The organism is Flavobacterium sp. 9 (assembly GCF_002754195.1).
GTDB lineage: Bacteria > Bacteroidota > Bacteroidia > Flavobacteriales > Flavobacteriaceae > Flavobacterium.
Genome location: NZ_PEEU01000001.1, coordinates 634,385 through 749,727 on the forward strand (window position 1 = coordinate 634,385; position 115,343 = coordinate 749,727).

At 29.8% G+C, this 115,343-nt stretch carries 74 protein-coding genes and 3 pseudogenes (2 of these 77 running past the window's edge); 37 read left to right on the forward strand and 40 right to left on the reverse strand.

Going from position 1 to position 115,343, the window contains the following annotated elements:
- From CLU81_RS26710 to CLU81_RS02420, 6 genes are all read right to left on the reverse strand, one after another.
- Positions 1-132, reverse strand: the 5' portion of a protein-coding gene (locus CLU81_RS26710; RefSeq protein ID WP_158235299.1) for a hypothetical protein. Its footprint begins 24 nt before the window's first position; the window shows 132 of its 156 coding nt (coding positions 1-132); it begins with the start codon at positions 130-132; the stop codon falls past the left edge of the window.
- 224 nt (positions 133-356) lie between these two features.
- A complete protein-coding gene (locus CLU81_RS02395) occupies positions 357-2,474 on the reverse strand; it encodes a WG repeat-containing protein (RefSeq protein WP_099708363.1) in 2,118 nt (705 codons plus the stop codon).
- Positions 2,475-2,476: 2 nt separating this feature from the next.
- A complete protein-coding gene (locus CLU81_RS02400; RefSeq protein WP_099708364.1) occupies positions 2,477-4,699 on the reverse strand; it encodes a hypothetical protein in 2,223 nt (740 codons plus the stop codon).
- 830 nt (positions 4,700-5,529) lie between these two features.
- Positions 5,530-5,724, reverse strand: a complete 195-nt coding sequence (locus CLU81_RS02405) for a hypothetical protein (protein WP_099708365.1) — start codon at positions 5,722-5,724, stop codon at positions 5,530-5,532.
- A 539-nt stretch (positions 5,725-6,263) separates the two neighbouring features.
- Positions 6,264-7,409, reverse strand: coding sequence for a hypothetical protein (locus tag CLU81_RS02410; protein WP_099708366.1), 1,146 nt, complete (start codon positions 7,407-7,409; stop codon positions 6,264-6,266).
- 1,002 nt (positions 7,410-8,411) lie between these two features.
- Positions 8,412-9,698 carry a hypothetical protein gene (locus CLU81_RS02420; RefSeq protein WP_099708368.1) on the reverse strand — a complete coding sequence of 429 codons (1,287 nt, stop codon included), beginning with the start codon at positions 9,696-9,698 and terminating at the stop codon, positions 8,412-8,414.
- A 998-nt stretch (positions 9,699-10,696) separates the two neighbouring features.
- Between CLU81_RS02420 and CLU81_RS26715 the strand changes: the two genes are divergently transcribed.
- On the forward strand, positions 10,697-10,867 hold the full coding sequence (locus CLU81_RS26715) for a hypothetical protein (RefSeq protein ID WP_158235300.1): 171 nt from the start codon (positions 10,697-10,699) through the stop codon (positions 10,865-10,867).
- Positions 10,868-12,515: 1,648 nt separating this feature from the next.
- Here CLU81_RS26715 and CLU81_RS02430 read toward each other — a convergent pair.
- From CLU81_RS02430 to CLU81_RS26725, 3 genes are all read right to left on the reverse strand, one after another.
- Positions 12,516-12,677: a hypothetical protein gene (locus tag CLU81_RS02430; protein ID WP_158235301.1), complete on the reverse strand. Its 162-nt coding sequence runs from the start codon at positions 12,675-12,677 to the stop codon at positions 12,516-12,518.
- A gap of 1,147 nt (positions 12,678-13,824) precedes the next feature.
- Complete coding sequence (locus tag CLU81_RS26720; protein ID WP_158235302.1) at positions 13,825-13,977, reverse strand: hypothetical protein; 153 nt, start codon at positions 13,975-13,977, stop codon at positions 13,825-13,827.
- A 71-nt stretch (positions 13,978-14,048) separates the two neighbouring features.
- Positions 14,049-14,210: a hypothetical protein gene (locus CLU81_RS26725; protein WP_158235303.1), complete on the reverse strand. Its 162-nt coding sequence runs from the start codon at positions 14,208-14,210 to the stop codon at positions 14,049-14,051.
- Positions 14,211-15,331: 1,121 nt separating this feature from the next.
- Between CLU81_RS26725 and CLU81_RS26730 the strand changes: the two genes are divergently transcribed.
- Together CLU81_RS26730 and CLU81_RS02440 are read left to right on the forward strand one after the other, a co-directional pair.
- Positions 15,332-15,538, forward strand: coding sequence for a hypothetical protein (locus CLU81_RS26730; RefSeq protein ID WP_099708371.1), 207 nt, complete (start codon positions 15,332-15,334; stop codon positions 15,536-15,538).
- Between the two features lie 66 nt (positions 15,539-15,604).
- Entirely contained in the window at positions 15,605-16,753 is a 1,149-nt protein-coding gene (locus CLU81_RS02440; RefSeq protein ID WP_099708372.1) for a TlpA disulfide reductase family protein, read from the forward strand.
- 4,339 nt (positions 16,754-21,092) lie between these two features.
- On the opposite strand, the gene CLU81_RS02450 is transcribed toward CLU81_RS02440, so the two are convergent.
- On the reverse strand, positions 21,093-22,127 hold the full coding sequence (locus CLU81_RS02450) for a hypothetical protein (protein ID WP_233209637.1): 1,035 nt from the start codon (positions 22,125-22,127) through the stop codon (positions 21,093-21,095).
- A gap of 516 nt (positions 22,128-22,643) precedes the next feature.
- Positions 22,644-22,766, reverse strand: coding sequence for a hypothetical protein (locus CLU81_RS27215; RefSeq protein ID WP_255410510.1), 123 nt, complete (start codon positions 22,764-22,766; stop codon positions 22,644-22,646).
- Between the two features lie 781 nt (positions 22,767-23,547).
- Here CLU81_RS27215 and CLU81_RS02455 point away from each other — a divergent pair.
- The 5 genes from CLU81_RS02455 (at position 23,548) to CLU81_RS02475 (ending at position 29,579) form a co-directional block, all read left to right on the forward strand.
- Positions 23,548-24,333 carry a hypothetical protein gene (locus CLU81_RS02455; RefSeq protein WP_099708374.1) on the forward strand — a complete coding sequence of 262 codons (786 nt, stop codon included), beginning with the start codon at positions 23,548-23,550 and terminating at the stop codon, positions 24,331-24,333.
- A gap of 1,457 nt (positions 24,334-25,790) precedes the next feature.
- Entirely contained in the window at positions 25,791-27,032 is a 1,242-nt protein-coding gene (locus tag CLU81_RS02460; RefSeq protein ID WP_099708375.1) for a hypothetical protein, read from the forward strand.
- A 17-nt stretch (positions 27,033-27,049) separates the two neighbouring features.
- A complete protein-coding gene (locus CLU81_RS02465; protein WP_099708376.1) occupies positions 27,050-27,556 on the forward strand; it encodes a hypothetical protein in 507 nt (168 codons plus the stop codon).
- A 101-nt stretch (positions 27,557-27,657) separates the two neighbouring features.
- Positions 27,658-28,605 (forward strand): DUF6175 family protein, encoded by a 948-nt coding sequence (locus CLU81_RS02470; protein ID WP_099708377.1) that lies wholly within the window; start codon positions 27,658-27,660, stop codon positions 28,603-28,605.
- 14 nt (positions 28,606-28,619) lie between these two features.
- The gene (locus CLU81_RS02475; protein ID WP_144444455.1) at positions 28,620-29,579 is read left to right on the forward strand and encodes a hypothetical protein; all 960 of its coding nucleotides are present in this window, start codon (positions 28,620-28,622) and stop codon (positions 29,577-29,579) included.
- Positions 29,580-30,282: 703 nt separating this feature from the next.
- On the opposite strand, the gene CLU81_RS02480 is transcribed toward CLU81_RS02475, so the two are convergent.
- Together CLU81_RS02480 and CLU81_RS02490 are read right to left on the reverse strand one after the other, a co-directional pair.
- On the reverse strand, positions 30,283-31,461 hold the full coding sequence (locus CLU81_RS02480) for a type VI immunity family protein (protein ID WP_199174543.1): 1,179 nt from the start codon (positions 31,459-31,461) through the stop codon (positions 30,283-30,285).
- 1,025 nt (positions 31,462-32,486) lie between these two features.
- Positions 32,487-32,783 (reverse strand): annotated as a pseudogene (locus CLU81_RS02490) (DUF805 domain-containing protein); the annotation flags it as partial.
- 872 nt (positions 32,784-33,655) lie between these two features.
- Between CLU81_RS02490 and CLU81_RS02495 the strand changes: the two are divergent.
- From CLU81_RS02495 to CLU81_RS02545, 11 genes are all read left to right on the forward strand, one after another.
- A complete protein-coding gene (locus CLU81_RS02495) occupies positions 33,656-38,197 on the forward strand; it encodes an S-layer family protein (RefSeq protein WP_099708380.1) in 4,542 nt (1,513 codons plus the stop codon).
- An 11-nt stretch (positions 38,198-38,208) separates the two neighbouring features.
- Positions 38,209-38,934 (forward strand): hypothetical protein, encoded by a 726-nt coding sequence (locus CLU81_RS02500; RefSeq protein ID WP_144444456.1) that lies wholly within the window; start codon positions 38,209-38,211, stop codon positions 38,932-38,934.
- A gap of 135 nt (positions 38,935-39,069) precedes the next feature.
- Entirely contained in the window at positions 39,070-40,314 is a 1,245-nt protein-coding gene (locus tag CLU81_RS02505; protein ID WP_158235304.1) for a gliding motility-associated C-terminal domain-containing protein, read from the forward strand.
- A 491-nt stretch (positions 40,315-40,805) separates the two neighbouring features.
- Positions 40,806-41,051 carry a hypothetical protein gene (locus tag CLU81_RS02510; protein WP_144444457.1) on the forward strand — a complete coding sequence of 82 codons (246 nt, stop codon included), beginning with the start codon at positions 40,806-40,808 and terminating at the stop codon, positions 41,049-41,051.
- Positions 41,052-41,765: 714 nt separating this feature from the next.
- Positions 41,766-42,332, forward strand: a complete 567-nt coding sequence (locus tag CLU81_RS02515; protein WP_099708384.1) for a hypothetical protein — start codon at positions 41,766-41,768, stop codon at positions 42,330-42,332.
- A 168-nt stretch (positions 42,333-42,500) separates the two neighbouring features.
- Positions 42,501-43,127: a murein L,D-transpeptidase catalytic domain-containing protein gene (locus CLU81_RS02520; protein WP_099708385.1), complete on the forward strand. Its 627-nt coding sequence runs from the start codon at positions 42,501-42,503 to the stop codon at positions 43,125-43,127.
- 146 nt (positions 43,128-43,273) lie between these two features.
- The gene (locus CLU81_RS02525; RefSeq protein WP_099708386.1) at positions 43,274-43,855 is read left to right on the forward strand and encodes a hypothetical protein; all 582 of its coding nucleotides are present in this window, start codon (positions 43,274-43,276) and stop codon (positions 43,853-43,855) included.
- Between the two features lie 190 nt (positions 43,856-44,045).
- The gene (locus CLU81_RS02530; RefSeq protein WP_099708387.1) at positions 44,046-44,516 is read left to right on the forward strand and encodes a hypothetical protein; all 471 of its coding nucleotides are present in this window, start codon (positions 44,046-44,048) and stop codon (positions 44,514-44,516) included.
- Positions 44,517-44,593: 77 nt separating this feature from the next.
- Positions 44,594-45,175, forward strand: a complete 582-nt coding sequence (locus CLU81_RS02535; protein ID WP_099708388.1) for a YcxB family protein — start codon at positions 44,594-44,596, stop codon at positions 45,173-45,175.
- A gap of 339 nt (positions 45,176-45,514) precedes the next feature.
- On the forward strand, positions 45,515-45,706 hold the full coding sequence (locus CLU81_RS02540; protein ID WP_099708389.1) for a hypothetical protein: 192 nt from the start codon (positions 45,515-45,517) through the stop codon (positions 45,704-45,706).
- Positions 45,707-46,185: 479 nt separating this feature from the next.
- A complete protein-coding gene (locus CLU81_RS02545) occupies positions 46,186-46,545 on the forward strand; it encodes a hypothetical protein (RefSeq protein WP_099708390.1) in 360 nt (119 codons plus the stop codon).
- Positions 46,546-47,284: 739 nt separating this feature from the next.
- Here CLU81_RS02545 and CLU81_RS02550 read toward each other — a convergent pair.
- The 4 genes from CLU81_RS02550 to CLU81_RS02570 all read right to left on the reverse strand — a co-directional run bounded on the left by CLU81_RS02550 (position 47,285) and on the right by CLU81_RS02570 (position 54,176).
- Positions 47,285-49,345, reverse strand: a complete 2,061-nt coding sequence (locus CLU81_RS02550) for a hypothetical protein (RefSeq protein ID WP_233209638.1) — start codon at positions 49,343-49,345, stop codon at positions 47,285-47,287.
- Positions 49,346-50,031: 686 nt separating this feature from the next.
- Positions 50,032-50,796, reverse strand: a complete 765-nt coding sequence (locus CLU81_RS02555) for a hypothetical protein (RefSeq protein WP_099708392.1) — start codon at positions 50,794-50,796, stop codon at positions 50,032-50,034.
- Between the two features lie 579 nt (positions 50,797-51,375).
- Positions 51,376-52,206, reverse strand: a complete 831-nt coding sequence (locus CLU81_RS02565; RefSeq protein WP_099708393.1) for a hypothetical protein — start codon at positions 52,204-52,206, stop codon at positions 51,376-51,378.
- A 188-nt stretch (positions 52,207-52,394) separates the two neighbouring features.
- Positions 52,395-54,176: a hypothetical protein gene (locus tag CLU81_RS02570; RefSeq protein ID WP_144444458.1), complete on the reverse strand. Its 1,782-nt coding sequence runs from the start codon at positions 54,174-54,176 to the stop codon at positions 52,395-52,397.
- A gap of 1,214 nt (positions 54,177-55,390) precedes the next feature.
- Here CLU81_RS02570 and CLU81_RS02575 point away from each other — a divergent pair.
- The 3 genes from CLU81_RS02575 to CLU81_RS02585 all read left to right on the forward strand — a co-directional run bounded on the left by CLU81_RS02575 (position 55,391) and on the right by CLU81_RS02585 (position 61,581).
- Positions 55,391-56,032: a M949_RS01915 family surface polysaccharide biosynthesis protein gene (locus CLU81_RS02575; RefSeq protein ID WP_369804776.1), complete on the forward strand. Its 642-nt coding sequence runs from the start codon at positions 55,391-55,393 to the stop codon at positions 56,030-56,032.
- 812 nt (positions 56,033-56,844) lie between these two features.
- On the forward strand, positions 56,845-60,585 hold the full coding sequence (locus CLU81_RS02580) for a DUF2339 domain-containing protein (RefSeq protein WP_144444459.1): 3,741 nt from the start codon (positions 56,845-56,847) through the stop codon (positions 60,583-60,585).
- 483 nt (positions 60,586-61,068) lie between these two features.
- On the forward strand, positions 61,069-61,581 hold the full coding sequence (locus tag CLU81_RS02585) for a hypothetical protein (RefSeq protein ID WP_099708397.1): 513 nt from the start codon (positions 61,069-61,071) through the stop codon (positions 61,579-61,581).
- Between the two features lie 381 nt (positions 61,582-61,962).
- Here CLU81_RS02585 and CLU81_RS27300 read toward each other — a convergent pair whose 3' ends face one another.
- Positions 61,963-62,037, reverse strand: coding sequence for a hypothetical protein (locus tag CLU81_RS27300; RefSeq protein ID WP_369804813.1), 75 nt, complete (start codon positions 62,035-62,037; stop codon positions 61,963-61,965).
- Positions 62,038-64,617: 2,580 nt separating this feature from the next.
- Here CLU81_RS27300 and CLU81_RS02600 point away from each other — a divergent pair.
- From CLU81_RS02600 to CLU81_RS02610, 3 genes are all read left to right on the forward strand, one after another.
- Positions 64,618-65,679 carry a DUF2157 domain-containing protein gene (locus tag CLU81_RS02600; RefSeq protein WP_099708399.1) on the forward strand — a complete coding sequence of 354 codons (1,062 nt, stop codon included), beginning with the start codon at positions 64,618-64,620 and terminating at the stop codon, positions 65,677-65,679.
- A gap of 229 nt (positions 65,680-65,908) precedes the next feature.
- Positions 65,909-66,097: a hypothetical protein gene (locus CLU81_RS26735; RefSeq protein WP_099708400.1), complete on the forward strand. Its 189-nt coding sequence runs from the start codon at positions 65,909-65,911 to the stop codon at positions 66,095-66,097.
- A gap of 333 nt (positions 66,098-66,430) precedes the next feature.
- Positions 66,431-67,261, forward strand: coding sequence for an IS982 family transposase (locus CLU81_RS02610; RefSeq protein ID WP_099708401.1), 831 nt, complete (start codon positions 66,431-66,433; stop codon positions 67,259-67,261).
- A 1,668-nt stretch (positions 67,262-68,929) separates the two neighbouring features.
- Here CLU81_RS02610 and CLU81_RS02615 read toward each other — a convergent pair.
- Complete coding sequence (locus CLU81_RS02615; protein WP_099708402.1) at positions 68,930-69,730, reverse strand: hypothetical protein; 801 nt, start codon at positions 69,728-69,730, stop codon at positions 68,930-68,932.
- Positions 69,731-70,251: 521 nt separating this feature from the next.
- Here CLU81_RS02615 and CLU81_RS02620 point away from each other — a divergent pair.
- Both CLU81_RS02620 and CLU81_RS02625 read left to right on the forward strand, forming a co-directional pair.
- Positions 70,252-70,782, forward strand: a complete 531-nt coding sequence (locus CLU81_RS02620; RefSeq protein ID WP_099708403.1) for an outer membrane beta-barrel protein — start codon at positions 70,252-70,254, stop codon at positions 70,780-70,782.
- 152 nt (positions 70,783-70,934) lie between these two features.
- Positions 70,935-72,439, forward strand: a pseudogene (locus CLU81_RS02625) (IS1182 family transposase).
- Between the two features lie 788 nt (positions 72,440-73,227).
- Here CLU81_RS02625 and CLU81_RS02630 read toward each other — a convergent pair.
- From CLU81_RS02630 to CLU81_RS02660, 7 genes are all read right to left on the reverse strand, one after another.
- Positions 73,228-74,913: an MBOAT family protein gene (locus CLU81_RS02630; protein WP_099708404.1), complete on the reverse strand. Its 1,686-nt coding sequence runs from the start codon at positions 74,911-74,913 to the stop codon at positions 73,228-73,230.
- 1 nt (position 74,914) lies between these two features.
- A complete protein-coding gene (locus tag CLU81_RS02635; protein ID WP_233209639.1) occupies positions 74,915-76,246 on the reverse strand; it encodes a GDSL-type esterase/lipase family protein in 1,332 nt (443 codons plus the stop codon).
- 136 nt (positions 76,247-76,382) lie between these two features.
- The gene (locus CLU81_RS02640; RefSeq protein ID WP_099708406.1) at positions 76,383-77,804 is read right to left on the reverse strand and encodes an SGNH/GDSL hydrolase family protein; all 1,422 of its coding nucleotides are present in this window, start codon (positions 77,802-77,804) and stop codon (positions 76,383-76,385) included.
- Between the two features lie 1,138 nt (positions 77,805-78,942).
- Entirely contained in the window at positions 78,943-79,377 is a 435-nt protein-coding gene (locus tag CLU81_RS02645) for a helix-turn-helix transcriptional regulator (protein WP_099708407.1), read from the reverse strand.
- Between the two features lie 625 nt (positions 79,378-80,002).
- Positions 80,003-80,335 carry a hypothetical protein gene (locus CLU81_RS02650; protein ID WP_099708408.1) on the reverse strand — a complete coding sequence of 111 codons (333 nt, stop codon included), beginning with the start codon at positions 80,333-80,335 and terminating at the stop codon, positions 80,003-80,005.
- Between the two features lie 282 nt (positions 80,336-80,617).
- Positions 80,618-82,594, reverse strand: a complete 1,977-nt coding sequence (locus CLU81_RS02655) for a thiamine pyrophosphate-dependent enzyme (protein ID WP_099708409.1) — start codon at positions 82,592-82,594, stop codon at positions 80,618-80,620.
- Between the two features lie 1,325 nt (positions 82,595-83,919).
- The gene (locus CLU81_RS02660) at positions 83,920-84,246 is read right to left on the reverse strand and encodes a hypothetical protein (protein ID WP_144444460.1); all 327 of its coding nucleotides are present in this window, start codon (positions 84,244-84,246) and stop codon (positions 83,920-83,922) included.
- 690 nt (positions 84,247-84,936) lie between these two features.
- Between CLU81_RS02660 and CLU81_RS02665 the strand changes: the two genes are divergently transcribed.
- The gene (locus tag CLU81_RS02665) at positions 84,937-86,061 is read left to right on the forward strand and encodes a DUF4421 family protein (protein WP_099708411.1); all 1,125 of its coding nucleotides are present in this window, start codon (positions 84,937-84,939) and stop codon (positions 86,059-86,061) included.
- A gap of 333 nt (positions 86,062-86,394) precedes the next feature.
- Here the strand turns inward: CLU81_RS02665 and CLU81_RS02670 are convergent, their stop codons facing one another.
- The 3 genes from CLU81_RS02670 to CLU81_RS02685 all read right to left on the reverse strand — a co-directional run bounded on the left by CLU81_RS02670 (position 86,395) and on the right by CLU81_RS02685 (position 90,817).
- Positions 86,395-86,574 carry a hypothetical protein gene (locus CLU81_RS02670; RefSeq protein ID WP_099708412.1) on the reverse strand — a complete coding sequence of 60 codons (180 nt, stop codon included), beginning with the start codon at positions 86,572-86,574 and terminating at the stop codon, positions 86,395-86,397.
- Positions 86,575-86,628: 54 nt separating this feature from the next.
- Complete coding sequence (locus CLU81_RS27060; protein ID WP_233209640.1) at positions 86,629-87,099, reverse strand: transposase; 471 nt, start codon at positions 87,097-87,099, stop codon at positions 86,629-86,631.
- Positions 87,100-89,866: 2,767 nt separating this feature from the next.
- Positions 89,867-90,817 (reverse strand): hypothetical protein, encoded by a 951-nt coding sequence (locus CLU81_RS02685; protein WP_099708414.1) that lies wholly within the window; start codon positions 90,815-90,817, stop codon positions 89,867-89,869.
- A 1,011-nt stretch (positions 90,818-91,828) separates the two neighbouring features.
- Here CLU81_RS02685 and CLU81_RS02690 point away from each other — a divergent pair.
- From CLU81_RS02690 to CLU81_RS02700, 3 genes are all read left to right on the forward strand, one after another.
- Positions 91,829-92,254 carry a hypothetical protein gene (locus tag CLU81_RS02690; protein WP_099708415.1) on the forward strand — a complete coding sequence of 142 codons (426 nt, stop codon included), beginning with the start codon at positions 91,829-91,831 and terminating at the stop codon, positions 92,252-92,254.
- A gap of 661 nt (positions 92,255-92,915) precedes the next feature.
- Positions 92,916-93,422, forward strand: coding sequence for a hypothetical protein (locus CLU81_RS02695; RefSeq protein WP_144444461.1), 507 nt, complete (start codon positions 92,916-92,918; stop codon positions 93,420-93,422).
- 1 nt (position 93,423) lies between these two features.
- A complete protein-coding gene (locus tag CLU81_RS02700; protein ID WP_099708417.1) occupies positions 93,424-93,999 on the forward strand; it encodes a hypothetical protein in 576 nt (191 codons plus the stop codon).
- A gap of 1,642 nt (positions 94,000-95,641) precedes the next feature.
- On the opposite strand, the gene CLU81_RS02710 is transcribed toward CLU81_RS02700, so the two are convergent.
- The gene (locus CLU81_RS02710) at positions 95,642-96,334 is read right to left on the reverse strand and encodes a hypothetical protein (protein WP_099708419.1); all 693 of its coding nucleotides are present in this window, start codon (positions 96,332-96,334) and stop codon (positions 95,642-95,644) included.
- A 680-nt stretch (positions 96,335-97,014) separates the two neighbouring features.
- A complete protein-coding gene (locus CLU81_RS02720; protein WP_099708421.1) occupies positions 97,015-97,446 on the reverse strand; it encodes a hypothetical protein in 432 nt (143 codons plus the stop codon).
- 800 nt (positions 97,447-98,246) lie between these two features.
- Here CLU81_RS02720 and CLU81_RS02725 point away from each other — a divergent pair.
- Positions 98,247-99,079: pseudogene (locus CLU81_RS02725) on the forward strand (aquaporin).
- A 417-nt stretch (positions 99,080-99,496) separates the two neighbouring features.
- Here the strand turns inward: CLU81_RS02725 and CLU81_RS02735 are convergent.
- Positions 99,497-100,012, reverse strand: a complete 516-nt coding sequence (locus tag CLU81_RS02735; protein ID WP_099708424.1) for a hypothetical protein — start codon at positions 100,010-100,012, stop codon at positions 99,497-99,499.
- Positions 100,013-101,080: 1,068 nt separating this feature from the next.
- On the opposite strand from CLU81_RS02735, the gene CLU81_RS02740 reads away from it, so the two are divergent.
- Positions 101,081-101,566 carry an Lrp/AsnC family transcriptional regulator gene (locus CLU81_RS02740; RefSeq protein WP_099708425.1) on the forward strand — a complete coding sequence of 162 codons (486 nt, stop codon included), beginning with the start codon at positions 101,081-101,083 and terminating at the stop codon, positions 101,564-101,566.
- Between the two features lie 381 nt (positions 101,567-101,947).
- Positions 101,948-102,646: an aquaporin Z gene (gene aqpZ / locus CLU81_RS02745; RefSeq protein WP_099708426.1), complete on the forward strand. Its 699-nt coding sequence runs from the start codon at positions 101,948-101,950 to the stop codon at positions 102,644-102,646.
- Between the two features lie 165 nt (positions 102,647-102,811).
- On the opposite strand, the gene CLU81_RS02750 is transcribed toward aqpZ, so the two are convergent.
- Positions 102,812-102,988 carry a histone H1 gene (locus CLU81_RS02750; protein ID WP_099708427.1) on the reverse strand — a complete coding sequence of 59 codons (177 nt, stop codon included), beginning with the start codon at positions 102,986-102,988 and terminating at the stop codon, positions 102,812-102,814.
- A 232-nt stretch (positions 102,989-103,220) separates the two neighbouring features.
- Complete coding sequence (locus CLU81_RS02755; protein WP_099708428.1) at positions 103,221-103,475, reverse strand: hypothetical protein; 255 nt, start codon at positions 103,473-103,475, stop codon at positions 103,221-103,223.
- 648 nt (positions 103,476-104,123) lie between these two features.
- Between CLU81_RS02755 and CLU81_RS02760 the strand changes: the two genes are divergently transcribed.
- Together CLU81_RS02760 and CLU81_RS02765 are read left to right on the forward strand one after the other, a co-directional pair.
- Entirely contained in the window at positions 104,124-105,116 is a 993-nt protein-coding gene (locus CLU81_RS02760; RefSeq protein ID WP_099708429.1) for an AraC family transcriptional regulator, read from the forward strand.
- Positions 105,103-106,086, forward strand: a complete 984-nt coding sequence (locus CLU81_RS02765; protein WP_099708430.1) for an AraC family transcriptional regulator — start codon at positions 105,103-105,105, stop codon at positions 106,084-106,086. Before CLU81_RS02760 ends, CLU81_RS02765 begins: the two co-directional genes overlap by 14 nt.
- Before the next feature lie 201 nt (positions 106,087-106,287).
- Here CLU81_RS02765 and CLU81_RS02770 read toward each other — a convergent pair whose 3' ends face one another.
- Positions 106,288-107,118, reverse strand: a complete 831-nt coding sequence (locus tag CLU81_RS02770; RefSeq protein WP_099708431.1) for an IS982 family transposase — start codon at positions 107,116-107,118, stop codon at positions 106,288-106,290.
- 135 nt (positions 107,119-107,253) lie between these two features.
- Positions 107,254-109,569 (reverse strand): M43 family zinc metalloprotease, encoded by a 2,316-nt coding sequence (locus CLU81_RS02775; RefSeq protein ID WP_099708432.1) that lies wholly within the window; start codon positions 109,567-109,569, stop codon positions 107,254-107,256.
- A gap of 465 nt (positions 109,570-110,034) precedes the next feature.
- Between CLU81_RS02775 and CLU81_RS02780 the strand changes: the two genes are divergently transcribed.
- Complete coding sequence (locus CLU81_RS02780) at positions 110,035-110,922, forward strand: diacylglycerol kinase family protein (protein WP_099708433.1); 888 nt, start codon at positions 110,035-110,037, stop codon at positions 110,920-110,922.
- 100 nt (positions 110,923-111,022) lie between these two features.
- Here the strand turns inward: CLU81_RS02780 and CLU81_RS02785 are convergent, their stop codons facing one another.
- The 4 genes from CLU81_RS02785 to CLU81_RS02800 form a co-directional block, all read right to left on the reverse strand.
- Entirely contained in the window at positions 111,023-111,391 is a 369-nt protein-coding gene (locus tag CLU81_RS02785) for a hypothetical protein (RefSeq protein WP_099708434.1), read from the reverse strand.
- Positions 111,392-111,744: 353 nt separating this feature from the next.
- The gene (locus CLU81_RS02790) at positions 111,745-113,676 is read right to left on the reverse strand and encodes an OmpA family protein (protein WP_099708435.1); all 1,932 of its coding nucleotides are present in this window, start codon (positions 113,674-113,676) and stop codon (positions 111,745-111,747) included.
- Positions 113,677-113,688: 12 nt separating this feature from the next.
- On the reverse strand, positions 113,689-114,591 hold the full coding sequence (locus CLU81_RS02795) for a type IX secretion system membrane protein PorP/SprF (RefSeq protein WP_233209641.1): 903 nt from the start codon (positions 114,589-114,591) through the stop codon (positions 113,689-113,691).
- A 255-nt stretch (positions 114,592-114,846) separates the two neighbouring features.
- On the reverse strand, positions 114,847-115,343 hold the 3' end of the coding sequence (locus CLU81_RS02800) for a gliding motility-associated C-terminal domain-containing protein (RefSeq protein WP_158235306.1). The gene runs 739 nt beyond the window's last position; the window shows 497 of its 1,236 coding nt (coding positions 740-1,236); the start codon falls outside the window, past its right edge; its stop codon occupies positions 114,847-114,849.

Consider the following 115,343-nt stretch of genomic DNA (forward strand, 5'->3'; position numbering starts at 1 on the left):
CAAAAACACAACTTCTTCCTTCAAAATAGTTTCTACCAAAGCTCTATTGGGTTGAATGTCTTTTTGGTGCGTTTCAAGTAATTTTTCCCAAATTTGAGCAACTTCTTTTTTATCCAGAACAACATCTACCATCTCAAAAACCTTAAATCTAAATTCTACAAGTGCTTCCTACAAATTCCAATTACATTTATATTTTCCATTCCAATAATGTAAGCTATACATTTTAAAAAACTGTTTGAAATGCAAAAGCATCCTGCATCAGGTATTATTCAGGATTGTATTGCATCACTCGTAATTAGATCAAGAATATTATTCTAAAAAACTAGCTTCTGAAAATACTCGTGAATTTTAAAATATCATATTCGTTCTCCCTTTATATTAATTAAAAATGATTCGCCATTAAGCTTGACGTTCATTCCCATTCGATTATATGATGTTATTTTATCATAGATAAAAGGAATTGCCACTTCTCCTTTTCTGTCAATCATCCCCCATTTCTTATTAATATTTGCACGTGCAAAACCCTCTGAAAATGCATAAATTTCATCATATTTTAGTGGAATAATTTCCCTGCCGGTTCTATCAATATAACCTCCCTTTTTATTTAGAATTACATGAGCAATATCACCATCAAAGTCATAAATTATATCATACTTAAGCGGAATAATTTCCCTGCCGGTTCTATCAATATAACCCATCTTATTATTTAGAATTACCTTAGCAATATCACCTTCAAACGCGAAAATTTCATCATACTTTAGCGGAATAATTTCCCTGCCAGTTCTATCAATACAACCCATCTTTTTATTTAGAGTTACCTGAGCAATATCACCATCAAACGCGAAAATTTCATCATACTTTAGCGGAATAATTTCCCTGCCGGTCCTATCAACATAACCTACCTTTTTATTTAGAATTACCTTAGTAATATCACCTTCAAACGCGAAAATTTCATCATACTTTAGCGGAATAATTTCCCTGCCGGCTCTATCAACATAACCTACCTTTTTATTTAGAGTTACCTGAGCAATATCACCATCAAACCCGAAAATTTCATCATACTTTAGCGGAATAATTTCCCTGCCGGTCCTATCAATACAACCCATCTTTTTATTTAGAGTTACCTGAGCAATATCACCATCAAACGCGAAAATTTCATCATACTTTAGCGGAATAATTTCCCTGCCAGTTCTATCAATACAACCCATCTTTTTATTTAGAGTTACCTGAGCAATATCACCATCAAACGCGAAAATTTCATCATACTTTAGCGGAATAATTTCCCTGCCGGTCCTATCAACATAACCTACCTTTTTATTTAGAATTACCTTAGTAATATCACCTTCAAACGCGAAAATTTCATCATACTTTAGCGGAATAATTTCCCTGCCGGCTCTATCAACATAACCTACCTTTTTATTTAGAGTTACCTGAGCAATATCACCATCAAACCCGAAAATTTCATCATACTTTAGCGGAATAATTTCCCTGCCGGCTCTATCAATACAACCCATCTTTTTATTTAGAGTTACCTGAGCAATATCACCATCAAACGCGAAAATTTCATCATACTTTAGCGGAATAATTTCCCTGCCGGTCCTATCAATAAAACCTCCCTTTTTATTTAGAATTACATGAGCAATATCACCATCAAACGCGAAAATTTTATCATACTTTAGCGGAATAATTTCCCTGCCGGTCCTATCAATATAACCTACCTTTTTATTTAGAATTACCATAGTAGTATCACCTTCGAACGCGGAAATTTTATCATACTTTAGCGGAATAATTTCCCTGCCGGCTCTATCAATATAACCTACCTTTTTATTTAGAATTACCTGAGCAATATCACCTTCAAACGCGAAAATTTTATCATATTTCAACGGAATAATTTCCCTGCCGGTCCTATCAATACAACCCATCTTATTATTTAGAGATACCTGTGCAATATCACCATCAAACGCGAAAATTTTATCATACTTTAGCGGAATAATTTCCCTGCCGGTCCTATCAATATAACCTACCTTTTTATTTAGAATTACCTGAGCTATATCACCTTCAAACCTGAAAATTTCATCATATTTCAGTGGAATAATTTCCCTGCCAGCCCTATCAATATAACCTACCTTTTTATTTAGAGATACCTGTGCAATATCACCATCAAATTTGAAAATTTTATCGTACTTCAATTCAACAATTTCTACCCCCTTGATATCAATTAGCCCCCATTTTTTATTTAGACACACCATAGAAAATCCATTGTTAATAGACAAAATAAAATCATACTTTGGACTTAACACTACAAATCCTTGCTCGTTTTTTATTCCCATTTTCTGCGTTGTCGCATCAAAATACACCACCTGCGAATATATTGCCGTATTAATAAATAGAAAAAGTATTATACATTTTTTTAATTTGGAATAAATCATTACTTTAATCTGCGTTTTATATTCAAATTTTATTTTAGCTTCCATACCTAATAACTTCCGTTTTGCATTTTTGTTAAAGTTTCTCTTATTTCATTCGCAGTTTTTTTATCTACATCATCATTTAATAATTTTACTGCCAATTCTTGGGTTGTTATCGCACGCTGCTTTTCTCCATCTATATAATACAGCTGGGCCAGCGTATTAAAATGATATACTTTATTCTCCGTTACTGCTGAACTGTATTCCGACCATAGAATAGCATCTTTTATAAAACGTGAATTTTCCGGATTCTTCACTACTAACCATGCTGACGAATTAGCCAAACTAATATGGAATTGTTTAAAAAAATCTAATTCGTATTTATATTCAGAATCAGAATCCAAAGCTAAAAACATATTTTCTAATCTTTTTTCAGGATTTCCTTTCCAAGTTGCCAAATAGTTATCGAAATAAGATTTAAATACATTTAAATACTCTGTATCATCAATTGAGCTATAACTCTCTGAGTTTAAATATTCGAAATAATTTCTATAACAATCAAAATATCCTTTACCAGCTATAATCAATTTGTTGTAAAGTGCATTTATTTTCTTCTGGTTTGCTTTTGCAGCAATAACACCATCTCCTGAATCGAGACTGTCTCTCAATAAAGCACCCGAGATTTCAGAACTCAAATCTCTGCGAAATAAAGGTGGGGTATCTTCTTTTTTATCTTCAGCATTCATTTTTTCTATGGCGTCATAATGCTTCAATAAATAATCTATGGCTAAGTAATCAGTATCATTAAGCACTCTGTTTTCATTAAAAATCATTTTGTAAAACCCTTCTTTCTTAATTTCCTTCAAAATAGTTTCTACCAAAGCTCTATTGGGTTGAATGTCTTTTTGATGCGTTTCAAGTAATTTTTCCCAAATTTGAGCAACTTCTTTTTTATCCAGAACAACATCTACCATCTCAAAATCTCCCGCTCTTTTGCCATATACATCTTCATCGGGTTCATCGACAGTAGTCATTTTATTAAAAGCAAAAACTACCTCAGCATCAGTGGCTTTTTTATTTTTTAATGTTTGATCAAAAACAAGCAATCCATCTATCCTTAGCAACTTTCTATAGAGGCCATTATCATTATTAAACTGGTTTTTTTTTTGCGTTATATTAGATTTTGCAGTTGCCAAAATATCTTCATTATTATTTAAAACAATTAAACATGGACTATCGCTAATTTTACTATTTTTAAACCATTTTCTGTCATCGGGTATAGCCAAATAAAAATTATATAAATCATATACTGAATTGTATCCATCGTACATATCATTCCCTACTTCTATTTCCTGATTTTTAATAAAAGAATCAAAATCAGCTTTCTCCGAAATGTTTTTGTTATCGATTGCTACTACTAAAAATTTATTTTTCGCACTTTTAGTTGCAGCTATAGCAGCTTTTAAACTATTTTCGATTTTAAATTTAAAATTAAATTTAGAGGTAGTTGTATCAGTTACATCTTCAAAATCTTCCTGGTTAATTGAGCTATCTTTTCCCGGATATGTCCAGTTTGAAACCGCTTTATTTTCGATTGCTGTCACTTGCAAAATTTCGGAAGGCGGAACATCTTTTACATTTAAAAACACTACTACATCTTTTCCTTGACCAAAAATTCTTAATTCGCCTGTTTTTTTATCAAAAAATCCAAGATTTAAATTGTCCCGAAAATCAAAACCATCAAATTCATATTCAATAGTCACTTCTGACACATCTTTTGGCAAAGCGTATTTAGAAATTTCAGTTTCGGCATGATGACTTTCATGCACTAAATACAAATAATCCGTACGATCAATCTCAAAACCAACCTTTATAGGTACTTCTTCAGAATATATTTGGGTTATAATATCAGAAATTTTTTGATAGTGAACTGATTCAGAATTATTTTGTGTTCCTATATAAAATGAAGTATCCGAATAAGAATTCTGATATTTAATCTTAACTTTTTTAGCAGTCTTGTCATTCTTAAAAGTAAGATGAAAATAATTATTCTTTTCAGTTTGGACAAACGATAAAGAATCCCCTTTAATTATGTATTCCCCTATATAATAAATAAATTTGTGCCCAACACTAGAAATAATAAGCTCACATTTATTATCTTCCAATAAGTTTAATTTAATTCTTCGTTCATCTCTACCAATATAAGTTCCTTTTTCGATACTTTTTGTTTGAGAAAAAGAAAAAGATACCGCATAAAAGAACATTAAGAAAGTCCACATAAAATTTCGCATGCTTAAAATTTTTAGTTATTACCATTTGAAGCAAAAATATTGAGTATTGTCTACTTTTTAGGGCTGTAATACGGTTAAAAAATAACACATTAGAACAAAATACGCCATTTATTAATTTACGAACCTATCCCATTTAAAGCTAGTCTATTACCCACTCCACAAAATCAGATATAACATTGTCCCAACATGAGAATAAAATGTTTTTTCCTTAAGATGCCCGAAACTTTCATTCAAAACATTCAAGAACATATTACTTTCTAATTCATTTCTCAAAGAATAAATCACCTGTACTCCCGTTTTTACCACTTCTTTGGTTTGATTATCAATCTTAATTTTGTTTTTAACAATCGAAATCAATTTCTTTAGTTTCTCTTCGGAAATTTTCTTGATCCTGCTTTCATCCCCATTTGGTAAACAAGTTTATCCAAATAAAATATCATCCAGCAAAACATATTTAGTGTCTGACGACTTCTTTAATTTAACAGTATAATTTCTTAATTGATCATAATCTGATATAATCCCTTTAAAATGATTTCCTCTAAAAACAACTGCCTAACTACATAATACGGCAATGCATCTAATTTTAGTTTATATTGATCGTGTGTAATATATTACGCCAATTCTTCGCTTATTCCTATAGAATTTTTGAATTTAAAATCGTTTGATTTACCAAATTATCCACAACAACACTTTATCAACCCGAGGCTTTTCAAGCCTATCTATACTGCTAAGGTCGGATTGCAGCATAAACTTATGCAGTAGGAAATCCTTTTATAATTTGTTACAATAAATAAAAAAAATTGTTCTTTAATTTTTATTTCCAGTCCCAATCAATTAGAAATCTCTTTAAGATCAACTTTTAATTCCGCCAGCTCAATTGCTCTTACAGAATCATAATTGATATATCTATAGTTTTCCTGTTTGTAAGGATATCCAATCACATTGGTAATTATCGGCTTTGTTTCATTTATAATCACACCAATTTGTTGAACTCGTTGTGCAATTCTAACCGATAAACTATCCAATTGTTTTTTATCAGATTGTAAAATAACGCCATTGATTATAAAACACTTGGTATAATATCAGAATGGCTTTTATTCGATCTAACACCATTAATTATCGCAACTAAAAGGGTTCTGGTGTATACAGATTCCAATCGACATCAAAAAAACAAACATACATATTTTGCACATTCAAATTCCTTATTAAAGAGTCCTCTTCATTTACAAAATTCACATCAGTTTTCTAATAACTAAACTTATTATTTCGTGTTCTCACTCACCCCCCGACCCTAAAATGGCATAAAGCAAAAAAAAATGATATTTTTTATATTTTTTAATAGATTACAAAAAATACTTTTGCTAATCCACTTTTTTTTTAAAATTTTTAAATAGCTTAACTTTTTTTTTATTGTTTTCTAATTAAGATTTCGTTATAAATTGGATTGTTTTTTTAATTAAAATACTATTGTTCACTCATTTTTGGCTATCCTTTTAAATTCACAGGATTCTCTTTGTGAGCTATTCATAACCTTTATCTATTTTACACTGGCGGCAAAGGAAATTTAGTATGAGATTATCATTGGGGATATCCCTATAAGGGGCAGGGCTGTGTATCTATATTCAGGTGTATAGGTAGGATATTCAGCATAAAAATCATCAGTTAAAACATTTTTTGCCCAATATACTTCCCCTTGAGGAGTCATTAACTGTTTTTTCCAACAATCCTTTTCAAAGGAAAATCTTATTAAATCAAGGTACCCAACAGTTGCCTTTCGATCTTCAAAATCGCTTCGAAAACTAATTCTTTTAGAGTAAAAAGAATCTAATCCTTGACCTTCCATATTAAAGAATTCTATCCAGTCTCCATTGAAATCATTAGCAGATATATACCACTGATGTACAAGCTGCAATTTGTTTTTATTTAAATGAAATAGGTATTGTTGATGAAACTCACCAAAAACATTTAAATGAACTTGAATAAATGATGAGTGAAAAGTATTACTTCCCTGTAAAAATCCATTATACGCCATCCATTCAGCGTTATCACAATCTTCCACAACAATTTTTTGTGAACCTGCTTTTACTTTATTAATGTAAAAATCAAGTCGATAAGTTTCTTCCGTTGATTCAGCTAGAAAGTTCTCATCGGCAGTTACTTTCCTATCTAACAAATGAACTATAATATAATCGTTTGCATTTTTTACTTTAGTATTGATGATTTGTATTGTATCATTTTTATGTTCATCACTTGCAGATAAACTTTTTCCACGGTCAACGCCAATTACTGAATGATCACAAAAGTATATTTTATTTTTATCTGTTAAAAAACATATACTTTTTGAGACAGTATCATTACCTATTATCCTATAACCAAGAACCCTGAAATAATTTTTATCTTTTATTTCATAATAATCTAATTCAAAACTATTTAATTTGCATTTAATTCTATAAGGGTTACCAACCTTAACGTGATATGCGTATTTACCAGAGACTGGCATAACATCGTAAACAAATTGATTTAAATCTCTAACTGATACATGTTCTTTTAAATGTTGCCTTACAATTTCTATTTGGTCTTCGTTTTTAGAAACTTTGTCTGCAACACTACTTGCTTTTAAATCTTGATTTACAATTTCTATTTGACGATTGCTTTTAGAGCATAAAACCAAAAAAAAAGCCAATATTGACACTAATAATAATTTCTTCATTTTTATTTTATTTATTCGAATCTATAAAATATATCTATTTTTATCTGTAAAAAAAGGGATCTACATAAAAGAGTATCTTTTAATTCTTATGAAAGAAGCCATAACCCTGAAATATTTTTTATCTTAGATTTTATCATAACCTAATGCTTAAGTATTTATTGCTTTGAATTTTTCATAGCTTCTGACTATGATGGCAACCATCTAAAAACAACCTCATGCCAATCTTTATCACACACTGGTCCATAACAAATACTCCATACAATCTCAGTCCATTTTAAATGCATTGAAAAAATCTACTAAACTTTCTCCTTTGAAATCAATAAGCCAATAATTAACTTAAGACAGAAATAAAATGGCTATTAATTTTTGACAAGATTATAAATACATATTTAAAGAATTGCATCTTAAATCTTTCACATTCATATTTGAGATTCAAATATTTTATTTTTAACGAAAGAAACATATTTCACATATTTAGTATTGTTAAAAATCAAAAAAACGTGAATAAAACATTCAAACAAAGGGGGAAAATATAAAAATACTTAGCCAAATCAAATTAATGTCTCAGATTACGGATCAAATCCCGGTAATATGAAATCCCATTAACTGAAACTTATAATCCAACCTACATTGATTGTACCTTGTAAACATCGTTCTATGGGAGATAGCACCCCAATAACAACAAAAATTATAATAGCTGGTATAAAAATATAGCCATTATGCCTATAAAAATGTTTTTTTTTTAATATTTGATTTGTTAATTTAATATTTTTTTTCTTTTCATCCATAGTTGCGAGTAATCTGATTAAATAAAATTTCTTTAATACTAGCTCCCAGCTATGAAATAGTTTGCTTATGAAATTTTTCCAAAAATAGTTAAACATTTATTTTAACAGAACCGTAATAAGGTTAAAAAAAAACACTTTAAGACAAATCGAAACAATAAAAACCTCACAAGCAAAAAGGAAACGATGAAAAACGCTGGATATACTATTATCTAAATTAATATCCTCTGTTGTTATAAAAGTTAAATTTTTGGAGCGGAATTATTCCAAAATCTTTTGCAGTTTTAAAATCGTCATAATTAGCTATAAGGGCACCATCATATTTATCATTGTCACCGTCGTTAAGTCTGTAATTTGTCGAATGTAATTTGTAAAGAAACCAGCTCTTTTTAGTTTTATTATATGTGAACGTAATTGTTCGTTCCCAATGCTGATGACCTCCGGCAGCTCCTAAGCCTATATATAAGTAGCCGTTTTTTATTGTTATTCCTGTAAATATATCTTCAAAAAAAGCACCCTGGTAATCAATGCAAGGTATGATATTATCATTTTTATATGCTAGTTTGTAAGATCCGCTTTTTTGCCCTAATAAAAGAAGTAAAGTTCTTTTTTCAGGTTGATCTATGTCACCATGAGAGGTACCCTCTTCGTTATCTTTGCTTAAAACTATAATTGCATCTCCAAATTCATCAAGATTAAGATCACCATATGTAATACTTAGTACACTGTGATTTTTAGAAATAAATGATATTAAGTTTGTATTTATAGTTGTATTTATATGCACATTGTGCGGTGTAATAGTATTTTCGTCCTCATCATTAATATTAAATTTTTCGATTGGAATTTCTCCAAAATCTTTTGCTGTTCTTATACTTTTATAATTTACAACTGCTTTTTTTGACTTTCCATCTATAGGTTTGTAATTAACATATTTGGTTTTGTAAAGAAACCAATTATTTTTAGTTTTATTAAATTTAAAAATTATGGTCTGGGCCCAATGACGACTACCTATTATTTCATTTTCTATATTAAAGTTTCCATTATTAATAGTTACTTTTGAAAACGCGTCCTCGAAATCATAAATGCCAATGCAGTCAAAACATAAAATAGCATTATTGTTCTTAGATGCTATTTTATAAGATCCATTTCTTTGTCCCAGTAAAAGGAGCAAAGGTCTTTTTTCAGGTTTGCCTTCATCTCTCATGTTTGAGGTTAGTTCCTCGTTATTTTTGTGTAAAACTAAAATGGCATCTTCGAACTTGTCAAGATTAAGATCTCCATATTCAATGCTAAGCACACTATAATTTATGGGGATAAATGATTTAAAAATTTCACTTAAAGTGTCACTTTTTTCATCTACTATACTATAATCTGCATTTTTTACTGTTTCCTTCTTTATTGCAATAGTATTATTATCCAATTTATTGATTGCTTTTTCTTTTGAAATTTTATTACACGAAAATTGAGAAAGAACTAATACTATTAGGAAAACTATCTTTTTCATTTATTCCGTTGATTTTTAATGACTATTTTAAGAGTTTTATTTAAATAACAATAGTAGAGATTTAAAAATAAAAAAACAGGTAATAAAAGACAATTTTACACAAACAGAGGTGTTTTATCGTAAGACTAAATCATTGTATAACAGAATTTTAAAACACACTAATATAAAACTCCATAGCGTGCATTTTCTAAATAAACCATATTTTTTTGTTACAACTGAAGCTCTTCTTTTTGTTGTAGATAAAAAAAAAACATTAGGACAAAGCGGGAACAAAACTCGATAAACCATTTCACAAGCTATAGTTTTGGGTATGAAATCTAGCAAACAAAAAGACAATCAAGAAAGACAAAATAGCTATTAGGGAAAGACATGGGAAGCGTAATAGCAAACTGAGATTTGAAAATTCAATTAATTTGATTACGAAGCAGATAAAAGTTTTGGAATCTCAAGAATTGAATTGTAATATATTGAAATTCTCAAAAAATGCCAAGTTTAGGTCAAGAGTAAGAAAAATATTATTCCGAATTCTCGTTTTGTAAGTCTATTTGAATTTCCAATATTACCAAAATTAAACAGAACTGTTGTATTGTTTAAAATACATTAGGACAAAGCAGAACAATAAATATCAGACTAAACCAAATTATTACCTCAGTTAACAGCTCAGACTTAAACAACAACAAAATTTTGAAAGCACGTGCAAAGCGTAAAACCACTACACAGGCAATTATTTTGAGTTTAATAGATTAACCAAGCAGAAAGGCAGTGAGGAAAAGGAAAATAGTTTATGCAATACGTACCATTGTCAGAACAGATTAATGTCAATGAGGGCAAATTATACAGAAAATATTACAAAAAATAGATTTTGTACGCTTTGTTGTAGTAACCGGAAAGCAGAAATCATCAGTACATATTTAACTATCATAAAACAATGGGAAGAACCTTATTTTTCCTCATTCATACCAATAAATCATGCAAAGCCAACAGATTAAAACTTATGTATGGAAAACTATTGCAAGGTTTTTCAAAAAACACAAAAAGACAATGGCATAAAATTAGTTGCTGTTAAGTCTTTAGAATGTAACTTTAATCCAAAGACTCAAACCTACAATCCGCATTTGCATTTGATTGTAGCCAGTAACGAAATTGCCGAATTATTAGTTAATGAATAGCTCTTAATCTGGAATCAGAACGTTTTATTCTAAGCCGCCAAAAAAGCACAGGATATGAGAAAAATATATAATACTGAGGTTGCCTTAATAAAGATTATAAAATACGGGAGTAAAATTTTCACTAAACCTGACATGAATAAACGAAGCAATCAAATGCCAATTAACAAATATCGGGATACATTCTTAATTCTCAGCTAACCTCCATATTACATAGCCGTATTAACATTTCAAAACTATAAATTGTAAAAAATTGACAGTTAAAAGACAGGTTACGCGTTAGCCGATTAACTTAATTTCGATTTACAAATTTATCAATTCAAGCCTATGGAATTTTTAGTAAATATCTAGATCCTTAAAAAGAACAATACAAAAATCTTTCGTCGTTCTAAAGTTTTCTCAACTCTCTACTACTTCATCATCAATTTCAAGGGTTATCGTAACTCTGCTGAAATCTACAGGAAATAATAACAATAATAATAAAGCAAAAATAAAAAGCACAAGTAATATAGGTGTATCATTAACACAATTATATAATATATTATCACATATTTTTTCCTTTTTGTTTTCAACCAAATCACCTGTCCAATTGTAATTAAAGGTATTAAATACAATACTAAAAACCCCACTAAATACAAAATTATGACTACCATTTTAACTATATTCATTTATGATTTGTAATTAGTATACTTATCAGGAAAACTTTCTTTTCGATAGGATTCACTTGGGGGCGTTATTAACTGTTTTATCCAATAGTCCTTTTTGAAGAAAAATTTTATTGAATCAGAATATTCAACAGTTCCACCTGCACAAATTTTCCAAGAATACTTAAATTAAACAAGCTGTTTTGTTATTTAAACACATTAGAACAAAGCGCATGATAATAGCTTGGAAGAAGACAAAAAACTAACAATATAAATATTAAAAAAAATCACAAAACTCATTAACATTAGTTTAGCTTTTTATTAGTAGTAAGTATTATATTTACAATTGTAAACATCATCCTATACGACCTGACGTCCCCCATATTACTAACAAAACAAACCCTAAATACATAATACCTCCTATTAACAATATAACCATTATGCCAATGAGAATGTTTTTCAAAAATTTTTGATTTGCTACTTTAACTGCTTTTTCCTTTTCATCCATCGTTGTGAGTAATTTGATTAAATTTAATTTCTTTAATTGTATTTTCCTAGGGAATTTTAATGTCCTAATATAGAATACTAGCCACATCAAATAAAATAGTTTGATTAAAACATTTTACAAAAATAGTTAAGCATTTATTTTTTACACGGCTGTAATAAGGTTTAAAAAAAGCACATTAGGATAAATCAAAACAACAAAAACGTCACAAAATCAAATTATTGTCTCAGGCAACGGCTTATAATTCATTTTTCTTGCAAAAAATAAAATCGGAATTATTGACCTTACACCCTTTATTTATATATTTTTTAAAAATATATAAATAATTGACTAACAAAGCATGTTTTTAGTGACTTCGCTTAATCGTTTCTTATTAGTTTCCTTTTATTTATTGGTTTCCGAATATCAGGAAACTTATATATAAAAAGATAAAAGATAAGCCAAAAAATAATTTTTGGCTTTAGAAATATCACTAAAAATAGTTATTCCTTTTACTTAATTACTACATAGCCATTTTGCTAGCAGTTTTACTACATTTTTTTTCGTCTTCGCAATCTTGCAATTTTCGTTCGATAAGTTCTATCTTTTCTTTATAAAAAGGTATCCGATCTTCCAATTCTTTTATTTTAGCAATTGAATTTTCAGCCGCAGATATTCCTTCCATATTTCTATTAATTAACATCTCGCCTTTTCTCTCATTCATTTAAATGAGAAGATGAATACTTTAAATATCTTAATTTCTTGGCTAAATCAACTATTTTTACAAAAACATAAAAAGTTTATACTTAACTAAATCGCTATATCTTTTATATAAAAATCAAGATCCTTTTACTTAACTTTCTTTTCCGGAAAAACCTCTTCTTCTTCTTTATATTGCTTTCTGTACAATATCAGCCTATGCGATGTCCGAAAGCAGAATTTAAGGCGTACATGTAAAATGCAAAAACAATCAATGCTATACAAGCTATAACTACTATGCCAACAACAATGTAAAATAATAATTTGTTTGATGATTTTTGACGTCTTGATTGAACTGTTTTTTCTTTTTCGCACATAGAGTAATTAATTTTGATTAATGTTTGGTTTCTTGTAGAAAGATGTGAATTTAGGTATACTCACACTAAATTACTTTGACTACAATATTTACAAAATTAGTTAAGTATTTATTTTTTAAAGGCCTATAATATGATTTAAAAAAAACACATTAGGACAAATCGAAACAACAAATACTCAGACAAAACCAAATTATTACCTAAGCAAACGGCTCAGGATCAATTTCTTTCCCTAAAATTAAATCAGAATTATTTACCACTTATGCTCCCTATTTATTTTTTTTCAAAATATCAGGAAACTTTAATATATAAAATATAAGCCTAAAAATGATTTTTGCTTTAGAAATATCACACAAAAGAGATGTTTTTTTTTATATTTAGTTACGAAATAACCATTTAGCTAATAGTTTTGATACGTTTTTTTCGTCTTCGCACTTCAGTGATTTTCGTTCGACAAATTCTACATTTTCATTATAAAACGTTATCCGATATTCTAAGATTTTTATTTTATCAATTAAATTTTCAGGCGTAGATATCCCTTCTATATTCTATCAATTGACATCTCGCCTTTCTGTTGTTAATTCCAAACTAAGCTTATATTTCCACTATTAACTGCAGTAATTTACAGACTTATGAAAAAATAGAACTTTCTAATTCATTATCATTAAAAACATAAAAAAGTTTATATTTATCTCAATGACTCATCTTACCCTAAAATCAAAGACACTTTTTCTTCTTTAGTATCCTTTATCAAAAACATCATCCTATACGATATGGCAATGCCGATATCATCATCCAAACAATACCTAAATACACAATACCTGCTATTAACAATGTAACCATTATGCCAATAAGAATGTTTTTTAAAAATTTTTGATTTGCTACTTTAACTGCTTTTTCCTTTTCATCCATCGTTGTGAGTAATTTGATTAAATTTAGTTTCTTTTATGGCATTTAAACAGGGAAATACTTACTAAAAAATATCAGCCCCTTGGCAAGTGGCCAGCAATTTTAAAAAGCAAAAATAAACCAATAATAAATAGAACGTAAACTATAAACATTGTATTAATAAAAATATCAATTAATAATTTCTTAGATGTTTTTTGACCTTTTGCTGCTTGAGCTATTTTTTCTTTTTCTACCATAGTTGTGAGTAATTTGGGTAAGTTTAATTTCTTTTATTTCAGGGAGTCCCAACTTTAAAATATAGAATACTGTAACCCACCATAATTAAGATAGTTTTGTTTAGAACATTTCACAAACATAGATAATTCTTTGTTTTTTAACAGGTTGCAATAAGATTAAAAAAAAGGAATCCAGGACAAATCAGAAGAATAAATACTAGACAAAAACCAAGGCTTTGCAATTTTTTTTTAAAATCTTCGAAAATCAAGAAAATATACAAAATAGCGTATTTAATACATTTAGAACAAATCGACAATTTAGCCCAAAATAAAACAGTTTGCCAAGACAATAATTTGATATGGTTTCGAGTATTCACTTTTAACCCAGAGTATCAACTTTAATCTTTCTGTTTGTTTAATAATTTCTTGGAATGTCAACCATTGAGATCTATAGCTACTGAATTTTGATTTTCTGGCGAATATCCTAAAAAAAACAGTATTGGAAATTTATGTGACTGACCAATACAATCGGAAAATAATTTTATATTTTAAAGGCAAAAAATACTTCAATATTAATTTCATTTTTTCTTGCTTCTATATCTAAAAAAAAACATGGAATACCCCAAAATATTTTATATTACTATCAATTATAACAAGATTTACATAAAGTAACATTTATCTCTTCCCTTTATTAAATTTTGATCAACAATAGAATAATCGCTATAATCACGATCTGAAACTGCAATATAAATTTCAGATTCAGGATCTTTATCTAAATCGAGTACAAACCAATGATCATTTTTTCCCCATAATATTTAAATTTTAATGATTTTATATTCTAATGAAATCCAATTATCCATTTCTAATATCTATTTTATCTCCTGTAGTTATGCATAAAAAATCAGGTATAAAACAAGAAGTTTTTTTGTCGAGCTTAATTACATTCAACTTAAATTAAAGAATCCAATTCAAAAAAATCAATAAAACAATAAAAAAGCCTTATTCTTTTAAAAAATGACTGATTATCCCTTTTTAATGTCTTAATAATTGCAGACTCCAAAGTAATGGCATTCTATATTTGTTTTATAGCTTGTTTATTAACAAAGCAAAACATGATTTATTAATATTTATTTTTTAGAAAAATGAAAAAATTTAGTTTTAAAGATGCAAAAATCACTCTTGCCAGGGATGAAATGAGAACTATTGTAGGAAGTGTGAAGTTCGTTAAAGATAACAAAGGAAATGGAATAAGTGGAGGAACTTGCGTTAGTTACAAACCCTGTTCTACGGGTTGTGGGGTAACTACTGGGGATGGATCTATTTCCTGTAATTATTGCTGTATAGCATAAATTAAAAAGAATCACAAATTTAAGTTTCACTACAAATAGTGAAACTTATTTTAAAAAACATAATCCATGAAAAAAAAAATGTTTCTTTTTTTGACCCTAATGATTTGCGTCTCTGTTTATTCTCAAATACTTCCAGAAAAAGTTTTCTATAATGATGGATTAGACGAAAGTTGGAATCAAAAAATAAAATTAAACCAACGTCCTTCAAAAATTATGCTTGCTAATAAAAAAGCAAAAATACAAGGTGATATAATCTCAAATAAAGACATAAACGATACAATCAACTTCAGTTGGTCTACCCTTGGTGAAAATTATTATAGTGTTAAAAAATTAAGTTCAGTGGTTTTGAAAAACAAGTTCATCTTAAATTTTAATCTTGACTATCCCCAAATGTACGCATTAAGTTTTAGTAGTGAAAAAAACACAACTAGCTTTAGAGTTGAAAGTTTCTTTATTGACAACACTACAACAAAAATTAAATTTAATTCAGAATATAAATTAGAAAGTTCAGATGGAGATACAAATATCGAATTTATAGAAAAATTTATACCTAATGTATTTAACGGGTCAAAAAAATATCCAATACCCTTTAACTTTAATGATGAAGATGATGCGAGATTGTTTGATTATATTAAAAATAATCCCAATTCGTATGTAGCATTATGGTTTTTGGTTGGAAGATTTAATCAACAAGGGTATACTGAATTATATGAAAAATGTCTAAAGTCTTTTTCAAAGAAAATAAAAGAGGAAAGATTATGGGGAATTCTAAATAATGAATTCCAAACTATATCAATAAAGGAAAACCATAAATTTCCAGAATTAGTTTTACAAAACACAGATCTTCAGAAAAGTGTTTTAAAAATACCTACAGCCAAATTTACACTAATCGAAATTTGGTTCAGCAGGTGTCGTCCTTGCTTAGATCAAATTCCTTTGTGGAAGGATTTATATAACAAATACAACTCAGCAGGTTTTAACATTATTGGCATTTCAACTGACCATACAAAAGATGTCGATATTTGGAAAAAAAGGATTTTAGAAAAGGAAATTCCCTGGAAACAATATCTTGATGAGGATGCTCTAATAGCGTCACGAGAAAAGATTTTTTCTTTTCCTTCCAACTTTCTTTTAAATGAAAAAGGAGTAGTAATTAAAAAGAATATAAAACCACAAGATCTAGTATTATTTCTAAATGAAAATATAAAAAAATAGTACTTGTATGCCAATCTTTTCTTTTCTCTGTCAATATCTAAAAAAAGAGAGTGTAAATATTGATCAGGATGAATTTGTGTTTCAAACCCAATCTCATCCTGACTATCCATTGTTATTGGCAATTTCAGATACATAACACTTTTTTGACATATTAAATATAGCAATACATGTTACGATTTCAGAAATTGAATTATTATCAGACCGTTTTGCCTCACTTTTAAAAGATGAAGAAATAAACCTCAATTATATTTTATCGAAAACCAGGGACCTAAATTTCCTTTGTTTTAAAGATAATACACGAGAATCTATTTCCTGTGCCACATTAGAATCTAGACGGGACGATATAATTGTACTGCTGGATAATAAGAGATAGAAAATGGATTTTCTATATTTAAGTCTAATTTATTTTGGACCTTGCCAATAGAATCTTCAATACTCTTTGTCTTATTGGTAATTGGAATTAGGTAAGCACCATTAATAAAGGACTTGCAAAACGTCTTACAATGGTAGAGAACAAGTTTGTATACCTAAGATCAATTTCTCACGGAGGATATGTAATTAAAATTACACATATTAACCTTTACTTATATTTTTATAGTTTATAAGTGTTTTTTTTGGAATTAAAACCAACCACACAGCTACTAATGCGGTGGACAGACTGCGGTTGCAGCTGCTATTATTTACACAAAAAAGACTTCGCTACGGTATATTATTGGGCTGGTAAATAGATTCTCAAAAAACTTTTAGAGTCCTTTACTAAAATCCTCAAGCCTGGTTTTAATGAATCAGAATAACAGCGCGGAAATCAAGTGCCAAAACGTCTTGAACTGGAACCTCAGGCTCCAAACAATGTAAAATTCATGCTCTCGACGTTATTATTATCCGTTGATCTGGTGGAACAAATTATTTTCGTTTTAAAAAAAGCAAGTGTTTGGAAATTCAGAAATTCTAATTAAATAATAATATTTAAAACAAAAAGGATCTTTGCATTTCATTAAATAGCCGTCTTCAACATTGTGGCAAAATCATGGCACATCGCTATTAATAGAAACAAAAAATCATCGAAATCAGATTAAGATTCCAATAATAGTAATCCGCACTGAAAAAACGCAAACCTTTCTACATAAAAAATCCGCATTTTTTCTTTGTAAAATTCCCCAACCATTGACCAACAGAAGAAATATATTTATAATTTTCATCTATTAGACTCTACTTTTTTAATCAATCTAAAAAACAATTATGAACTAAATAATTATATATCCAAATTACTAAACTAAAACTCTTTTATTGCAATGAGATTTGTTTAGACACATATAAACTTTAAATTTAAACAAATATACCTGAAAACACTATCAGATTATATTTAAGAAAGTTATCATCTATATTGAAAATATTTGAACAATGTGAACTCTAACTCTTAACGGAAGATATACAACATACTTTGTACAGAAACTACCTTATCGGCACATTACATATTTTTTATTTAAATAAAATCGTTTACTGTTTTATCCGATTAATCATTTCAGACAACTCGTAACCTGAAAATCTACCAATTAAGGACTATCCTTACTCACTCTTTGAAATAATTTATTTGTTTTTTTATGGATGTTATAAAACATTAAAAGAAATACAAAAAGCACTATTTGGTTTAAGCTGTTTTTCATTATTCTGATTTAAATATGTTTTTTCTAAGGATGCTTAGTTAAGAATAAATATATTCTGTTAACTACTTCGCACTAGATACAAAGTTAGTATTTATTTATTTTAAGCCTATTATCGTATTTTAATACCTTTATTATCCTGTGAATTGATGAATTGCTTGCTAAATTTGCCCTAATCTTTTTGAAGATAAAAAATATAAAGTGGATATTATTTTAAAAAATCCAATTTTAAAAAAATGGGATAAAAACTTAAATCAAATGGATACTTTTTTTGCACTGGTACTTCATTTGTTCATGTAGATAGTTTTGGTATTGCTATTTAAGCAGCAATACTCTTTTCTTAAAAAGTGCAAAATACGTTCTTATAGTAAATTTGTTTTTGGGGTTTAAATCCTTATGCCTTTGACTTAGTGGTATTTGTTTTAAAGGCGTTTTTTTTTGAGATTTACTTCTCAAATTAACACATATGTTGTTCAAATGTTTTTTTTTAAAAGCATTTGAAATTATATTAAAAACTATTTATTGAAAGAGTAAGATTCAAAAATCAATCCCTATTTTAAAACAATCTTCAAAAAGAGCTAGTCAAGAAATTTCTTTAAGACTTAGCAACTATAAAAGGAGCAGAAATTAAAACTTTCGCTCCTTTTTTATATAATATTGTGTCATTTTGGTAATTACCATTGGAAAAAACAGCAACAAAGCAAATCAATAAAAATATACTATTTTTATAACCCTATTAAATTTAACCTGTTGTAAAACTTTTAATTAAAACACATTCGTTTTTACTTAAGTAACCTTAATAAAACATAAAAAATCTAGCAATCTATGGCGTTTTACTATATCTATAGATTATTCACAGATTATCATAAAAATAAAAGAAAAAATATCCTTAAAAAAAATGTTTTCTTGCTCTTTACCACTCCTTTGGTGTTTCAATTAAATATTTTAAAGAATTATACCTTAAGAACTAAGTATACTTTCACATCATTAAACCAAACCATTAATGACCAATCACTAACAATAATATTTCTCGTAATTATCGTAACATTAAGATATCGACATAAAATTCATATTGTCAAAAAATAATTTATAATTTTTTAAGTCTTTTGAATTTGTTTACAATAAGAAGAAATATTATAAAAAAATCATTTATTAAAAAATAACAATAGCAAGATAAAAAAGAAACTAATTACCAAAGAATAAAAATCAATTTTAAAATCTTGGAAGTGATTATTCCGGTGAAAGTGTACACCTAATTCCAGTTCGTTCCGCAATACCCAGTTAGCAAACCATATTCCTCTTATTGTACTATATTCTTATAGTTGAAAACTTATAATACTATAAATCCCGTTCTTGATTTAATACCTAGAGATTGTTATTAATTACAAAAATAGCAATAAAGAAAACCAGTACTAGCATGTAGTCATTTCGCTGGTATAGATATTAATACTAGATTCTGCTTTTACTTAATTAATTATGAAACATTCGTCTGAAATAGTATAGCAGGCGTAAAAATCACTAGAACAGAATTTTTCCGTGTATTTATGTAGAAACTTTCGGAAACCGCCACAAAGCTATAGCCGAACTCTGTGTCAAATTAAATAAGATATCGGGAAGAATAACTAACTTTTGAACTGACTATCAAAAAACATATTCTCAATGGCGTTATTTTCTAAGAAATTAATCAACAACACCCTTCTTTTTGACATGAAATTAAAAAATTAATTTCCAGAATCTTATCATCAATCATTTACTTTTAACAAGAATTCCAATATTATTTTAAGACAATACTTTTCATTAAGATAAAGAAAGGATTCTAATAATGGAATAACAGATCATTCTTCTTTTCCTATCTAAAATTGCCAAAACCTGTTCTAACACTCGAAAGGTTTTGGCTATTGCTAAAAAATTGAGTTTGATTTGCCTAGTATGAAGTTTCCCTTTTATTTTTTCATAATTTATAGCATGAAAAAAAATAAAAAATAGTTCGACAAAAGGAAATTACGCTGTATGAATTTGCATTAATAGAAAAAGAAAATGCAGATTTATGATCGCCATAAGTCTCGACTAATCACTGTTTTATATCAAATACATAAATACAAATAAATAGTAAAAAAGGCGTGATCGAAATCAATAAAAGATTGGCATTTTTTAACACTCTTCTCTTTTTTCGATTCAAAACTATGGTTTCTATCATTAAAAAAAATACCCATAGTACAGCAAAAGATATTAATTCCATGAATATAAATAACTTATCATGACTGTATAGTTTTTTTTGCATTGATAAAAGATATACTGAAATTACAAGAAAAATTGCAACTCTAATAACTAAATGAACAACAATATTTTTGTTTTTTAGCGAATCTCCATCTACTCGTCTTTTCTTCATTTTATTTAATCTATTGATTAATATTTATTATTAATACTAGCTACTATAAAAAACTTAAACCGCATTATTGATAGCATTAAGCTCTTCTACTATTTGAATTTTGGTTACCACAGACAGAACAAAAACCTTATATTAAACATTATAGTAACGCTCAAAGTTTTTTATTTGTTTAAAATACACATCCCTATGTATCAGAAACATTTTCTTGAGCTATTCTTTTTTCAAGTATGAAATCAATCTTTCTACTTGTTAAATATTTTTACGAATTTATTTATTCGTTAAGCGAGTATTATTTTATGTTTGAAAATTTTACAACAGATTTACCTATAGCGCTATAGTGTTTGTCTTTAAATGAAAAACGTCTTTCAATTACAAAATTAAACTTCTTTTTAGTTTCAGCCATTCTGACAATTTCGCTTGGCAAATCTACCTCAACATCCCCTTCACTATCTTTTGCATTTACATATGAGCCAGTTGTTGTAATAACAAAATCACGGAAAAACTTTTTATTATTATCATTAACCACTCTATATGAACTTGACCACTCTGTACTTATATTATTAAGAGAATAGTAATTTACTTCCATTAAAGGCTTATATTTTCCGTCAATACCAACAAGGAGATAAAGATCACCTGAAGAAGAACTACCAAAGGCCCCATTTTCATGTACAAGTGTTAACGCGTACTGGTCTTCACCAATTTCTACCAATTTTGGCACAGGAGATTCAGCAAAAGAACCAAAAGCCTCAATAGCAGGTTGAAAAGATTTCATTTCCCATGAATTACTATTTTTCTCAAATTTAGCGATACTCAAAAGACCACCAGTAAATCTGCTGGTTCGTCCTCCGTCTTCATCATAAATAGAATGATTAAAGATCATGAACTTAAATTCATTTCCTTTGGAATCTGAATAATCAATATTTGTAAGTAATCGCGTAGCAACACCTTCAGTATATGGAAATAATTGATCTTCTAAAAAACCATTCACATCAATATAAGAAACTGGCTTGCAGCTTGTACATTTCCAACTCAGAAAAGTATTATGATCAGGAAAATTATATAATTTACCAGGAAATAACATTTGCATGGTTTCTACAGGATCTAGTTGTCCTTTTATCCTTAATGTTCTTTTAGTATTTAAAATGGTATCACTAATATTTTTAAGCTTTACAATATCATCGTTTTGAGCTGAGCACGTAGAAATAAAAAGAAAGAAAAAAAGAGTAGATAGAATATGACGTATACCTAGTGCATTTGAGTCAGGGTATCCTACTGTGCCAACTCCATTTTTAAGTTTTTGAGGAGCAGAAATTAAATTTTTCATTTGTAATAATTTTAATTTTTTCATATTTAAGAATTATAACTATCTGTAGTATGACCGTTTTTAGGTTTGTTTGTTTTTAAAACTAACAAACATATAATACATTCCATTATAAAGCATTTAGAACAAGTCATAAAATCATAACAATAAGCTTTATTTGCAAGATGTAAAACTACAAATTGATTAGTGTACTGTATACTCCACTACGATTTTTAGCCTTTTTATTTACCAGATAATACATTATTAGAGATGGATCTATTAGAAACGTTAGTGCTGAAATAGAATTTTCGATTTCAATTTGTTTTCGTGCGAACATGAAACGGAAATAATTCGAAAGATTATTACTAAAATCATTTTATTTACTTTATTAATATTTATTTTCACTAATATGAACTATAAAAAAAGCCTAATTGTTTCCTAATTTAGGTAATGAGAACTCAGCGTAAGATTCTATAATTGCTGTATATTTTTACGTAATAAAAAACAAAAAAAATAGCAAATGCAGCTATGGCATTTCGCTTATGGCATTAATATTCCAAAATTAAACCCGGTATCAAAACATTTATCATTTGCCTGCGCCTTTTCAATTAATTGGTCAAATAATAAATATTCTCCGGCACAATAATCAAAATATTCTTTCATAGGGTCACTCTGTATATCGAAAAAGATCACGCATAGTAGTTGGCTATCTTGAGAACGCAAGGCCTGTCAGAAATCCGTTTCAGTCCTATCATTTATACAGAGCTATGTTCTTATCATCTTTTCTATTGAGCCTCAATAAAACATTAACTTCCTTTACTCCTAATGGCAATGTTTTGAGGGAATAGCTTTTTTATCTTCCCATATTATTCTTTAGGGAGCAGAACCAAATGTTCCAACAGTTGTTGCGATGATTTTAGTATCCTGGCAAATTAAATTTTCCTAAACAGCTAATCAAATTTACCCGTTAATAAAGCAGGGCTCTCATATAATCGAACCCTTTACTTGATCGTAACTTGTTAGCTATTGTTGTGTGATCAGGTTTTAATAAATTAAATCTTATTACAGTATTTTTCAACCTTATCGAATCACGACCATTTGAAATTTGCATGTACTTTTGCATGTAATAGAATTATTTCCAATACAATTTTTGACGATATAATAATCATCAATTTGTTATTTATCCTCAGTAGAGTCCGCATGGAGCAATCTAATACCTTCAAGTATTTATTAAAAAACATTATCACCAACTGTTTCGCCAGTTGTTTCATCTGTTTTCTTAATTAATTTAAAAAGCTATAAGAAATAAAGGTAGAACTACAATTATTAATGATTGCGAAGAAATTTGCATGGGGACATATTCGGAACCAGTTATAATGAATTTTTAAACAACAAAAAAAAGGATCTTTAATATTTATCTGTCAACAATCATGTACTATAGAAAATGATGACAAAGAAAAAACAAACAACCATCAACCAGCCTTATTTTGGAAAACATAACGAAAAGGGGGTGAAAACAGCCTCCTTTGTGGGGCTTTTTTTAAGTATTTCTGCAACTCTTTTCATCTGGGCAGGATCAGAAAGAATTAATTGTTCACCACTTATCTGGAAGGTCTCACTCTGCATCAACTTGATTTTTTTTGCCTTGACCTGGATTACATATCTTCCGTTCAGGAAAACTGACAAACTCCTAGGAAACGGCATGATGGCTATGTTTTGTATGATCAGCGTTTTTTGGATATTTGGTTTTGCAGGATTTTATTTCTATTTCCTCTTTGCTTCTATTCATTTATGGGTGAAAATTTCTATATCCGTTGGCATGACTCTCATATTGATACATCTCGTTTATCAAACTCACAATGACATTGAGAAGGCGTTTCGACACAATAAGAATCTGTTTTCCCTTATGTATGTGGAAGAAGAGCATGCGTATACTATTACACAAAAAGCAGCCAACTTTCTTGATAAGGCAAAGCCTGCCAGAAATCCGCTTCGGTCTTATCATCTATACGCAGCAATTTTCTTACCTATTTTTGTATTGAGCTTGAATGAAATATTGACTCCTACTACTAGTAATGGCCACAGCCCTTTTTGGTTATTGGCTTTTTTGTGTTCCCCAATGCTTGTTTGGGGAGTAGACCCCTTTGTTCAAATATTTGTCACGAGGATTTATTACCCAATCACATTAGAACATAATACAGGAAAACCTGTTTTAATGAAAGATTGGTAAATACAGTAAAACTGGACAAAAAATACGATACAATAATTAAACAAAATGTTAGTAACTTTTAGTCCGGCTTAAATATGTCACTCTATTTTAGCTATTAGAAAAACTTAAAGATGGTCCGAATTACGAAACATTCACACCAATATTACATAAGAACCCTTCCTTCAAGAGGTATTTTTACAATAACAACAGTTATTAAATCCCGAATAAACACTTAATCTTTAATAGCTTACATTTATTTAAATATATAAACAAATAAATTATCCATCTTACTAATTCTCTTAATTGCCTGAGCATGTAAAAAAGAAGAAATGAGAGTAAATTAAAAAAAAATAAGAGTTGTTAAATAATTTATAAATCCCCGACGAAATAAAATGTCATCTTGCATTTCGTTGGAAAAATCTTGGGATAAGCATTTTGGTACTTAATAGTAGATCCGAAAGATTCGAGATTAAAAAGACTTAAGAATTTGCATGCGCTTTGAGTAAATACAGTAACAAAATTAGATAAAAATAACATTTAATAAAATAAGGAAAGTTACTCACTGAGTGGCTTTCCTTTATTTTACTTAAGAAATTAAATATTCGTCGAAAATAAGATCTTTATTATTAAATAACATATTGTGAAGAGTCGGAATTTAATTTTAAAGTTTCGACTGGAAAAATGTAAAAACATAAAAACATTAGTACGATATTTTCTTAATTTCACCAAATAAGTCAAATAATATTGTGTTTTCTCTCCTCCCATTATTTAACAACATAAAGATCTTTGTTTATTACATTTTTTTCGCCATCTTAAAGAAATACCTAACTGCCTATTTTGTTGTAGCATCATCATTTTCTTTCGCATCTTTTTAAGTCTTCTTTTTATCTTTTCACAATACATAACATGCAAAATCTGCCTAATTAGCTTAGTAGGCAGATTTGAATTCTGCCATTCAGATAATTTATTTAATAATTTATGTAAAACCGTTTAGGATATCTGTACTGATATGGTTATATAAAAAAGACCTATCATCGTATTATTATGTCTTAATGAAAAAACCCAAAGATGTACCTGCGTGTACTTTTGCTAACGGAATAGAAGCAAGTGTAAAATGATTTAAGATCAGTGTTCTTTTCCAGCGATGCCCCATAAATAAAATTATATTTCTAACGCTAATCATTATACTATTTATTCCTAATAGCAACTATAAAGTTACTTATAAGAATTAGTTTAAAAAAGCAAAGTATTGAATGAAACACGAAAAAAATATAAAAATCCTTTTGGAACTATTCCTAAGAGTTTGTCTGTAATGAATATTAAAGCTTTAAAGATCCCACATAGACTAATTAATCTAAGCATACACCATTAAGGTCAATAAAATGATTTTTGTTAACAAAGTGAAGTCCAGAAATCACTAAAAAAAACGGGGAGGAACTGAAAATCCATAAGAGTATGACAAAAATAAATAAAAATCAATGATTACAAGAAAAATATTAACATGTGCATTTCTTATTACATGCGCAACAAGTTTTTCACAAACAAGTAAAGAGATAAAATACCGTAGAAGTTCTCTTCATACTATTTTAATCGAATCAGAAAATTTTCCAAAAAAGGACAAGGTTATAAATGCCTATAATAATGCTCCCTTCCCGGATAAATATGATAATCATTCAATTAGTGAAAAATCATTTGATGCAAAAAAATATGGTTTGGTTAATGAATCTTCGGATCAGGAAATGATGATCGCTATAAATAAATACCTGAAAGATAATAAAATCGCCAATAAACTTGTAGCTAAATGGTTTAACAGAAAAGCTAACGGAACATTTGACATTGACATGGTAAGCCAAAGGGGGTTAAATAATGCATCGTTTACCGATATAAAAACTGCAGAGGCCTCTTCTGAAGGAAAGACATTATTACAATCAGCAGGTTTAGAGCTAATAGGAAACACATTTGTTGTAGTTTCGAAAATGAAATTTATCGAAAATGAACCTGTTGCAAGAGCCGCAAGAGAAGCGGCGATAGTTGCTGCAAATAAAATCTCCATATCCCTTCTAAGAAGCAAGGCTATCGATGTTGCTGAAAAAGCTTATGAAAAAGGAAAAGTAGGCTATTCTGTTTGGACAACTTCTTATTTGTACAAATTAAAATGGGATGATGTAACCAGCAATACTTTCTACCAGGATTTATGGATTGATAATTCTACAACCGGGAATTTAGCAACCAAAAAAGCACAATTTGACAAGTCTGATTTATTTCAACTGGAATATATCGGTTCAGAGAATTCTACAAGTTTAGTCACATTCTCCCTTAACGAAAAAAGAACAGAGGACCAAATTATTGATCTTGCCGTAACTAGAAATGTAGACAATGTTTATGCCAAACTTCAGAAAAAATATGATGTATTTAAAACCAAAACACCATTATTTACAGGAAATCCGATTACTGCAAAAATTGGAATAAAAGAAGGTATTGAACCGGGAGATAAATTTGATGTTTTGGAAGCGAATATGGATCCTAAAACTGGAATTATTGAATATAAAAAGAAGGGATCTATCAAAGTTAGTAAAAATCAAATTTGGGACAATCGTTATACTGGAGGACTACCTCTTTTAGATGATGATGGAAATGAAATTAAATCAACAATTGAGGCAACAACATTTGAAGGCGGAAGTAAATATTATCCAGGAATGCTAATCATACAAGTTAATTAGTTTTAAATCAATTAAAAATGAAAAAAATTATAATCACATTACTTCTACTGATCATTTCTTCGATTACAATTAATGCCCAGCAAAGAAAAGCCAATAAAGATACTGAAGCATGGCGATATGAAATTGAAGCTGTTCAAACCGGAATTCAGGGAACGTACCTTATAAAAGTTTGGTCTTATTCTAAAAAACCCGAAGTAGCAACAGAACAATGCAAAAAGAATGCTATTCATGGAATTATTTTTAAGGGATTTGCAGGCAAATCTGGTGTTCCAGGTCAAAGTCCACTGACTAACAATTCGGATTTAGAAATTGAAAAAGCCGATTTTTTTAAGACTTTTTTTAGTGATGGCGGGAAATACATGAAGTTTGTTACACTGTCAAACGATGGTGCTGTTGATGCTGAAGATCGCATGAAAATAGGTAAAGAATATAAAATCGGAGTAATTGTATCTGTAAATGTATCGGAATTACGTAAAGACTTAGAAACTGCCCAAATAATCAAATCTCTTTCAAGTGGATTTTAGTCTTTAAAAGAAGTAAATGATACTCCTTTAGACATTGTTCCCTTAGACTATTTCATCTTAGAAAGAAATAATTATAAAGAAAATAAACACCTTGTAAAAAAATGAAAAAAACACTGTTACTTTTTGCACTTCTATTAAGTGTAACAATCAATTCTAATGCGCAAGCAAAAAAACCAACTATTATGGTCGTCCCTAGTGATGTTTGGTGTAATCAGCGAGGTTATATGTTTGAATTTTATAATCAGGGCTCAATTGTGAAAGTCCCTGATTACAAAACTGCATTACAGGAAGATTCAGATCTTTTGATTGTTATTAGTAAAATAAATGAATTAATGGCCTCCAGAGGATTTCCTTTAAAAAACCTGGAATCAACGCTGAAATCGTTGCAAAGTGAATCAGCAGAAGATGCCATGGTAACAAGCAAAACAAGTGGTGCTGCTATTGCCGAAAGCCCGATTGATAAATTAAAAAAAGTAGCTAAAGCCGACATTATCATACAAATTATGTGGGACGTAAATACAATGGGACCCAAACACTCTGTAACATTTAATCTTCAGGGATTAGATTCTTACACCGATAAACAAGTTGCAGGTGCATCGGGAACCGGAGCCGAATTAATTGGATCCAATCTGCCTGTAATGTTAGAAACTGCAGTACTATCTCATATCGATAATTTCAATACCCAATTGATGAGTCATTTTGATGATATGTTCACCAATGGTAGAGAAATAACATTGAGATTGAAAAAATTTGATTCTTTTAAAGGTGATTTTGAAACAGATTACGGCGGAGACGAATTAGGAAATCAGATTGACAATTGGATGAAAAACAATACCGTAAAAGGTCGTTTTAGTGCATCTGATGTAACTGAAAATATGATGCTCTTCGAACAGGTCAGAATTCCACTTTTTGATGCAAGCGGCAAAGCTATTGACACAAAAGGATGGGCAAAAGGACTTCAAAAATATTTAAAAGATACCTATAAAATTGAGTCAAAATTAATGACCAAAGGATTGGGTCAGGCATCTATTGTAGTAGGAGAAAAATAATTATAATATTAAAGATGAAAAAAATAATTTTAATATGCTGCATGCTGGTAGTAGTATTGGCAAATGCACAGTCTTCCACTGTACCTGATAGCAGTCCAAAAATAGATATCTCAGCATACGTTTCGCCATATCAGGTAGAAGATATGACGGATATTGCGCGCAATAATCTCGAAAACAAGTTATCTCAAATCATTACCTCTAGCGGTTTAGGAGTTAGTTCTGAAAATTCAAGATTTATAATAACGGCAAATATTGTTGTCTTATCCAAGGACATTACACCAACAGCACCGCCAATGCAGGCCTACACATTAGGAGTAAATCTTTATATAGGCGATGGTATGGAAGGAATTAAGTTTTCAAACTGTTCTGTAACATTAAAAGGTGTGGGAGAAAACGAGACTAAAGCATATATGTCCGCTCTAAAAAACTTAAAAATAGAAGATCCCAAATATCAAGATTTTATTGAAAAAGCGAAAGTTAAAATTGTAGAATATTACAATCGTAAATGTGATCTTATCATAAAAGATGCTAAACTGCTGGCAAGTCAAAATCAGTTTGATGCTGCCTTATTTAAATTGGCAACCATTCCTGATGTTTGCAAAGCTTGCTATGACAAAAGTACGCTAGAATCGAAAGTAATTTATAAACAGTATATAAACTATGACGGTAAAACCAAATTAACACAGGCAAAAAACATTTGGGCCAAGCTTCAAAATGAAGACGGAGCATATTCTGCCAGTCAATACCTTATCGAAATCGACCCTAATTCAACTTCTTATACTGAGGCCAAAGCTCTTACAAATAGTATTGGAGCCAAAATTTTAGCCGATAACAATAAGGAATGGTCTTTTAAATTGAAAGTATATCAGGATGAAATTGCTGCAAATAAAGCTACTTTGCAAGCCGAAAGGGATATCGCTACAGCTTATGCAAAATCAATATCGGTGGATTATATAGTAACAGGCTGGTGGTAATTTGTGATGCAAATTTAGCAACTACAAACTCAGATAAAAAACAAGAAGTTTTTATAAATCTTTTTTAAGTAGCAGTATATTATTCCTATTACTAATAATCAAGATCTTTTCTTGAAGTCCAAATATGAATTATTATTATTATTATTATTATTATTATTATTATTATTATTATTATTATTATTATTATTATTATTATTATTATTATTATTATTTAATTGCTATTTGAAAGTGAATTAAAAAGACCAATCCACCATAAAACTTTAATGATGGATTGGTTTTTAATTTTTAAAAACAAGCTTAACAAATAACAAATACTGCGTTGGCTCACCTAAAGATACTATGAAATTGAAAAGTCTGATTACATCACTCAAAATAGCAATGGCGCCTATACTCTCCCCAACCTTATTATCTAGTTTATTTGTTATTTTTAATAATAAATAAATTTACTTTTAGAATTTAATATATAGTAGCCCTAAAACGTTAATTTACTTTATTTTAAATCGTGCCAGACTACCTACTCTATGGCCTATGTCTTCATTAGTGAATATAGTGTCCCTTTTCGTTAATATTTTATAATCAAAAAAAAAGTATAAAGAACACAAGAAATTTTGGCAAAGATTAATCAATAGCTTTTTGGTCTCTTTTAAGATTTTATATTCTTTATACAACTAGCCATATCAAATTGAAATCTTTGACATTACTGTTACGGGAGCTCATCATTTGTACCCGTATCTACAGTACCCAAATCACCAGGCAGCACCTTTGGTGGCGATGGAATCGGTGGCGCATTGGGTAAATCGAAGCGTGCGATCCACATATCCGGGCCCCGAACTATTTCTAACACGCTCGGGCGTCGCAAGACACGCAACAGACTGTTGACAAACACATATGGTTCCGGCAATCCTTCTTCAGGCGCACCTAACCGCGGGAAATTACCTGCGCGGATCAGCAGGCATGCATCAATACGCTCAACTCCAATATCAGGTCGAGCCAGAGATTTCCGAACCGCCATTTCCCCACCCAGGCGGTTAACAAACACATCGCCTATTAAAGTGTACCAGTTCACGCCTTTGATAAAACCATAATCCTTTACTTTTGCACCAGGATGAGGGTAGGGGTAAAAAGTATATGCTCTTTCTGATGGCTTACCCTTATAAGAACGCACCACGTAGTTGTCCTTCTTTATGAAAGCATCACTATCGATTTCGAGCCCACTGAACCGTTTGGCCAATACTCTTTCCTGTTCCACGCAATAATTATCAGATCTATAAGGTCTAATTGGTGACAGCCCTCCATAACCCCCACGTACCGGAAGATGCTCGCATACAAATCGTAAAAAACTTTCGTATTGTTCGATTCCTTGCAGGTTTACCACAAAATCCATCGGCATATGGAATTTCAGAAATGAAAGCTGACCACCATCACAGCCCTTAGGCCACACATTCTTCTCTCCAGGTTGGCAGTAGTCTTGAGAGAGCTCATTATTGGTCAGTGTTGTTATTTGATATTCTGCCGCCGTATTCTCATCGGTAGCACTGGAACGCACTACGCTTACTTTGTAGTACGGCGGAGTCTCTAGAATTGCACTCCGGATCGCTTCCAGTCCCTTTGGCGTACGTTTTGTAAATCCACCCAAATCCTTATCCTTACCTCCCTTGAGATGTTCGCCAAACATTTGTTCGAAGCGGTCAAAGCAGGCAAGAATACCTTGTCGTACATCTGGTTTAGAACCACGTTCGAAGAATACCGTACCAATCACACCCGGTAGGATCGCCAACCGCCCATCGGCCTTATACAAATATAGCTCGTCACGATAGCGCTCCAGCGCATCATGCGGGGTCAGTATTAAATTCTGATCAAAAGAAGTCATAGTTATTTTCATTTTTAAATATTTATCATGTAAAGTTTCTATTTATGTTTTTACACCAGATACAGCAATTAATGCATAGTGAGATCTTCCAAATAAAAACAAGACAGTTTATTGCTTTCCATCTGTCTCTACGAAATTCGTTTATGAAATAATCAAAAAAAGTATTTGATAAATTATTATGATAATGTCCTCTAGGGATTTTTATAGGGTATTGCTATCCGATCTTCCATAAAGCCTGATCTCAAAATAACACTTCCTAACTACCAATCCTTTATTAAAAACCTGCTTGCCTGTTTCTGGTTCCAATTTAATGGGTAATAGACCATAACCATTAATGTCTGGATGAAAACATCTCTAAGCCACAATAATACCGGCACATTAAAAAACGCAATCACAAAAAAATTAACATGCGAAACACCAACAATAGGTATCAACGGAGGATCCCAAGAGAAGATAAAAGACATCAATATGGTAAGAGATACATATCTATTCCGTTCTGGCCGTGCTTTCTACATAAGCTTCAAGGTCTTACAGGGAAACCTAAATGTATTTCCTTCATTGACATACACGCTTTTAAAAACATTTTTTTTTGACTTAAATGCTTGCTTAATATCATTAAAAATAATCCAACTTCTGCATATGAGAGCAATAGCCATTTCAAATCCGGAAACAGTCATTTATTTGCGTAAACATAAAATAGAAATAGAACATTCAGAACTCGAGTGACCAGAGATAGCCAGGAAAAAGAATACTAAAAGCAATCCATATTCATACAGCTGATTAATTTTCTAAAAGGAATATAGATAATCCAAATAATAATGAAAGCTATAAGATTTATGACGATCGAAATTTTCCACACCATTGGTGAAGCGCATAAATCTTTTGTACCAGCCCAAATAAAAAAGTCCCTTGTACAGGGACTATAATAAATCAACAAATGAGGCAGGCTTCATTAATCGCCATAGAACTTACCCACATATGGAAGATATTCTTTCTCTGGTAGATTTTTTCATAATTCGATTTCTATCTATTTAAGTTTATTCTTTTCCAATCTCATCTAACTCATCTACTAATCTTTTAGGATCTGTCCCATATTCATTATATCCTTTTTCTCCTTGAGTACAACCCAAAACTATATTATAGAAAGGAATAAACATACACCAACCACTTTTACCAACATCATGCATTCTCCTAACAGCTACCGCTATACCTGGCAAAAGAAAAACTAATGTATATATACTATAAAGTAAACCAAAATGTCCCACTCCAATCGTTAAACCATAAGTAGTATCTACGATTTTAAGAACTGTTAAAATAATAGCATTTACCAAACAATAATACCAATACTATTTCCTTCTCGCTCTTCCTTTAAAATTCGCATAGTTGTCAATAACTACCTTTTTGTACATTTTTAACATAATAAAACTTTAAATTTGTCCCTACTCTTTATGGATTTTCAGTTACTCCGTTACTTTTTAATAAAGCACAAAATTACTTGTTTTTTAAACCCTTTCAAGGAGATAAAGAGACATTAAAACACAAGGAAACAACATATTTAAGAACAAAAAACATTCCGAACTCTCAGCACAAAAAAGCGCTATAATACCCGGTTCACCTGAATGATGTTATGAAACATTTTCAAGAGTCAGATTGCATTATTTAAAATATCAATGGCGGCCATCCTCTCCCCGACCTCTTATTATGTATTGTCCAAAAATAATTTCACTTTGAACATCTGCCTCTATGTTATATTAATAACAAATAAATTTACTTTGAATTTAGCATATAGTAGCCCTAAAACGTTAATTTACTTTATTTCAAATCGTACCAGAGATTACAAAAGAAAAAATAATTGCTCAATAAATCAGGAATTATAATTACGATTGAAGACAGATAAGACAATTAAAAACAAAGTTAAAGTTTTATAAAAACAGAAAGAAATTTATATAAAAAAAACTACGCAATGGTATTTAACTAAGAAAGTTTGATATTATTTGTTTGATAAAAAAATACTCTATACCGATATTTTCTAAACCTATTTAATCAATATAAAGTAAAATTAAATCATTCCTTTACAAAGTCATTTAATTGAAATACAGTTTGAATTCTTTTTTCTGATAATCTTTTTTTTTATAAAAAGAGTTAATCTAAACTGCATATAAATTACAAGTGATTTTAATAGAAATACTAATAAAATAAAAATACAATGAAAAAGAAGAATAATTTTTATATATTAGGAATGATCATTCTAAGTAGCGTTACAACTATAAATGCGCAAATTAAAATAGGTGATGATCCAACTCATATAAATAACGATGCAGCGTTAGAAATTGAAACAACGAATAAAGGTTTATTGTTACCGCGTATAGCTTTACAAAATAGTACCAGCTCCAGTCCGTTATCCACCCATGTAAAAGGTATGATAGTTTACAATACCGCTACAACCGGGGATTTGGTTCCTGGCTACTATTATAATGATGGGCTAAAGTGGATAAGTGCAACTGGAACTACAGGGCCACAAGGTGTTCCAGGTAAAGATGGAAAAGATCTAATTGCACAAGATTTTATTATTGATGGTGAAAAAATATTTGCTCCATCTCAAAATGCAGTATTTGATGCTCTGGCTATAAAAGCTGACCAAGCAAATCTCGATACGGCCAATACTAATATTACGACTAATACCACGGCGATAGCTTTAAAAGCAAACCAGTCAGATTTGAATACTACCAATACAAATCTTGGAAACAACACTATAGCTTTAACTACACTTACAGCTGTGGTGTCCACAAAAGCAGACCAGGCAGATCTCGATTCTGCCACTGCCAATATCACAGGAAATACCACGGCGATAGCCTTAAAAGCAAACCAGTCAGATTTGGATACCACCAATACAAATCTTGGAATCAATACTACTGCTGTAGCTACTCTTGCAAATGCGGTGTCCGCAAAAGCAGACCAGACAGATCTCGATACGGCCAATTCCAATATTACGAGTAATACTACGGCGATAGCCTTAAAAACAAACCAGTCGGATTTGGATACCACCAATACAAATCTTGGAATCAATACTACTGCTGTAGCTACACTTGCAAATGCCGTGTCCGCAAAAGCAGACCAGGCAAATCTCGATACGGCCAATTTTAATATTACGAGTAATACCACGGCGATAGCCTTAAAAGCAAACCAATCAGATTTGGATATCACCAATACAAATCTTGGAATCAACACTGCAGCTGTGGCTACCCTTGCAAACGCGGTATCCGCAAAAGCAAATCAGGCAGATCTCGATACGACCAATGCCAATATTACAGGGAATACTACGGCGATAGCCTTAAAAGCAAAACAGTCAGATTTGGATACCACCAATACAAATCTTGGAATCAATACTACCGCTGTGGCTACACTTGCAAACGCGGTATCCGCAAAAGCAAATCAGACAGATCTCGATTCTGCCAACTCCAATATTACAAGTAATACCACGGCAATAGCCCTAAAAGCAAACCAATCAGATTTGGATACCACCAATACAAATCTTGGAATCAATACTACGGCTGTAGCTACACTTGCAAATGCGGTGTCCGCAAAAGCAGACCAAACAGATCTCGATTCTGCCAACTCCAATATTACAAGTAATACCACGGCAATAGTCTTAAAAGCAAACCAATCAGATTTGGATACCACCAATACAAATCTTGGAATCAATACTACGGCTGTAGCTACACTTGCAAATGCGGTGTTAGCAAAAGCAGACCAGACAGATCTCGATTCTGCCAACTCCAATATTACAAGTAATACCACGGCAATAGCCTTAAAAGCGGACCAATCAGATTTGGATACCACCAATACAAATCTTGGAATCAATACTATCGCTGTGGCTACCCTTGCAAACGCGGTGTCCGCAAAAGCAGACCAGGCAGATCTCGATACGACCAATGCCAATATCACAGGAAATATTGCAGCAATAGCCTTAAAGGCAAACCAATCAGATTTGGATACCACCAATACAAATCTTGGAATCAATACTGCAGCTGTGGCTACACTTTCAAGTGCAGTGTTAGCAAAAGCAGATCAGGCAGATCTCGATTCTGCCAACTCCAATATCACAGGAAATACTACGGCGATAGCCTTAAAAGCAAACCAGTCAGATTTGGATACTACCATTACAAATCTTGGAATCAATACTACAGCTGTGGCTACACTTGCAAGTGCAGTGTTAGCAAAAGCAGATCAGGCAGATCTCGATACGACCAATGCCAATATCACAGGAAATATTGCAGCAATAGCTTTAAAAGCGGACCAATTAGATTTGGATACTACCAATACAAATCTTGGAATTAATACTACTGCTGTGGCTACTCTTGCAAACGCGGTATCCGCAAAAGCAGACCAGGCAGATCTCGATTCTGCCACTGCCAATATTACGAGCAATACCATGGCAATAGCCTTAAAAGCGGACCAATCAGATTTGGATACCACCAATACAAATCTTGGAATCAATACTACCGCTGTGGCTACTCTTGCAAGTGCAGTGTTAGCAAAAGCAGATCAGGCAGATCTCGATACGACCAATGCCAATATCACAGGAAATACTACGGCGATAGCCTTAAAAGCAAACCAGTCAGATTTGGATACTACCATTACAAATCTTGGAATCAATACTACAGCTGTGGCTACACTTGCAAGTGCAGTGTTAGCAAAAGCAGATCAGGCAGATCTCGATACGACCAATGCCAATATCACAGGAAATACCACGGTAATAGCCTTAAAAGCAAACCAATCAGATTTGGATACTATCAATACAAATCTTGGTATCAACACTACCGCAGTAGCTACACTTGCAAGTGCAGTGATAACAAAAGCAGACCAGACAGATCTCGATTCGGCTAATACCAATATTACGAGCAATACCATGGCGATAGCCTTAAAAGCAAACCAGTCGGATTTGGGGACTACCATTACAAATCTTGGTATCAACACTACCGCAGTAGCTACACTTGCAAGTGCAGTGTCAGCAAAAGCAGATCAGACAGATTTGGATACTACCAATACAAATCTTGGAATCAACACTACCGCTGTAGCTACACTTGCAAACGCCGTGTCCGCAAAAGCAGACCAGACAGATCTCGATTCGGCTAATACCAATATTGGAATAAATACTGCAACTGTGGCTACACTTATAAGCACGGTGTCCGCAAAAGCAGACCAGGCAGATCTCGATACCGCCAACTCCAATATTACGAGTAATACCACGGTAATAGCCTTAAAAGCAAACCAATCAGATTTGGATACTATCAATACAAATCTTGGTATCAACACTACCGCAGTAGCTACACTTGCAAGTGCAGTGATAACAAAAGCAGACCAGACAGATCTCGATTCGGCTAATACCAATATTACGAGCAATACCATGGCGATAGCCTTAAAAGCACACCAGTCGGATTTGGATGCTACCATTACTAATCTTGGAATCAACACTGCAGCTGTAGCTTCACTTGCAAACGCGGTGTCCACAAAAGCAGACCAGGCAGATCTCGATACAGCCAATGCCAATATTGCAGGGAATACTGCGGCAATAGCCTTAAAAGCAAACCAATCAGATTTGGATACTACCAATACAAATCTTGGAATCAATACTACCACTGTAGCTACACTTGCAAACGCAGTATCCGCAAAAGCAAACCAGATAGATCTCGATACAGCCAATGCCAATATTGTAGGGAATACCACTGCGATAGCCTTAAAAGCAAACCAGTCAGATTTGAATGCGACAAATGCTAATATTGTCATAAATACATCCGATATTTTGCTTAAGCAAGACCGATTACTTTCAGGTCTGGCTACAGAATACAGAAAAGGGGACAATACTCTAGGTTCTTTTGCCCCAGATGTTGATGCCAGAATAACAGCTCAAAAAGGTATTAACAATGGTTTAGCTACTCTAGATGCTACTGGAAAAATTGATATTAATGCATTACCAGCTCTTGCTATATCAAATACTTTTATTGTAAGTGACGAGAATGAAATGCTGGCTACTCCATCAACTACTGGCGATATCGCTATTAGAAATGATATAAATATAACTTTTATACTCAAAGGATCTTCGGCAACCGATATAAATAATTGGGTAGAATTAAAAACACCTACAAGTCCTGTTACCAGTGTCAACGGAAGAATTGGAGCTATTACAGCATCAAATGGAGATTACACAACTGACTTAGTTACAGAAACAGCTAATAAAAAATATCAAACTGCTAATCAATCATTGTTTAATAATGCAACATCCCCAATTCAGACACAACTAGATACTAAGGCACCCATATTATCACCAAGTTTTACAGGAGTCCCATTAACCACTACGCCAACAATTGGTGATAATTCAGAAAAGATCGCATCAACAAGATTTGTAGTCAGTGCCATTACTGCAGTACCAATTGTTAATGCTTCAGAAACCTTATCTGGTAATGTGAGACTGGCAACAACTGCCGAAACACTAAGTGGCACAAGTACTGTACTTGCTATAAATCCAGCAAGATTAGCCGAAAGATTATCCACAAGAGCTACTTTGGATTCTCCGGCGCTTACTGGAATACCTTTGGCTCCAACAGCAGCTGAAGGGACAAATAATACGCAAATTGCAACAACAGCATATACTGATATTGCAGTAAAAAGAGTTTCACAAAATTTTAATGGAAACGTAGTTCCGATGCCAACAATAGGTCAAGACGGGGACACATTTGATAAATGGTAGAAAGGATTAATATGAAAAAAATTATATGGATAGCAGTACTATTTTTAAGTCTTTCAGGATTTGCTCAAAATGAATCATATATTAAAAATGGCAACCTATGGCATCCGATATCACAAAGGTATGTAAAAGTCAATGGTGTATGGAAATCCGTTGGAAAGCATTATGTTAAGTCAGGAGGAACATGGCATTTAGTAAAAGATTACGGCGGAGGAAACACAGCAAATACATATATTGAAACTCAAGACTATGAGATTGTTAAAGCAAATGCTGGTAAGTTGATGTCTTTTTATATACAGGTGCTAAATAGTAATGATGCTACAGTAACAAAATACTATCCAATATCTCCTGTTCAAGGGACTCAACTGAGCTACTCAAACATATTGGATTTTAATAACTTGGCAGTATACAGCATCTATTATTCAGGCACGCAAGGTAAGGTTAAAGGTTATGATTTAGAAATGTTGGGCGTATCGTCTATTAGGCCCTCGGGAACTTTTATGCAAATGTATACGGATTTAGTTGCTTATGGTGAAATGACTCCCGGAGATCATCATGGATCCATGTTTAAGTTTGTTAAAAATTCGACAATAGTTAATAATGTACCCTACATCAGTACCTCCTTCACCTTTCTTAGGAGTAACGGTAATCCTATGTATATTAATATATTGAATAACGGATTTAACTACAGTAATCCCATAATACCATTACATGACGTCACCTTTATTATATTTAATTAGTAGTATATAGTCCGAATTTATCTAATTCTAAAACTTTTGAATTATATTTTATAAAACCATTTATTGATCGCCCTTTTTTTGAGTTTAATTATTCGGAAATGATAGCTAACAAAACTTAATTACAAAAAAATGAATATGAATCTAAAGATACAAAAAGAAATAAAAATTAAAAAAATGTTTTTAATTGTATTACTTTTTGTATTACAGCAAATACAGTCACAGGTGTACGTGCCAGCGAAAGGCGAAATTACATTTTTTAGTCCTCCCCATTTAGGATTTAATAGTGATTGGGCAACAAGTCGAAGTTCTTCGCCAGGTTACTTCAACTGGCTTATTGCATCGGGAAATTATACGGGAGTAGATGATATCCATCATATTAATGGCTATGTGAAGAAATATGGTTCAGAAGAATTTACTTTTCCTGTAGGCGATGGTAATCAATTGCGCGAATTATCAATTTCGGCACCACAAATACCTTCGGATGTTTATGCCGTAGCTTGGATTTCTGGTGACCCTTCCTTAACTATTGATCCGACAAATGGAGATCAAAAACATTCCGTAGAGAATCTGTCCGAAGATATTGTGGCAGTTAGCAAATTGGGGCAATGGGATTGGGAAGCAATAAGGGGTACTGGTGAAGAATTAATAATCACGGTTTCTATACCGGAGATGACAGAAATACAATTTAATGACCCATCCAAACTACGATTGGTAGGATGGAACGGAACTTCATGGATAAAAATTGGAAATACAGGTGCCAGTGGACTAACAAATAAAAGTACTTTGAAAGGAATTATGAAAGAGGGAATTCAGGCTATTGCCATTGGAGCTATTGAGTCAGTTATAATAGATTCAGATGGAGATAGTCTTCCTGATACAACTGAAGGTTATACAACTGATACAGATAGTGATGGTATATTAAATTATTTGGATAATGATGATGATGGAGATGGCATTTTAACCATTGATGAACACCCCGATCCTAATGGTGATGGATTGACAAATGATGCATGGGACAGCAACAACAATGGAATAGCAGACTATCTAGATCCGTTTATAGCGAATCCTGTAGACGAAATTATTATTTATAATGCGATCTCACCATATAATTCAGATGGATTAAATGATACTTTTGTTATCGAAAAAATAGAACTATATCCCGATAACATTGTAGAAATATATGATCGCTGGGGTAAGGTTGTTTATGAAACGAAGGGTTATAATCAAAATAAGAATGTCTTTAGAGGTATGGCAGAAGGAAATACAACATACAAACAGGGCATTTTTTTAAGTATAGGTACATATTTCTATTTTATAAAATATAAAAATGATAAAGGACTAGAAAAAATTAAAAAGGGCTATTTATATATAAGTAATTGAAATATGATCATCTTATTAATAACTTAAAAGACAAGATGATCATTTTTCACGATTCTCTATTTTTTTTATTAGACCGCATGAAACCAAACGTATAATAGTAATAGCTTGGAATTTGTTTTCTTTATAATTTCCTTTTACTGTGCTTGTAAAGCATTTTCCAAGATAGTTTTCTGTAAATTGGTACCCATACCGCTTACTTCCATAGATCTATTATTGCTTACTTGCCCTACTCTATTCCTTTTGAACTGAATCCCTCTTTCTTCCATTAAAGATAAGTATATTAATAAAGAACATAGGTATGCAATTATTTTTATTAAAGTAAAGTATTCCTTACCTAAAAAAATAACCTATAGTCCTGTTTTTATATCTTTTTACACCAAACTAATAATAGCCTGTTTTTTAATTTTACACCTTTATTAATCTAAGTGATCAATTTAAAAACTTTACAAATTTAAAGATCTTACCGATCATCACTAAAAAAAGAAATGGAAATGAAAAAATTAATTATTGCATTAGTACTTGGAATTGGACTAAATGGTTTTGCACAAGAAAACAAACCAAAAACAAACAAAACAACCCATAAAAAAGAGATGAAATCAGACGTCAAACAAAAAGATCAAACTGGTCGTGACGTGTCAAAGAAAAATGAAAAATCACAAGAAAAAAAAACAGAACCCAAAGCAACAGTAACTAAAACAAGTACTACACAAAAGAAAGATCATAAAACTAAAAAGTAAAATCGTAATAGAAAATTATTACAAACTATAACCTTGCTTAAGAAAACTTAAGCAAGGTTATTTTTATTCAACCTATTAAATTTCAAAATGGCCTCTCACAAAAGAGACCTAAACTTAAAGTCTTTTCTTATTTACACCAATACACTATAGGTCGATATAATAATATTTCTCCAAGTTAAGTATATCTTCTTCTACTCTTGCTTTCAAATATTTTTTTCGAAATTCGATTTATCCCCGGATTTATAAAAAACGTGTAAACAATAATACAAGGTAAAAACAAATTATTCCCTCAATAAAGAATGAATACTCAGCATGGATAAAAGGTCCGGAAAAAGTTATTCTTCTAAAGCAAGGGATATTTCAAAGCTAAAACTCCGTCAAAATTGTTTTTGAATATAATAAGTAACCTATTCTTCTATTAATATGGCTTTATACAGTGTGTTTTAACAAACAAATAGTAATTCCTTTGTATTCTTGACATTTTAGACATAATCATATACATCAGTGAAAAAGAGTTATAAAGTCTTGTCACACTATGGAGCAAGCAAGGTTATATTGAGCTCACAAATTTTAAAATATATAATAATAATAATAATAATAATAATAATAATAATAATAATAAATTATAAACGTCTCCTTCGGTTTCATCTCGATACCAGGTAAGAAAGATTTTATGTAATATTTAATAAATAAACAATAAAAATATAGATAATTATGGCTGAACTGAGCACACTTTTTGCGAAAATTCATATTACAAAAGACAATTTTGATAACTTTCTAGAATCAAAACCAAGGACTCCTAAACTTGACAACAACTGGTTAACATGGTGGAATTCACGTACAATGTCTGGTAAATTTGATTTGCAAAAAGAAGATTTACATCATTATGAATGCACAAACAACAAATCCATAATACAAGGCTGGAAAAACTACCTCCAAAGTTTGACCTTTTCAGATTACGATCCGGACAATGAAATATGGCATTTTGGAATTATTCTTTTCAGTGAAAATTACCGAGAAATGATCCCTATGCTTGCATTTATAAAAAGCGTAGCAGAATTTAAAACAGAAAGCATCGAGGACTTTGCAACGGTGTACAGCTATCTTTGGGGCGGTGATGTTAGCGCATATATAAATTATGAAAATTTAGTTGGAATTTTTGACTCTAAAATTCAAACAACAGCGGACATAGAGCCTGATAACTTAAAATATGCAGATGAATATTTGGCAAAAAAAATGGAAGAATTTCAGTCAAACGGGGCACTAGACCAATGCTATTAAATGTTGCCAGATGAAACTTCTGCGTCAGGTGGCCTGAAGAGCAAAATTTGACACAAGTCATTCTTACAAACATCACTTATACAGCATAATCCGACCTTATATAAAATCTCCTCCAAATACCAAGCACCAATATAAAATAAGTATTTAACTAAAATAAAAAGGTTGAAAATGTATTATCAAAAGAAAATCTTGCTTCTTCTCTTTATTGGAATTCTATTTACAAGTTTTAAGCTTATAAACAGAACTGAAAAATTTGTTGAAACAAAAGTTTCTGAATTAAATGATTCTTCGAAATCGTCAATGAAAGATGAAATAAATGCCATAAAGAAACTAATAAAAAATACCCATTATAATAATAAATTATGTTTTTTGATAGATATGAGAATTGAATCCGGAAAAAATCGTCTTTTTATTTACGATTTTAAAAGTGATAAAATAATTGATGAAGGCTTAGTCGCTCACGGCCTGGGATCTGAAACCGGAATCACAGGAAAACTAAAATTTAGCAATACAGATAATTCACTTTGCACCTCTTTAGGGAAATATTCAATTGGAAATTCATATTATGGAAAATTTGGAAAAGCATATAAATTATATGGATTGAATAAAACTAATAGTAATGCTTATAATAGAAATATTGTTTTACATAAATATTACGATGTTCCATATAAAGAACAAGAAAAAAATATTTGCAATAGTTACGGTTGCCCGATGGTAAACGAAATATTCTACAAACGAATTGAAAAAATAATAGATAATTCAGAAAAGAAAATTGTGATGGATATTTACTATTAACAAGTAAGAATCGTTACCAACTACGACAAAAGATTTAGGTAATTCAATCAATTAAATTTAGTTTTTCGATTATTTGACAAATTAGAAAATACTGCTTAATCTAAACTCAAACCATTTACTGGGAAAGACCCTATAGCTTATTTTATATGACAAAATTAAAAAAAACAAAATATGCAATACTAATAATTTCAGGGATACTTACTTTATACATAAATACTCCTTACGTTGACTCCTGTCAATCAATGTGCAGTGTGTTCATCTTTCTGATTTTAATTATATTATTCGGTCTTACTATTGTGATATCAATATCTCAAAGTATATTTAACCTAATAAGCAAAAAAGAAAAGTTCGACTTTATACCATTAGCATTTCTTGTAGTTTTTATATTAACAAATGGTTTTTTATTAATCGGACATAAAAATAAATTTTGGCGAAAAATTAGATACAAAGGTCAAACAGAAACAAATATGGAAGTGATTGAATTGTATGAGAATAATACTTTTGAAGCCACGATACAACATGGATGTTCTAGTTGCTTATATGTAGGGAGATATCATATTGAAAAAAAACTAACTATTCTTGGTGATCAGACTATAATTATTCTTGATGATGAAAATATTGAAAGCAAAACTCACGGTACATTCACCAATCTATATTTATTAATTCCCAAAAGTATTTTGCAGCCATTGAACAAGAAAGAAGGAAGAATATATTTAGAGAACAAATAAAACTGGATAAAAATAGATGATTTTCAGTTCTTGTTCAGAGAATATATATTTATGTTGTTGTTGACAAATACAAAGAATTTGGCTATACGGAATCAATTGAAACTACAGAAAAGTATCTCGGAAAATATACGTTGCGTATTTAAAATTTTAATATTAACAGCTCATTAGAAAAACTTCAAAAAAAGCAATTATGGAAAAAGAATTAATAGAAAAATCAATTTTTGTAGAAATCCCGACAAAAAAAATTTATGGCTCTCTTGCAATTGGTATTGCAACTTTTTTAGGAGGACCGTTAGTTGCGGGTTATTTAATAGCAGAAAACTTCAGGACATTTAAAGATAATAAAAAAGCAAAAATAACTTGGATTATTACAATTGTTACAATTATACTTTCTTACGGAGTATTTTTTTTTATTAAAAATATTAATCTCCCAAATGAAATTATTAATATATCATATATAATTATTCCTGTGACATATATTGCAGTAACATTTTATTTTGCAAAAATTTTTCAGGAACAAAAATCGAATGAGCATATTAAAAATGGTGGTAAATATTATAGCTGGTGGAGAATAATGCTTATTGCAATGATTGCAAATTTTATTTTGGCTTTGCTTATATCGGGATTCTTTCTTTTTTATATCGCACTTATGTTTCTTTAAAACTATAATAATGACAACTAATTTTTAGCAATTGGTTAAGTTAATTAAAATTTTAAAACCGAAAAACTATACATAATATGAGAATAGAATATACATTAGAAAAAATTGATTTTTTAAGACTGCATTTTTATGCAGCATCTAAATCAATAATATTAATAAGAAAAAGAATACTATCCGGAATATCTATCTTGTCCTTAATTTTAAGTATTTTACTACTTATATTGGGATATTTGGATTCTGCCCTTGTTTTTATTGTATCTGGAATTATTTTGTATTTTTTCTATCCTTATATTATAAAAAAAAGATCTTTTTTGTATTTTACAAAAAAAATAGAAAAAAAAACTAATACGATAGTAGCTAAGATTATAGAGAAACGTATTGATAGCAACTATAAAAATACATATGGCAAGTTGATTAATTTGGAATTTGAACCAGATTACATTGTTATAGTTAATTATGTGGGAGAAAAAAGGTTACGGATTAAAGAGATATCTGAAATCAATGAAATCAATGATTATATTTTTATAAAATTCTCCGATGGGACAATATTCATTCTGCCAAAAGAGAGAATAACTAATAAAAATGAATTAAATAGTGTGTTAACCAAAATTGTTTCGGATTTGAACGTCACCCATAATGTTGACTTAAGCCAGCAGTAGGAATAATCAAGAAAAATATAGAAACCAAAAGTTTCCTTATAATAAAAAAATTTCCATTGTTTTATTATATCATATACTTTAAAACTACATATCATCCACCAGGATTAAATATTTAAGGTTATTAATAGAATTAACATCCTAAAATCCAAAAAACTTTTAAAATCTGATACTTTTCCGGGTAAAACAAAACTATATGAATTTACTTAATAAAATTATAATCGAACCCCAAACAAATTACACTTCACTCTTGCGGTTTTTCTCTTATATTTTCCAAATTAACGAACAAAAATCACAATTAACCATTGATCTATTAATCATTACAATTTTCAAAAGATAAACATGAAAGAAATTAAATCGTTGCCAAATCATTCACAGGGCAAAAATAAACAAGAAAAAACAATTCCTCCACAAAGTAAAAAAACGCACCTAAAACTCTTTTTATGGCTGTTAGTTTTATTTATTATAGGGTTTATTATTTTGTCCCTTTTCATTTTAAAAAAAATAGGGGGATTTTTAATGACAATTGGATAATTGTAGTATTAGAAAGATATCCTCTTGATGAATATTTTTTTTACTAGTTTGTTTTATTTGTTTTTGTTTAATGTGTTTTTATAAACTCATTTACATAAGTGTGAAATATAAATTCATATTTTTCTTTTACACAAAAGTTTTAATCAAACTAATTCAATTAAAATATATTCGTATTTTCATTTTTTACTTTTTATCTAAAAGACGACTTTATTTTTAGATATCTTTTGATCTCTTCACAATAATAGCTTAAAAAACATATTTTTTTTTATGAGAATTGTAACAATTATTTTAAAGATTCTCTTAATTTATAATCGGACCAAAGCAGTAAAATAAAAACGAAAGAAGCTTTTGAATATATATCAGCTAGAAATTCTATTTCAAACCAGTTGAGACCAAAACAGCTAAACACACAATTAATCTGACTGATTTGATAACAACATAATATTAATTTTCTTAATCATTAAAACTTCCTGTAAGATATGAAAAAAAACAAACCTGCAGCAGAATATCCAGAAATTACAAATCAATACGGACACATAGTTCAGGAAAGCAAAAAATCAACCACAAAAGTCATTATTGGCATATTATTTTTCTTATCTGCACTATTTTATATGTTTATAATTTGGTCCTTATTTGCACTTGAACTAATTGGTCAAGGCTATTTAGGAGGAAGAGAGATCTTCTTACCGATCATAATTGGAATCCTTGCTATAATTGCTAGTGTAATGTTGATAATGGAGGGAAGTAACGGAAAACCAGTTCAACAAAAAACAGTATGTGGAGTATTGGCCATATTTCTTTTTTATGTACTATTTAACATTTGTAAAATTAAAGCCTAAAACATGGACCTTTCATACAGGTGCATACAAAAATATTGATATCACTTTACATCGTGGCTGATGATTATATTTAAAAACCAATGGGCTCACATTAAGGCTTTCAAAAAATAACTTGATTATTACGGTGAAACTGGTTCTTAGTGAATTTTGGTGAAAGAAACAAACCAAGTTCGTTATCAAAAATGGATTACTAATGCTAAAATGATTGCATCTAGGTTTCAAAATTTCGCTTCTATTAAAAATACGTCAGTTACCTCCAGATATATTAGCAGACAAGTTACAAGCTAGTTTAATCTACTATAAAAGAATTGTCAAAGTCCGATTCGGATCACCAAAATTGATGAAGAACCGCTTTCACCGGAATACCCAATAACTAGTGAAAAATAAAAATAATCAGTACAGATCAGCTTTGAGTATCCCAATTTTAGATTAAAAGCCTACGAAATGAAAATTCTTAAAAATTTATTTATGATTATTTTGTTTTAAGACAGATGTACTATATATAAATTAAAAGCCATAAAATAACCCCCTATTTATCGGGTTTATTTTATGGCTTTTAATTTTAGAAAAACAACTTTATTATTATAGTAATTTGGTAAAATCTTTTTAAAATTCCATAACCTTCCATACTATAGTAACTTCAAGTATTTTAACCAATCTAAATTATATATTGATCTGATAAATATACAACGAAACTTTTTAAAATTAATCTCATACCGCATATTTTCATAATACTTCGCTAATACACACCTTTTTGCATTTTATTTAAAGTTTCTCGCATTTCGCTGGCAATTTTTTCATCGATATCATCATTTAAAAATTTTACAGCTAGTGTTTGTGTTTGTATTGCTTTCTGCTTTTGTTCATCCTTATAATATAATTGTGCCAGCGTATCTAAATAATATGGATTATTCTTCGTTACGGCCAAACTGTATTCAGACCATGTAATAGCATCTTTTATAAAACTCGAATTTGTAGCTTTTAGCACTACTAGCCATGCTACAGAATTAGCCTGATCAGAATAATATTCCTTACAAGAATTCCAATCATCAAAAAAATTAGAACCATCAGCATAGATTTCATCTAATCTCTCAATCACGTTTCCATTACCTGATAAATAGGTAGTAAAATATGTTTTAAATTCATTTAAATATATTCCGTCTTCAATTGAGCTATCGCTTTCTTTGCTTAAATATTCGAAATAATTTTTATAAAATTCTAAATTTCCTTTGCCGGCTGCAATCATTTTATTACAAACAGCAATCAGCTTCTTCTGGTTTGCTTTTCCTGCAATATTATCTTGTGAAGTGGAGCTCTTTTGCTGTAAGATACCTGAAATTACGGAACTAAGGCTACTATAAAATAAAGGTGTCTCATCATCTTCAGCATTCATTCTTTCGATAGCGTCATAATGTTTCAATAAATAATCAATCGCCAAAAAATCCGTATCATTTAAAATTCTGTATTCATTAAAAAGCTGGTGACTAAATCCTTCATTTTTAATTTCTTTCAAAATAGTTTCTACCAAAGCTCTATTGGGTTGATTATCTTTTCGATGAGCCTCAATTAATTTTTTCCAGGTTTCATAAACTTCCTTATTTTTGAAATTAATTTTTACCAATTTCCAATTACCATTAACACTATCTGATTCCAAATCCTCCCCTAAGTTCACTGTATTATTGAAACCTGAAATCAAATCGGCATCTGTTGCCTTTTTATTCTTAATTACTTTATCCAAAGTGTAAAAAGCACTTATTCTCTCTAATTTATTATTAAAACTATAATAATCGTTTACGTCTGCTTTTTTATCCAATAAGGTTGATTTTGAAGTAGCCAAAATATCTCCCTTATCGTTTAAAATTATTAGATTTGGAGTAGTAGAAATTTTATTTTCTTTAAGCCATTTTTCATCTTCAGCTGTAGCCAAATAATAATTAAAAACATACAAAAAATCGTTAACAAATACATTAGATCCTATTTCCAGTTCCTTGTTTTTTAAAAAAGTATCGAAATCAGCTTTTGAAGCAGGATTTTTGCTGTCTACAGCAACAACTAAAAACTTACTTGTACCAGCTTTAGCTGCAGCAAGTGCCATTTTTAGATTATTTTCAATTTTGAATTTAAAATCAGATGAACTCAGACTATCAACACTAATTTCCGTATCAGAACTTAAGTCATTATCTTCTAAATCTTCTTTTCCAGGATATTTCCAGTTTAATATACTTTGATTCTCAATTGCTATAACTTTTGGAAAAAGATCAGCAGAAACGTCTTTTTCATATAAAAAAACTAGATTATCATTCCTCCTTCCTGATTCATATATTTTGAGCTCATTTGTTTTCGTATCAAACCCGCCCTCCAAATCGAATAAGTCAAAAAGCGAAACATCATATTTAATTGTCACTTCCGAAATATCTTTAGGCAGAACAAACTTCGAAATTTTACTCTCATGTCCAGGTCGTTCGTAAACTAAATACAAATAATTTGCTCGATCAATTTCGAACTCTATATAACCATCTACCAAATTTGTATCAATATTCTGTTTCATCTCTGCTACTTCCTGATATAAAACTGGCTCAGAATCATTTTGTGTACCAATATAAAAGGGAATATAATGAGGCTCTGAAAACTTTATCTTTATTTTTTTTGCATTTTTATCTTTTACAAATTCAAGATTAAAGGGACTTTCGGTTTTAATATTTTGACAAAACAGTAACGAGTCCCCTTTTATTTTATAATCTCCTGAAAACAAAACAAATTCAAATTTATTATCATCTAATAAGTTCAATTTGATTTTCATTTGTCCAATATTAGTACTATAAGTACCCTTTTGGATACTTTTTGTTTGAGAAAAAGAAAGAGATACTAAGCAAAAGGACAATAAAAAAGTCCATATAATTTTACGCATATATAACATTGATTTTTTTTTGCAAAATAAAGTAATTTTAAATTCAATAAAGCAACATAAAAGACTTAAAAACAAAACTATAAGTCTATAGTATTTTATTTTTTATCACATTTAGATTTTTAAATTTCAGATTACATAAGACGATCCTAATATCAGCGTGTTATGGAGAAACAATCGATTTAATTTTAAAGATGAATGACATTCCTTATTATTTTTAAAATTGCCATTATTTAAACAATGATACTTATTACAAATTCTTAAACTAAACCACTCTGCACTAAAAGTGCAGAGGTTTGTTTGACCAGAGACTGAAAGTCTCTGTATTTTAAAACCCAATAGCAATTTTAAAAACTAGTTTGAAGTTAATTAAAAGCTAATGTTTCATATTTTTTCGCTTTACTAAAGTACTGCAATAAATTGCAGGGTTTTAACCCCCGACCTGAGACCAATAAACAAAAACGCCTGAACGACTTTATTATCTATTTGTATTATGCTGGTCTCAATTTCTACTTTAATAATTAATTACCACAAAGCTCAATAGATAATTTAAATTATCGAGATTAAATTTAAAACAATCATTAATCACAATTCATTCCATACATATCTATATAGTCTTGCCAGATTCTTTCAATATAATTATCATTTTCTACTCTGTAGATAACCCTTTCTCGAATTACATACTGTGATTCATCTGGACGTTTTACCCATTGAAAATCATCTCTATATGAAAAATACATTGAGCCGATATTTGCAAATACTTTTTCATTCAAATTATTAGCAGCGCCATCAGGATTGTAAAATTTATTAATTTTTTTCTCTATTCTTGAATATTTTTTTTCGTAATTCAGCTTTAACAATTTTGAAGAACAAAAAATTGGATTGCCATTTTTAATAGTGTCAAAATCTCTAATCGTAAAAGCAACAATGTAGCCTTCACATCCCACCCACCCAAATATTACTTCCCCTACATTCATTTCAGAGAACCCACGTGTTCCGTAAACATAATATTTGTCTTTAATTATCTTTTTGATTTCTGTTTCTAGTAATTTACTTTTACTCAGTTTAACCGCTCCCAAAGTATCAAAATATTGCGTTTTTTTTGATACATCTTCTAATATTTTTCCTAAATTTGTTTGCTGAGAATCCCAAGCTACTTCAACAACAATTGCTGCAGTTGTCTTTTTAGATAAAGTATATACAGGGAAAATATCACCTTTATCAAATAAACCAATGTCTTCGTGTTTCTTTTTTTCCTCAGCCTTACCCCCTTTAACTTCACTTTTCACATTTCTTACACAAGAGATTAGCCCTAAAATTAAAAACAAACACAATACTTTTTTCATTTTACTTTTTTTATTTAATATTAAAATTCCTTTTTTAATAATTTAATTTGGCTGCCCTAACATAATTTCAATAAAATTTGCTCTATTGTACCGAGTTTCACCAAATGTCTATTTGACTTCAACAAAACATTAAGATTCAACAAGACTTTCAAAAATCGCTCCATCAATCTTTATTAAAGTTTTCGCATTTAATAATTGCCATTTTGCATTTTGTTTAAAGTTTCTCGCATTTCACTGGCAGTTTTTCTATCTACATTAGCATCTAAAAAATTTACTGCCAATGTTTGTGTTCTAATTGCTTTCTGCTTTTGTCCATCCTTATAATATAATTATGCTAGCGTATCTAGATAATACGAATTATTCTTCGTTACGTTTAAACTGTATTCCGACCATGTAATACCATCTTTTATAAAACTGGAATTTGTAGTTTTTAGCACTACTAGCCATGCTACAGAATTAGCCAGATCAGAATAATATTCCTTATTTGTATTATGTTGGTGTCAATTTCTACTTTAACAATTAATTACCACAAAGCTCAATACATAATTTAAATTATCGAGATTGAATTTAAAACAATCATTAATCACACGGTATTCCAAACAGATCTAATGATTGACTCCAAATTACTTCAATAGCTTTATCATTTTTTATTTTATAAATACCTCTTCCTGGATAAAGACATTTAGATCCAATTGAAGGATTACACCATTGAAAATCATCACTATATGAAAAATACATTGAGCCGATATTTGCAAATACTTTTTCATTCATATTATCAGTATAGTCATATTCTATACGTTTACTATCGTAAAATCTTTTAATTTTTTTCTCTATTAGTGAATATTTTTTTCCGTAATTTAGCTTTAACAATTTTGAAGAACAAAAAATTGGTTTACCATTTTTAACAGTGTCAAAATCTCTAATCGTAAAAGCTATAAAATTGCTTTTACATTGATCAATCCCACATACTATTTCCCCTACATTCATTTCAGAGAAACCACGTGTTCCGTAAATATAATATTTGTCTTTAATTATCTTCTTGATTTCCGTTTCTAGTAATTTACTTTTAATCAGTTTAACCACTCCCAAAGTATCAAAATATTGAGACTTTTTTATTCCTCCTTTTGAATTTCGACCATCAAAAACTTCGTATAGTGAATCCTTTAACGCTACATGTTCAAATATATTTTCAAAATTTGTTTGCTTCTGTCCATCATAAAATACTTCAACAACAATTGCAGTTGTCTTTTTAGATAAAGTATACACAGAGAAAATATCTCCTTTATCAAATAAACCAATGTCTTCCTGTTTCCTTTTTTCCTCAACCTTAACCCCCTTAACTTCACTTTTCACGTCTTTTACACAAGAGATCAGCCCTAAAATTAAAAACAAACACAATACTTTTTTCATTTTACTTTTTTTATTTAATATTAAAATTCCTTTTTTAATAATTTAATTTGGCTGCTCTAACTTAATTTCAATAAAATTTGCTCTATTGTAGCGAGTTTCAGTAAATGTCTATTTGACTTCGACAAAATATTAAGATTCACGAAAACTTTCAAAAATCGCTCCATACATCTTTATTAAAGTTTTTGCACTTAATAATTGTCATTTTGCATTTTGTTTAAAGTTTCTCGCATTTCACTGGCAGTTTTTCTATCTACATTAGCATCTAAAAAATTTACCGCCAATGTTTGTGTTCGAATTGCTTTCTGCTTTTGTCCATTCTTATAATACAATTGTGCCAGCGTATCTAAATAATAAAGATTATTCTTCTCTATGATTAAACTATATTCAGACCATGTAATAGCATCTTTTATAAAACTCGAATTTGTAGCTTTTAGCACTACTAGCCATGCTGCAGAATTAGCCAGATTAGCATAATTGACAGGATTCTGCTTCTCTTTACCGGTCGACAAATAACTATTGAAATAAGATTTAAATTCTTTTAAAAACGTTAGATCATCAATTGAGCTATCGCTTCCTCTGTTTAAAATTTCAAAATAGTCTCTATAGCACTCAAAATTCATTTTGCCCATAGCCATCATTTTTTTATAAACCGCATATATCCCTACCTCTTTTACTTTTCCTTGCTCACTATATTCTAAAGGAAAACTTCTTTCCCTTAAAACATAAGAAATTTTAGAACTTAAGCTTCCATAAAATAATTGCATTCCTTCTCTTTCCAAAAATTCAGGTTTCATTTTCTCTATAGCATCATAATGTTTCAATAGATAATCAATCGCTAAGAAATCAGTTTTATCAAGTACTCTGTCTTTATTAAAAAATCGTCTGTAAAATCCATCATTATTAATTTCATTCAAAATCGCTACTACTAAATCTTTATTAAGCGTCGTGTCTTTTTGATGCGATTCAATTAATTCTTTCCAAATTCGAACAACTTCTTTTTCCTGCAGAGTAACAACTTTTGTCATCTTAAAATTTGCGAAATTTTCGTTTAATGAAGTTTCATCATTATTCCCATAAGCGGCCTCGTAGATAGTGGCTGCTTTTTTAAAAGCCAAAATTAAAGCAGCATCAGTTGTTTTTTTATTTTTTACCGTTTGATAAAAAAACAGCAATGCATCTATAATTTTCAATTTCCCATAGAGATTACATACATCATAAATCTGATTTATCTTTTGTGTTGTACTATATTTTGCAGTTGCCAAAACATCTCCGTTATTATTGAGAATCATCAAACTTGGAGTGTTTGTAATTTTATTTTTTAGCAACCAACTTTTATCATCGGCTGTAGCCAAATAAAAATTATACAAATCATATGTCGGCATCAAAGCACCATCGGTTAATTCTACCCTCCACATACTGCCGCTATGTTCTTCTTCCTGAATTTTAATAAAAGTATCGAAATCAGTTTTAGCTGCAGGATTTTTGTTATCAGTTACCACTACCAAAAATTTGTATTCTTCGCTTTTGGTTACAGCAATAGCAGCTTTTAAGCTATTTTCGATTTTAAATTTAAAAATAAATTCAGAAGCCGGTTCATCCGGTTCATAATCTTCTTTAATTAACAAATCTTTTCCTGGATATGTCCAATTTGAAAATATTTTATTCTCTATTGCTTTAAATTGTGAAAATTCAGCAGTCGGAACATCTTTTATTAAAAATACTACAGGGTTTTTTTTGAGATTAAAAATTTGTAACTCAGCCTTCTTTTTATCAAAAATTCCCGTAAGATTTGAAAAGCTCAGCAAATCAAGTTCATATTTAATAATTAATTCTGAAACATTTTTTGGCAAAGCATATTTAGAAGTTACGGCTGTGCCATTATAAACTTCGAACACTAAATATAAATAATCGGTACGTTCAATTTCAAAATCAGCATTTATAGCCTTCTCTTTAGAATCTACCATGGTCATAATATCAGAAAATTTTTGATATTGAACTGATTCAGCACCATTTTGTGTTCCTATATAAAATGAATTAATAGAAGGATCTGAAAATTTAATTTTAATTTTTTCAGCAGTTTTGTCTTTCTTAAAACTAACATTGAAATAATCTTCAGCCTTTTTGGTTTGGATAAATGATATAGAATCGCCTTTTATAGTGTACTCACCTGAAAAAAAGAAAAAATTAAATTCATTTTTATAAACAGCAAACTCTATTATTATCTAATAATTTTAATTCAACTCTTTGTCCAACATTAGTATCTGTAGTAATATAAGTCCCGTTATTGATTGTTTTTGTTTGAGAAAAAGAAAGAAACACACTCAAAGGGAGTAATAATAAAGTCAGGATAGATTTACGCATATTAAACAATTATTTTTTTTGCAAAAATAAAGCAACTTTAAACTTAATAAAGAGACATAAAAGCCTTAAAAATACAATCATATAACAATAATATCTTAAGTACATTTTGAGAAGACAATCAAACCTTCGCAAATGTTGTGGAATTGATTTCAATGGACTGTAATTTATTAATTCCCCCGCCAATCGTCCTAGACAAGGTGTTTTCATCATACTAATTATCAGGAATATCTTTTTTTTCAATAAATTTTGCCTCGAGATGTCTGTAACTCTTCTACCAAATGAATCCTTTTGAAAAATTTATTAAAACAGGGTATTGAGCAGTGGCCTGTTGAAATTCAAAATGACTATGACTTACTTAATTGTAATTTCTTCATTTTTCACTTCTATTTATTCTCTATATAGATCATAAAAAAAGCGCTCAAATCATAACTAGTTATGAATTCAAGCGCTCTTACCCAAGTTCCTATCAAATCACCTAATAGACTGCAAATATCGACATTGATTATGTAAACAAAACAGCCGATAAGCCTAATTAATAAGACAAAAAAGCATTTATTTAACTCTTATATTTTTACCAATAAGTCTTGATCTTTTTATAGTATTTACCATTACATCTAAGCAAGGTAGTTCAAAATTGGATACAACTGTCAAATTTCCAACCAAGGCTTATTTCTATTACAACAATTTGGTCTTTCTGCTATTTGTCTCACTTATATCGCTCCATGTTACCTTACATATATTTAAATTATAGCGTATTGCTACATAAAAAGGGCTTATTGAATCCGCTTTAATTGATTATTTAATTCAATTTTGCCAAAAAAATATGAAACTAATGAAAAAAAGAAAGTTTATCGTCTTTTTGCTTTTTTGTTTTTTAAAAGTAGTTGGACAGCAGAAAATAACTGTCATGAAAATTGATGTTACTAAAATTCCAAAAGAAATCAAATACAAAGGAAAAATTAAAAACGCAATAACCTGGAATGACAAATTAGGCGAGAACTTTTTATTGACTTGTGAAACAGGAGTCTTCGAAACTAAAAATCCACAAGCCGAAGATAGCGGCGATTCTGAAATTTATGCCTATCATTTCATTCGTTATAAAAACAGTATTAAACAGAATTGGAAAATATATGATTACGTAAAAGATTGCCCTGTTGACATTATAGCAAGTTTCGTAAAAAATACTTTGAATATAACAGACTTAAATAATGACGGAATTGGCGAAATTTGGGTAATGTATAAAACAGGTTGCCACGGTGATATAAGTCCTTTGCCAATGAAAATTATAATGTATCAGGGAAAGCAAAAACTCGCAATGCGAGGCACAACCCGTGTTAAAATTTCGGATACGGACTATGAGGGTGGGAATTACACTTTTGATAAAACATTTAATGAAGCTCCAAAATATTATAGAGATTACGCTAAAAAAATGTGGAATAATAACATGTATGAGCGCTGGGAATAAACACAACTATTACTACATGCTTTATAACATTTACTTGAAAATTACTTCATTTTACGAATTACATCAATAACAATATTTAATTTCAATCCGAAATGCGTAAGCAAATAAGCAATTTACCCAAAAAAAGTGCCCGAAAAAACTATAAGTATAATAATGATAATGACATTGAAGACCTTGCGATTCATTTATGTATTAGAATAAATGTCCTCTTACTGTATTTATTGTCTCTTTTTTGGACCAAACCCAGCATTGCATCGTTTTTAATAATAGGTACAATCTATTTCATTGCAGGATGGGTATTTTTTTTAGTAATAGAAAGTATAGTTTTACATTTCAAAAAAAGAACGTTGTTGCGAAATGCAAATCTTCTACTGTTTATTGTGGTAGTATTTTTTCTAATATATGATTTTAAGCATTCGAGCTTTATTAGGTAATAAAAGTTTTTCGTTAAGAGTTAATTTAAAATAATAGGTCATAAAAATACAAAGGTAAATTTTATGCCATTTTCACATCTCATGTAATGTTTCATACACTATATAGATAAAGAAATTAGATTTAAAAAACGCTATCATTTTTTATTAAAAATTGTTTTTTTACTATTATTATTGTAATGATCCGAATCTAATATCGATACTACTTGCAAATTAATTTTATACCCAGTTAATATGTCCTTGTCATCAATATCAAGATTGCCAAATCCTGGATTTGAATTAAGTTGCGCCGTTTCAAATTCTAAAAAGACTTATTATTTTTTTGACACTTTTTCTTAAATATTACACCAACGCTATATAACACATAAAAAAAATTAAATTATGGAGAATCTTATTCTATTTGTAATACTTGCATGCATATTTTATTTATATTACAGCTTTTACAAATTTAAAGAGGAACACACATACTTGCATTCTCTTGATACGGACAACAAAGATGATTATAATTCTTTAAAAAAAGAGATAGATGAAATTAGAAAACAAATCACAGAATCAGGTTTTGTTTCTGAAAATTTAGTTTCAAAAATTGATGAAATTGAAATAATCTCAAAGCAAACAAAAGAAAACTCAGCTCTCACATCTTATGATATCGTGAATATCAAAGATGATATTGAAATAGTATCAACCCAAACAAAAGACAACTCTGATCTCACACCTTATGATATCGTCAATATCAAAGATGATATTGAAATAGTATCACCCCAAACAAAAGACAACTCTGCTCTCACGCCATATAAATTTAGGCTGGAATCCCTAACCACTCCTACATTTGAAGAACAACAAATTCTTGAAGAAGAAAAAACTTCAAAAAAAATAGAACATCTGGATATAAAACCAAATTATAGATTAGAAGCAGAACCTAAACCTGAACTTCAGGTTCGGGAAAAAAAAGAATATGTAGAAAGTACTTTTTCTATTTTAATAAAAAAACTAGAACATCAGTTTGCCGAGAATTGGACTGGAATCTTAGGAACAGCAATAATGGTTTTAGGAGTTGGCTATCTGAGCATTTATACTGCTTTAAAAGTTTTACCAATATTCCGTATTCTGATTCTTTGGTTCTATGCCGGAATTTTATCTGGTTCCTATTTTTTCTTAAAAACAAAAGAAAAATGGTTTAAGACCGGACTTTGGCTTCGTAATGCAGGGGCAGCTTTGTTTTTATTTGGTTGTTTTGGTGCTTCACAAATTCCCGCCCTCACTTTTATACATAATATTCCGCTTGCTTATTCGCTCATCGGAATTGGAATTGCAATCAATTTATACGTTGGTTATATTATAAAGCAGCAAACTTTTTTATCCCTGCATGTAATACTGAGTTTCTTGATTTTATGTGTAATTCCTGAAAAACTATTAATAACATTTCTATTAGCGTCATTAACTGCAACAGCAGGAATAATTTTATCTTATAAAGAAAAATGGGAATATCATTTATTGATTGTTATCTCAGCTTTTATAATATTTGACATTTGGTTTACACAAGGAACAAGTATTTTAAGTCCATCTCAGAATATTTTTGCTATACTTGGTATTATTTTGGTTTCAATAAGTTGTATGTATATGCAATATCGCAGTATTTACACCAATACTCGTTTCGACCGAATTGCTTTTATAACGCACCTTGTTAACTGGGTTTTATTTGCATTAGGATTAATTTTACATTCTACAGGAAGCAAAATCAAAATTTTCGTTCTATTTACGGCGGCAATCCTTTGTCTTTCTGCAACTCTTTTCGCCAGAAAGAAAAAGATTACCTGGCTGTATCATTTAGACGGAATGGTTTCATTTTTACTCTTTGCATTAAGCATTATCATGCTCAATGACTGGAGTGTAGGTTCAGATATTATTGTTTGCGTATTATACTTGTTAATTATCACTTGCATGTTTATAATGTATAAAAGCAAAGAAGTTTTATTGTACAATATATTTTTAGATCTCAACCATATTTTCTGTATTTTGGCTTTAGTTTTTTTTATATACGCTGATATGCCTTTTAATTACATCACTATTACAAACTATTTTGTAACGGTAATTATGATGACATTCATAACATTACTGGTTCCTGTTTTTTGCTCCATGAAAAAAGAATACCTGGGAATTGATTCTTTCTTCTTCAAAAAAGATTTGAGTTTAAACGGGATTTTCTCTGTTCTCTTTTCAATATTACTTTTAATAAACTGGTATCATACGATCGAGATTTCGTTTTATTTCCCTCTTTTTTTCATATCACTATTGTGGTGTTTTTTACAATTAAAATTCAAAACCAAAAGCTTTGATTTTGGAAGGTTCACTTTTTTAATGATAACCATTGTTACGGGAATAGTATTAATTCTCACAGACCCAAAATCTGATTTAGATATTTTTTTCACTTTAGGAATTATTGCTTTAATAGAATTTAACTGGTTTGTAAAATCATTACAGAATGACAAATCTATTACTAAAACTACAAGTATCATTGGCATTAATGCATTACTAATTTCGCTTTCTTATAAATATTTAGCGTCTTATGATATTATCCAGATTTTTGGCTGGTTTGCTATTGCCTTACTAAATCACGAGTTTTTATGGATTCAGTTTAAACGAAAAACACTAACGACTGACAATCAAATTCTACTGTACGGTTTTTGTCTTGCGTTCTCGATATTTGGAAGTGGCTTATTTGCATACAACACCCAATTTTTGAATAGCACCGAAATTGGTTTAACCGCCATTGGACTTTCAATAATCGAAATTTATATTTTATTTGCAGATAAAATCAGAAACAAATCTAACGCGGTCATTTCAGGCTGGGGAAATTTCAATGTATTAAATTCTGAATTCATTCTTTTTAATGCCCTTGTATTTGTATTTTCATGTATTCAGCTCGATTATATTCCTGTTTACTTAGGAGGTCTGGCGATAGCTACTTTTTGGATTTTTCAGAAAATCGATAGACTTAGACGTTATAACATTTACTCTTTTGTGCTTTTAATTGGAGGGATATTTCTAAGTCTTTATTTAGCTGCATTCGAAGCAAATACGGTAAGCAAAAATGTACTCTATGCTATACAGGCAATAACTATTTTATTATCTGTTGGTTATAGTTACCTGCAAATGAAAAGTCAGAAAGAAGAAGGCAAAATGTTTATTGCATTTTTACCTGTTATTCAAAACCTATGGGTAATTGCTTTATTGTTTCTTCAGGTAGAGATTGCTTATTTAGCACCAATATTTATGCTTCTAGCAATCCTGAATTTTAGCCTGATTTTATATGAAAAAATAGAATTAATGCCGGAATCGGTACTACTTATTGGGCTTTTGTCTATTGTAACCTCTATTTTTTACAGCACCAAAGAACTAAATGATTTTACCTGGTTAGCTTGGGTTTTACAACTCTCCAGCATTGCTTTATTGATTGTTTTAGTTTTGCTCATGAACAAAAAAGAGTTTATAAAATCATTAAAAATAGATTATCAAATAGTCATCAATATTTGGCTTTCTATCATTATGCTCACACAATTAGAACACAAGTGGCTTCCTGTGTTTTGGGCAACAACGGCTATAATAAACTTATGCCTTTATTATAAAAAAATAGGGAATAAAAAAGAAATCAGTATCGTGTATTATTTATTGGCAAATTTCCATTTAGCTTTCATTAGTTTCACGTATTACGAATCTAAATTTGAATTTGAATTTGTTTATCTGATTATATTTGGTCTTTTGGCACTATACATCTTTATCATTTATAAGTATATTGAAGACTTCAGGTTCAGAAACAGTATCATTATTTATCCGGCCACATTTAGCATCGGATTATTTTTGTATCTCTCATTCGATAAAGGAATCTTAACATTCTTCTGGATTTTAGAATCTTTAGGATTATTAATACTTGGTATTATTCTTAAAGAAAAATATTTCCGTTACGTTTCACTTTCTTTAGTAGGTGTCTGCGTAATTCGACTCATGTTTTTCGATTTATCAAATGCGGATTTCTTAATAAGAGCCTTGGTTTTATTGGGCGTTGGAGTCGTGCTTTTGATCATGAATACTTTATTCAAAAAATACAAAGATCGATTCAATTAATACAAATCAAATTTATTTTATAGATAACCGTAAATTCGAATTAATGAATTTGCGGTTATTTTGTAAAAAATAATTTCTTTAGCATACCCTATATGCCAGAACACGGTATGATAGTATATTGAGCCATTGTCTGTAATAAAATTTGTTTTTTTTCTTAAATATTTATTGCCCTTTCTTATCTGAATGCATAGATAAAAAGAAAAACCATATCTATATCTTTTTATGTTTTTTTGCCCCCTTTTTTATATAATAACTAGCCTAATTTTGCGTTTATATTTAATTTAAATTTTAGCCTCTACTTCTAGAATCGTTAGTAGTGAGTGTTTTTTTTATAAACAGAAGACAATAATAAAAACAAAACAACTTCAGATAAATACAAAAACATCAATTATGTGAGTTTACTTTCTCATGACGTTAAAATTGTAATTTATTTTTAACAATAAGTAATTAAAATATTACAAATTCATTTAAGAAAAACATTCTATGCCAAACAAATTTCCCTTAATACTTAGCTTTTTAATTTTAATCAGCTGTAATGAAAAACAAAAAAGCAGTAACTTTTATCCAAACGATAAAAAAGTTATAAAAGCAGTAGCAAATCAAAATACTAAGGAATTAGATAAAAAAACATTAAAGCTGGAGAAAAAAGAATTAGTTAATTGTATGAATGTAGTTATGGAAATTCTCACAACTTCTCCTACTTACTTAAAAACAACAAACGGTCTTACTGAAGCAGTTATTAAAAATGGAGGAACATCATTTGGTATTTTAATTGAAGGAAGTCCCAATCCGAAAGCAAATAACGCTATGGAATATTCAGAAACTTATGATTTTAATATTCATGAATCATATGAAGACAGAGAGCCAGTTGTTGCACGATTCAGTTTTGATCCTATTAAAAAGCAGTTATATCTATATAATGCTGCTGAAGATACATTAGTACCAATTGCTTTTGATAAAAAATTACTTTTAAAACTTAACAAAGTTTGTCAATAAGATAATTAATTTTTAGAAATACTTATTATTATTATTATTATTATTATTATTATTACAAAATGATCCTCTATATTCTATTTACAATTAAATTGAAGTTTTTTCATTGACAGACGTTCAAATGATATTGAATAAAAAAACATAAAACGACTGTATAAATCATCTATAATCCTATTTTTTATTTGGTTTATTGGAATATCTTTCACATAACTTATGACGGTTTAATAGATAATGGAAAAAGTGCCGATATTGCAGTTATTCTTGATAACTGATTATTCCGGTGAAAGTGTACACCTCATTCCGGTTTAAACTGGACAGTGTATTCCTTAGAAAATGAAGAGTTATTTTATTGATGTTTTCTTGATTTAAAATTAGGTAATTTTTTTACTGCTTTTCATTTTTTTTCATCGATTCTCCTTTGAGTTCAAAATGTATTGCTAAGTGTATAATTCGATCCAAAATGGCATCGGCTATTGTCTTTTCTTCTAGTTCATACCAGTTTTTTTATGGGTAATTGTGAACAAAAAATAGTAGCTTTTTTTGGTTTCATCAACAAGACTCAGGTCAAATCTACGTAAATAGCTTCATTTTTTGTAAGCCCTGACAAAGTCTTCTTAATCTTGGAGTCCTTCCAACATACTCAAAACCGTACGATTATGTTGTGTTACTTAATTCCAGGAAAACTATTGCCTTATTTAATTTATGTAATTTAAATATATTGCAATACATTTTAGGCTTATTAAATCCATAAAACAAAACAATAGTTCTTTTATTTGTAAGGTAAATAATTTGAAACTTATTTAGCTTGTAGAAAAATTTGGTATGAGGCACTAATCATTAACATTATGATTTTAAGTGCCTCATTATTTTTTTAATAAAAACCGTATTAAATTTAAATTTTAAAAATTATGTAAAGACTTAAATTAATGAAAATTAAGTTTTATCTCTGTTATTCAATAATTCTTGTAATATCAGCCACTGGTCATCTGTGATCTTGTAGATAAATCACTTTCTTCTGCCATAATACCTGCAAAAATAATATTGGAATTTGTTCTTCAAATTCGAAGTCAGGTACACTAGCTCCCTATCGAATTATATTATTTTCTTTTATAACAGTAAAGAATGTAGTGTAATCCACTCTTGTACAATAGCCTATGTTGGTTTAATATAAAGAATAAAAAAATTCAATGTCAGTTCCACTTTTTTATCTTTATATCTTTTATATTATCTAAATAATATCCCTAAAACCTTGAATGTTCAGCAATTACTACCGCATCTATATGAAGTAATATTTCATCTGTTCCTGCTACTAAATTTTAATCAATAATATAGTAGTCACTTGCAGGTGAATTTTTAATAATTTCAAGTTCAGGATTGCTATCTAAATTTATGAACCAACGACAATAGAAGTTTTTCCACAAGGTGTTTTTTACTAATTTTGTATCCTGTTGAGATCCAATATTCATGTACAAACACCCATTAACGCCGTAGTTCTACATATATAATCAAGAATGTTATCACCTGTAAAATCAATTGTTTCAACACTATCAATTACTCTAAGTTTATTCTTTAACTGGGATTGAAGTCTAAAATTCATTTCCAATAAAGGGTGCCTCTACTTTAATTCTCCATATAACCGCGGATTTTATTACTTGTGAAATCAATTATTTCAGCATTATGAATATATTCTTTGCGAATATCTTCTGTAACAATTTCTTTAAGTTTACCAGTAATGGGTATTTTTTCGATTTTATAAAAAAAAGGCTGATATTTTTTAATGGATCTTCATTTTTTGATTCTATATTTGCTATGTTTCGTTCCAACTTATCCGAATTTAAAAATTTGACCTTTGGTTTCAAAATATCTTTACATGAAGTTAAAATCCGGTTAAAGGAATTAATAAAGAAAGATTTTGTTTCATTTAAAGGTTTGTAAAAAATGTTTCCAATAATTTGTCCAACTTCCTAAATACAGAAAATCTTGGAACAAGAGAAATAGTATCTTCCAATTTCTCCTTGGGTTAGTTTAAAAAAAAACTCAAAATTCAGTTAAGACAAAATAAAAGATATCTAATACCTAAAGAGTTTAATTGAGTCATATAAAACAGGTGATAAATTGATACTAAACATTTCTATCCAAAAATTAGTTAGTATAGTCTGCTTTTTTTTACTAAACAGTACAAAGTCTTATTATAATAGTGACTGTTTACAATATTACTTTGATAATTTCGATTCCATTTTTATACCTTGATTTTACTGAATCACTTTGTGTGCTTTCAAGTTTTATATCAAACAAACCCAAAGTTCAATTTATTTTCCATGTCTATAATATTTATCTTTTTTCTAAAAACATATTTTAACAAAAAATGACCTATTGATCCATTTTTTGGTCTTTTCAAAACGCTTTAATGATTTTAAGTGTTTTATTTTTGTAAAAAAAAATATATTATGATAGAAACCAAACTTCAATCAGGATTATACACATCAATATATGAACAAGAAAAAACAGCTCAACCAACAAAACTAAAACCGACTTTAAAATATTTACTTCTAATTTTCATTGCCGTAATAGTCATATTCATTGTAGGATGTATTTGTTTTTCAATACATCTAATGCATTATTAACCCAGTCATTTAGTGAATATTTTAACAGAAGCAATCCAAGATAAAAATCAAGAAATAAGTCTCTTTCCTGAAAAGAGAACTTTAGTAGGACGAATTTTGATTTTAAAGCAAAAGATGGAGCGAATAGAAATACAAAAATTCAATATATTGCGGATAGTGAGCAGTAAGAAAAAAAAGATATTACTAGAAAATTTAAAACTTAGGGCATGAAGTTAGATTTTGCCAACACAAGAAAAGTTAAACTGAAGAAATTTAATTCTAACAAGACAACACGGATACTTAAGGCGGGGAATTTAAGTAATTGATTTGATTTAGAAAACAACTTGTATTTGAAATGTTTAAGCAAATCCGAAGACAAAAGTTCCTCCAACGAATTGTAGCAAAGGGATCACTACCAACTATTATATAAAAAAAGATGAAGTACAGCAAAAAGCAAGGATATTTTCTTAACGACACAATAAATGAGTGGAAAGCAAACGGAACAATAACAAAGGAAATAGCAGATACTTTAAAAAATAGTTATTCAGTTCGACCGTTTGACTATAAAAAATTAGCAAAATATTCTTTTTGGGTTGCAATTATTTGTGGCATTATAGCATTTGAAGCAATTATAGCTAACGAATTTTTAATTGATTTAATTAAAAGTTTTTTTTCATTATCATATATAGGCTTGTGCTCGATATTTGCAACTTTAGCAGCAACCATATATTATGTTGGACTTAAAAGACGACAAAAAAGCCCTGAAAAAAAATTCAGTAATGAGGCTATAATTTTTGCAGGTGTATTATTTACTGCCTTTTCAATTGCCTATTTAGGTATGGCATTAGATACAGGTAGTGGACATTTCTCACTTCTATTTTTATTATCCACTGTTATATATGCCGCTTTGGGACTTTGGTTTCCGTCAAAACTTGTTTGGTTGTTTTCGCTCATAACACTTGGTAGTTGGTATGGTTTAGAGACAGGTTATATGTCTGGCCAGGGAGCATATTTTCTTGGAATGAATTACCCTTTACGCTTTATTTTGTTTGGGGCCATTTTGATAAGTGCAAGTTTTGCTCTAAAAAGCAATTCAAAGTTATCTGACTTTCACAAGCCGACCTATATCATGGGACTACTTTATCTTTTCATTGCACTATGGATTTTGTCAATTTTTGGTAATTATAGTGATATGAACAGTTGGTATGGCGTAAAACAATATGAACTTTTTCACTGGGGACTGCTTTTTGGTTTAGCAGCAGTTGGAGCAATTTATTACGGGCTTAAACATGATGATTATACATCAAGAAGTTTTGGTATCACATTTTTATTTATCAATCTCTATACAAAGTATTTTGAATATTTTTGGAACAAAAATAACAAAGCAATATTTTTTTTAATTCTTGCAATATCATTTTGGTTTATTGGACAGAGAGCAGAAAAAATATGGAATTTAGAGTTTCTTCAAAAGGACAGGGACTTTGACAGGGAAGAATAATGAGTACAGTGGTTTGGTAAAAATAGCAATTCAGTGTTTCGGAGAAACAAGACCATGAAATCAGCAAAATAAACTGTAATCATTCGCTCAAGAATGCCCATATTTATCTCATTACCTTCCCTCCCAAAACCCTACTGCTTAAAGATTTTATTAGGATATATTTAAATTAATTTCATTAGCAATATTTAATTGGTTTTTTATTTTATATAAAAAGCATATCCAATCCGAAATGAATAAAGAAATAAACAATTTAGCAGATATAAATTCAAAAAAAAAAAAAAAAAAACATAACAAACAAAGCATAGCGATCCATTTGGGTGTCAGAATTAATGTAATTTTACTAATACCGGAAGCAGATCTTTTTGTAAAGGAAGACAATAATTACCATGACTGTGATCAAAGCAAAACCTTTTTTTAACCTTAATGCGTGATTATGTTATTATGACATGGTTACTGTTATACTTAGTAATAGAAACCATAGTCTTTCATTTCAAAAAAGAAGATTGTTGCAAAATGTAAATATTGTATTAGTACTCCTTATTATTTTGGCAATATGCCTTCTAATATAGACTACCTTAATGTAAAACGATATATGAGAACTTTGTTCGAAATAGCTAGTTTGAAGAAATACAAGGGTCGATTGATCCTGGTTTAAACTTGTTCTAATTAATTCAAGTTGCTAGTTTAGAGGTAATAAAAAAACAAAGCACAGGTTCAGTAAATTTGTTTTGCGAACCAATAAACCTTACCCATGCTTTGTAAAGACAAAATTATATCAATTTTTTGTTTAATAGACGATATTTTACAAGGAATTAATCATCCTGAAGATGTAAGAAGACATGTAAGTGATAGCGAAATTATCCTGACTGCAATTGTTTCTTCGACAAGTTTTTATGGTAATCACTGCTCAGCCATTAAGTTTATGAAAGAATATGGATTTATTCCAAAGATGCTTGATAAGAGCAGGTTCAACAGACGTTTACATAAAGTTGGCAGACTTCTATATGAATTATTTGAGATCATAAGTTCCTATTTTAAAGATTTCTGTTGTGAGATGCAATACATTATAGATTCATTTCCCGTAGCAGTTTGTAAAAACATGAGGATTACAAACTCTAAGATTCTTAAAGGCAAAAAGTACAGAGGTTATACAGCAAGTATGAGAAACTATTTTTATGGGGTAAAAGTTCAGTTATTGACAACTAAAAATGGAATACCTATAGCGTTTCATTTCACTCCAGGTAAAACAGCTGACATAAAAGCTTTAGGAAAAATGATAGATAAGCTGCCTGCTGAAGCATCGATTTATGGAGATAGTGCTTATACTGATTACGGTTTAGAAGATTTTGCCCTAATGGAAAAATGTGTTTTATTAAAAATTCAAAGAAAGTCAAATGCTAAACGAACAGATACAATAGAGCAAAAAAAAGAAAAGTTAAAAATGAGAAAAAGAGTAGAAACAACAATAAGCGACATAAAAAAAATGTTTCCAAGAACTATACATGCAGTAACATTAGAAGGTTTTTTGATAAAACTGACATTGTTTGTATTTGGACTCCAGTTAAATAAAGCAATCAACTAGCAACTTGAATTAATTATTAAAAAGGTAAAGACTTTTTAAATTGGGATTAAAAGTTCCTTGTAAGTTTCAAAAAAAAAAAAGGTATTTTTTCTTATTAGCCTTGAGATATTGATAAAGGAATCTAGTATCTACGTTAGTTTCGAATTAAAAAACATATCCTAAAATCCCTTTCTTCTCGATATTTTCCCAGTCACAAACCTTAGGGTTAAATTCTGGCACTTCAAGATCTGTAATTAATTTGGTTTTATTTGTTTGACGTTTTACTCTTTTGTATCAATGTTATCAATTATTCTCTTTTCACGATAAAGAATTCGAACAACTGTTTTGTTGGTATCAATGTCTTTTTCTTTTTTATATATGAACCCGGTGATTCATGATTCATCTTCTAGGCCTGAAAACGAATTAAAGAAGCTTAATATACATCTTTCCCTAAGAATGGGGAACATCCATAAGCAAATAAATTTAATTCAACGTCTGACGTTTCTTTTAAATTCTGTTTTACAATTCTATTTGTTTCCTATATATTTATAGCATTCTCACGAACAACCTGATTTAATTTTTTATCTTAAACATTCATTTATAAATCTTGCCTTACAATTTCTTTTGCCCATTGTTTTAGAACATGAAACCAAAAAACAAAAACAAAAAAAACAAACATAAATCCTAATAATAATCTTTTCACTATACTATTTTTTTATTGTTATTTTATTCACAAAGATAAATTTCATTTTTATCCCTTAAAAAATATACATAATATCGAAGGAGTACCTTTATCCCTTACTCGGCAAGCATCCACCATGAAATATCTTTTATTTTTTATTTTATCATAACTTAATACTAAAGTATCTTTTTGTTTTTTATATGCTGTCATCAAGGCATGAAAATCAACTTAAAGCAGCGTTATATGCATCTTTTCTTAAGATGGGCGTAAATTACAAACCCATAAATCTGCATTTTCGTTTGGAATTTCACTTGGATTTTCTTTTAAATTTTGCCTTACAATTTCTATTTGTTCCTTATATTAACAAGCACTATCATGAACAACTAGATTTATTTTTTTAAGTAAAATACTTGTATTTAAATCTTCTCTTAGCATTTTTTTCGGTCCTTGTTTTTACATGAAACCAAAAAAACATTACCACAGCCCAAATAACAATCCTATCATTGCTTTTAATATATTATTTTTTTATACCAATAGATTGAAAAAAGCGCTCAAATCATAATTACATATGATTTCAAACGCTTTATCCAAGTCCTTATTAAATTACCTAATAGACTACAAATATCCACATTGATTACTTAAATAAAACAAATGATAAGCCTAATAAACATGGCAATAAAGTATTTCATTTAAATCGTAAATATTTCATCTATAAGTCTTCCTTATTTTTTTATGTAAACAGTAATAAAATTATAAAATCATCTATCTAGTTATTTTTTTTATGTTTTCCACCCGTAAGGAAAAAGTTCATGGATTTAGCATCTTTAAATCTTGTAGTAAATTGCTAAAACTTTGCATAAGGAACATGTTCATTCAGAATATGCTTTTATGAGGAATCTCACCTTGATTTTAAAAAGTTAAAAAGGTGTATATCATCACCAAAACTAAAGATAGAACTCCCGGAGTTTTAAGCCCTATAGTGTAGAGGACAATATTTTTTGCTGAATTTATTGAATGAACTGAAATTTTTGAAAAAAAATTCCAAAAACCGTTAATCTCATTGTAATACCCAATGTAAAACCTTTAATTACCGGAAAGTCGTTTTTATTATAAGGATAAGAATAGCCAAGTCCCAAATCCATTACACCACTACCCCTTCCAACTAAAGCGTATGCATGACGATCAGAAGTTCCGGCTTTAAAAAAAAGTAAGTCATCATTAGATAAATAAGACAAATGTAAATCCGGCAAACCATAGCAAGTATCCGAATAACTAGTTATGCCAAAACCCACTCCTAAAAGTAATTTATTGTAATTATCTTTATCTAAACAAAATTCAAATCCGCCAATAAATTGATTTTTAGTTACATTTTTATAATCCACGTATGGAATAATTATTGGTACGTTTAATATTGCTAAGTTATCTCTTCTATTGCCATTGTGTTCCTCCAAGTGTTCGATGACATTGTTTTGATCATACCATTTTGCTATTCCGACAAGTTGTTTTTCGTCTTTGCTTATCGAATAACCTTCAAATTGAAGTTTGTTGTTTTTTAAGTAATAATCATTAAGAACATAAAGTGAATCAATATAGTCTATTTTATATCCAATGGCTTTTTTAGTTTTTATTCTTATGGGCTTTATTCTGTAATAAATAGCAGAATCTTTGATCGTATTTTTCCAATTATGATCATAAAAGATTGTATCCTTTTGAGCTACTATTCTTGATGAAATCAAAAGAAAAATTCCAAGAAAGTAATAAGTAACTTGTCTTTTGGACAAAAAGTAAAAAGTCGTAAATAATGACATGTTTTGCTGAATTAGTTTGATTGCAATATTTCGCAAAAATACTTAATAACTATCTTTTGTCAGGTTGCAATAAGCTTAAAAAAAAATACATTAAGACAAAAGACCCTCCAAATCAAATTATTCTCACCAACAAATCAGATCCCGGGAGTGATAAAAACTTTTAAAGCACATGGCAAAATTTAAAATCAATTACACAGCAATTTTTCAGTTTGACGAATGTTTTTTTACGATAAAAATATAGATGAATATTAAAAAAAGCGTATACAATACCAATTCTATCTTTACACCAATGCTAAAATTTATTCAATTTGATTTAAAACAGCTCTCCCTGTATACCTCATGTGATAAAAAATTCTTAATCATCCTAAAAAAATGAGGTCAGCAATAGCAATAATTAACTTACAAAATCAATTAATTCTTTCCGAAATTAAATATGTCTTATTACTCTATAAATATAACTTAAACACTCATTTTAATAAATTAAAAATCATTCATTTTACCGAAATTTAAAATTCATAAAAATGAAAAAATTACTATTATGTGTTGCTTTAGCTGTTTCAGTAATGGCTACTGCACAAAAGGGCTCTGTCCTTGTAGGGGGAAATATCGGATTTTCTTCTGAAAAAATTGGAGATGCAAAAGCAGAGTCTTTTGAATTTTCGCCAAAATTTGGCTATCAATTTTCAGACAATTGGACAGCGGGAGTTGACGCTAGTATTAATAACATACACAACACCGAGACTAGCAATTCAGATCATCTAAAAATCGGGGCATTTGTACGTTATAGCACGCCACTTACCGAAACTTTCGCCATTTTTACTGATATTGGAGCGGGCTACCAACAAAACTCAATAAATGATGCAAAGGGAATGTATGCAAACATTACACCATCTTTGTTCATTAATATGAAAAGAGGTTTTGGATTAAACTTTTCAATTGGGGGAATCAACTATGACAATATAGATGGTCACAATGATCTAAAACAAAAACGTTTCGGATTCAATTTTGGAAAAACACTCAATATTGGTATCAATAAAAACTTTAGTTTATAAAATCATTTTTTTAATTATTAGAAAGAAGCTGTCTCAAAACTGATTCAGCTTCTTTTTTTTAGTTTGTATTTTTATAAGCAATTTTCTAAATTTAATTAGTGATAAACAGCTGATTATATATGTGATTCAAACATTATAACCAACAACAAACGGTGCTTTTGCCTTATTCGTTTGATGATTTAATTCCACCGAAACATCCGGTTCGAATAGTTGAGCAAGTTATGGAATCCCTTAATATCCAGCCTCTTTTAAAAGCCTGTAGCAGAGAAGGTAATCCTGGATATCATCCAAAGATGCTGCTCAAAGTGATGTTGTATGCTTATATGACTAATATTTATTGTTCGAGAAAGATAGAACTTGCACTTCGTGAGAATATCTATTTTATGTGGCTTACTTCTATCACTATTGTTGATCACAATATAATTAACCGCTTTAGAAGTGACAAACTCAAAGAGAGTTTTAAAGAAATCTTCAAGCAGGTAGTTTTGATGTTAGCATCAGAAGGGCTCGTGAATCTAAAACAAATTTATGCCGACACAACAAAGATAGAGACCCAGGCTGGCAGATACACTTTTGTCTGGGCAACAGCATAAAAACCATTAAAACAAAGATACTCACTCAGCTCGAAGAATTATGGAACTATGCCCAAAGTATTGATAATAAAAATGACCCCAACCCCGAACCAACAGAGTTCAAAGAAATCAGTAAAGAGGTAATCCAGAAAACCGTTGCTAAAATAGATACCAAACTCTCTGGCAATGAAAAGGCGAGTTCTAAAGCAAAAGCTAAATTACGCTATATAAAAAATAATTTTACTGCTAATCTTGAAAAGTATGAAAAACAAGAAGTTATTCTGGGAGAAAGAAACAGTTACAGTAAAACCGACACCCAGGCTACTTTTATGCGCATGAAAGAAGATCATATGCTAAACGGGCAGCTCAAGCCAGCTTATAATACCCGGATATCTACACAAAATCAGATCATTGTTCATTATACCATCCACCAAAATCCGACTGATACCAAAACACTCAAACCTCATTTAGAAAATCTGGAACAAACCTTCGGCAAGAAAATATTTAAAAAGATAAAAGAGATAACTACTGACGCAGGTTATGGAAGTGAAGAAAACTATGATTATCTGGAGCAAAAGAAGCTCAAAGCTTTTGTGAAATATAATACTTTTGAAAAAGAACAAGATCAAAACTACCAAAAGAAATACAAGACTTTTAGCAAGGAAAATCTCCATTACAACGAGGAAGAAGACTATTATGTATGCCCAATGGGACAAAAAATGCATAAAACACATCAAAACCAGAAAACAACAACTGCAGGATACACCCAAACCTTATCGCATTATCAGGCAAAAAACTGTGAAGGCTGTTCACTTAGGGGTCAATGTTTTAAAGCTCAGGGAAACAGAAGTATAGAGCGAAACCACAACCTTGAAAGGCATAAACAAAGGACAAGGGAATTACTGCTAAGTGAAATAGGAATACAAAGAAGAAAGCAACGCTCTGCCGATGTAGAGCCTGTATTTGCCCAACTCAAACATAATAACGGATTTAGACGATTTTCTTTAAAAGGACTTCAAAAAGTTGAATTAGAGTTCGGATTAATGGCTTTAGGTCACAACTTAAGAAAGAAAATTGCGGCATAAGGGCAATTTTTCCTCCACTCAAAATTAACGCAATAAATATCAAAACATCATCCAATAAAAAACCGCCTAAATTAGACTGCTTCTTTTTTTATAATAAACTTTAATCCAACCAATCAACTATTAGAAAGCATCATATCATACCCTATAATTACGACCTTAAATATTTTAAAAAAAAAAACATAAAAAATACATTCGAAAATTTTCTCAAAATTGACTAATGTTTTATTGTTTAAAATACAAAAGCCTCATTTTTTTCACCTTTAAAGATGTAAAAAAAATGTTTTTAATACGTTCATTTTCTAAATCATGATAATTCCAGTTTTTTCGGAAAAACAATATTAAAAAAAACAAATACAGCTGGAGAATGTTACAATTAATAGTGTTAATTCTTTCGATTTTATTTTGGAACATCTTAATAATTTATTGCAAAAAATAAAAATCCAGATTTTATATCAAGATGCTTCTTTATTGTAAGACTAAAATGGAGAATTTATTATTGATAATTTCAGTCATTCAACTATAGAGATCCAACGAGTTATTTCATTGCCTGATGTTTGACAAATACAAAAGAATACTCTGTGATCTAAAAAGCAAAAGAGAAAGAAAATTTTCAAATTCACGTTTCTGTTCACCTGGATTTCATGATAAAGATGATTCCGAAAAATATTATACAAAAATGGACCAATAGTTTCTAATGATTTTGAACAAAAAAATCAAAATAATACTTGTTGTGACTACTTGGGGCTATATTATTTAATAATATAGCCTGTATTGCTTTGTACCCTTTTTTAAAACTGAAAATAAATAAAGGGTTGTGAACCTGCAACGGCTGTTGCGTAAACAATCCAATAGACGAAGCCCAGAATTACGGCTTTTAGCAGTAAAGGTGTATTATCGAAAACAAATTTCATTTTGGATGTAAATACTTCTGGTAAAAAGTGCCAAACATATCCGAAAAGCATTAATCCAAACACATTTTTATATCCTAAAACTATTACTTTCCATTGTTCCGGCTCAAATGTTAACTGACCAATATTGTTGATTACTTGTATGGCTGTCTCGAAATCTCTGGCACGGAAAAAGATCCAGCAGAAAACCACGAAATGAAACGTTATTAGGATTGAAAAGAATCTCCATAAAAAACCGGAACTTTTACCTTCTTTTTTGGAAGGAAAAAATTCTAAGAAAATTTTATGAACCGCCAATGCCAAACCGTGCAATGCTCCCCAAATAATAAACTGTGCTCCTGCTCCATGCCACAAACCTCCTAAAAGCATTGTGGTAAATAAATTAAAATTGGTTACCAGCGTTTGATTTTTTTTCTTCGAAAGTAAAAATGTCAAACAAAAAACCACAAGCGCTCCAATTGCTATTCCTAACGGAATAAAGCTCACATTTACATTTGAAATTCCCCAAAGCAATAATCCAAAGAAGAATAAACTTGGGAATAAAAACCCTGCAAATGTTCCTTCTCTGTTTCCTCCTATAGAAATATACAAGAAATCTTTTAACCAGGTTGACAATGAAATATGCCATCTTCTCCAAAAATCCGTTATCGAAGTTGATTTATACGGTGTTCTAAAGTTGGCTGGTAATTTGAATCCTAATAACAAAGCGATTCCAATTGCCATATCTGAATATCCCGAGAAGTCACAATAAATCTGAATGGCATATCCGTAAGATGCCATTAAGTTTTCGAATGACGTATAATTCATTGGCGTATCAAAAACACGGTCAACAAAGTTTATGGAGATATAATTTGAAATTACTGTTTTCTTGATTAATCCGCCAATAATCAAAAACAAGGCGTTGTTTACATCTTGCTTTGTCAGATTTAATTTTTGGTAAATCTGAGGAAGAAAATCTTTTGCCCTAACAATTGGCCCAGCTACTAATTGTGGGAAAAACGAAACGAAAAATAAATATTCGATGTAGTTTTTTGTCGGTTTAATTTCTTCACGGTAAATCTCAATAATATAACTCATCGACTGAAAAGTATAAAACGAAATTCCCACAGGAAGAAAAACATCATGAAGCTGGAAATTACCATGAAACATATCATTGAACGTTACAATCATAAAGTTCATGTACTTGAAATATCCAAGCAGTCCTAAATTCAGGATGACACTTATTACCAGATAAATTTTCTTAGTACTTTCTTTTGTTGCTTTAAAAATAATCTGGCTCAGGCTATAATCGACAACAGATGAAAGCAACAATAATAGAAAGTAAATTCCGCTTGACTTATAATAAAAGAAAAGCGAGAAGAGTATAACATACGTTAATCTCAAATAAAATGTCTTGCGTAAAAAAGCATACACAAAATAAAAAACCAAAAACAGTCCTAAGAATAAACCTGTATTAAAGAGTAATTTTTCTTCGGGATTGTATATAAACCAGCTTTTAGCCTGCTCTAAGGTAATTGCACCAAAATTTTGAACAAACCAATTATTTATGCTATCAATTGTAGTCAACTTACTTCTTTAATTTAAAATTATTGTATGCGCTTAAAAATGCCTGTGTAAACAAATCACCTTGTTTTTCATATCCTTTTTTAGAATAATGAACCCAATCCGGCCCAATTAATCCTTGAATTTTCAATTGATTGATTCCATTGATTCCACCAAATTCATCATATAAATCCCAAACAGCAACATTGTCGCTTTCGGCAATTTGAATTATGCCTCTCGCATAATCGTATACGTAAGTATTAGTCCTTCCTCCTTTTAGCAGAGAAGGCGCCGGCGTACTAATAATTATCGGAACGTTTATATTTTGCTCTTTTACTTTTTTTATAAATTGGCGCAATTGCTCAATATATGCCGGAGCTTCCATGTGATCGTAGCTTTCGTTTGTTCCTAAAGAAAGAACCAACATATCGGGATGTAATGCTTTTAACTGCTCGAAAAACAAAGGATATTTATTGTAATCCGAAAACTTAGATCCATTTACTCCAATACTGCTGTAAATTAAACCCGGTGAATCTTTCTCGAGAACAATTCCGTTTAGTTCGTATTTTGAAGCGTTTTTATTTGGAATCAGAAAAATTTTATCTAATGCTTTATCTGAATGATAATAGTGACTAAATGAATCAAATCTAAGATTTAAGGGAACAAATTCTGAACTGGTAATATTCTTAGGTTTTATTTCGTTAGTCAAAATTTTCAACGTTCGCCCTACAGGAATATTACTTGACTTTAGACCATTTTCTCTTTTGATCTGGGCAACTGAAACCTTGTACCTGTCGGCAATAGTCGATATCACTTCTCCCTTTTTGATTTTATGTGTGATTACTTTTCGCTCTTTCGTTTGAATTATTTTTGTTTGAGATGATGTTGCCAAATCAAACATATTCTGATTTCGAGGCGTAATAATGCAAATTGTATTAAACTTATAAGCCGTATCTTTGACATTCAATTCAACTGTAAAACCGTCATTATCTCTCCAGAGTGCAATTCCGCTTAGGCCAACGGGGAACTTTTTAATAGGATGAATATCGCTATAACTTTCCCATGTTGTGTTCGAATGAAAACGCTCGTTGTAAGAACCATTTGTTTTGGCCAACTGATATGGAAAAACTAATCCTCGTCCGGCATTTCCAAATTTTCGCTGCAAATTCTTTCTGATTTGATTGGTCATTAAATCACCCTGAATATGAGAATCTCCAATATGGACAATATTTATCTTTTGATTGTTATGCTTTTCATTTTCTACTAGTTTCTTAAAAAAAACCTCCAATGCTTTCGCATTATAAACATCCTGATCAGCAATAGGCTCAATCACTGCTGAATAGCCTTTTTGAATCATATTTTTTGCTATTGGATGTGAATCTGTCGATCTAGATTTATCGTTTGCAAAGAAAAAAAGGCAACAAAAAAAAATTAGAAATCTAGTCATTTAGGTTATATTTTATTACATAAAAACGCAGTCTTTATTTGTCAATCTACCAGCTAATTATGGCACCACGTTTTTCACGCAATTTCTTGTACTCTTCATAACCGTTATTTAATTGATCATACAATAATTTAGCAACTACTTTTGCACCTCGTTGGTTAAAGTGCGTATAATCTTTATTGGCTCTCGCAGGAGATTCATCAACCCATTTTACCATTGATCCGTCACCACCCATTAAAGTGTATAAATTTACAAATCCGGATTCGGTTTCCAATGCATATCTTTTTTGAGCTTTCATTAAAGGAACTACCGCAGAATCTGTTTTCATTTTAAAACTATACTTTGTCGATTTATCGGCAGTTGAAATAATCAAAATAGAAACACCCGGAAAAGACTCTTTGATTTTATTCACCGTTTTTTTCATTCCTTTTTCGTACCAGGAATAATTTTTAGTTCCGTAATTCAGTACGTTGGTGCCATAATGCAAAATGACTAGGTCGTATTTCAAATTAGTATTGAATCCTTGCATTACACCAGTGTCAAAAGCCGAAATTGGCAATCCTGAATTTCCTCTTTGCGAGAAATTGTCTACGTGAACTCCTTTTCCGTTATCGAAATTAAATCCGTAAATCGGAATTGAATCGGCATGAAAGAAATTTGCCTTGAAAGCTTTGATACTTCCCGATGTTACTTTTAAGGTATTGACCAAATTATTCGGAATCAGGTTTTTTCTTAAAGTATCTTTTCCAATCACAAAATTCACATTTCCCCTCCTAGACGATCTTCCGTAAAACAAGGTTGGATTATCTAAAGAGGTTGAATTTTTATTAGGTCCTGCTTCATATTGAACCCAGGTTGCGTTTGTTTTATCATTTGCAAAAAACACATGTCCGTTTACTCCAAAAGGACTTGATGGACTTCTCACATTCAAATACGATTGCATTTTCCAGTTCTTAGAATACAATGATTTTACAGAACCTCTCGAAGCAGCAGATTCTGAGGTTATGGATACAAAACCAACTCCGTTTCCACCAAAGCGTTCCTGATAATTGGCACGAACATCCTGCACAATCAAATCTCCGTCGGTCATAGAATCTCCATAATAAGCGATTCTAACATTGCTTTGTGGTTTTTTTTCCAGCTGATATAATTTCTCATAAAAAGGAATCAAATATTGATACCCTTTGTAATTGTCAAAAGTCTCAGATGGAAATGTGATCCCTTCATTGGCATCATAAACTATCTTGCCCCATTCTAATTTTCGCGAGCTCTTCTCGATGCTATCATTTTTAAATGGCAACGAATCTTTTGCTACCGACTCTAAAAGTGTACTGTCTATTAGTACATTTTTGGAATCGATTTTACTCTCCGAAAATATTTTATCAGGTAAGATTTGCTTAAACCCAATGAAAGCTACAAACGCCAAAGCTACAATTGCAAAAGACTGAAAAAAATAAGATTTTGTGTTCACCTATTAATTATAATTTAAAAAAAGAGTTTATTAAAATTTTAATGATAACATTTCAACTTTGCCATCGGGTACTTTACACAAAAAAGTTCTACTAGATGCCAATTTCTAAACTCTTAGAGAACTAAACAAAACAAAAAAAAACGCTGCTTACATTAACTTCCATTTGATCCACACCAATACACACTATTTATCAACCCTCACCAACTCTTCCTTTGATGTCACTTAGATAATTTTGTCCATTAAGTTGAACATCCATTACCTCTCTGTCCTAATCAGAAATTTAGTTATCTTTAAAAGGCATTACAATTTTCCTTTTTTATCAATCCCATTTTCCGTGTATCATTGCAGATGAGTATCCCATCGAGAATGCAAAATAATATCATAAATTATTAGAACGCTTACCTTACCTTCAAATCAAGAGAACCAACTTTTCTATTAAGCATTATTCTGTCCAATATCAACCTCCAGCAGGCAAAACACTAGCCATATTTCAGCTTTAATACAATACTACCTTACATTTCTTCAGTCCATTTTTCTGTTTTAATAGCTGTTTATACTCCCTGCGCACCACTGTTATATAAGTGATATTGACTAAAAAATGTTTTATTTTTAAATCTCGAATAAAGTATAAGTTTAATTAATCAAACACTATTTACACTTAAAAAACATCTTACAATTGGTAACACAAAATAAAAACAATATATTAGTGCTGTTTTATTTTAAAAAGTCATTCTTATACTTTTTTCTATATTGAACCAGTTCGTTTAAACAACTACATTTCTAAGATGCAAATAAAACATAATTCACAAACTAAAAACAAACCAATGGGACATAATAATAGTGAGATACGGCTTTCCAAGTATTAATAAAAATTCTTATTGCCAAAAGGTATTATAAACACCAGTAAATGCGAGATACTGCATTAACAATTATACGAACGTAAACTGCAAAAGCCTGTCTATAAATCAATAGTTTAAAGCACTTCAACAAGTCCAAACAATGGGAAATTCGCTATTACCCCCACTAAAATTTCTAACCTGAATCAGGCGATTTATGGCGATACTGATACATGATGAATTACAAGAGGGCTAATTACACAAAAAGCAAACCTAAATTAAGGTAATTAGTTTCTTTTTTTTTACAAAATTTTGTCGCTTTTTATTTTTTTATCTGGAAATAGATAATTGTATTGTTTCAAATGACTTTTTCCAGTTCTTACTTTATGCTGAGTTGTTAAAACAGTTAGTTTATTTTGTTCGGCAACTTCTATAGTCAGAAGATAACTTGTCAAATATTTTCTGAGTATTTGTATCGTATCAACTTCAATAGAATAAATTGTTTTTTTACCTTCGTTTTTTACCTTTACCAGATTTGCTTTTTTTAATTCTAATAAATGTTTAGATACTGTAGATTGCGATAATGGAATTAAGTTAACAATATCACCGCAGCTTCTATTGTTCCTTTTCCATAGCAGTGTCATAATCTGAACTCTTGTAGGATGTCCGAGTGCTTTGCTAATTTTTCCTATCGTCTTTGTTTCAATATTAATATTTATTTTTTTTGTAATTCCCATAATTGCCAATTTAATTTTCTTAAACCTAACGCTACTTTTATGCGTTTTTTTCCAACTCCCCTGACATAAATCTATTTACAAGCTCTTCCCAATACATCCGAATTTTCTAATCACTACTTCCGTACAATTTGAGAATTTAGTATTTTGTTCCGGCAACAGAAAACATTTAAATCGTATCCAATATAATTTAAGTGCCTAAAAGCCAAAACCAAACAAATATCGACATTAGACTTTTAATTTCGAGGCGAAATAAGACACATAAATAGGACAATAAATTTTATCTCTAATCCTCAAATTCTCCTTGCTTACCAATCATTACGATCTTATATCATCGGTACATATGATAGAATAATCTAAATAGCCATTATTTATTTTTCTTCATATTTACAGCGGTATTCTTTATTAAAATGTTTATAAAAATTAGCTCAACTTAAAAAATTCAATTTTTTCCATACAATTATAGAAAACACTAATAATAATAATTAGCAACGTTATGTCGCTTCTAAAAATAATATCAATTAGAGTACTGATTTTACTAAAAAATTAAAAAACATCATTTGTATACTGTGTTATTAGCGAAAAATAAAAACGGACTATTCTAAATTCCTTGTTAAAATAAAAGCACTTATTTTTTACCAAAATCACTTTCTTCAGTAAACAAATAAATCCTATTATATCTTAAACTTCTCTTCGAAAATTTCCCCAGCGAATCTGATGTACGATAGATATTTTTAGTAGCATAAGCTTTCTTTTTTAAGGTAATTACATATGTTGTATCTGATTTCACTTCCATACAAAAATATCCACTACTATCGGTTTGAGTTCTATTACCATTAATATTTATAAATACATTTTTTATAGGTTTTTCCGTGTCATAATCATAAACAGTACCACTAAATTTATTATTGGTGCAACCATAAAACAGCAAGACAGCTATAAAAATAAATGGGTTTTTCATATTTTTTTTAGAATTTAGTGTTGGTAATTTTTCAAACTCCTACATAGCCTCCTTTACTAAGCAACACTATACAATTTAAGTTAAGTGTTTCCATTTTTTTGAAATATTTTAGAACAAAAAAAAGAAGTCATACAAAAGCAAATTATTGCATCAGGAAATATAACTCCAATTACCTTTGAATAAATTCATGTCTTTTTAAACCAAGTCGTCAAGATTGAAAAGACTACTAACTTATAAGTTAAAGGCTTTACACGAGAGCTTACAAAACCTCACGATCAGATACTAATAAGACAACAAATCTAACAACTCATTTTCAAATCGACTTTTTGGCAAATATTGATCTTCCAGTGCTTTTGCAAAAGGAACAGGAGAATCTAAACTTGCAACACGTTTTACCGGCGCATCCAGATATTTAAAACATTTTTCCATAATTAAAGCCGAAATATCACTTCCTATCCCGCCAAACATAGAATCTTCCTGATAAACAATAGCCCTTCCTGTCTTTTTAACCGAACTAAAAATAGTTTCAGTATCTAGAGGTTGCAGTGTTCTTAAATCGATTAAATCAGCCTCTACATCCGGGAATTTAGCTAAAGTATCCAGCGCCCAATGTACGGCTGCTCCAAAAGTGATAATCGTAACAGAACTTCCTTCTTTCAGTAACGCCGCTTTTCCCAAAGGAATCGTATAATAGTCTGTTGGTATGTCTTGGTAAACACCTTTATATAATTTTTTATGCTCAAAAAACAATACTGGATTCGGATCGCTTATGGAAGTATTTAATAACCCTTTTGCATCAAATGGAAAAGCTGGATAAACCACTTTTAAACCCGGAGTTTTGGTAAACCAGGCTTCATTGGTTTGTGGATGAAACGGCCCTTTCCCTGTACCACTGCCGCAAGGCATACGAATTACAACATCCGCTTTTTCTCCCCACCTATAATGCGATTTGGCTAATAAATTCACAATAGGATTAAACCCAGTTGAAACCAAATCTGCAAACTGCATCTCGATAATAGCTTTAAAACCGTTAATGGATAACCCCATTCCTGCAGAAATAACCGCACTTTGGCAAATTGGGGTATTTCTTATACGTTCTTTTCTAAATATCTCTACAAAACCTTCCGTAATTTTAAAAACCCCTCCATATTCAGCAATATCCTGCCCCATAATTACAAGGTTTTTATAACGCAGCATGGATTGTTCTAAACTACTTCTGATAGCATCTTTAAAACAACTATTTTCATATTCCAATGTAGGACTAACCCCTTCATATTGAAAAGGTTTATAAACATCGGCTAATTCTCCGCTATGAGTAGGAATGATTTCAGGTTCTGCATTTGCAATGGCTAAATGCTCATTAATTTCCTGCTTGATTTCATTTCTTAATATCGCATCATATTCTTCTGAGAGAACACCCTCATTTAGTAAAAACATTCTATAATTATCAACAGGATCCTTTGTTGTCCACATTTTTATTATTTCCTCCGGTACATATTGTGTACCACTTACCTCTTCATGACCACGCATTCTAAAAGTTTTAAATTCCAGTAAAACAGGACGTGAATTCTTAATCATAGAAGCTTTTAATTCTGATAAAAGATTATATATTTCTAGAATATTATTCCCATTAACAATATGACTTTCTATACCGTACCCACTTCCTTTATCGGCCAGGTTTTCACATCGATATTGCTCATTTGTTGGCGTTGAAAATCCATAGCCATTATTCTCAACAATAAACATTACCGGTAAGTCCCAAACTGCCGCTATATTTAATGCTTCATGAAAATCACCTTCACTCGTTGCTCCATCTCCCGTAAAAACAGCAGTGATTTTGTTATTCTTTTTTAGTTTATTCCCTAGAGCAATCCCATCTGCAACACCCAATTGAGGCCCTAAATGTGAAATCATACCAATAATACAATATTCCTGGCTTCCAAAGTGAAAGTTTCCCTCGCGACCTTTTGTAAAACCGTTCGCTTTGCCTTGCCATTGCGAAAAAAGTCGGTATAAAGGAATATTTCTTCCTGTAAATACACCTAAATTTCGGTGCATTGGCAAAATATATTCATCTGCATCTAAAACCGCTGTAACACCAACCGAAATAGCTTCTTGTCCGATTCCGGAATACCAATTGAAAAATTTTCCTTGATGGATTAGAAGTAGCATTTTTTCCTCTATCAATCTGGGCTTTAATAATTTTTTATATAAATCTAATAGCTGATTGTCTGTAAGGTTTTTTCTGTCGAAGATCATTTTTTAGTTATTAATTTGTGCCACGTGAAAATCCCTACAATGTAGACCGTAAATAAATAGTTGCTTTTAAACTTAGAATTGCCTCAAAGAGTTATTTGTTTTTACAAAAAATCAAAACTATAATCACTAATATTTTATTTCTAATAAACACCAGCGTTTTAAAGTTCTTAATAAAGCTTCTTTTTAAATTAATTCTTTTTTAGCAAAAAATTGTGTATTTGTGCATGTGTTCATACAAAAAAAATAAAATTGTATAAAAAATAAAAATCTCACAATTAGTTTTAGCACTTGTTAAATTTTATAAGTTTAAATCAAACTTTTGTTCCTCGCATTAATCAAAATATTTTTTTGCTAAAAAAGATGTGATTCTATTTTTTTTTATTCCTAAAGAACTTTTTCATAAATACATTTTAAAATAGCAATAGCATATAATCATTTAGAAAGACAAACCTTAAAACCTTAATTTCTTATTACTTCTTACACTTATACTTTCGTATAATTAGAATTTCCTCAATTTGCTCTCTTTTGTTTTAAACAATATTAATATTTCCAAATAGATTATAAGGTATCAAAAAAGCCGTAAAAATATAATTATAAAGCTTATTGCAAGGGGTGACATCGAACGAGTTTATTCAAAAGATTTTTTTTTAGAAATCAACTTGTTTAAAACAGATCATTTTTTTTTATTGGGATCTTTTTGCATTGTTGTTTTCCAATTTAATTCCAACATCTATTAAAGACAGCCCTAATGCTTTATAAATTAATTCTACAATCTATAAATAGAACTTCAACACACTATTTACTATAAATCAAAAATATCGCCATCACTCAACAATTAAACAGTTATTGAAGTGAACAAGAAATTTTGGCGAAAAAACATTAGAATTACAAATCCAACAATAAAAAAACAGAGCCTTTTTTAGAAAAGTATTTTATTAAAATACAATTGCAGATTAAAAAAAGGTGCTTAAATCATATCATGATTATAAGCACCTTACCAACGTTTAATCAAATAAGTGGAAAACCCAATTGATCTATTGCAAATTAAGTAAGTATAAACTCAATTAAAGGAGCAAATAAGCCATAAAAACACAATAATACATTCATAATGTTTAATAGTAAATAACATTTTTTTAACTAAAAGAAGTCCTAACATGTATCCTGCAAAAATTAGGACTAAAACTCAATTAACTTGCTTAATTAAACCTGTCGCTTACATTACCCTTATATCAAAGCAAAATAGGGAAATAATAGTTAGCTGATATTGAATATTCAAATATGGTGATAGCAAATTTATCTAAACCACTATTGTTCTTTTACAGAGCTTAGTCCAGCAACGAAGTGTGTTCACTAAAAAGTCTTGAAGTAATAGCCGAAATTGCCAACAGACCAATCAATAATACAAATAATTGTAATCCATTCTCATATCGCATAAATATTGATAATTTTTTTCTTTGCACAATAATTTCTTTTTCATTTTGCAATAAATAATTTCTTTTAAAAACAAAAAAAGAAATGCCTATAAAAATTAGTACTAGAAAAAAATGTCCAATATAATTTAATGAATACATCAACACACTACTTAAACATAAAAAAGCATTCAAAATCCACACAAAAATATTTACATACGCTAAAAAGTTATTGATCTTCATTATAAATTTTATTTATTTGTTATTTTTATTTTAACATCCCTCATTCAATTACCATTTAACTTTTTATAAAATTACAACTATAATATTTTTAGAGACCAGTATAATGGTATTGAAAAATCACTAAAAAAATCTTTAGTAATTCTTGAAAAAATCATTGGAATTTTACCTATTAAAATTAGATTACCATTTTTTTTTAATCCTACGCCCTTATTTAAATGGCTTTTTAAACATGTTTATTGTTTTTATTGTTACTTAATTTGTAATCAAAAATCCACTAGGATTCATGAGTCTGTAAATCTGGTCAATGTTCTGACTAAGTCATGGGAGACAAAAAATATGAGATGTGTCCAGATAATACCCCATTTTAAATAATTCATAATAACCTTTGATTTTTTCCACTATTTTAGAAAAATAAAGCGTTTTTTTTTATTTCAATGGACTAAATTTCACTTCTAGATAATAATTGAGGAGCAAATAAACTTTTTGTCATTCAATTTAGATGATCTTTCGACGACCGCAAATCACAAAAACATAAGTCCATTAAAACTAAAGGGCATAATTACATGTTTGGAATTAAAAAATTAAAAAGCAACATAAAATTAAACTTGTATTCTAAAAATTATTAACCACCGATTACTTCGCAAATTTATACTAAATACATGGAAACAAAATAATTTAAAACAAATCTATATGACTCAAATACCATATACTAAAAAAAAATTTTTTTTAGTATTTTCTCTTTTAACTGCACAATTTTACGGACAGGAAAATTTAGACTACAAAACAAATAAAATAACTCCTGACACTACTTATATAAAGAATTTAAACGATAAATTAATTGTCAAATTATTCCTTGATAGCAAAGTTGATTCCTATAGCTTTAAAAAAAAAAAATCACGCGAAACCCTAATGATAAGCCCAAATGTAAATTCCAAAATTTCACTGTCATTAGACTATGAAATCCTTACTATAGCCTTGTCGGTTCCAAAAAAATGGGGACTGACAAAATCAGATAATAAATTAAGAGGAAAATCAAAAGATATTTCCTTTTCGTTTGGTGTTTTTCTCAACAAGCTATATCAAAATTTTTATTTTAGCGACACTAAAGGATACTATATAGTCAATACTGAAGATTTTATCCCAGATTGGCAACTAGGAAAAGATTCTTATTTACAACTCCCCAATTATAGGGTGAGAAAATTCGAAGGGACTGCAGCTTATGTTCTTAATGGAAATAGGTTTTCATATCGATCTTTTTTATATCAAACTCAAATCCAGAAGAAAAGTGCAGGCAGTTTTATTCCAACTTTGAATTATATGTACTTATACAAGAACAATAATGAACAGGAATCTAATCAACGTTATCATAATAATGTCCTTTCCCTTTTATTGGTGCTCTCCTACCAATATAATTGGGTTGTCTCACCTAGCTTCAACCTATATGCCGGAACTAATATTGGAGGCGGTTTCAGAAACTCAAACGAATCTCTCAATAATAATAATAATAATAATAATAATAATAATAATAATAATAATAATAATAATAATAATAATAATAATAATAATAATAATAATCCGGAAGTAAATTACCACACTAGTTTAAGCAAGACTTTGGGTTTTAATGCCAATGTAAACTATCAAAAAAACAACTTTTTTTGCGGTTTAAAAGCTACCTTTACAGAAACAAATGCCAATGATGACGTACAAAGCAGTGTTAATAATTTAGTTTCTTCTGGAGTGGCTTATTTGGGATACCGTTTTGACACCCCTAATTTAATTTCCAAAACTTACAACAATCTTCAAAAAAAAATATAGATGCATACATCCGTAAAATTAACAACTTACCAAATTTTTCACAATAATCTATTAAATAGTCAAATCTTATTTTATATAAAATAAAATAAAAAAACCACGAAATCTAAAGGTTACCATAAATAAGATCATCAAGTATTTAATTTTTGCCTTACTATCTTAAAAATTAATAAACAAAGATAATACATAAACAAGAAAAATAACCAATGATGCGTACAACGTATTTTGCAGAAAATGCCATCCCTTAATTCCCTGAATTATCAAAACTACACTAGAAGCTAGCGCCATGCAAGCCATTCTGAGCTGTAAGAGATCAAGATCCTTTTGCATATGACCTTATCCACACATTCCTCCTAATCCTTCTGAAAGGGCATATAGGAAGTGTAAAAATGCTACTAACAATAGAAATATTATGCCTATTAAAATTTTTATTATAGATTTTTTATTTTCTGGTTGAGCCGTTTTTTCTGGTTCAACACTTTGTAAATAACTGGATAATGATTTGATTTCTTTCATATGGTGTTGTTTTTTTAAATTTTAATAATTAATTCAAGTTGCTAGTTGATTGCTTTATTTAATTGGAGTCCAAATACAAACAATGTCAGTTTTATCAAAAAAACCTTCTAATGTTACTGCATGTATAGTTCTTGGAAACATTTTTTTTATATCGCTTATTGTTGTTTCTACTCTTTTTCTCATTTTTAACTTTTCATTTTTTTGCTCTATTGTATCTGTTCGTTTAGCATTTGACTTTCCTTGAATTTTTAATAAAACACATTTTTTCATTAGGGCAAAATCTTCTAAACCGTAATCAGTATAAGCACTATCTCCATAAATCGATGCTTCAGCAGGCAGCTTATCCATCATTTTTCCTAAAGCTTTTATGTCAGCTGTTTTACCTGGCGTGAAATGAAACGCTATCGGTATTCCATTTTTAGTTGTCAATAACTGAACTTTTACCCCATAAAAATAGTTTCTCATACTTGCTGTATAACCTCTGTACTTTTTGCCTTTAAGAATCTTAGAGTTTGTAATCCTCATGTTTTTACAAACTGCTACGGGAAATGAATCTATAATGTATTACATCTCACAACAGAAATCTTTAAAATAGGAACTTATGATCTCAAATAATTCATATAGAAGTCTGCCAACTTTATGTAAACGCCTGTTGAATCTGCTCTTATCAAGCATCTTTGGAATAAATCCATATTCTTTCATAAACTTAATGGCTGAGCAGTGATTGCCATAAAAGCTTGTTGAAGAAACAATTGCCGTCAGGATAATTTCGCTGTCACTTACATGTCTTCTTACATCTTCGGGATGATTAATTCCTTGTAAAATATCATCTATTAAACAAAAAATTGATATAATTTTGTCTTTACAAAGCATGGGTAAGGTTTATTGGTTCGCAAAACAAATTTACTGAACCTGTGCTTTGTTTTTTTATTACCTCTAAACTAGCAACTTGAATTAATTAAGTAAAATAGTTTATTGTATGTTTATTGTTTAACTAGCTAAAGATCATTGACGCTGAGTCTTTCGAATAAAAAATAATTAAGGATACATATACGAACATGCTTTTTTACTCAATTAGTTTAATTAAAAGCTTTAAAAAAAATATTTATTTATATTTTACAGGATAAAATGAGTCTATAAAAAAACAATTGCACTGAGCAGGAAGAATATCTCGCATTACTATTAACCTATTGCCCTTATATAATTCCCCATTTTATTTAAAATACTCCGATAAGAAACAATCCCAAAAATAGCATTCAAAAAAAACTTTTGAACTTGATCTCTTATTTTCTGGCTGAGCTATTTTTTCTTGTTTTCTCCTACTCTGCGATCGATCTGACAACGATTTGATTTCTTTTTCATATAATTTCTTTGGAAAATTTGATTCAAGTAAAGCAATGATAAATTGTATATTTTGTTGCTTAGTCTACGAGATATTAGTGAAAATCAAATTTCTGTGTGACATTTTTATCCAATAGCTTTTTCACTTTTGCTTTATGGGGTTGAATCTATAATAATCTTTAATAGTATCTTGGCAATTCTGAGCAAAATAAATAACATTGTTTTAAGCAGCAATTCAGGAAGAAAATAAAAAACATCACGAGAAAGCAGTAAGATACTGATGGAAGTGTTTTTTAATGAATCGACAGTTTCAGATTCTGCATATATAGTTTTGTGCTCAATCGTATGTAATTTTAATAGATTTAACCTTGGGCTTTAAAGTATTAACACAAGAAATTAAAAATCCGGTTAAAACAAATAAATAATGTAGTTTTCTATCTCATTTCCAGGGTTTATATTTTTTTTCAGTAGTAAGTTCCAAAATGCAAAGCAAGTACAATTTATCTTTTTTATACCTATATTGAGTCATATTAATACAAAAATGAGACACTTTTTAAATCAAAAAAATCGATGGCAAAAGAAATACCTATTTACCTTTAGAACAACATATCTTTAACATTTCAAAGAATAATTTAAAGCTCGATACTAAATATGGCTATTTTAAAAACAGCAATAATTTATTAGTCATTTTTTTGAGAAACCGACAATGAAAATTTCAAAGCTCTTTCAAATAATGTATTTTAAAATTTGGCCTGAAAAGAACTTTTCATCCTGATAAAAAAAATGTAACTAAGACTGCATAAATTAAAAATGAAAAATTGAACCTGAAAACAATACTTCAAAATTATCCAGCTGTCATAATCCGCATATAATCATTTAACAACTACAAAAATTCAATATTTATTTTAATTAGCACTGATTTACAATCGTTTAAACCAAAAACAATTCCTTGTCGCACTTCTTTTTACTAAATGTCCACTTCAAAAAAATACTTTATAAATTCCCGAACCTTGTAAGGCAAGATGGATTCCCGTTCAGAACAATCATCACAATCTTTTAACTCAATATTATTAAGCTCTCTTAGCTTTAATTTCTCCTTTTTTAGAGCCGTACAAGACCCTAAAATTATAATTCCGCCTAATAATACAATTTTATTCATATTTTTTTCGCTATATTATTCAATCAAAAGAGCTATATAAGGATCCTCTATTCAACTTTTAAAGTGACTCTCTAACTTCTACAACTTCTTCCCATTTTTTATTCTATTTTATTTTGGTACGAAATGTTTTGGAACCCGAATCCAGATAATCTGTCAAAATATTAAAATGTTCGGATTAGAATTTTATCTCCATTTGTTCAATCATTCAATTTTCAAATTACTTTTTTTAAGTGGTTTTTCTTTGGACGATACTTTAAATTTCTTGTAAAATCAATACTTGATTTTAGATTATCCCAATGATCGAAACGAAAATAAAATCATTAATTTCATCATAAAACTTAATTATAAATTAAGCAGAATCATAAGGAATCAAAAAACTAATTGGTATTTTTTTTAAAAATTTGATAATGGTATGAAATAAGCAATGATAATTCTACCCATAGGAGTTAAGATTCTTTTACTATCTCACTAATAAGATTAAAAGAGCTATTAGGATATTATTAAACTCAAAAATAGAAAGCCTATTTGATTTAGAAATGGCCTTAAATTGGATTTTAAATTTAAAAATAATTTTTCACAAACCCAACAATGAAATTAATTTACAAATAAGTTCTTTTAGAATACCATAAACCTGACAATAGATTCTCTTTCTTGGAATAATATATTTTTGAACTGAAAAGGGCATGATCCCAACACACCCTTTCAATCCAAAACTTAACACTCTCGTGGTGAATTTAAATAATCTTTAAAAGAAATATTCAAATCACATCCGTAAGGTCAATAATAAATTCACTAGATTTTATGTGAATCTAAATCTCCTATAGTTAATGTAACTAACCCCTTTGTTTTTTCCCATATATTTTGGAATCCTTTATAAGGAACCGTTGTACCGGTACGAGTAATATTTTCAATTTTCTTTTTAAAATTTGCGTTTTCCGTTTCAGTCAGCACTGATGGACTCACTACGACTATTAAAGAATTAAACTTTTTCTGTGCCTGAGCACTGTTTGGAATTCTAACTTTATCAGTATAGCGACTGTCATTATAAATACCCAAGCTGGCCTTATCTTTAATTTCTGAAGCCGGAATAGCTCCCATAAGATAAAGTTCTATCTCGGAGAAGTTGTTAGCGACACTACTTAAAATCCCTGTTCCGTTATCCCAATGACTAGGGTAATTTTGCGGAACAATCCAATTGGCCCAGCGATGCATCATTTCATGCAAAATAGGACCATTATCAATATTGTTTTTATACAAAAAATAAACCCCCTGTAATTTACCTTTTGAACCAAATTTTGATGTATCATTAAAAAGGCTAAGCCCAATACCTTTGGTATCATTTTTTACAAAAGCAAATTCACCATAGGGCATATTCGATGGCAGATCCTTATTATTCATCACAAAGACAATAAAATCGAAATCATCTTTCAAAACTGGAAAGATTTGTGTTTTACATAAATCTTTTAGTTTATCATTTGTTAATTTATTATTAATTGAGTTACTGTTCCAGTATTTGAAATCAGAATCAGATACTTTTAAAACAGTAAAAGTATTTGATTTTTCAACAGTTAAATTGGTTACAGGCGGCAGTTGAGGATCTTTAGGTGTTTCAATAATCGGACTCTTGTCCGTAAGTTTAGTATCATCGTCACCCGAGCAGCTTGTAAACAAGAAAAAAATTCCTAAAATTGTAAAAGCACAAGATTGAAAAGTAAAAAAAGGATAGAATTTAATAGTTTTCATTTATAAAATTAATTAAAATTATTTACAACATATTTAAATCAATATGTTGCTGACAAAAATAATGCATCTAAATATTATAATCCGAATACAATAAGCCTTTAAAACAAAACATTGGGATTTATTCACAACCTACTTCATTAATGGTTAACTAGAAAAACTAAATCTTGGCCAATTCCATTAACTTCACAGTCTTAAAACTCTATTTCTTACCAAATTAAGCACTTCTTTTCCTTTTTTTTCAAGCAAATACTTAGATTCTATAATATCAATGCTATAATTGTAAATAGCAATAAAATAATTTTAATGAAAAATATAGTTTTTAAAAAAGTAGAAACAATTAAGTCTGACGGGTAAATTCACAATCTGTAAAGACCTTTTTTCATCAGCTTAACCATGTATTTAAAAGTCCTTATGTTTTTAAAAAATGAATCACAATAACCAAAAGAGGTGCTACTTTATAATTTCTATAATAAGCACCTCTAAAAACAAATTCAATAAAGCAATACCACTTGCCTCTACAAAGGTGACATTTATTACTCTAGTACTATTATTCAATAAGCCTTAAAAATATAACTTAAGACTCAATCTTTTTACAATATCTTACCTGTTTTCATTTTTTATCCTAAAACCTAGACAACTCCAGGTTAACAAAAAAGGAAAAATTTAATCTTTCTTGCACTTTCTAACTTTCTTTGACTCTTCAAACTGTTACTATTGCAAATAATATCAAGATAAAAAAATCATCTATCAATGAAAGAACAACAAATTTTCAAAAGATATTATACTGTTAAATAATTTTCTAATTCCAATTTTCAAACCATCAATAAAATGATCTATGATCATCTTTATTAGACTTATTTAACACCCGTATTTAATGCTTGTTAAATAAATTTGCTCATTCATTTAACTAATGACTTTCAAAGCCTTATCATTATTCTATTCTCACTTTGAACTCTTCTTCTATATGGAGCTATACTATAAAAATAAATATTAATTAATAATCAATAAAAAATGCAAAAAAAAATCTTCGGATTGGTTCTAGTATTTTATTTCATTTCATGCTCTAACGACAATACCAAACTAGAAATTGTAAAAAACCATTTAAAATCATTAGGTATTTCACATAACGAATTGAATTCATTAAATTATAAAGTTACACCAATCTTGGGAAAAGATGCGTATGATGCTGCTTTTAAGAGACTTTCTAAAAACGAAATGCGTTTTCAAACAACTAAATCAAACCATCATATCAAAGGGGTTTACAAACAAATAGACACCTTAGGATTAAATTATTACAAAATGAGAGAGAAAAATTACTTTCTTGTTTTGGCTTTTAAAATAACAGGTAAGGATACTGTTTTTAAAAGCTTATATTATTTAACAAACCAGAATAAAATATATGATTTTAACAATATTAAAAATGAAGACAGGATTTAAAAATACATTGGTTTTAAAGTCAATTCGCGCGTTAGGATATCTATTGTCTTTTATAATAGCAACAGTAGCTATTGGAGATATTATCTATGCTTTCTATAAGATTTGGATCAGGTAAACAATTCAGAAAGCATATTGGTCCTTTATAAAAAATATAAAATCACTTGCTTAAACACGGGCATCTTAAAAATATTGGAAAACAGTAAAAAACGGGGAAAAAAATAATTTCGGACTCTGATTTCTATCTAAAAATAAAAGATAAATGATATTTCACACCATGAAAGTACAAAATAATTTGCAAAAAAAAACAACCACCTGAACAACAGTAGCTTTCTTGAATTTACACAAAAAACTTAATCCTTTTCATATCGTCCTTAAAAGGTATAGATTAAAAATGAGACAGTGACCCCATACTGATAAATAACTAGTAAAAAAAACTTAACAATAAAATATTAAAAAAACCATCAAAAATACTTTATTGTTGTATTTATTAGACTTACTACACATCATTTTTAAATAAACAATATCGAAATTTGTACTCTATTTAGGTAATTTGATAGAAACTTGGGTAAAAGCACTTGAATTATATGTAATTATAATTTGAGCGTTTTTTTATGCACTAAAGCAAGACTATAAAAATATCAATCAATTAAAATTAAAACAAATGAAGAAGATTTTCCTAGTGTTCGTGATTTTTATCTATTCGATTTGTAATGCACAAAATGATTCCAAAAAATCGCCATTAAAAATAGATCTTATTACAGACAATAAAGGTGGATGGATAGCGTACAAGCTAAATAAAAACTTAAGATTCCTTAATAAAGAACACACTACTGGATTCTCGATAGTACCGCACCTAAACATTAAAAAAAAATTGGACTACTTTCAAATAGCAACTTATAACATAGGAAATTGTGACGAAAAAGGAACCGTAATATTTTCCTTTGAAGACAACACAACTTTAACCTTAAAATCTTTTAGTACCTACAATTGTGATGGATCAGCCGCTTTTTTTTATGATAGTGAAAATGTAAAAATATTATCAGCAAAAAAGATAAAAAAAATAAGATATAAAAATGGTAGAAGTGGCGAAAGCTACACAACCTCTTTAAAACCTGAAGAAGAGAATTATTTTATCACACTTTTCAATTTTCTAAACAACAAACAATAAAATGAAAAAAATAATATCAAAATTGATCTTAGGATCTATTTTAATCTCCTGCTCAAAAGAAAGTAAAATAGATTCCGAAATTAAGACATATTTAGAAACAAACGCAGAAGCACCAAAGAATTGCGAATCAATCCACTTAACTATAATTGACACGATAACAATTGGAAACATAGCCCAAAGGTTAAAAGAAGAAAATGACACTTATATCAAAGAAAATGAATCATTAATAAACCAAACACAATTGGCTTTGAAAAAAAAAGTTTTTAAGCCCAAACAAAATCAACATGAATTTGATGATTTTGCCAAACAATGCAATGATCAAATTAGTTCCTGCAAAGCTATAATAGAAGAAACCAACCTAGACAATAAAGAGATATCAAAATATTTAAAATCTTCTAACATTTTAGGATATACAGCTTCTTACAAATATCGACTTACAAACACACTTGGAAACTCTGAATTATCGGAAAAATTAGTACTTTTTAATAAGGATTATATTTTAGAATTTTTTGATGCTTCGCTTATAGACGAGAAAGTATTGTTTAGAAAAACAATTAGACATATTAGGACAAAATGATAAAAAACAAGAACCAAAATTAAGTCTATTTATCAACAATAGACAGAACTAGGCAATTATTACTTTAAAGGCAAAGCTTATTAAATAGATATTTTATAGAATATACACACATCCGATTACTATCTTTTAGCAATACTAAAACAGTATTTTTTTTAAAACATACAAGCCTTCCAACCAGCTCAAAAGATAATTCTAGGTAAAAAAAACCAATAAACCTAATATTGAATTTTTACCACAATACCATCGGCGATCAGCCGACACTCCCCTCCTTCGGACTGATTAAAAAAAAAAACATATAAGGCAAAAAAAGCATCTTCACAATAATATTGATACTTTTATCAAAAGTGCCCAGCCTTGGAAATCACACGTCTTCTTGCTCTAAAATTCCTTCATTGTCCTTCTGAAAAATTGACAGGCATGATACCCTATCCCAATTCTAAAAAATGATTAAAGCATCAAAAAACAATAGGCTCTCTTCTTCATTATTACCCGGACTGTGACAATAAGATATTTTAAACAAAACAGGATACACAAAAAGCATCCTACCATGAAATCGTAACTTTTTAAATTACATAATCACATTAAAAACAGATGAAAGACAAAAAATGAAGTAATAAACCCAAAACCAAACCACAACAACCTGGCCACCCAATTTTCTCTCTGAATTTCTTCTCTTTGTACATTTTTCATTTTCATAATACTTAAAATTATTTATTTTAGACTTACAGAATTTGTTCTGTAAAACTATATTAAAGATTAAAATTTAAAAGTCTACTAAAGACATATAAATATCTAATGAGCTTTTTACTTGCTTAGAATTACTGTAAAAAAAATCATTACTACATTTATATGTCTCATTTAGCACCTCGCTCAAATTATACTTAACGATATTTGTATAAGCATATTTGGAAGATAGCTTATTCTGGACATGAGGTACTTAAAATCGTTCTTTAAGTACCTCTTTTATTAATTAAATGTTCATTTTTCAATCTTTACTTCATTTACAGAAAACTTATAAAACCCCTTACTTTCTTTATTTCTTTTAAGTTCAGAAAAATAGATACTATCACCCCTCACATCATACGTATTAACATAATAATTGTTTTTCTCTTTATCTGTAATTTTATATTTTGTAACCAAACTCGTGCAGCAAGAAAAAAGGCTTCCATAACAGACTAATAAAAAAAAATATCTTTTTTTAACCTTATTCACTTCACTATTTGCAAGATATATTATTTTCACTCTATTTATTTTTATGCCTGAAAATTAAAAAAAGACTCAAACATAAAAATAAAAAAAAGACATACTTTCAGTAAAAAAAGCCAATATTTGACCGATATAAATTGGATATTCTAGAGCAAACTGAATAAATAATTAAAACTATTTTTATCCGATTAAAAAAGAGTACAAAACAATAACAACTTTAGTTTCTTGAACGCTCTTTAATCTCAAGTGCTTACTAATTTAAAAAATCACAGCAACGATAAGATACGTGAAAACCTCACAGTTCTTATAAACTAAAACAAAAAAAAACAACCACAAGAATCTTCTTGTCGCTGCTTTTTTTATCTTATTCCAAACTAGATTTTATAACCAAACAATTTAGAATTATTGATTTTCAATTACAAAATAAATTACTATATTATTTGATATACCTAAACTTGATTACATCACCGATAACTAAAGAATAATTACCATTAGAACCAGGAACATAAGTAGCATCAGTACCCGCAAAAGTAACAGAACCATTAGCAAGTTCAACACCATTACAAATCATAACTAACACAGAACTAGTAGATGGTGTTGCTGTTAATGTGAATACCGTTTGACCAGCAGAAGCAACTGTAAATTGATCAACAATCTCTGTAAAAGAATTTCCTTTATCATTAAAAGTATTCCAGTCAGCAGCAGAAATTACACCTCTTGTCGTAGCAGATGCATTTGGCAAACTTATAGTTATGGCTGGAGTGGTCGTATCGGTAGCCACTGCCACAGCTACATCAGAACCCAAGGTATTGACCGTGGCAGAAACCAAAGTAACCGAACCAATACCTTTTGCATCAAGCTGTCCCTGAACACTCGATGTCGCATCTAAAAAATCTAAAGTTGTTGTTGTCACTGAAGATTCTGTAATATCACCACTTGCATCAGTTACCACTACTTTTCCTGCTGTCAACTGCTCTGTATCTATTGTCTTTGCAGAACCTGTAATTAAAGGCTGTACACCACCAGTTGGGAGGGTTATTTTTTTACCATTTACAGATGCAACGACATCTTGCGCTTTCACCGAATAAACTCCCAAAACCAAAAGAGAACTTAAAATATAATTTTTCATAATATTATTTTTATTATTTTTATTAATATTATGCAAAAATAAATACGATGATATTTTAAACTTTTATAATTAAGCCCTAAATTTATGATAATAAGGTATTTCTTCAAAACTGATCATATAGTAAAACCAAATCCGCACCCATCAAAAGCCCTGAAAAAAATAAATTATTTTTCTTCTTTGTTTATTATTATAATCAAGCAAAAGCATTTTTTTTTCGTTTTAAACTCTGTAATACACACTCTACCGAAATTATATAAGCAGAACTCTTTTTCACAAAAAAAACACTCATTATCAGTATTGTTATATTCAAATACTACAATAAAGCTTTCTTTCCTATCAATTCCTTCTACTTTTTTTTTGCTAAACCTAATGCAAAACCACATTGTTTAACTTCACATACTTTTACCATCTCACTGTAAAATATTTGACTAATCTCAATGTAACTGAATATCTCTAAAAACATTTTCTGAGACAAAGTTAAATCACTAACCAAAAACAAGAATCTTATTTACAATTAAATTTAGCCTCACCTTTATTCTCACCTAAAAGATACCTAATTTACATTTTACTAACTAGATATGAATATTAAAACCTAATAACTTTTTTAATTATTTTATCTTGTGAAAACCAATTTTATTTAACATCCTTGCCCTGCTAAAAAAACTTCCGATTTAATTTTACTAATCGATTATCAAACTATAAAGAGATTCGTTAAATTGTTTCTGGATACATGGACTTGGTAATTGAGAATTTGTTAATTGATTCTCACAATAAGAACTACGTCTAAAATACAGTTTTAAATCTTTGATAATATCAGACCTTTTTTTTGATGCATTTAACAAAAATAAATCATTGATATTTTCCAAAAATGCTAAGTTTGAATATAATTTTTCATTGAACACACAAATTATTGTATTTGATTCGATTTTATATAATCTTAAAAAATCTAATAATTCAAATTTATTATAAACAACCAAAATCAAGAAATCAAACTCATCTTGTGTATCACACAAAAAAGTGGTTTGAAAAAACTCCGGCTCATTACAAAGTTTTTTTTTAAACATTTTCAAAAAAGCCCTTTTATTATCACAAACCAAAATTTTTTTCTTCATCTTTTTCTAATTTTTAATCTTACATTAAAAGGTTTTGCAAATTAAAATCAATACAAAGGTATAGTAAGTACGTAGGGAAAAACTGAGCAATGAGACATAAAAGAAGTATAATAAGTTCTTTTTATTTAAAAAATTACTGTTTAAAATATCTATTAAAACTTAACAATTTTAAATCCGCAGTACAAATCTTTAGTTCAAAAAGATTCCAATTTTGAGGCATTACTAAAATCCAACAATATACAATTCGAAATTATACAAAAACATTATTGCCTTATTTATATGACTTATTCAAACCCTTAAATAAATAAGGTTTGATGATATTTACCTCACAATTTAAAAAATGTATCTTTTGTGTTCCCAAATAAATATACGAATCAGCACTTGAAACATACAAAATCATTCCATTTGAATTTTAACAAAAAACACATAAACTGATCGTTTTTTTATCATTTTTTTAATCGCAAAAAAAATATCGCAAAACTTATCCAATAATTTAAATCACTTAAAAAAAACTTTAATGTTCGGCGATCATTTACATCATCTTAATGCGATAACATTACCTTAAAACACTAAAATTAACACACCAACCAACAATTAAAAATAAATTCAATTCCTCCGTCCCCAGTGAAAAAGTATTTTTTCAAACCTAAAATCTCGAGAATCATTTACTCAAAATTAATCGTAATATATTTGATTTTTCACCTCTACAAAAGACCGTTTTGATACAAAAACTACGATTAGCCATATAGTTATAAATTTTAAATCCATCCAAGAGAGATCGGATAATAAATACCCAGATAATGAAAAAATTGTTAGCCGAATTTTTAGGAACCTTTTTACTTGTTTTTTGTTGCTGTGGTGGCGCGTATTTTGCCGCTGAAATCCCGAAAATAAAAATATCAGGAGATTTTTGGTTATTATATAGTGGATATAATAACATTTTTTTCACAACTAAAATTCACAATCCAGAATTTTTAAGAACACACTGGCTGGCTTTCGACAATTCTAACGCCCTTCTTTTTGCCATAGGCATTCCTGATGTAGACCCAACAATTATCTGGGTGATCACAGGACTCCTCTTTAGTGTTTTGAGCACAATTTATGCCTTAAGTGATATTTCCGGAGGACATTTTAATCCCGCGATTTCATTTGGATTATGGGCAAGCAATAAATTCCCTACTAAAAATTTATTGCTTTATATCCTCGCCCAGTTTCTTGGTACTTATATTGCCGCAGAAACAATATACTCGATCGCCTATGACAAAACCAAAAATTTTGCCTTCAACGGGTTCGGAATCTTCATCCCTCCTCAAGGCTACTCAACAAAAGATATATTTATTGCAGTTTTTTTACTGACGGTATTTTTTTGATAATACTGCTGGTCACCACTGACAAATATGCAGAAAGAAAATTCACAACAGTCTCCACCGGTCTTATACTAACCATAACACTATTGATCTGTATCCCCATTACCAACTCGTCACCAAATCTATCGAAATCTTTTCCCCAGACATTGTCCGTTTGCGAAGATTCACTTTCCCAAATTTGGCTATTTTGGATAGCACCGGTCTTAGGAGCTATTTTTAGTGGATCTATATATAAAACAAAAATACAAATTTTTATCTGGAAATAAACCTCCCTGTCATATCCTTGCACAGCAATTAAGCAAAAAGCTCTTATGATATAAAGGACTCTAAATCAACATAATTAAAAACAATCTATGATAACTAATTTCATTTTATACACAATCTTATTTTCAGGTTACCATTTAAGAGAAAATCCTTCAGTTGGATTAATTAACTTAAGTCTGACCTATAATACAAAAACAAGCATAGATACATTTTTTAAAACTGTTGGTATCACTATCATTTGATAATAAATCCTGCGATTAAGAAAAAAAATCTTATTTAAGTAAGATGACAACTTTTACACTCAAACACAATAATACTAATAATGACATAACGCTTAAAGCCGAATGGATCTCTTTGGGAGCCCTGTTCTAGTTAAATCCATTTTATTATAAAAAAATAAACCTATTACTCAACTTTATTCAATAATTTTTATAATACCACTTGTAACCAAATCTAAAAAAACCACTTGCTTTCATCTCACGTGATAATCCAAAAATTTCCTGATCATCTCTCTTGTCATAAGTTACCCTTATTCCAACAAAAAAATTATCCGTTAAATTGAGTTCAACACCTCCTTCAAGCCCAAACATCGGACGCCATGCTCCTTCATGCCCCCGTCCTACACGTGCTAATCGAATGCCACTGTAAAATCTTGTTTTCTCAAATAGCCCAGAAGTCAAACTCATTCCTATAGCTCCATGTACATCCCAATACCCACCATATAATGCAGAAAAAGATTCAAAACCAGCCTTTGTATAAACAAACCCTGAATATTCTATTTCACCCACGAAATCTGCCCCCTCTTCCTTAATAGAAGCAACAGGACTAATTGAAATACTTGCGGTAAAAAATTCTTTTTCTGAAAACCGCAAGCCGTTTTGAGAGAATACTATTTCACAAAAAAGAAATACAAGTATTAAAAATAAACTTTTCATTTAAAATATTTTTATATGTTAAACCAGTCAAAATAACGTTCTCTAACTTTGATTATCAAACAATTTAACCGAGATACAAAAAAAAGAGAAATTAATAACAGCAGCAGATTTAATAGGTCTTATAAATATTGTAATAGTTTTTTTGTACAGTCATATAAAGTAACAAATACAAAATGAAGGTATGTGTATTTATATTTTTATCACCACACTATAGAGTAATATCTGGCTAAATACATTTCAATAAATAGCCTGACAAAATTAAAATATCATTATTTTGAAATAAAAACCTAATAGTAAAAGGACCAATTATATAAATTGCAAAAAGATCTATTTAGGTATCCGTAAAAAATTCATTGCAAAAAAATAAAACAATTGACATTAGCTTTGTCAATTACTGTCACATACTTATTTGAAATGAAGAAATATTTAATTTGAAAAATCAAATTACCCAATTGCTCCAAAAATGTTTCTTATTGAAACACATTATCATAATAAGTAATGAATAAAAAAAAAGATGCTCAAAGCTGAGCATCTTTTTAAGATAATTAAAAAAGTTATTCTAAGGTGCCCCATGTATTTATTGCTTTGTCTTATCACCTACAAAAATTTCAAAACTCTACAAACCTTAAAACGGCACAACGCATTTCTATAAATGAATTGTCATACAAAGATAAAGAAGATACAAATGTCCAATAGTTACAATAAAGACATAAAAACATTAAAATAAATTCTTTTTTACATTCGTTTTTTCTAATACAACTGATAACTTTCAACGCTAATTCGTCCTTTTTATATTCTCTTTCTCTGCATCTGATAAATACACCTTTAAACAATCCGACCTTATCACAATGTTCAAGTAACTAAAAATAAGTCCCTTATACAGGAATCCGCTCTCGGATACCCAAATAAAATTATAAATGATGTACTTATTTTTATGTCTTTTTATAACAAAGAGATTATTAAAGTATAGCTACTTTTGCCTGTCTAATTTGGTCTATCTAAAAAAGCATACCCTTTCTTTACGAGTAAATTCTAAAATCATAGCAAAAAACAATTCATAACAATACAATGAAATTTAATCTTGATGAACCAGACCAACTAATTTTAAAGTCTTTAGTAGACAATCCCAGAATTCCATACACAGAAATTGCACAAGGAATATCATTTACTTGTGGAACGGTAAACCAACGAATTAAGAAAATGGAAGATACTGGAATAATTCTTGGATTCGAATTGAGCGTTGATTATAAGAAATTTGATTACTTTCAGATCGCTTATGTTGGTATATATATTAATAAAACTTCGAATATCAACTCTGTATTAACCAGCATGATAAAAATTCCCTATATTACAACAGCCTCGGTCATATTGGGAAAATTTAGTGTTTTTTGCAAAATTAACGCAAGAAATACATCACATCTTCAAGATATTATTTTTAAAATTAATGCCATTGATAATGTTTTTAAAACAGAAACTATAGTTTCATTGGAAGAAAGTATAAATGATGACAATCGGTTAATGCTTCATATACTAGAACATCCATTCTTAATCTAACTCCAGTTAACCACTACCTATTCACTCCCACCTTAAAAAAAACAATTTTTGCCTTTTCATTATCTATTTATGAAATTACAGCATCTTTAGATACAGCTTAATCCACATGAATTACTTGAAAAAAAATTCACCCCTGACTTTTGCATTTTTCTTATATTTATAGGGCCTCACCCTATTAAAATTACCATAAGAGTCGCAATTTTGTCATATCGACAAATTACAACAAATAACTTTACTTACCTCTTTTTCAATACAAAAAAGATCAATAATTTATAAAAACAAATAAGCAAGTTTTCTTCCGGGAGTAATCCAAAAAAGTATAATACTTTACCATTTCTCACGCACGCAACAACAAATAACTTAATTTAAATCATCACTTTTATGAAAAAACTATTTGCAGAATTTTTTGGAACTTTTTGGCTTGTCTTTGGCGGTTGTGGCAGTGCAATTTTTGCAGCCCAAATTCCCAACTATGGCATTGGATTTACAGGAGTATCCCTTGCGTTTGGCTTAAGCCTTTTGACCATGATATATGCCCTTAGTCATATATCGGGAGCACATTTTAATCCTGCAGTGTCTTTTGGCCTATGGGCAGGCGGCAAATTTCCAGCAAAAGATTTGTTACCATATATTATAGCACAATGCATTGGTGCTTTCACTGCAGCTATAACTTTATATGCAGTAGCTATAGAAAAAACAGGTTTTGTTATAGACAATACCAAGGCTGGCGTTTTTGCCACTAATGGTTTCGGGGCATTTTCTCCCGGAGGTTACTCATTACGGGCAGCATTTATATCAGAATTTATATTAACTCTGTTTTTTATAATAATTATCTTAGGGACAGGTAATAAAGTTGCGAACAAAAAATTTGCTGGAATCTCAATAGGACTGGCATTAACTTTAATTCATCTAATAAGTATCCCTATTACAAACACTTCTGTAAATCCTGCCCGATCATTATCTCAGGCATTATTAGTTGGAGGAGAACCACTATCACAGCTTTGGTTATTTTGGGCCGCACCAATCCTTGGGGCCATTACAGGCGGATGGATACATAGAAAAATATTTCAAAATTATTAAACCCGAAAAAACTAATTGTGTTTGGCTTTCAGGTCAAAACAAAAATCTATTACTGCATTAAAAATGAAAAGCAGCCATCTCTTAACTTACACGTATTTCGAAAGTAAAAAAAAACCTTATTTAATAAAATAAGGTTTTCTTGAGTTTAAAAATTAGAAATCAAAATTATTTTTTTGATTCTTCCACAGAAGCTTTTCTATAATCCTTGAAAAGCTTACTCAATTCCAAAGATGCTTTACGAGCTCTTATACCTGCACTTTTATTTCCTTTTTCTAAATGCAATTCCGAATCAGTTACAAATGTGTCAATTTTGGCGCTAATTTTTGCTAATAAACCTTTCATATTATATTATATATTTAAATTGAATCGCAAAACTAAGGGTTTGTTTTGTAAAAAATGAAGCTTTTGATAATCAAATATATTGCTCAAATGTAAAAAAAACCTATCCTTGTATTTCTTCGTCCTATTGATCCTGTCTCACCTTATTATTATTTCATTTCAGCGAAAGAGGTATCTATGATAATTTTGTAAAGACAAATTTATACTCTAATACAATAAGACCAAACACAGCCAATTAATAAAGAATATCTACATCACTAGCCGGCTCATTTCCATCATCTTTATTATTATGTACCCACATCTGGTAATCTTCCAGCAATCTTTTTCTGTGTGCTTGTTTTTTTATTTCAATTTCAAATTGTATATTTCTACAAATTTCGCTTCTTATATAAGCACACAATTCGCCATATCGGTTTAAGGCAAAATCCTTGGCTTCTTCTTCTGAGACCTCTTTTTGTAACATCTTTTCTACTGTAGTAATTAGATCCATTTTCTATTTTTTTTTATCGTTCCCTCAAATTATAATTTTAGAGAATTTAATACTGGAGAATATCCTCTTACTTATAATATCCCCTCAAAAGAATTTAAATTTATCTATACAAAAATAAATAACACAATTTCAATTAAGGGGGACAAATAGGTCTTAAAAATATTGAAATGTTATTTATTTTCTATGTAATTATTTCAGAGAAAGTTAAGAATAGATCTGCTCTTTTTTCTCATATAATAATCCCTTTAGCAAAGAACATTAGTTATTCATCTAAGAAAAACAAGTAATTTCCTATATAAGTTGATTGCTTTGAGTTTTTTACTAACCGTTAAAAGTCATATTTATATCGTAATACATTATTTCTAATAGACGATTCTACTTTACCACACAATAATTTTAACAAGATAAACACTTCGTAAAAACAAAAAAAGTAGGTGGGTCAGTCATCACAAAAAAAAACACAAACACCTGTAAGTAAACAGATTAATGAAAAGTTAAACAAAAGTTAAATAAAAAAAATAATTAAAATTTTCTCAAACAAAAAAAAATAAATACTTTTCAATTCACACTACAGCAATCTCCAGAGGCATATCCCCGATTAAATTATTAATTACATTTACCTTACAATCATCCAAAAAAACATGACCTATGAAAAAAATTACTCATCACTTTGGTGCCGACCTTGAGTGGATAAAGAACTTTACAAACCAATTTGGAGGTACAATAGAAGGCAATCATATTGTACTGCCTGAAAATATTAGTACCGGAGAGCGCTATTTTTTAGAATGTGAACCCGGTATTGTCGCCTACTATGTTGATGTTACTTATCAATCCGATTTCACTTTTATCCAAGAAAATAAAATGCATGATTTTATTGGATTATATTATAATCTTACAGAAGGTGAAATAAAAATTAATACAGATACTTTTTCTTGTAATATAGGGCGCTGGCTTCATAATATGATTATTATAGACAGCGCTTTAAGAAGCCAATATGAGGTAAAATCGGGAAGTAGAACATTAGCGTTATCCATATTTATAAAAAAAGAACTTATTATCGCGTATTTTAAAGAATACCATAATCAGCATAAGAAAGAGTTGATAATGAACTCCTGCAGGAACACAAATATCAGGACGCATCGTATGAATGTCGAAAGCATGCATGCTCTTGATAAATTAAGTAAAATTAACACTAATGGAATTCTATTTGATCTAAACCTAAGTGGAACCGTAAACTTATTAATTAACGATTATTTAAAAAAGTTAAGCGAAGAAAATGAAATTTTAGAAGAAATAAATGAAATCGACTTATTCCAGATTATTTCAACACAGAAATTTCTGGTAGAAAATTTTAAAATTCCTTATCCTGGTAATGAAGTAATTGCAGAAAAAGCAAATATGTCAAAATCAAAATTTATAAGGTTATTTAAAAGAATAAATAATGATACACCCGGTAATTTTTTCATAACCAATAAACTTATAAAGGCCAAAGAATTACTTGAAGAGAATCGCTTGTCTGTTACTCAAATATCAGAACAACTTAATATCAATAATTCTCATTTTTGTTCAATGTTTAAATGCTTTTTTGGAATATCTCCTAAAACATTTATTAAGCAAATACAAAGATATGATAATAATTAATCATCACTATTCACTAACACCTGAATGGCAGAATGAAGTAATACAGCAGACCAATGCAAGACATATCAATAATGAAATTACAATTGTACCTGAAAAACTAGGAGATGGTACAATCTATTTCACACAGGTACTTCCCGCCTTATCTGTACATTTGTTAGACATGGTTTTCACAACTGGTATTACCATTAACAGGTATCCTTCTCATCAGAACTTATACGTTTTGCAGTATGACATAAGTAATAAACATAACAAATTAATTATTGACAATATAACACATGATATTGGAAACAAGGGAGATATACAATTAACCGTTATAGACAGTCAATTCCCTAATACATTTATTCCCGTAGTTAATGAACGAACCTTCGGTTTAAGATTAACCGTTGACAAAGATTTTTTGAATTTACATCTCAAAAATGAAGACATATTCAAAGCTATTGAAAAAAATCATTCTTTTAACAGCTTTATTGATAGTGAGACCAAAATACTTATTTATTCATTACGCAATAAATCAGTATTTGATATTTCTTACAGTTCCTTTTTGAAAGGCATTACTTTAAAAGTATTTGCAAATTTTATAAATACTCATAAGAATAAAACACAAATTAACAATGAAATCATTAAATCGGATATCGAAGCAATCAATAAAACAACAAATTATCTTGCAGAAAATTTATACGGTCCCTTTCCTTCCATACTTTTATTATCAAAAATGGCAGGAATGTCACCCACTAAATATAAATTGACTTTTACTAAAATACATAATACTTCACCAAATAAATATTTTATCAAAGAAAAAATGATCTTTTCAAACAAGCTCCTGACAAGCAAAGACTTTACTTCATTAACAGAGATAGCTCAACTATTGAATTATTCAAAGGTATGTTATTTTACGTTTCAATATTTTAAGGTCTTTCAACATAAACCATGTGAAGATTTCAAAAAAAAAGAAATTAAAAATTCGCCATAATTATCTTAAATAACTATGGCGAATCTCCCGAAATAATCCTTAAATTTTTTATTCTCAAAAACAATTAAGTAGTGAGATATTCAACAAGGACATTAAAATTAAATTACACTAAAAGAGTAGAAAATGATGATTTTCTACTCTTTTTTTATTCTTAAGATAAACCTCTTAAAAAAATTAAATTTTATTAATTAATTCAAGTTGCTAGTTGATTGCTTTATTTAACTGGAGTCCAAATACAAACAATGTCAGTTTTATCAAAAAACCTTCTAATGTTACTGCATGTATAGTTCTTGGAAACATTTTTTTTATGTCGCTTATTGTTGTTTCTACTCTTTTTCTCATTTTTAACTTTTCTTTTTTTTGCTCTATTGTATCTGTTCGTTTAGCATTTGACTTTCTTTGAATTTTTAATAAAACACATTTTTCCATTAGGGCAAAATCTTCTAAACCGTAATCAGTATAAGCACTATCTCCATAAATCGATGCTTCAGCAGGCAGCTTATCTATCATTTTTCCTAAAGCTTTTATGTCAGCTGTTTTACCTGGAGTGAAATGAAACGCTATAGGTATTCCATTTTTAGTTGTCAATAACTGAACTTTTACCCCATAAAAATAGTTTCTCATACTTGCTGTATAGCCTCTGTACTTTTTGCCTTTAAGAATCTTAGAGTTTGTAATCCTCATGTTTTTACAAACTGCTACGGGAAATGAATCTATAATGTATTGCATCTCACAACAGAAATCTTTAAAATAGGAACTTATGGTCTCAAATAATTCATATAGAAGTCTGCCAACTTTATGTAAACGTCTGTTGAACCTGCTCTTATCAAGCATCTTTGGAATAAATCCATATTCTTTCATAAACTTAATGGCTGAGCAGTGATTACCATAAAAACTTGTCGAAGAAACAATTGCAGTCAGGATAATTTCGCTATCACTTACATGTCTTCTTACATCTTCCGGATGATTAATTCCTTGTAAAATATCGTCTATTAAACAAAAAATTGATATAATTTTGTCTTTACAAAGCATGGGTAAGGTTTATTGGTTCGCAAAACAAATTTACTGAACCTGTGCTTTGTTTTTTTATTACCTCTAAACTAGCAACTTGAATTAATTACAAAATATCTATAAAATTGATCGCTTTTCAATACTTTCCATTTTTTTTTAATTCTTGATAATCTTAAAATTTAATTCAGAATTATCCTGATAACAATAAATAAAATAAATACCCTTTTCTAATTCTGAAAAATCAACATTAACTGTATCACTATTGTATGTTTGGATTAAAACCAATTCTCCTGAGAGGTTATACATTTCTACCTTTTTTATTTTTTCTAAATCATTACGAATGTATAAGGTATTAAGTACCGGATTTGGATAATATACAAAGGTTATTTTATCATCATCCTGGGTTGATAATAAAGGGTCGTTAACCAATATCATCCCATTAATATATTTTGTATCAGTACCACCACTATTACCTACAGTTAGTTCTACTTTATAAATTCCAGATTCTCTAAAAGTAAAAATTGGGTTTTGTTCTTTCGCACTAAAGGCAAGGATATCATTTTTATAAATTTTCCATAGCCATGCAGTTGGTAAATTACTTGAGTTATCACTAAAAGAAATGCTTTCTCCTTTAAGAATTACACTTGCAGAGGCTGTAAAATCTGCTACAGGTGCAATTTCTGAATCAATTACGTATACACCATAATCTTCTACATCTCCTGCCCAATATTTGACTCTGCAATTTATTATATCATTATCTATCGGCGATTTGCCATTTCCCGCTACCCTCATTCTTAATAATTTATTAGGAACGGTATTTTCAGGGATAATGATCGATTCGATGAATTGACCATACTGATTAGAAAGTGTCTTACCTTCTGCTATTCTTTCCGTTTCCTGAAATACACCATCATTATTATAATCGATATAAACAGCATGATATTCAGGATTACCACCAGAATTCCCCGCATGAGTGGTTACTTCAAGATTATAGCTCCCACCAGCCTTTACAGCTGTTTTGTGCAAAGTACTAAAATCTGTATAAGCAATATTCAAAAAAGGATCGGTTACATTATCGATATCCTTAAAACGAATCTGATGAATTGTATAACCAAAATTACCAGAATTTACAGATATAGGCACACTTGGTTGTATTGTCGCGTTTGCTACCTGAATATACTTATATTCCTTTTTACTACCTGATCCCAAAACATTTGTAACTTTTAATGTAACCTGGTAATTTCCGGCTTCCATAAATGTAACCTCAGGATTTTGGACATCACTGGTAAGAGTAGTTGTCCCATTTGTAAACTCCCATTCAAAAGTATTCCCCAACCAAGGAGTATCACTTAAATAGGAATTGGGAATTCCATTTGAAAAATTAAAGAAAGTAATTTTATCACCACTATTAATTAATTGCGATGATGCTGTAAAATCAGCTAGCGGTAAACTTACCGGCAAAAAACTTTTGTTTCCTTCCGATTCCAAAAATGATTTTCGTATTGTAGTTAATGTCGTTATAATGCGATTCTTTTGGTCTTTTGTAAACATATTTCTGCAACTACTATAGGAATAACTCATATAATTATTAATAAAAAAAACATTTGATGAATTAGCATCACAAATATTATTCCCAATAATACTACAATCATTTATACCTCTTTTATGCGGCGCAGTATCATTACAAAAGTCCCCATTACCAGATGGGCAGTCTAAACCATTATTATCTCCTTCAAAAGTATGATATAGATTAAATGCATGTCCTATTTCATGAACTTCTGTAGTGCTTTCAAGATTCTTAAAAGAATTGCTTAAAATAACAGCACCATCAACATCACTGCCATGTTGTGCAGCGTAATAGGCGTAACCCTGCACTCCTGACTCACCTTCATTGTTATCAATTTCTGAAACAAGCCAAATATTATAATATTGTTTCGAGTCCCAAAATGAAAGTTTTTTCAAATCAGCATCATCCATACCCTGAGTTTTTGCAGAATTAATTCCATTATTCACGTAATTGCTATAACCTGACATATCATATCGCACAATACCATTTGTTGCCTGATTATCCGGATTCCTTACAGCCAATGCAAATTCAATACCCACATCAATACCTGCTCCATCACCCTGTGATCCTATAATTTTTCGAAATTCTTCATTTATCGCCTTAATTTTAAAAAAAACCTCCTTATCACTTATATTGGTTCCCGTGCCTAAACTTTCGCCTTTATGCATAATATGTACAACAACAGGAATGACATATATTTGTTCCTTATTACGGGATATTAAATTATTTTTTTTAACCATATCCTCAAATTGAATCATTTTTGAAGAAAAGGTACTATTTGATTTCATTAGCTTTTGATTCATGGCATCACTTGCACAACTACTTAAATTATTAGTATTCTGAGCATATAAATTGGTAAAAATCAAGCTAAATAAAGAATATCCTACTATCATTATTTTTTTCATGGTAAATTATTTTAAAATATTAATCCTATAATCCTAAATTTGTCATTGTAAAAAGACAGCTGAAACATAAATCATTTGCAAAAATAAAAATAGGCAGATTCTTTAATGGAATAGATAAGTCTTAAAAATACTACTTTACATTCATTCTTTAAATCAGGTTATATTTCCTAACAAACCTGATAGTATTAAATTAAAAAGTATTCATAAATTACTTTGGATTTAATTAAAAAATAAGTCTTATATAGACATTTTTATATCAAAAAAAAAATTAAATTTGTTCTTATACCTGCAGATTAAAAAATGAATATATATTCTTATTAAGCAAATTAAATTTATTGTTTAACCCAAGAATATTTCCCTGATTACTATTATTACATAGTAAAGGAATTTTTTAAATACGTTTTATAAAAATATTTCCCGGCAAAAAAACAGAACTATTTATTTTTAAGTAACATATTTCAAATTATGATATACATCCACTTTATAGTAAATCCAATTTCAGGAAAAGGTAATAACACCCTTTGCTTATCAAGGCTAAAAAAAATTCTACCAGAAGCTGAATTTAACTTAGAAGTAACTTATACCCAATATAAAAAACATGCCATATTGCTTACTCAAAACATCCTCAGATACAAGCCAGATTATATCATTGCCTGTGGTGGTGATGGCACTATTAATGAGATAGCATCATCTCTAGTTGGCACAACGACAATACTGGGAATTATTCCCATGGGATCGGGTAATGGATTAGCGGCGCATCTTAATATTCCTAAAGACATAGAAAAAGCAATTGAAATAATAAAACGTGGAAATCAAATATCTATTGATCTTGGAAAAGCAAACGATAGATATTTTTTCAGTAGTATGGGAATTGGAGTAGATTCCCTTATTATAAAAAAATATGAAAAGTCCGCTTTAAGAATGCGAAAAGCTTATGCTATTGCAGCTTTTAAGGCTATTTTACAATTTAAGGCAAGAAATTATGTTCTTTTTCTTGACAAAGAAACTATACAAATAAACCCATATTTATTTTTTATTTCAAACACTAACGAGATGGGATATAAGCTAACATTGACCCCAAAGGCAAATCTTGAAGATGGCTGGCTGGATTTAATAATAGTTCCTGAATTATCTTTGCTACAAAGAATACTACTACTAGGTTATTTATTTGCACATAAAATCGAGCATTATAAAAAAGCAAAACATCTCTTGATTCAGAATCTCGTAATAGAAATGCCAGAAGTCCAAAATATAGAAGCACAAATAGATGGGGAAATTTATCCCACAAAAACAAATACTTTAACTGTTTCTATAGTAAAAAAAGGCTTATCTGTCATAGTCAACGGAAATTAAAAACTATAGAAAACATGACCTATATCTAAATTTTAATCACAGATATCTTTTTTTTTATTTAATCAACCAAGCAAAACATATTAAAATAAAATGCACTTTATTACTCCATTTTAAAAGCTAAAGTATCAGCCTCACTTCCATAACGGTTTAATTCTTCTAGGATAAGATCTATTTTTAGATTAATTTGAAATGCAATATCCTGGTTTAAAATACGAAGAGAAACAGAAGCACTAATAAAATTACTTATCTTTCGCAAATGATATTTTCCATTTATAAAATAAGTATGATTAATCATATTTCTTCCATTTTTCCTAATATCATAAATACACAGTAATAAATCAGATGATTCATCTAAAACTTTCCTTGCTTCGATCTTGTGTTTCTTCGGAAGAGACTCTTCCAATTTAAAAATCATCACGAACAAATCATAACTAGTTTTGTATTGAGGCAGAATCAAATAATTTTCCATAAAAATTCTTTTTATTAAACATTATTAAAATTATTAATAATCCATCGAACACTATTTATCCAAAAAAAATATTTAAATAGATTTTAATATATATTTAGCCTTAAGGGTTATGAAGTTTTTTTTATAAAAATAATTTTCGCAAAGAAACGCTATTCTTAAACAGGCCTTAATCGACATACATAATATTGAAAAACATATATTAACAAGGGATTTATAAAAAATGATAATATTATTACCCAGGCGGTACTTCCTTAATACTTATAATTCAATATAGTTTTTAAGTCCCCACCACCTGATGTAATAATCAAATACAAAAAAAAATATAATTTCCAAAAAATTTGGATAAAAAAATTCTAATTTAGAACAATAAACTCTGAACGTCTATTCATTTGATGCTCTTCTTCTGTACATTTAACTCCATCAGAACATTTGTTCAATAATCTCTCTTCACCATAGCCTTTGGCAGTAAGTCTCGTAGCATTTATCCCGCTAGAGATAAACCATAATCGGGTTGCCTTTGCTCTTTTATCTGATAATAGTTTATTTGAAGCAGCTGATCCACGACTGTCCGTATGAGAGCGAATATCAATCTTCATATTAGGATTTTGTTCCAATACCGTCAACACTTTCTCCAATTCTACCTCCATATCTACACGAACATTAGATTTGCCCGTATCAAACAAAATTTCCTTAATACTTAAAATTTTAGCAATATCACTTCCTTTAGTAATGAGTATTTTTGGAAGGTTTAACAAAATAGTACCTTTTTTTAAATTGATATCATTGCTTTCAACAACAACTTCTTCTTTCTCATAACCAGACGCAATCCCTTTTACATAATAGGTTTTTCCTTTTGTACTGCTGTCAACAATGGCTTTAAATAAACCATTACGGTCTGTTTTAGTAGTACCAACAACAGTATGATTCTTATCATATATAGTTATCTCTGCATGTGCCACGGCTTTTTGCGTCTCTTTACTAACAACCATGTACTCCATTTCAACCGCAAATTCCCTGTCTTCAGTAAAACTATAAATATCATCCTTACCTTTGCCTCCATCTCGATTCGATGTAAAAAAACCAAAATCAGAATTATCTAATTGCAAAAAACCAAAATCATCAAATGAACTATTAATAGGTTTACCAATATTTTCAACTTTAGAATTTAAATCATCTTTTAAAATAGTGGTTCTAAATACATCTAGCCCTCCAAGTCCTAAATGACCATCAGATGCAAAATACAATTTATTGTCAGCACTAATCCATGGAAAGGCCTCCTTACCTTGTGTATTGATATTTTTACCTAAATTTACAGGTTTTCCATATGTATTTGTTTTAACATCTACAGAAACTCTATAGATATCACTATTACCAAATCCTCCAGGCATATTAGATGTAAAATATAATATTTTATTATCAGCACTCAATGCAGGATGAGCACAGCTAAAATCTTCACTATTAAACGGTAATTCAACAACATTACCCCATTTCCCATTCTCAAAAGTAGATTTATAAATTTTTAAAGGAACAACATTCATACTATTTACTTTCTGCGCCTTATCACTGTTTCTGGTAAAAAAAACTACTTTACCATCATTACTAAACGTTGGATTAGATTCATGATATTTTGTGTGTAATTCACTTGCAAAAGGCTGTGCATTACCAAGAGATCCGTCTTTTGAAAGCATTGCAGAATATAGTGAACTATAGTTATCTAATGTCCATCCATCTTTGTCGCTTTTTCCATTTTCGGGGATACGGGACGAAGCAAATACTATCGACCTATCTTGATAAATTGCAACTCCATAGTCAGAATAAGCCGTATTTATATCAAGATCTTTGATATCGTAACGCTCTGAATTATCCTTTATCTGGGATAAATAATTTTTATTATCAACATACTCCACTGCCCTGCTATCAGTATTGCTAAGTTTAGAAAATTGCGAAAGATAGTCATTGGCATTTTTATCATCTCCAATAGATTTCAGCGTTTGTGAATATCTATAATAATAAATAGGGTCTATAAAGCCAATTAAACCAAAAAGCTCTGTGTACCATTTATTAGCTTCAGAGAATTCCGAATTAAAAAAATAAGCATCTCCTAATTTTTCAAATAGCTCTATGGACTTAAAGCCACTACTAGCAACTTTTTCATAAGCGGCCATAGATTCGGAATATGCCTTTTCATCATAAAGCTTATTCCCTTTAATGAGCTTACTATCAATACCTTGAGAAAACGAAGATACTGCCAATGATAATAATGTAATTATATATATCTTTTTCATGTTTTTTTTAATTTAAAAAAATCTAGGACTCACAACTGATGTATTTCCACCTTGAGAGAATTCATAACGCAGGAATATTTCATGCGAACCCGAATTATAGCTTCCAAACTTTGAAGTATCGAAGTCATAAGCATAGCCCGCCATTAAACCCGGGGTAACCTGAAAACCGACCATAGCGCTAAGGGCCGCATCCCATCGGTAAGCCATCCCTACAGTTAATTTTTCATTGTACAGAAAGTTAGCAGACAAATCAAGCTGGACAGGAGCACCTACTACCATTTTTACAAGAGTCGCAGGCTTAAATTTCCATGTATCAGACAAATCAAATACATATCCTCCCATTAGATATAAATGCATTTTCTCCTGAACACTGGAAATTGCCGAATGATCATAATGCGTACTTTGCAACAAATAAGGAATTGAGATTCCTACATAAGATTTATTGGATTGCAGATATACACCCGCCCCAACATTTGGTGAGAATTTATTGTCTATATTATATTGATAAGTAGGATCAATAGCATTTTCTATACTCAGCTTAGTAAAATCCACATTTAACAATTGTGCAGAGCCTTTTATTCCGAAAAACAACCTGTATTGATCTGATACCGGAATATTGTATGAGAAATCTACTGCTAAATTACTTTCATTAGATGGTCCAATTTTATCATTGACAACAGAAAACCCTAATCCTAATCTATTACTCAAAGGTGTATTTAAAGAAAAAGTCATTGTTTTGGGTGCCCCATCCACCCCAACCCATTGTGTTCTATACAATCCGTTAATACTCAATACATCTCTGGAACCGGCATAAGCTGGATTTATCCCAATTGTATTGTACATATATTGGGTAAATTGTGACTCTTGCTGAGCATATGTAACTATAGTAGTACCTAGTCCAAAAAGGAATAACATACCAAGTTTAAGTTTGATTTTATTCATAATTATTTATTTTTTTTATGTAATTTCTAAAAGAATTTTAATCTGAATTACATTTTTAAATCATGGAGATTCCATAATTTTAAATTATTTTTTAAGATTAAAAAAAAACATTTTTTTATTCGCAAAAAAATTTACAATAATGAGTTTCTATAAACAAATAACCGTAAGACTTCTATTTCTTAGAATCAAATAAACTCAAAACATTTTTTTTTTAATCAAAGTATTTGTTTAATCATTGATATATAAATATCCTGCCTTTTTAAAATTCTTACCATCTTTTTTAACCACATCTATAGTATAGAAGTAAGTCCCTGAAGGCAGCTTATTTTCTTTACCCAATGTACCGCGACCTTCTGAAATACCTCTAAAATTATTTCCGCTGGTATCATAATTTTGTGTCTCATACACCACTACCCCCCAACGATTATAAATTGTTATTTTATCAGAAGCAAATACCTGTAAGCCAGTAATTTTAAAATAATCATTATAACCATCAGCATTTGGAGAAAGACCATTAAACACTACAATACCTTCATCTATCGCTTTTTTCACTCTTGCTAGAGTAAAAACACCATAATTCTCTAATGGATTCACCACCATAGTAACTTCTTTCCTACCATCAGTTACCCCTCCTTCGTCAACCCAACTATTAAGGACAGCATCCCAACGCACGATATGTATTTCATCATCAGAAGCTGCGTATATTTCATCCATAGTAACATTTT

Excerpts from the sequence above, each read along its gene's own strand:
- CLU81_RS02395 (WP_099708363.1), bottom strand. The coding sequence starts at position 2,474 with ATGGAAGCTAAAATAAAATTTGAATATAAAACGCAGATTAAAGTAATG.
- CLU81_RS02400 (WP_099708364.1), bottom strand. The coding sequence starts at position 4,699 with ATGCGAAATTTTATGTGGACTTTCTTAATGTTCTTTTATGCGGTATCT.
- CLU81_RS02410 (WP_099708366.1), bottom strand. The coding sequence starts at position 7,409 with ATGAAGAAATTATTATTAGTGTCAATATTGGCTTTTTTTTTGGTTTTA.
- CLU81_RS02420 (WP_099708368.1), bottom strand. The coding sequence starts at position 9,698 with ATGAAAAAGATAGTTTTCCTAATAGTATTAGTTCTTTCTCAATTTTCG.
- CLU81_RS26715 (WP_158235300.1), top strand. The coding sequence starts at position 10,697 with ATGGAAAACTATTGCAAGGTTTTTCAAAAAACACAAAAAGACAATGGC.
- CLU81_RS02430 (WP_158235301.1), bottom strand. The coding sequence starts at position 12,677 with ATGGAAGGAATATCTGCGGCTGAAAATTCAATTGCTAAAATAAAAGAA.
- CLU81_RS26720 (WP_158235302.1), bottom strand. The coding sequence starts at position 13,977 with ATGGATGAAAAGGAAAAAGCAGTTAAAGTAGCAAATCAAAAATTTTTA.
- CLU81_RS26725 (WP_158235303.1), bottom strand. The coding sequence starts at position 14,210 with ATGGTAGAAAAAGAAAAAATAGCTCAAGCAGCAAAAGGTCAAAAAACA.
- CLU81_RS26730 (WP_099708371.1), top strand. The coding sequence starts at position 15,332 with ATGAAAAAATTTAGTTTTAAAGATGCAAAAATCACTCTTGCCAGGGAT.
- CLU81_RS02440 (WP_099708372.1), top strand. The coding sequence starts at position 15,605 with ATGAAAAAAAAAATGTTTCTTTTTTTGACCCTAATGATTTGCGTCTCT.
- CLU81_RS02450 (WP_233209637.1), bottom strand. The coding sequence starts at position 22,127 with ATGAAAAATTTAATTTCTGCTCCTCAAAAACTTAAAAATGGAGTTGGC.
- CLU81_RS27215 (WP_255410510.1), bottom strand. The coding sequence starts at position 22,766 with ATGAAAGAATATTTTGATTATTGTGCCGGAGAATATTTATTATTTGAC.
- CLU81_RS02455 (WP_099708374.1), top strand. The coding sequence starts at position 23,548 with ATGATGACAAAGAAAAAACAAACAACCATCAACCAGCCTTATTTTGGA.
- CLU81_RS02460 (WP_099708375.1), top strand. The coding sequence starts at position 25,791 with ATGATTACAAGAAAAATATTAACATGTGCATTTCTTATTACATGCGCA.
- CLU81_RS02465 (WP_099708376.1), top strand. The coding sequence starts at position 27,050 with ATGAAAAAAATTATAATCACATTACTTCTACTGATCATTTCTTCGATT.
- CLU81_RS02470 (WP_099708377.1), top strand. The coding sequence starts at position 27,658 with ATGAAAAAAACACTGTTACTTTTTGCACTTCTATTAAGTGTAACAATC.
- CLU81_RS02475 (WP_144444455.1), top strand. The coding sequence starts at position 28,620 with ATGAAAAAAATAATTTTAATATGCTGCATGCTGGTAGTAGTATTGGCA.
- CLU81_RS02480 (WP_199174543.1), bottom strand. The coding sequence starts at position 31,461 with ATGAAAATAACTATGACTTCTTTTGATCAGAATTTAATACTGACCCCG.
- CLU81_RS02495 (WP_099708380.1), top strand. The coding sequence starts at position 33,656 with ATGAAAAAGAAGAATAATTTTTATATATTAGGAATGATCATTCTAAGT.
- CLU81_RS02500 (WP_144444456.1), top strand. The coding sequence starts at position 38,209 with ATGAAAAAAATTATATGGATAGCAGTACTATTTTTAAGTCTTTCAGGA.
- CLU81_RS02505 (WP_158235304.1), top strand. The coding sequence starts at position 39,070 with ATGAATCTAAAGATACAAAAAGAAATAAAAATTAAAAAAATGTTTTTA.
- CLU81_RS02510 (WP_144444457.1), top strand. The coding sequence starts at position 40,806 with ATGAAAAAATTAATTATTGCATTAGTACTTGGAATTGGACTAAATGGT.
- CLU81_RS02515 (WP_099708384.1), top strand. The coding sequence starts at position 41,766 with ATGGCTGAACTGAGCACACTTTTTGCGAAAATTCATATTACAAAAGAC.
- CLU81_RS02520 (WP_099708385.1), top strand. The coding sequence starts at position 42,501 with ATGTATTATCAAAAGAAAATCTTGCTTCTTCTCTTTATTGGAATTCTA.
- CLU81_RS02525 (WP_099708386.1), top strand. The coding sequence starts at position 43,274 with ATGACAAAATTAAAAAAAACAAAATATGCAATACTAATAATTTCAGGG.
- CLU81_RS02530 (WP_099708387.1), top strand. The coding sequence starts at position 44,046 with ATGGAAAAAGAATTAATAGAAAAATCAATTTTTGTAGAAATCCCGACA.
- CLU81_RS02535 (WP_099708388.1), top strand. The coding sequence starts at position 44,594 with ATGAGAATAGAATATACATTAGAAAAAATTGATTTTTTAAGACTGCAT.
- CLU81_RS02540 (WP_099708389.1), top strand. The coding sequence starts at position 45,515 with ATGAAAGAAATTAAATCGTTGCCAAATCATTCACAGGGCAAAAATAAA.
- CLU81_RS02545 (WP_099708390.1), top strand. The coding sequence starts at position 46,186 with ATGAAAAAAAACAAACCTGCAGCAGAATATCCAGAAATTACAAATCAA.
- CLU81_RS02550 (WP_233209638.1), bottom strand. The coding sequence starts at position 49,345 with ATGAAAATCAAATTGAACTTATTAGATGATAATAAATTTGAATTTGTT.
- CLU81_RS02555 (WP_099708392.1), bottom strand. The coding sequence starts at position 50,796 with ATGAAAAAAGTATTGTGTTTGTTTTTAATTTTAGGGCTAATCTCTTGT.
- CLU81_RS02565 (WP_099708393.1), bottom strand. The coding sequence starts at position 52,206 with ATGAAAAAAGTATTGTGTTTGTTTTTAATTTTAGGGCTGATCTCTTGT.
- CLU81_RS02570 (WP_144444458.1), bottom strand. The coding sequence starts at position 54,176 with ATGACCATGGTAGATTCTAAAGAGAAGGCTATAAATGCTGATTTTGAA.
- CLU81_RS02575 (WP_369804776.1), top strand. The coding sequence starts at position 55,391 with ATGAAACTAATGAAAAAAAGAAAGTTTATCGTCTTTTTGCTTTTTTGT.
- CLU81_RS02580 (WP_144444459.1), top strand. The coding sequence starts at position 56,845 with ATGGAGAATCTTATTCTATTTGTAATACTTGCATGCATATTTTATTTA.
- CLU81_RS02585 (WP_099708397.1), top strand. The coding sequence starts at position 61,069 with ATGCCAAACAAATTTCCCTTAATACTTAGCTTTTTAATTTTAATCAGC.
- CLU81_RS02600 (WP_099708399.1), top strand. The coding sequence starts at position 64,618 with ATGAAGTACAGCAAAAAGCAAGGATATTTTCTTAACGACACAATAAAT.
- CLU81_RS26735 (WP_099708400.1), top strand. The coding sequence starts at position 65,909 with ATGAATAAAGAAATAAACAATTTAGCAGATATAAATTCAAAAAAAAAA.
- CLU81_RS02610 (WP_099708401.1), top strand. The coding sequence starts at position 66,431 with ATGCTTTGTAAAGACAAAATTATATCAATTTTTTGTTTAATAGACGAT.
- CLU81_RS02615 (WP_099708402.1), bottom strand. The coding sequence starts at position 69,730 with ATGTCATTATTTACGACTTTTTACTTTTTGTCCAAAAGACAAGTTACT.
- CLU81_RS02620 (WP_099708403.1), top strand. The coding sequence starts at position 70,252 with ATGAAAAAATTACTATTATGTGTTGCTTTAGCTGTTTCAGTAATGGCT.
- CLU81_RS02635 (WP_233209639.1), bottom strand. The coding sequence starts at position 76,246 with ATGATTCAAAAAGGCTATTCAGCAGTGATTGAGCCTATTGCTGATCAG.
- CLU81_RS02645 (WP_099708407.1), bottom strand. The coding sequence starts at position 79,377 with ATGGGAATTACAAAAAAAATAAATATTAATATTGAAACAAAGACGATA.
- CLU81_RS02650 (WP_099708408.1), bottom strand. The coding sequence starts at position 80,335 with ATGAAAAACCCATTTATTTTTATAGCTGTCTTGCTGTTTTATGGTTGC.
- CLU81_RS02655 (WP_099708409.1), bottom strand. The coding sequence starts at position 82,594 with ATGATCTTCGACAGAAAAAACCTTACAGACAATCAGCTATTAGATTTA.
- CLU81_RS02660 (WP_144444460.1), bottom strand. The coding sequence starts at position 84,246 with ATGAAGATCAATAACTTTTTAGCGTATGTAAATATTTTTGTGTGGATT.
- CLU81_RS02665 (WP_099708411.1), top strand. The coding sequence starts at position 84,937 with ATGACTCAAATACCATATACTAAAAAAAAATTTTTTTTAGTATTTTCT.
- CLU81_RS02670 (WP_099708412.1), bottom strand. The coding sequence starts at position 86,574 with ATGAAAGAAATCAAATCATTATCCAGTTATTTACAAAGTGTTGAACCA.
- CLU81_RS27060 (WP_233209640.1), bottom strand. The coding sequence starts at position 87,099 with ATGAGGATTACAAACTCTAAGATTCTTAAAGGCAAAAAGTACAGAGGT.
- CLU81_RS02685 (WP_099708414.1), bottom strand. The coding sequence starts at position 90,817 with ATGAAAACTATTAAATTCTATCCTTTTTTTACTTTTCAATCTTGTGCT.
- CLU81_RS02690 (WP_099708415.1), top strand. The coding sequence starts at position 91,829 with ATGCAAAAAAAAATCTTCGGATTGGTTCTAGTATTTTATTTCATTTCA.
- CLU81_RS02695 (WP_144444461.1), top strand. The coding sequence starts at position 92,916 with ATGAAGAAGATTTTCCTAGTGTTCGTGATTTTTATCTATTCGATTTGT.
- CLU81_RS02700 (WP_099708417.1), top strand. The coding sequence starts at position 93,424 with ATGAAAAAAATAATATCAAAATTGATCTTAGGATCTATTTTAATCTCC.
- CLU81_RS02710 (WP_099708419.1), bottom strand. The coding sequence starts at position 96,334 with ATGAAAAATTATATTTTAAGTTCTCTTTTGGTTTTGGGAGTTTATTCG.
- CLU81_RS02720 (WP_099708421.1), bottom strand. The coding sequence starts at position 97,446 with ATGAAGAAAAAAATTTTGGTTTGTGATAATAAAAGGGCTTTTTTGAAA.
- CLU81_RS02735 (WP_099708424.1), bottom strand. The coding sequence starts at position 100,012 with ATGAAAAGTTTATTTTTAATACTTGTATTTCTTTTTTGTGAAATAGTA.
- CLU81_RS02740 (WP_099708425.1), top strand. The coding sequence starts at position 101,081 with ATGAAATTTAATCTTGATGAACCAGACCAACTAATTTTAAAGTCTTTA.
- aqpZ (WP_099708426.1), top strand. The coding sequence starts at position 101,948 with ATGAAAAAACTATTTGCAGAATTTTTTGGAACTTTTTGGCTTGTCTTT.
- CLU81_RS02750 (WP_099708427.1), bottom strand. The coding sequence starts at position 102,988 with ATGAAAGGTTTATTAGCAAAAATTAGCGCCAAAATTGACACATTTGTA.
- CLU81_RS02755 (WP_099708428.1), bottom strand. The coding sequence starts at position 103,475 with ATGGATCTAATTACTACAGTAGAAAAGATGTTACAAAAAGAGGTCTCA.
- CLU81_RS02760 (WP_099708429.1), top strand. The coding sequence starts at position 104,124 with ATGAAAAAAATTACTCATCACTTTGGTGCCGACCTTGAGTGGATAAAG.
- CLU81_RS02765 (WP_099708430.1), top strand. The coding sequence starts at position 105,103 with ATGATAATAATTAATCATCACTATTCACTAACACCTGAATGGCAGAAT.
- CLU81_RS02770 (WP_099708431.1), bottom strand. The coding sequence starts at position 107,118 with ATGCTTTGTAAAGACAAAATTATATCAATTTTTTGTTTAATAGACGAT.
- CLU81_RS02775 (WP_099708432.1), bottom strand. The coding sequence starts at position 109,569 with ATGAAAAAAATAATGATAGTAGGATATTCTTTATTTAGCTTGATTTTT.
- CLU81_RS02780 (WP_099708433.1), top strand. The coding sequence starts at position 110,035 with ATGATATACATCCACTTTATAGTAAATCCAATTTCAGGAAAAGGTAAT.
- CLU81_RS02785 (WP_099708434.1), bottom strand. The coding sequence starts at position 111,391 with ATGGAAAATTATTTGATTCTGCCTCAATACAAAACTAGTTATGATTTG.
- CLU81_RS02790 (WP_099708435.1), bottom strand. The coding sequence starts at position 113,676 with ATGAAAAAGATATATATAATTACATTATTATCATTGGCAGTATCTTCG.
- CLU81_RS02795 (WP_233209641.1), bottom strand. The coding sequence starts at position 114,591 with ATGTTATTCCTTTTTGGACTAGGTACTACTATAGTTACATATGCTCAG.